Origin of the sequence: Arcanobacterium urinimassiliense (assembly GCF_900119495.1) — a bacterium.
Lineage (GTDB): Bacteria > Actinomycetota > Actinomycetes > Actinomycetales > Actinomycetaceae > Arcanobacterium_A > Arcanobacterium_A urinimassiliense.
On record NZ_LT632435.1, the window covers coordinates 726,030 to 841,372 of the forward strand.

Consider the following 115,343-nt stretch of genomic DNA (forward strand, 5'->3'; position numbering starts at 1 on the left):
AGTAGATTGCGGGGTGCTTTTCCCTGAAGAGCACCAGCCGGGAGTGGATTTAATCCTTCCCGATTTTTCTTATCTTGAAGATCGTTTAGACGATATAGACGCTATGGTGCTTACCCACGGTCATGAAGACCATATTGGTGGGGTACCTTATTTATTGCGCTTGCGCCCAGACATTCCGTTGGTAGGTTCGGAATTCACAATCGCTTTAGTGGAAGAAAAATTAGCTGAACACGGAATTAAGCCTTATACGCTGGTAGTAGCGGAAGGGGACGTGGAGCAACTCGGGAAATTTAGTTGCGAATTTATTGCCGTAAATCATTCGATTCCCGATGCGCTCGCAGTGTTTATGCGCGCTCCTGGTGGTTCCATTCTCATCACCGGAGATTTCAAAATGGATCAATTGCCTTTAGATGGGCGTATTACGGATTTACGCGCTTTCGCGCGGGCGGGGGAAAGCGGCGTAGACCTATTTATGGTGGATTCTACCAATGCTGAAGTGCCCGGCTTCGTCGCTTCCGAAGGCACAATTGGGCCGGTATTGGAGGGCATATTTGCGGGGGCAAAAGGTCAAATAGTAGTGGCTTCTTTTTCTTCGCATGTGCATCGGGTACAGCAGGTGTTAGATGCTGCTGCTAAATATGGGCGAAAAGTCTGTTTCGTAGGGCGCTCTATGGTGCGCAATATGAAAATTGCCAGCGACCTCGGCTATTTAGAAATCCCGGCTGGCACCCTAATCGAGTTGGGGGAAATGGAAAATATTCCTCCGCAGCAGCGCGTCTATATGTCTACCGGTTCCCAAGGAGAGCCGCGCGCCGTCCTTTCCCGCATAGCTGCTTCTGCTCACAAGAAAATTAAGGTAGGGCCAGGGGATACGGTAATTTTCGCTTCTTCACTTATTCCGGGAAATGAAAATTCGGTATTCCGTCTTATAAATGGGCTTATGAAGCTAGGAGCAAAAGTAGTGCATCAGGGCAATGCGGCAGTGCACGTATCTGGCCACAGTGCGCAGGGTGAATTGCTCTATGCTTACAATATCGTCGAGCCACTAAATGTGATGCCGATTCACGGGGAGGTGCGGCACTTGGTGGCGAATGGCTCCTTAGCTGTGCGCACTGGCGTACCTACGGAAAATGTGATGTTATGTGCCGACGGTGACGTAGTAGATTTACATGGGGGCGAAGCACATTTAGTAGGTAGAGTGCCGTGTGGATATGTATTTGTAGACGGCGGTAGCGTAGGAGAAATCGGCGAAGCGGAACTGCGGGATCGCCGTACGCTAGGGCAAGAAGGATTTATCGCTATTTTTGCAGTGGTGGATGCCAAAAACCGCACCATAATTACCGGACCGCACATTCAGGCGCGGGGCATGGCTGAAGACGATACCGTATTTGCGGAAATCTTGCCGGCCGTGCGGGAGGCTCTCGCTGATGCTCTGTGTAATGAAACTGCGGATTCTTACCGGATGCAGCAGGCAATGCGAAGAGTAATTGGAAGCTGGGCAGCAAAAACACTGCAGCGTGCGCCCATGATTATACCGACTGTAATCGAAGCATAGAATATGCCTTTCCGCCTTATTGGGCGGGTGGGAGATAGGGGAAGCTTCTCCCACAAGGGTGGCACTTTTTTATACACTTCTTAAAGAAGAAACAACCAAAACTAAGGAAAAATAGTGGCGAGGAAACGGGCCCAGAATTCTGGCGATACTGCGCGCATTCCGACGCGAGCAGCAAAAAATAAAGCTCGCGGGGCGCGGAGAAACAGCGGCACCAGTGGCGCAGTAGATAAGAAAGCGCATGATGGATTAGCTCTCTTAGCGCTAGCTTTGGCGGTTTTAGTAGCTATAAAAGAATGGTTCGGTAAATCTGGGTTGCTCCTAGAGGGACTACATCATGTGGTGGCTGGCACGGTGGGGCTTTTCGCCGTTTTAGTGCCAGTATTATTGGTGGGCTTAGCTATTACGCTGTTCCGGAAACGCCCTGCCGGCCGTAACCGGCATTTTCTTATCGCTTTACTCATTCTAATTTTCTCTCTCACCGGAGTTCTACATATTTTAGGTGGACAGCCCAACCCTACGGAATTTTTTATTTCGGTAGAGAATGCGGGCGGTCTAGCTGGCTGGATAGTGGGAGGTAGCTTAGTAGCTTTAGTCACCGAATGGGGAGCTATACCGGTACTTTTCCTGCTTATTTTCTATTCGCTGCTTTTAGCTTCGGATACGTCAGTGCGGGATATTCTCGATTGGGTGCGCCAGCGGGCAGCGATGCGTGCTGAAGCGCGGGAAGCGGAGGAAGATGCTCCTACTGCGCTTATTACCCAGGGAGAAGAAGAGCCACAGCGCCCGCGGCGCGGTATTCTGCGGCGATTGCGGAAGTCAACTGCCGAAGATGAGGCGGGAGATCTTCGTGACGGTGTAAATAACGGCGCAGATAATCTAGATACTGCCGGCGGAGATAGCGGCACAGATAGTGGAGCGGCGGAAAGTACCCGCGTGTTGAAACCAATGGCCGATAAAGAAGGCACTAGGCAAAAAGTGGAACGCGCAGCGAAAAAACTGCGGCCGCCGCGCCCGGAAGCACTTCCGGAGCGAGTAGAGCAGATGGAGCTTTCTTCTAATATTACCTATACTCTGCCGGCGCTCTCTTTGCTACGGGAGGGAGAACCGCACGTAGAAAAATCCCAAGCCAATGCGGATATCGTAAAAGAACTCACACAGGTATTTGCGGAGTTTCAGGTAGATGCGCAGGTCACTGGCTTTTCACGCGGCCCCACCGTCACGCAGTACGAAGTGGAATTGGGACCAGGGATAAAAGTAGATAGAATTACGCAACTTTCTAAGAATATCGCCTATGCGGTGGCTTCTGCCGATGTGCGGATACTCTCTCCAATTCCTGGTAAATCGGCAATTGGAATTGAAATCCCTAATCGAGATCGAGAGACCGTCTTAATAGGGGATGTATTGCGTTCTCCCGCTGCGCGGAAGCGTACTCATCCTTTGGTAGTGGGAATTGGAAAGAACGTTGGCGGGCAATACGTATTAGCTAATTTGGCGAAAATGCCGCATTTATTGGTGGCAGGAGCTACCGGATCGGGTAAATCTTCTTTTATTAATTCGATGATTACCTCAATTATGATGCGCTGTACCCCAGAAGATGTGCGTATGATTCTCGTGGATCCAAAGCGAGTAGAACTCACTATTTATGCGGGAATTCCGCACTTGGTGACGCCAATTATCACTAATCCGAAAAAAGCGGCCGATGCTTTGGAGTGGGTAGTGCGTGAAATGGATCAGCGCTACGATGATCTTTCTACCTACGGATATAAGCATATTGACGATTTTAATAAAGCAGTGCGCGCTGGAAAAGTGCAGCAAATAGGCGAGCGCAAGCTGAAACCGTATCCCTATCTGCTGGTAGTAGTAGACGAGCTAGCTGATTTAATGATGGTGGCTCCGCGCGATGTGGAATCATCGATTCAGCGTATTACCCAGTTGGCGCGAGCAGCGGGAATTCATCTGGTACTCGCCACGCAGCGGCCTTCGGTAGACGTGGTCACCGGGTTGATTAAGGCGAATATCCCTTCCCGGCTCGCTTTTATGACCTCTTCACTCGCTGATTCGCGGGTAATTTTAGATGCTTCGGGAGCGGAGAAACTTATCGGTATGGGAGATGCACTCTTTATGCCGATGGGAGCCAGCAAACCGATTCGAGTACAAGGCGCGTGGGTGAGTGAAGAAGAAATAGACGCGGTAGTGCAGCACGTAAAGGCGCAGATGGAGCCAGTCTATCGAGATGATGTAATTCCCAAGGCGGAAAAGAAGCGAGTAGAAGAAGAAATTGGCGACGACTTAGAAACGCTTTTGCAGGCGGCTGAGATAGTTATTACCACGCAATTTGGTTCTACTTCGATGTTGCAGCGTAAATTGCGTATCGGTTTTGCAAAAGCCGGGCGTATGATGGATTTGCTGGAAGATAGAGGAATAGTTGGGCCTTCTTTAGGTTCCAAAGCGCGGGACGTGCTGGTGACTCCCGATCAGTTAGACGATGCCTTAGCTTTTATTCGCGGAGAAAAATCTGATTTACATAGTGCTGCTGCAAGTGCGCCGGCAGATTATTACACCGAGGCGGATTTTGGAGATGCGGAGGTGCCGCGGGAACCAGCTGCTGCTCAGCCTTTTGCGGCCGGAGAAGAAACTATTAATATCGCTTCTGCTCCGAGCGCAGAGAGTAGCGTGGAATGGGAAGATACGGCCGGGCGTACAATCGTCTATGAGCAAGACAGCCGGTATGCGCGCGATCCATTGGAGAATTCAACCGAAACTCAGCGGCTCGATATTGATGGTGACGGCGATGAAGATGCTTGGCAATTGACGGGCCGAGATTAAATGAGTGGGAATTGATCGCGCAGGAATTAATCGCATAAAGATTGTTTATCTGCAGAGCTTGTTTATCTGCAGAGATTGCAGGAGATAAAAGCATTATCTAAAGAATCAATAAAATATGCCGCGCGGTGCTGGCTAATTAAACTTTGCCAGCTCTATGCCTTAGACTTGGAGCATGGTGGAAAAGTCATACGAAGAAGTACCGCTCTTCAATATCGCTAATGTGTTGACGGTATTACGCCTAGTGTTGGCGCCTATATTCATTTTTGCCTTTTTAGATTCTGCTGTATCGCGGCGTTGGATAGCAGTGGCAATATTTTTCGTAGCTGCTTTGACCGATAAACTCGATGGATATTTGGCGCGGCGTTATAACCTAATTACTAATTTTGGGAAACTTACCGATGCCATTGCCGATAAAGTACTGATTATTTCCGCTTTATTATTGCTCTCGTTCCACGGAATGCTCTGGTGGTGGGTGACGATATTATTTATCGTGCGTGAACTGGGAATCACTGCTATGCGCATGGGAATGCGTAAAATTAAGGTGATGGCCGCTGGAGCCGGTGGAAAGATAAAGATGTTCGCTCAATCCTTAGCTATCGGAGGAATAATTCTGCCCTGGTCGGAGTTTTTACCGCAGTCGCTGGCGAGCGGGATGCTCTACATTAGCTACGCGCTAATGGGGGTAGCGCTTTTCTTTGCTTTAACTTCTGCCTATGAGTACGTGCGGGAAGCAGTACGGCTGCGCAATGAAGCAGAGTGAGAGTGGGAAATGATGCAAAATGCAGAGCCTAGATGAATTAGCGGCCACTCTCATAGCCCGTCTCCGCGCTGAGCAGGTTACTCTCGGGGTGGCAGAATCTCTAACCGGCGGTTTATTAGCAGCTACCTTGGTGAATGTGCCGGGAGCTTCGGAGGTATTTCGCGGAGGCATAGTTAGCTATGCTACGGATGTGAAATCTGATTTGCTGGGCGTAGATAAAAATTTATTGGCCGCGCGCGGAGCAGTGGATGCCCAAGTAGCTAAAGAAATGGCTCTCGGGGCGGCTAAGCAGCTGAGGACAGATTTCGCTATTTCCACCACCGGAATTGCGGGCCCTGATCCGGTAGAGGGTAAACCAGTAGGCTTAGTTTATTTAGGTTTTGCTAGTGCGCCGCAGGTAAACGGACAGTGTGAAGTTCTCGGTAGGGAATCCGCTGATTCGTGGAGCGCAAAAGCGCTCCAAAAGAATTTTTCCGGCGACCGGCTTACCGTGAGAAAGCTAACAGTAGCGGCCGCGCTGGAAGCCTTTTTGGTTGAATTTTCAGGTGAAATAGAGGGGCGCTAGATATTTTCGGGGTTCAGTAATTGAAAAGCTGGGAAGTTTTTTGCTGCTGCGGGCGTTATAAGGAGTGTAAGGGAGAAGATGAAACTGACAAGCGAGGAGAAGAAAATGCAATTAAATCCGGAAGTGTCGGTGGAAGTTAAGAGCGAAACGGTACTGCTGCGCCAAGAATTGGGTGACGTGCTACGTGAGTACCGGCAGCGGCAGGGGCGCACGCTGCGGGAAGTTTCTTCTCAGGCGCGGGTCTCCTTAGGGTATCTTTCCGAAGTGGAACGCGGGCAAAAAGAAGCTTCTTCTGAACTGTTAGACGCTATTTGTACTGCTCTAAATGTGCCACTCAGTCAAGTATTGCGGGTGGTAGCAGAGCGGATAGATCGAGCGGCTGGTCGCATCACTCCGGCTATGCGCCGAGCTCAGCAAATTCGGGTAGAGATTCCAGATTCTGTACCGGAATCTTTAATTGCGAGTGAATTAGCGGCAATGAGGTAACACTTGGGAATGACCTACAGTGAATTCTGGGAGGTTATGGCGCGCGTCTTTACGAAGGTGCGCGCCGATTCTCTAGCGAGTGATTTAATTTTGCCGCAGTTAGGCAATTCCTCGGCGCAGACCGCATTAGAAAATGGCTATCGGCCTGATGAAGTTTGGCGGGCGATAGTGGAAGAGATGGAATTGCCGGAAAAATACCTCTATCTGCACCGAATTAATGCTCATAAAAAACAAGGTTAAGAATTCGCGCGGCTGAGAATCGCCGCGCGTTTTCTTTTGCCTTCGAACGGTTGTTCGGTATAGGATTGGCTATGTATTGCGGAAGTGCCGGTATTTTCCACAGAAAAAATATGGGTAATCTTTCGGCTTTAAGTCGGGCCTAGCGTAATACTCGGATAGTCATTCGGTGAGGGTGAGCTCCGATAAGACTTGTTCTATTGGTGAGGCGGAAGCCGGTTAAAAAGAAAGGCGCATTATGGCCGAGAAAAATATGCAGGATAAAGAAAAAGCTCTAAATTATGCTTTGGGGCGGATTGATGAGCAGTTCGGTAAAGGCTCGGCAATGCGTTTAGGGGATCACCCGGTGCGTTCGGTGGCGGTAATTCCCACGGGCTCACTCGCTTTAGATTTAGCTTTAGGAATTGGCGGTTTGCCGCGGGGGCGCGTGGTAGAGATATACGGCCCAGAATCTTCGGGTAAGACTACCGTCGCCTTGCACGCTATCGCTAGTGCGCAAAAATTAGGGGGCATCGCAGCTTTTATCGATGCCGAGCACGCTTTAGACCCCGAGTATGCGCGAAATTTAGGGGTCGATACCGATTCTTTGATAGTTTCTCAGCCGGATACGGGAGAGCAGGCACTGGAAATTGCCGATATGCTCATACGCTCGGGGGCACTCGATATTTTAGTAATCGATTCGGTAGCTGCATTAGTGCCGAAAGCGGAAATCGAAGGCGATATGGGTGATTCGCATGTTGGTTTACAAGCGCGGCTCATGTCGCAGGCTTTGCGTAAATTGACGGGTGCACTTTCGGCTTCCGGTACCACCGCTATCTTTATTAACCAGTTGCGGGAGAAAATCGGTGTATTCTACGGAAATCCGGAGACTACTACCGGTGGGCGAGCTCTAAAGTTCTATTCATCGGTACGTTTAGATGTGCGCCGCGGGGAAGCCGTGAAATCGGGGGCGCAGCCAATCGGAAACCGCACCAAAGTTAAAGTGGTGAAAAACAAGATGGCTCCGCCGTTTAAGCAGGCAGAATTCGATATTATCTACGGGCAGGGGATATCGCGCGAAAGCGGTATTCTCGATGCAGCTGCGGAAATTAAAATAGTCACTAAATCTGGATCTTGGTATACCTACAATGGGGATCAACTGGGGCAAGGTAGAGAAAAATCGCGGCAATTCTTAGTAGATAATCCGGAAATAGCTGATGAGATTGAAGCCAAAGTAAAAGAGGCTATGGGAATCGGCGTGCCGGGTGCTGAGGTAGCAGTAGATGGCGATGGGCTTGCGTAATGGTTAATTATGCGGCAGATGCGGATGTGCGAAAAAAGCGCCGTCCGCGCCTTTCGCCCGCCGAAATAAAAGAGCGGCAGGCGGCGCGCGATGCGCAGCGCAGCCGCGCCGATTGGGAGAAGCACGCCAGCAATATCGTCTATCGGCAATTGGGAATGGCAGATCGCTCTGTAGAGCAGTTACGCGCAGCCTTGGCGAAACGGAATGTGCCTAGTGATATTCAAGAATCGACTCTAGAAAAATTTCAAGAATCGGGGCTCGTGAATGATGAAAAATTTGCGTGCCAATATGTACAGATGCGTTTCGCGGCGCGCGCTATTTCGCGGCGGGCTCTGCGCAATGAATTGCAAAAAAAGGGGATCAGCTCCGAGCTAGCCGAGCTGGCATTAGAGCAGATAAGCGCAGAAGATGAAGCAGCAGCTGCGCAAGAATTTGCGCAGCGCAAAATGGCTACTATGCAAGATTTGCCGCGCGAAGTTGTATATCGGCGGATTTCTGGAGCTTTAGCGCGCCGAGGTTTTCCGGCTAGCGTCATCTATGCTGCGGTAGAAATCGCATATTCTCAACATGAAGATGAGGCAGATTCTGCACTAAACTGGCGGGGATGAATAAAGAAAATTTGCCTCGCACTTATAGTATTCGCACTCTCGGCTGCCAAATGAATGTGCATGATTCAGAGCGTCTTGCCGGGATGCTCGATGCAGCCGGCTATGTGCCGGTAGAGTTAGTGCCGCAAAAAGCGGCACGTGCTAGCCTCGCCGGAGATGGTGGAGCCGATATCGTCGTCATAAATACCTGTTCAGTGCGGGAAAATGCCGCAAATAAGCTTTTTGGAAATTTGGGGCAGCTGGCACAAGTGAAGCGAGAGCGCCCCGATATGCAGATTGCCGTCAGTGGTTGTTTGGCACAGCAGCTGGGGGAAAAAATCGTCGAAAAAGCTCCGTGGGTAGATGTGGTGTTTGGTACCCATAATATGAATGTGCTCCCGGCATTGCTGAAACGAGCTGCGCACAATAAAGAGGCGGCAGTAGAAATTGCGGAATCTTTGCAGGTATTCCCTTCGACGCTTCCTAGCCGGCGGGAAGCTAGCTATTCAGCGTGGGTATCTATCTCCGTAGGCTGTAATAATACTTGTACTTTCTGCATTGTGCCGCATCTGCGCGGAAAAGAAAAAGATCGCCGGCCGGGCGAAATTTTACAGGAAATGGAAGCGGTGGTAGCGCAGGGGGCTATTGAAGTTACGCTACTCGGCCAGAACGTCAATTCTTATGGGCAGAGCTTTGGAGATCGAGGAGCTTTCGCAAAACTACTGCGTGCGGGGGGAAATATAGATAACCTCGAGCGGCTTCGTTTTACTTCACCTCATCCAGCCGCTTTTTCCGATGACGTCATTCACGCTATGGCGGAAACTCCCAATGTGATGCCTTCACTCCATATGCCACTCCAATCTGGATCGGATTCGGTGCTGCGCGCGATGCGGCGCTCTTATCGCCGTGGAAAATTCTTGCGCATTCTCGATACTGTGCGAGAATATATACCGCAGGCTGCCATCACTACCGATATTATTGTGGGTTTCCCCGGGGAAACCGAAGCCGATTTTCAAGCTACGCTCGACGTGGTAGAGCAGGCGCGTTTTTCTTCTGCTTTTACTTTTATTTACTCTCCGCGCCCCGGTACTCCCGCGGCGACTATGGAAAAGCAAATTCCGCCGGAAGTGGCGCAAGAGCGTTTTCAGCGTCTACTCGATCTACAGCATCGGATAAGTACCGAAGAAAATCAGAAACTGTGTGGCTCTCAGGTGGAAGTGCTGGTAGCAGCTGGTGAAGGAAAGAAAGACGCCGAAACTAATCGAGTGACGGGGCGGGCGCGCGATAATCGATTAGTGCACGTGGCGCTGCCGGCAGATCTTCCCGAGCGCCCGCGGCCAGGAGATATAGTGGAAGTAGAGGTCACGCACGGGGCTCCCTCGCATCTCGTGGCAGATTCGGCGTTGACGGGAGGATTGTTCCGTTTGCGGCGCACTCATGCCGGAGATATTTGGGAAGAAAATGAACGCCGAAAAGCTCAATTGATAGATGAAATAAATAACCCGCAGGTAGTGAGCTTAGGTATTCCGCAAATCAGAAGGTCTTTATGATTATTGCGGTAGTGGGTCCCACCGCCAGCGGCAAGACTAATTTTTCTTTGCAGCTGGCTCGCTATCTGGGAGGTAGTGCAAAAGTCGAAATAATTTCGGCTGATTCTATGCAACTTTATAAGGGCATGGATATTGGAACGGCAAAAGTCACCCCAGAAGAAGCGGGAGATATAGTACATCACCAGCTAGATGTATTAGAAGTGACGGAAGCGGCCTCAGCAGCTGCTTACCAAAAATATGCGCGCGCAGATCTTGCCGCTATCGAAGCGCGCGGGAAAATTCCGCTCATTGTGGGCGGGTCCGGTCTATATGTGGCAGCTCTGCTTGATGAGCTGCGTTTTCCTGGTACGGATGTGGAAATTCGGGCTGAATTAGAATCTATATATGAAACGGAGGGGTTGGCTCCGCTTGCGCAGGAATTAGCGCAGAAAGATCCGGTTTCAGCGGCCACTATTGATATGCAAAATCCGCGGCGGGTCATCCGAGCTTTGGAGGTAGTGCGGCTTACCGGAGAATCTTATACTCCAGTGTTTCCGCGGCATACTAGCCATTATGCAGATATTTCTTTGCTGGGAATTGGCGTGGAAAAAGCAGTCTTAGAAGCGCGTATTGCCGCGCGCACTGCTGATATGTTTAGCAAGGGTTTATTGGTGGAGGCTGCGCAGGTGCTAGAAGCGGGAATTTTACGGGGGAGTACTGCGCAAAAAGCTACTGGTTATATGCAAGCTATTGCAGTGTTGCAAGGGAAAATTCCGCTTGCGGAGGCAGTCGCCAATACGGAGCAAGCTACCCGGCGGCTCGCTAAAAAGCAGAATACGTGGTTTCATGCCGATCAGCGCATTGAGTGGCTGAATTTTTCGGGAGAAATAACGGATGAAAAATTACGGGAAGCGGCAGCTCACACTGCGCAAAAATTGCAGAACTTATAAAAGGTAGCTCCCGCGTAATTTTATCTCTTAATTTCTATTACCTGGCAGTTATTCAGCAGGGAGAGATTCTTTCCCGACTTGGAAAACTCGGTAGCCTTTTGCGGAACCGATTTTTTCGACCGTATATCCGCCACTCCGTAACCAAGCAGCTAAAGAATCTGCTCCGAGATTTTTCTGCACTACTAAAAAGGCTTGCCCGTGCGGAGAGAGTAGCGCTAACCAGTCACTTAGTAACTTATGTAAAGCAGTTTTTCCAATGCGAATCGGGGGATTAGAAAGTAGCAGATCGATGCTTGTTTCTTGTTTTTGGAAAAGTTGGCGGGCAGATTCTTCTTCCAGCACCTCCAGTGAGAATCCGGCATTTTCCGCATTTATTTTCGTCAGTTCGCGTGCCACTGGATTTACATCTATGGCCGTTATTTTATTTTCTGGGTAATGAGCAGCTAGAGCCAGACTTATCGGCCCCCAACCGCATCCTAAATCAACAATCCGAGCCGCCTCGGGAAGTGGAGGGAAAGGAAATTTTCGTAAAAGCACTGCGGTGCCCTTATCGAGCTGCGTCGGAGAAAATACGCCACCTTGGCTCAGAATCTGATAATTGCGCCCGCAGATTTCTATATCATGCCACGTACGCGGCAAATCGGGGGCTTCACTGGAAAAATAATGCTGTACCACAGTCAACAGCTTAGCCGTTCAGCGAAAATAAAGAGAAAGTGAGATAATTTTTCTATATCGAGGAGTGGAGTAATAGCTATTAACGAGAAGCGAATACCAGAAGAATATCGGGCCGAATTAACTTTGCCGGCGGCATCTTTACAGCAGAGTGCCACTGCAGCCGCCGAAGCGCGGGGAGATTATTTTGAAGTAGAGCGCCGGGCAGCTCTGCACCGTATAAGTGATATTTCGCGTGAGGAACAAGTAGACGTAGAGTATCGGCAGCTGCGCCTAGAAAGAGTAGTGCTGGCGGGTTTATGGACAGCGGGCTCTTTTGCGCAGGCGGAAGAATCGTTACGGGAACTGGCTGCTTTGGCGGAAACCGCGGGGGCACTGGTAGTGGAAGGAATTATCCAGCGGCGGCAAATACCAGATAAATCTACTTTCTTTGGTTCGGGAAAAGCTCACGAGTTGGCCGAAATCGTGGCAGAAAAATCTGCGGATACGATGATCGTTGATTGTGAATTAGCTCCTTCACAACGGCGGGCTCTAGAAGACGTAATAAAAGTAAAAGTAATTGACCGGACGGCTTTAATTCTCGATATTTTTGCCCAACACGCCAAATCTAAAGAAGGTAAAGCACAGGTAGAATTGGCGCAGCTAGAGTATCTATTGCCGCGTTTGCGAGGCTGGGGTGAATCGATGTCGCGGCAAGCTGGCGGGCGCGTCGCCGGTGGAGCAGGAATTGGTGGGCGTGGCCCGGGCGAAGCAAAGATTGAACTAGATCGGCGGAGAATTCGCAAACGCATGGCGAAGTTACGCCGAGATATAAAAGCGATGCAGCCGGCGCGGATTACGCGGCGAGTTTCGCGCCGCCGGCGGGCGGTGCCGGCAGTCGTTTTAGTGGGTTATACCAATGCCGGAAAATCTTCACTCCTAAATAGGCTCACGGCGGCAAAAGTTTTAGTAGATAATGCTCTTTTTGCTACTCTTGACCCCACAGTACGGCGCAGTGAAACTTCTGCGGGGCAGGTTTATACCCTCACTGATACAGTGGGATTTGTGCGCTCCCTTCCTACCCAACTGGTAGAAGCATTCCGTTCTACTCTCGAGGAAGTGGCGGAAAGCGATTTGCTCCTCCACGTCGTAGATGCGGCGCACCGCGATCCCGGTGGGCAAATAGCAGCGGTAAAAGAAGTACTCGCAGAAGTGCCGGGAGTATCCGAAATACCGCAACTAATCGTATTTTCTAAGGTAGATTTAGCTGATAAGCTCACTCTCACCACTTTGCGTAGTGCCTACCCAGAAGCTGTTTTTGTGAGTGCGGTGAGCGGGGTAGGTATTGCGGAGTTGGAGAGCGCTATCGAAAAGATGCTTCCGCGCCCGGAGCTGCATATAGAGGCAGTAATACCTTATGGGCGGGGGGATATTCTCGCGCGTATTCATCGGGAAGGGGAAGTCGTAACGGAGGAATTTTCGGCGGCAGGCACCCGTATTTCAGCTTATATTCATGCAGATATGGTGGGAATTTTAGAGCAAGCAGAGATTTCTTTTTCGCGGAGTTCTGCTTTTGAGGATGTGCGATGAAGAAATCCGCACCGGAAAAAGAGTCGAAAACTAAGGTGAAGAGAAAATCGGAGAAAAAGCCGAAAACTAAGGTGAAGAGAATTCCAGAGAAAGAGCCGGATGTAAATTCCAGTGCGGAAGAATCTGCCGAGCTCAACGAAGATATGGCTGATTCAGTAGCTGGGAATTCACTAGATCCGAATACGGTAGATGCAGCCGCGGAAGGAGTCGCAGAAGAGAATAAGAGTTCTGAGAGTTCCGTGAGTTTTGGTAGTTCTGATAGTGCAGAAGATGTCGATAATGCAGCAGATACCGAGAGTACGCAGGTTCTAGAGCTACTAAAAGCTGCGGTGGCGGAACTAGGCGGCGAAGAGCGTAGCGGGCAATCGCAGATGGTAGAAGCAGTTTATAGTGCTTTAACTCGCAGCGGGCATCTGCTGGTGCAGGCGGGCACCGGTACCGGTAAATCGCTTGGATATCTGATACCAGCTGCTTGTTGGAGTTTAGAAACTGGGCAAAAAGTAATTATCTCCACGGCAACTCTCGCTTTGCAGAGGCAAATTATTCGCCAAGACGCTCCCTTAGTAGCCCAGATAATAAAGGAAAAACTCGGGGAAAATCTCCAAGTGGCCGTGTTAAAAGGGTGGAATAACTATATTTGCCTGCGTAAATCGGCAGGAGGTTATCCAGAAGAAGGTACTTTACTTTCTCGAGCTGAGGGAGAATTTGGAGCTACTGCGACGGGAACAGAAGTAGTGCGTGCGCGCAATTGGGCAGCGGAAAGCAGTAGCGGTGATCGGGATGACTTAGTGCCGGGAGTAGACGAACGAGTTTGGGAGCAAGTTTCTCTACCTAAACAGGAGTGTTTAGGGGAAAAGTGTCCAGTGCGGATATCTTGTTTTCCTTATTTGGCGCGGGAAGCCGCTTTAGCAGCCGATATAGTGGTGACTAATCACGCTATGCTGGGAGTAGAAGCGGCGGGTACCCCCATATTGCCGCCGGCAGCCGCATTTATTGTAGACGAAGCTCATGAGCTAGTAGATAGAGTGACGGCGCAGCTTTCTTGGGCACTCAGTAAATATGAAATTATTTCTCTCGCGCGCTCGCTGCGGCAAAATGGCTTAAGCGATAGTAATTTAGATGATTCAGCGAATGATTTTAGTGAAACTTTAGCGGAAATTCCGGAGGGGCGTATTCGCGAAATTCCGCAAGCACTGCAAGATGTTCTGCTGCGTCTCCAGGGCAGAGTTGGGGAGGCGGCAGCTGATATTGCGGGCATGTCGGGGCGAAACGAAGAAGAGGCTGCGAAAAAGATAGTACTGCGGGCGCGCGCCGGAGATTTATTGAAAACGACGGAAAAAATATTGGGCAATGAGATAAGCTCCGGCCGTTTAGTGGCGTGGAAATCGGTATCGCCTACCGGTAGCGAATCTCTGCAATTAGCTCCGTTGCAAGTGGCAAGCGCAATTGCGGATTCCCTATTTACCGACCGGGCGGCAGTACTCACCTCCGCCACTTTGAAATTAAATAATTCTTTTCACCAGCTCGCCGGGCAGGCAGGCTTTACTCTGCCAGCACAGGGAGAATGGGAAGGCATAGATGTGGGATCTCCTTTTGAGCCAGAGAAACAGGCCATTCTCTATATAGCTAAGAATTTGCCGCGCCCTGGGAGAGATGGTTATGGGAATGAACACTTAGCAGAAATATTGGATCTAATCACCGCAGCAGGCGGAGGAGCACTTTGTCTTTTTACTTCGCGCGCCGGTGCCGAGAAAGCCGCAGCCTATGTGCGTGATAGATGCGATTTGCCGATTTTTTGCCAAGGAGACGACCAACTACCGACTTTGCTGGAGCTATTCGCTGCCGACGAGAGCGCCTCACTTTTCGGCACGATTTCCCTTTGGCAAGGAGTAGACGTGCCTGGGCACACTTGCCGCTTGGTGATAATTGACCGGATTCCTTTTCCTTGCCCTGATGATCCACTGGTGCAAGCGCGCAGTGAAGCCGCACAAAAACAGGGTAAATCGGGATTTATGGAAGTTTCTGCTACGCAGGCTGCTTTACTTCTCGCGCAAGGAGCAGGGCGGTTATTGCGCTCGCGAAGTGATAAAGGAATGGTGGCTATTTTAGATAGTAGATTAGCCACGGCGCGCTACCGGCATTATTTACTTTCTGCTCTGCCGACTATGTGGAGCACTGAAGATGGAAAAATAGCGCGAGCAGCTCTACAAAGACTGCGGGATTCGCGGAAAAGTATTTAAATTAGTGCTTTGTGTGCTAGTGCTTTTTGTGCGCTAGAGAGCGCGTAATACACTTACCACTTTTCCCATGATTTTCGCATCGTCACCTGGTATCGGTGCATATTCGGGATTGCGGGGGAGTAGCCAAGTGTGGCCGTCCTGCCGTTTTAATACCTTTACAGTCGCTTCCTCTTCGAGCAAAGCTGCCACAATTTCACCATTTTCGGCTACTTCTTGCTTACGTACTACTACCCAATCTCCGTCACAAATAGCTGCATCTACCATGGATTCGCCATGTACTTTTAGCATAAAGAGTTCGCCTTTACCGGTGAGTTGCCGCGGGAGAGAGAAAAATTCTTCTACGTGTTGCTCAGCTAGGATAGGAGATCCGGCGGCTATATCTCCTACTAAAGGTACCTGTACTGCTTCTGAGTATTCATCTGTTAGTGAGGTGGGATTTATAGTAGAAGCGGGCTTCGGAGTTGGTACTGAATCTACAGGGAGAATCTGCTGCTGTAAGTATTCTTGCCCAAGCGTTGTAATTTCAATAGTGCGGGGGCGGCGCCGATCTCGAGCAATGAAACCTGCTTCTTCTAGGGAATCTAGTTGATATTTCACGGAAGAAGGGGAGTTTAGCCCGACTATTTCTCCTAATTCGCGCACTGTGGGAGGAAAGCCGTTTTCTGCTATCGCGTTGTAGATAGCGAGAAAAATTTCCCGTTGCCGTCCGCTGAGATTTTGGGAAATATTTTCTGCCATAGTTTTGCCTTAGTTTGGTGATCTTGACGCACGAAAAACTGCGGGAGCGAGACCTGCAAAAATTTTTTCGGAGGCGCCTGTTTAACTTTAAATGTAAGTCTAATTGTTCTTTACACATATTTCAAACATTTGTTCGGAAGTTTCGAACGAATGTTCTGGACTTTTCGAAAAGCGAAGGGTATTGTGTAGAACAGATGTTCGATGAACAAGTGTTCGAGGAGGCTCATATGGTTAAGAAAGCAGTGGTAGACGGCAGTTCTGCATTAAAAGTTGCGGCACTTTCCCAGCCGGCACGGCTGCGGGTAGTTCCGGCTCCTAAATCGCAGCAACTAAAAAGATTGGATAATTTACATTCTGCTCGTGGCGGGCAAATAGTGGCGCGACCGGATGCTCCGCGCACTTATCGGGGTGGAGGTTTACGAGTTGTGCCGAGTGCTCCTTCTGCTCATTCCGGTATTGCAGTGCATATTACTCAGTCGGCTGGGTGTGATATGCGTGCTGCACGGAAATCTGTTACTTCTTCTTATCGTCTCGGTAGTGAGTGCCAAATTACTTCGCGTAATCGGCAAAATTCTCCGCGAGTCAGTAGTGAAAAAGCTCGGAGTTTATCTCCTTATTCCTATCTTTTAGTTACCTTAGGGATGCTAATCAGCTTTGGAATCTGCTTCTTATTAGGCCTCAGCTTAGTAGGTGTAGCAGACGGTTCTCTATATGGGCTTGGAGTGGAAAGTACGCCGGCAGAAATTAACGCTTCTGCGCAGGTGGAAAATCCAGTGCACCTAGAGACTGATTCCGGGGTAGCGCAGCTGTGAATTAGCGGTGAATTGCCGCTAACGCTCCGAATTATTTGCACGTATCGCAGTCATTATTCTCGGAGTTTATTTCGCAATTTTGTTTTTCATGCATTAGCTTTTCTGTGCCAAACAAAAACGGAGAAAGAAGTAAGAGCAGAGAGAAGCAAAAGTAGAGAAGCAAAATTAGAGAAGGAAAAGCGTAGAAACAGATTCGGAAAAGTGCTGTTTAGAATAATCGGAATAGAGAAAACTTGCATAAAGTGGTGACTTATAGATATTTTAGCGGTATGCGTTGTCCTTTTTGCCACAGTGCTGAATCGAAAGTAATCGATACCCGCAGCAGCGAAGATGGTCTGTCTATCCGCCGCCGCCGGGAGTGCTTGGCATGTCAACGCCGTTTTACTACCACTGAATCAGCTTCTCTAACAGTCGTAAAGCGCTCTGGTATTCAAGAACCTTTTAGCAGAGAAAAAATTATTTCCGGAGTGGGGAAAGCCTGCCAAGGTCGGCCAGTGACCGCTGACCAACTGGCCTTATTGGCGCAAGAAGTCGAAGATACAATTCGCTCGGAGGGTTTTTCCCAAGTCGAAGCGCAAAATATTGGCTATGCCGTATTGCCGCCTTTACGTAAGCTCGATCAAATCGCTTATCTGCGCTTCGCATCGGTGTACTTAAATTTTGAAAATCTCGAAGATTTTACCCAAGCAATTGAAAGCCTGCGCGAAGAGCAGACGCACTCTGCAGATACGCCCGCTTCTCCGGCTTCTCCATCCCCGCAGTCGGCCGATACTCCTCCCCAAGAGTAGGCAATCGGGCTAATTACTCTTTCGGCGTAGAGTCTGAAGCAGTTCCGGGGGCAGAATCTGGAGCTTTATTTTCTTCCAAATTATTTGGCGTTGCATCTGCCACTGGCACATCTAAAATTTCGCCATCGCTATCAGTATCCGACTTCGGCTCTTTAGTTAATTTCTTGCGCCACTCTCCAGATACCATTTCAAAATTTTCTAATTGCTCGCGCACGCTCCGCCGCAGTACTTTTCCTAGTTGGGAGCGCGGCAAGGAATCCATGATTGCAATCGACTTCGGCATGGCGTAGTGGGAAAGCTTCTTTTCTGTCCATTGGCGTACCGTTTCGAGATCTATCTTAGCCCCAGGTTCGAGCACAATAGCTGCCACGATATTTTCCCGCAGTCCTTCTTCTGGCATTCCCACTACTGCTACATCTGCTACGCCGGCAATATCTCGTACTGCCGATTCAACTTCAGAGGGATATACATTGAACCCGCCGTTAATAATCATCTCTTTGCGCCGATCCGTCATTACTAGGAATCCATTATCCCAGCGGGCTAAATCACCCGTCCGTAACCAGCCATTATGGAAAGAAATTTCCGTTTCCGCAGCATTCTGGAAGTAGCCACAAAATACTTGTGGGCCTTTCACCAGCATTTCTCCAACTTCTCCGAGCGGCATTTCTACGTCCGGATCATCAGGATCTACTACTTTTACTTCGGTAGAAGGGAAAGGTAAGCCGAGGGTAGAAGGGCGGCGCGCCGGTGAAACTGGTGAGCCAGCTACTACCGGGCTCGCTTCCGAAAGTCCATAGCCTTCAATAATGAAACCACCGGTAGCTTCTTCCCATTTCGCCGCTAGCTGCGGATCGAGGGGCATAGCGCCCGAAAAAGAGAAACGAATTGCGGAAAGATCGGCATCTGTGCCAGCAGCGGAACGCAAAATTCTATCGAACATAGGTGGTACGCCCGCAAAAAAAGTGATGGGATGGCGTTTATTTCCCGCGAGCACGATATCTGCATCAAACTTTGGTGCCATCACCTGCGTTGCTGCTAAAGATACGCATAGCGCTAAAGAGAGCTGCAGGCCAAAGGCGTGGAAAAATGGGAGTACAGAAAGTCCCGTTTCATTTCCGCGTTGAAAAGTATTCATCCAGCAGCGAATCTGGGTGGTATTGGAAACTATATTGCGATGACTCAACTGCACTGCTTTAGGCGTGCCGGTAGTGCCGCCAGTTTGAATTAATACGGCGATAGTATCTAAATCCGGCGCGCGCAATAAATCTAAATTGAGCGGCTCGGCATGGCGCACCATATTATCCCAAGAATGCACACTGCTTGGTACGGGAGCAGTGAGTTTTTCTTTTTGCTGTTGCGCAGCCTTAATAGGTAACTTCAACAAAAGTTGTGACTTGCGGGGGAGCGCTCTTATGAGATTCACAGCCAAGAAAGTGTAGCTCAGATGATCGCTATCTTGTAACAGCCGGTTAATAGTGGAGTCCCAGGCAATGACTACGCGCGGCTTCACTATTTCTAGTTGTTGGGTAATTTCCTCTACTGCCGCTATCGGGTTGTGCTCCGATACAGTAGCTCCCAGATAGCTAACGGCGAAAAAAGCTACAAAATGTTGCGGACAGTTGGGAAGCAGAGTGGCGACTACATCGCCTTCGCGTACCCCGCACATCCGCAATACGCTCGCGGCGCGCTGTATTTCTTTATATAACTTCCGGTAGCTGTATTCACTTCCTAAGAAATCAATAGCTACCCGTTCAGGGTAATCTTTTACGGCTTTATCTAGCAGATTCGTAAGAGTATCGGAAACTTCCGGTATTTCGGGAGTTACTCCTTCTGCGTACAGGCTGCGCGCGTAGGTCATTGCATCCAAGACTCTTCTCCTCTTGTAGTTGTGATCGCTTCGGAGGCGGGCAAATCTTAAACCGCAATGACGGTTCATTTGCGCTTGCCGCAACGCTACTCAATATACTAGGCAGCGGTAATTTCCAAAAATTGACACTCGCAGTGGAGAGTTTTCTTAGGGAAAATTTCGGCTCTGCTCTCTGCTAGTTCGAAATTTAGTTTTCCCAGCGCAGCCGCTGTGAATCTTAATTTTCGTTTTGCTGCTTAAGGATGCGCAGGCGGATATGCGCGGGAGAACTTTGCAGTTCGTCTATAACGGTCGGGCTTATCTCCGCCGTCGTATCCATGACGATATAGCCGTACGGGCCCCGAGTAGCTAATGACTGATAGGTAATATTAATACCTTCATTAGCGAAAAGTTGATTTACTCGCGCCAGAGCTCCGGGCGTATTTCGATGTACCCAGCCAATTCGATAGAGAGAATCTACTCCGGGAGACGGAGCCAGGTTGGGGAGATTCACCGACATATGTGTTTCTCCGCGCTGCCAATATTGCATCAATTTTTCGGAGACGAAACCACCGATAGATTTCTGCGCTTCCATCGTAGATCCGCCGATATGTGGAGTGAGAATTATATTGTCGAATTTTTGCAGTTTAGTATGGAATTCTTCGCCATTAGCTGCCGGTTCGCTCGGATATACGTCAATTCCAGCTCCGGAAATAGCTCCTGATTCCAAGACCTCTTGCAGTGCCTCTAAATCCACCACATGCCCGCGCGCCAAATTGATGAAAACTGCACCGGGCTTCATTTTGGCAAATAGCTCGCGAGAAAAGAATCCGGCATTGCTTTCCCGCCCGTCAATATGGAGCGAAACCGCATCTGAATTAGCTAAAAGCTCATCCAGGCTATTTACGCGGCGTGCATTTCCAATCGCGAGTTTTTCGACAATATCGTAAAAGAGCACTCGCATCCCCACCGCTTCTGCCAATACGGAAAGCTGGGAACCGATAGAGCCATAGCCGATGATTCCTAAAGTCTTCCCGCGCACTTCGTGGGCGCCGGCGGCAGATTTCTCCCAAGTCCCACGCTGTAGCACTTTATTGCGGGCCGGTAAATGGCGAATTAGCGCAATAATCTCAGAAATAGCCATCTCCACCACGGAACGCGTATTGGAATAAGGAGCATTAAATACGGCAATTCCCGCTTCGGAGGCTGCCGAAAGATCGATTTGATTGGTGCCGATACAAAAAGCGCCAATAGCTGCCAAACGGGGAGCAGATTCAATTACTTTGCGTGTGATATGAGTCTTGGAGCGCAAGCCGACAATATCTACGTCCGCTAGTTCCGTAAGTAGTTCCTCTTCACTGAGTGAACTAGGGATGCGCCGTACTTGGCAGCCATATTTTTCAAAAGTGGTATCGGCAATAGTATGCGGATCTTCCAGAAGTAGTATATTAGCCACTATTTTACTTTCCTTTAGCCAGTGCACAGGCCCGTATTTGGTTATTTAAAAGCTCTGCTCTCTCTGTGAGCATCCGGATTCATTCTATATCCCCTTGTATTGGCTTGCCGCCAATCAGAGCTGGAAAGTGGTCATACTAACCCTGGTGGGAGTGCTTCGGTGCTGAGAGTGCACATGCGGTGTGTAGCTCTGGTAAGGGCTACATAAAAATCGCCTAGTCCCTCTTTCCCTATTTGGGTCGGTTCCAGCAGTATTACGGTGTCAAATTCTAAGCCTTTTACTTCGTGCGCACTGCTCACTTTGATGCGCTGCCCAATTTCTGGTGTATTTACTGAGTACCACTCAGCTAGCTCCGGCGCAGAGGTGAATAGTTTATGCCATTTTTCTACTTGTGTCGCGGGAGTTAATACTGCGATAGTGCCGATATTCTTTCCGTATTCGCTATCCAGGGCTCGCAGTTCCGCTTTTAGAATCTGCACTGCAGTTTTTTCTAATTCAGCGGGAGAAATTTTCTGGCTATAGTAGCAGTTCTCTCTATCGCGTACCGCCTGCATCGGCTGTACCGGCTTCCCCAAAGCTGCCATAGCTTGCGCGGCTCGCTCTAGAAGAGAACGGGGAGTGCGGTAACTAATCGTGAGCGGTTTTACTTGATACTTGCCCCCTAATTCTTTTAATACGTTTTCCCAAGAATGCGGCGAACCGGCTGTGCGTTGATCTAAATCTCCGACAATCGTCATAGAACGGCGCGGATTACGCCGTGCCAGCATCCGCCACTGCATAGGGGAAAGCTCTTGAGCTTCGTCAACCACTATATGCCCGTAGGTCCAGGTACGGTCATTAGCTGCTCGTTCGGCCATAGAGGTGCGCCCACCTACTTGCTCGATTCGCTCCTGGAGCATATCGCTGCTCACTATGCCTCCTCCGAGCTGCAGAGAATCCATAGTTTCCTGCACGTAGGCGGAAAAATCAGCGGCTTTCTGGGTTTCCAGCGCTTGCTGGTAGCGCTCTTCCGGAGTGTAGAAAGGTCCTAAATATTCTGCTAGTTCATCCAGAATAGGAATATCAGCACTGGTGAAGCCATTTCCCGGTTGCCGGCGCAGGAGTTGGCGCTCGCGGGCAGAAAGCTGGGGGGCAGCTAAAGCGAGCACTTCCGGCCATTTATACATATGTTCCAATAGCCATTGCGGAGAAGCGGGCAACCAATGTCGATTAATGAGGCGGCGAATTTCGGGGTTGCTGGCGATATCGTTAATTATCCATTCATCAGCAGTTACGTTAGTTTTCAACTCGGCGGCGAGCCGCTCGGAGAGTACCGATACTAAAAAACGCGCATAGGTATCGCGTGCTTGGTTATGCGTCTTGCCGCTGCGCCGCGCCCGTATTTGTGCCTCCTGTACATCGCTTGGCAAGAGTGCAATATTCTTGCCCGCTATGCGCAGCGGAGCGGGATCTTTTAGGGGTTTCTGTAGAATGAGCCGCACTGCTTGCCGCGCAATATGAGCCCAGATGGTTTTTTCTTTTATGGCTGCTACAGCGGCAGGCTCAGTGGCGCTTACTCGCACAAATGGCAATAGATTGTCGATGGTAGTTGATACGACATTTGATTCACCTAAAGAGGGAATCACCTGATTTATGTAGCGCAGAAAATCGGAAGAAGGCCCTATCACTAAGACGCCGGAGCTGGCCAGTTCTTTTCGATAGGTATAGAGCAAATAAGCAGCCCGGTGCAGGGCTACGGCAGTTTTCCCCGTCCCGGGGCCACCCTGTACCACCAGTATTCCGGCGGCGTCGGTGCGAATAATTTGGTCTTGTTCTTTTTGGATAGTGGCCACAATATCGCCCATTTTGCCGCTCCGAGCGCGGCGCATAGCAGCGAAAAGTGCTCCTTCGCCCGTAAGATTCATTCCGGCGGAGTCGGCAAAGTCGCTATCTAGTAGTTCGTCTTCTACGCCAATCACTTTCCGGAATCGGCTTTGAATATGCCGCCGCCGCCGCACTCCTTGTGGATGCGTGGCAGTGGCTTGATAAAAAGCTTCGGACTGCGGAGCCCGCCAGTCGGTAAGAATAATATTTTGCTCGGCGTCGCGGAGAGTGGTGCGCCCTATGTGGAGTACTTTATCGGCAAAATCTAATCTGCCTAAGACGAGGTTATTCTCTACATTGCGCAGCATCTGCAAATTGTCTTCATAGTGGGTGGCAAAGGAATCTCTTTCGCGCCGCCCGGCGGGGGTGCCTTGCCCGCCCGCTTCGCGCACCTGACCGAGCCGGTTTTTATAATAGGATTCATCGCGGTCTAAAGCTGTGTAGGCTTCGTCGATAAAATCCTGCTCTTCGGCAATAGCTTGTTGTAAAAAAGCTTTTTCCGAAAGGTTGTTTTCTTGCAAAAAATCTCCTCGTCTGAAAACTGTGCCTAATAATTATGGCTGATTTTCTACTATCTGTCACTAATTGCTGCAGAGTAGTGAAATAGCTGTCCCTATGTGATTCCGCGGGGTGCTTTTCTACAAGCGTTATATACTTAATAGTGTAGAGAATGATTTTTCGGAAATACGGGGAGGCGGAATGCAGGATCTAATTTCTTTTGCGCAGACGCGCGCTGATTTAACTGTGCCACATCTCGTACTCAACCCGATAGATCCTTTAATCGATGCCGGGCATGTGGCGCAGGCGGTAGATGCGGCAATAGCAGATTTAGATGCGGTAAACATTGCCCTTTTTTCTGCCGATCAACTCTATGACTACCGTGCGCAGCGCCCTATAGTTACCTATAGTGACGGGAAAATAGCCGATTTCGTAGCTCCGGAGCTCTATCTAAATCTCGTGACGGATATGAGCGGGCAGAGTTTTCTCTATCTAGGTGGGCAGGAACCAGATTTTAATTGGGAAAAAGTAGCGAAAAGCATTATTTCCATAGTGGAGCGTTTCCAAGTGCGCCAAGTCTATTCACTGGCGGCGATGCCCGGTACAGCTCCACACACGCGCCCAGCGGATATGCTTTTGCGCTCTACGGCGCCGGATAGCAGCACTAAGTTTATTAAAGGGCAGGTGCAGCACTACGGAGCGCTTCCGGATCTTTTTGAATTCTATGCGGAGAAAAACGATATTCCGGTAATGAATATCCGGGTACGGGTACCTTTTTATATTGCAAAAGGGGCACAGCCCTTTATCTCCGGAGCTCTGGCTGCCATTAAGATGATTGCAAACCTGGGAGGCCCGCGGCTGCCATTGGGAGATTTGGAGCAATTAGAGGATCAGCAGGTAGAAGGGTTAAATCAGATACTTGCGGAGAATCCGGAGCTGCAGACTCTCTTAGATCATTTAGAAGAAGATTACGATTCAGCTGCGGGAGACGAAAGCTTCGTAAAGACGGAAGAAGAAAGCCCAGCTATTCCCAGTGCGGAGGAAATAGGGCAAGCTGCCGAGCGTTTTTTGGCTGCGCAGACTGATAATCCTTTGCAAGAAATTTTTTCGGTGGGGGATAAAGACGGCAAAAAGCAGGATAATCTGCCGAGTGCGGCGGAAAGTTCGGAGCGAGGAGATACTTCGGCTCCACGCCGGCGGGGGCGCCACCACTACTGACGAGGCTGGCCGTATTATGCGGCGGCGGTGTTACAAGAATAGCCGGATTTTAGTCCAAGGAGGCGGTGTCTATGTCGCGGGGGCCGCGGCCGGTAGATTTACGGCGAGATTGGGGTAAAGACGACTCTCAAACTCCGATATTGCACGTGGATATGGATGCTTTCTTCGTGGCAGTGGAATTACTCGATAAACCGTATCTGCGGGGAAAACCGCTGGCAGTGGGAGGGATGGATCGAGGAGTAATTTCCACTGCTTCCTACGAGGCGCGCCGTTACGGAGTAAATTCGGCTATGCCGGTCGGGAAGGCGCGCCGGCTTTGCCCGCAGTTGATTATTCTCCCGGTAGCGGCAGAGAAATATAGAAGTGTATCGGCGCAGATAATGGAGATATTGCAAAATATCAGCCCGGTATTTGAGCAAGTGTCTATCGACGAGGCTTTTTTAGATGTGCGCGGAGTGCGCCGATTATTCGGTTCACCGCTGGAAATTGGGGTAAAAATACGTACCGCAATCCACACGCAGGTGGGAGTGGCGGCATCAGTGGGAATCGCCTCCACTAAGCATTTAGCTAAAATAGCCTCCGCGCAGGCTAAACCAGATGGTTTGCTCCTGGTGCCGGAATCAGAATCTCTAAATTTTTTGCATCAACTTCCCGTGGGAGCGCTGAACGGGGTGGGAGGAAAGACTCAACAAAAATTAACTTCCCATGGGGTGGAGCGAGTTGGAGATTTAGCTATGCTCGGGGAGAAAAATTTAATATCTTTGCTGGGTGAGGCAATGGGAAAACACCTCTATGCCTTGGCGATGAACGAAGATAAACGCCCAGTAGAGCCGGAGACTCGGGAAAAATCTATTAGCAAAGAGGCGACTTTCTTCGAAGTTCTTTCTACACCAGCTGCAGTGCAGCCAGTATTATTGGAGCAATCTCATGCGGTGGCGCGCCGGCTGCGCTCCGGTGGCTACTTAGCATGGACGATAAGTATAAAAGTGCGTTTCGGTAATTTTCAGACTTGCTCCCGCTCGCTCACGCTCGGAGCTCCTACTGATTTAGGTGCGGATATCTACACAGCGGCGCAGCGACTTTTTGCCACTCTTCCTTTTCCTGATTCTGGTATTCGCCTGCTGGGAGTGCGCGCACAGCAGCTTACGTCGGGGCAGTCCGGAGTGCAGCTCGCTTTCGGAGCGGACGAGCGGCAGAGTAAAGCGGAGACGGCTGTCGATGCGATTCGCCGTCGTTTCGGATCGCAAAGTGTGCGCCCAGGTTCTCTGGTGAAAGAGCAGAAATCCGAAAATAAATAGGTTTCGGCTATCCTTATCGCGGGGCTTTCGCTATTCTTTGTCTTAGTAGAGATATAATTTACCGAGATATGCCGGGTGGTAGCGAGGAGAAACTAATGGCACTTTCTGATTACGAGCGGAAGATGCTGGAGGAGCTGGAGTCGCAGTTACACAGTGACGATCCGAAGTTTTCGGAGACTTTGAAGAGTGAAAAAACTACCGCTACACAGCTGAGTATTGCTCCGAAAAATTTAGTGGGCGGAATTGTGATTATAATTCTCGGTTTAGCGGTGGTTATAGCTGGCGTAGCGGCAGAGATAGTGCCAATCGGTGTAGGGGGAGTGGCAGTGGTATTTGCTGGATTCTGGTATTTGAGCTCTGGATTTGTGCGAAAAGAGAAGAAGGTTACTCCTCCAAAACGGCCGAAAGGGGCGCCGCTGAGCTTTTTTGAAAAGCAGGCAGAAGAGTGGTTGCGCCGGCAAAAAGGCCAGTGATTAATATTTTATAGAGTGCGTGCCGCGGAAATTTTCCTAACGAACCTCGGCGGCTCTAACTAATTAGTTTTATTTAATTCCCGCTCCGGATTTCCGGCAGCGGGAATTTTTTATTGTGGAGGGCGCTATTTAAGCGCGGCTCTGTCTAGGCACGATTCTATTTAGGGTGGCGTTATTTGGAGGCGGGGCGGAGTACTCTAAATTTTCCCCAAATTTGCCTTAAATCTCAAAAATTCCCTCCACCACATTTTCCCTTGAAATATAGCCATAATCTCTTGAAGTAAAGGGTATTTTTAACTTGCATGTGGCGCAAAGTGGGGTAAAATGGAGTTATCTGTAAAAGGAATGGGAGGTGGATAGTGTTTCTAGGCACGTACGAGCCGCGTTTAGACGATAAGGGGCGCTTAATCCTCCCTGCCAAATTCCGTTCGCAACTCGCTTCTGGTTTAGTGGTGACGCGCGGGCAAGAGCATTGCTTATACGTATTTCCACTCAATACTTTTACTGAGATTCTGGCTAAGCTACAGCAAGCTCCTTTCACTTCTAAAGAAGTGCGCGCCTACGGGCGAGTATTTCTCTCTGGAGCCAGTGATCAAATTCCAGATAAGCAAGGGCGCATAAATTTGCCGGTGAATCTGCGCGAATATGCGGGCTTAGAAAAAGATTTAGCTGTAATCGGTTCCGGCGAACGAGTAGAAATTTGGGATCAGCAGGCTTGGGAAGCCTACCTAGAGGGGAATGAGGCCGAATTTGCAGATAGGGAAGAAGAGCTAATACCAGGAGTTTTCTAGGAGCATTAGATTCCTCACTGCTTTGGGAGGTTATTCCCCGATTTCCGAAAGTGGTGGGAAATCTAGTGTTCCTAGTGGTAAAAGAGAGGAAAAGCCGTGAGGGAAGCATTACTTTCTGCGTCTCCAGCAGATTTGCACACTCCGGTACTTTCCGCCACCTGTGTAGAACTATTAGCTCCTGCTTTGCAGGCTGAGAATTCAGTCTTTATCGATGCCACACTCGGTTTAGGTGGCCACACTGAAGCAATTTTGCGTGCCTGCCCCCAGGTAAAAGTAATCGGTATAGATCGAGATACGCAGGCTATAGAGCTGGCCACGCAGCGGCTGCAGCCCTTTGGCGAGCGTTTTCAAGCCGTGCATGCCACGTATGACGAAATCGGCGAAGTAGCTAGCACCTACGGCACAGCCGGGAAGGTGCAAGGAATTCTTTTCGATTTGGGAGTTTCCTCCTTACAAATAGATGCCGCGGAGCGGGGATTTTCTTATGCACAAGACGCCCCCTTGGATATGCGTATGAATCCAGAGCAGGAGATGACGGCGGCGTCTTTATTGGCAGAGGTAGAGGAAGCGGAATTGAGTCGAATTCTGCGTGAGTACGGAGAAGAAAAATATGCTGGGCGGATTGCGCGGGCAATTATCCGGGCGCGTACTTCCACCCCTTTGCAGAGCACTGCGCAACTAGTGGAGATAATTCGGGCTGCTATACCGGCCCCTGCGCGCCGGCGCGGCGGCAATCCGGCAAAAAGATCTTTCCAAGCTATTCGCATCGCCGTCAACAATGAGCTGCAGATACTTTCCCAGGCAATTCCGGCGGCTCTTCGCTCTTTAGCTCTGGAAGGGCGGCTGGTAGTGGAGTCTTATCAGTCTTTAGAAGATCGAATTGTGAAGCAAATTTTTGCTCAGGGTTTACGCTCGCGCACTCCGGTCGGTTTACCGGTAGAGCTCGCCGAGGATCAACCCTATTTACAAGCTTTAGTGCGGGGAGCGCAAAAGGCTTCTTCCGCCGAAATCGCTGCTAATCCGCGCGCTGCTTCGGTGCGTTTGCGGGCAGTGCAGCTAATTAGAGAAATACCAGATTGCGCTTCTTTAGGGGCGTCTAATAAGGGAGAAAATAAATGAACGCCGCAAACTCTACTGCTCAGCAGCTGCGCGCCCCTCAATCTCGGCCTATTATTTCTGCTCCCGGATTGCAGGTGGTGGCTAGTCCCGCTCCGTCGCGCACATTCTTCGGCACGCTAATTATTTGCGGTGTCATATTCTTAACCTCGATTATCTTGGCTTTTTCTCTGAACACTTTGCTAGTGCAGGGCGCCTATGAATTAAAGAGCTTAAAAGTGGAGTTAGACGAAGCCGACGCTCATATTAATACTCTCGAAGGAGAGCTAGTCGGGCTATCTAGTCCCGCTAAGCTGAGCGAAAATGCCACTAAACTCGGCATGAAACCAGCTACGGAAATGCGCTATCTTAATCTTGAGACGGGCACTATCGCCGATAGTACAACTAAATCTGACTGATAGAGGCGCATATGGAGGTATTTAATAGCTCGCACCCAGATGCTGCGCCGAAAAAGCGCGCTGCGGTGTCTAGCGAATATGCGGAACGGCAAGTGCACGATGTGCGTTTGGCGCGCGCTTTCACTAATCATCGTATGCGCCTCATAATCGTCATTGTTTTGATTACAGTGGCTTTGCTGGTGTTGCGGCTATTTTTTCTCCAGGTGGTAAAAGCAGATACTTTACAGGGAGTAGCCAGTACTTTCCGCACGCGTTCCTATGAGCAAGAAGCAAAACGTGGCGATATTTTAGATGCGAACGGGGCAGTGCTCGCCACTTCGGAGCCGCGTTACAATGTGCGGGTAGATCAGCAAGCTATTGCCGATTATGTGGAATACGATGACGAGGGTAAAGCGATAAATGGTGGGGCGGCGGCTGCTGCAGCAAAATTAGCTCCGCTACTGAAGCGTGATCAAGCTGAATTGGGTGGCATCCTACTGGGGGGAGAAAAGAAAGACCAGTGGCGTCTATTAGCCAAGGGGCTCACTCCCGAAGAATGGAAAACCGTAAATGATCTGAATATCCACGGCATATTCCCCGAACGCTATATGGAGCGCATCTACCCAAGCGGCAGTGTGGCGAGCCCAATTCTCGGATTTCTGGGGCAGACTGCTGAGAATCCCCTTCCGCAAGGGCAGGCGGGAATTGAACAGAAGTATAACGATATTCTTGCTGGTACAGATGGAAAACTTACGGTAGAAGTGGGGCCAGATGGCACTATTTTCCCGCAGGCAGAAAAGAAAGAAACTCCGGCAGTAAATGGCGGTAAAGTGCAGCTCACCATCGACCGTGATTTACAGTATGCAGCTGAACAAGCAGTAAATGATTCGGTACGTAAGTTTGGTGCGGTGTGGGGAAGTGCGGTAGTGCTAGAAATAGGGACAGGCCGTATTCTCGCCATGGCGGATAGTGGAAATCGGGATCCGGGCAATAGCGAGGATAAAAGTCCAGATAAATGGGGCTCTCGGGCAGTTAGTTCAGTGGTGGAACCGGGGTCCACCGGAAAAATAATTACCTATGCTACGGCCTTAAATGAGCAAAAAATTACGCCGCTTTCCGTATTTAACGCTCCTTATGCCTATACCACTCCGGATGGGGAAACTATTACCGATGATTCGGAACACCCTACAGAGCGAATGACGGCAGCGGGTTTGATGGCGAAATCCTATAATACGGGATTAGTGCAGGTGGGCTCACTTGTACCTACAGAAACTCGTTATAAATATCTTTCGGCTTTTGGATTAGGGCAAAAGACCGGCGTGGAGTTACCTGCAGAAGAACCGGGCTTACTTAATCCGTATACCCAGTGGGATCGCCGCACTAATTACACCACTATGTTTGGCCAGGCCTATGCGGTGACGCCACTGCAATTAGCGCAGGTAGCTTCGATAGCGGGGAGTAAAGGGGTGAAAAATCCGGTTCATATTGTAGATGGAGTCTACGATAAAGATGGGCAGCTTATCCCGCAGAAATTGGCGGAAAAGAAACAGGTAATTACGCCTGAAGCGGCTGATCAGTTAATAAAAATGATGCAAGGAGTGACGCAGAAAGGCTCTACCGGCCCATTGGCAAAAGTGCCCGGCTATAACGTAGCAGGAAAGACGGGAACAGCGCAGGTGCTTAATTCGGCGGGAAAGACCGCTGCGCTTGTCGGTACTTTCGCGGGGGTAGTGCCTGCCGAAAATCCCCGCATTGCGGTGGCAGTAGTCGTCTATACCCATAGTACGCCTGCTTATGGTGGTGTGATTGCGGCTCCGGTATTTGCCGAAGTGTCCAAATTTGCAATGCGGCAGCTGAAAGTGCCGCCTTCTGCAGTTCCGCTCTATAAGTATCCCTGGTTAGAGGGAGAATAGGGGGAAAATTGCTGCCAATCAGTATTGCTCAGGTAGCTGCTATTAGCGATGGAAAGTTGGGAAGTAGCGAAAATTCCCTTTTGGAAGTCTGCGGAGCAGCTAGTGATAATCGTTTAGTAAAAAAAGGCGACCTATTTATTGCTTTGCCGGGGGCACGCGTAGACGGTAACCAATTTGCGGGTGATGCGCTGGCGCGGGGAGCGGTGGCAGTACTTAGCGCTAATAAAGAAGCTGCCTGTGCCGGAGGGGCTAGTGCTACGCATATTATTGAAGTGGCAGATCCTTTACTCGCCATTGGTAAAATAGCGCAGTACTCTTTGGCACAGCTCCGGAAAAAGAATCCAAATTTGCAGGTGGTGGCGGTTACTGGTTCAGTCGGCAAGACCACTACAAAAGATTTATTGGCGAATTTACTGCAAGAACGTGGCCCAGTGGTGGCTCCGCCCGGATCTTTTAATAATGAGCTCGGTTTGCCGCTTACCGTACTGAGTGCCGATGCCACTACTGCTACGTTAGTTTTAGAAATGGGAGCAGATAGAGCTGGAAATATTGCCTATCTGACGCATATCGCGCCTCCGGATATTGGCATGGTATTGGCGGTGGCGCGCGCACATTTAGGAGAGTTTGGGGGAATTGAAAAAGTAGCTGCGGCCAAGGCGGAGATGCTTTCGGGAATTCGCCCCGGCGGAATCGCTATCTTAAATGCCGACGATAAACGGGTGGCAGCTATGGCGCAGAATTCTCCCGTTCCGGTCTATTTTTTCTCTGCGCAAGGCGAAGAAAAGAATGCTGCGCCAGCTCTATACGGGGTAAAAGATGGGTCGGCATCTATATTTGCGAGTGATATTAAAAATGACGGCGGGCGAGCGGCATTTTTACTCCATACTCCCAGTGGAAATGTTCCGGTAAATTTACAGCTCATCGGAATTCACCATATAAATAATGCGCTGGCGGCTGCTAGCGCTGCCTATCAATTGGGAATTTCTCCGGAAAAAATTGCACAGCGGCTTTCTACTGCTTTTCCAGCGAGCCGGCACCGGATGGATGTGCAGGAAATAGGGGATATTACTATTATCGATGATTCCTATAATGCCAACCCTGATTCGCTCACTGCCGGAATACTTGCTCTAAGCGATATAGCAGGCTCCCGGCGCAAAATAGCAGTGCTCGGAGCTATGTTGGAGCTAGGTGAAGAGAGTGGCATGGAACATAAAAAAATTGGCTCCTTACTCGGTGCGGAAAAAGTGGCTGTGCTCTACGCGGTGGGGGAAAATACAGATATGCGATTACTTGCTGAAAGTGCTGCTCAAGCCGGGGTAGAAGTAAAATTGTGTGCAGACGGCACGGAGGCGCGAGCCTTGCTTAGCGCCGAAAGCCGCAGTGGTGACGTAATCTTATTGAAGGGTTCTAATGGATCAGGCATCTGGAAAATAGCCGATGCACTTAGTGAAGAGGGTGTGTAAATGCTTTCCGTACTAGTGGCAGCAGCAATAGCGTTACTGATTACGCTTTTTGGCACGCCGCTTTTCGTCCGCTACCTTCGGCGGCGTTCCTATGGGCAGTTTATTCGAGAAGACGGCCCCACTAGTCATTTCACTAAACGCGGTACTCCCACGATGGGAGGAGTAATAATTATCTTTGCGGCTATCGCAGGTTACCTCACGGGTAATCTCGTGGTGGGAAGAGCGCCGCACGTCACTGGGTGGCTTCTTATTTATTTGCTCGCCGGTATGGGGCTAATCGGCTTTTTAGACGATTTCACAAAAGTGCGCAAAGAGCGCTCCTTGGGTTTGACGCCGCTGGCGAAAATAATTGGGCAGGGAATAGTCGGTGTCTCTTTTGCAATTGCCGCCCTGCAATTTCCGGATAATTTTCATCGCACTCCCGCCACCACCAGTATCTCGATTGTGCGTGATACAAGACTAGATTTAGCTTTTTTGGGAATCGTAATCGGAATTATCCTCTTCGTGCTCTGGTCAAATTTCCTTATTACCGCTTGGTCTAACGCCGTAAATCTCACCGATGGTCTCGACGGTTTGGCAGCGGGAGCTTCCGCCATTGCTTTCGGCTCCTATACCATCATCACCATCTGGCAGTCGTATCAATCCTGCCAATCGGTCGTCAACCCCGATCCGGGTTGCTACGATGTGCGCGATCCACGCGATTTAGCCATTATCTGTGCGGCTCTGGTGGGAGCCTGCCTCGGCTTTCTCTGGCACAATACTTCTCCGGCGCAAATTTTTATGGGTGATACTGGTTCCCTAGCTTTAGGTGGTGCTTTTGCCGGGCTCTCTATTCTTACCCAGACGGAAGTATTGGCAATTTTCTTAGGTGGCCTATTTGTAATAATTGTATTTTCTGATGTCATCCAAATAAGTTATTTCAAATCCACCGGAAAAAGAGTTTTCAAAATGGCGCCTCTGCACCATCATTTTGAATTAAAAGGCTGGAAAGAAGTCACAATCGTAGTGCGTTTTTGGTTGATTGAAATGTTGCTGGCTGCGGCGGGGCTAGGGCTCTTCTACGGTGAATGGTTGGCGCAACAGTGACGAGTATAATTCCGGGGGCGGCCGCTTTCGCAAATAAAAAAATAGCCATTCTAGGTATGGGAATATCAGGAGTGGCTTGCCTAGAAGTGTTGCAGCGAGCAACTAGCGCAGTGGTGAGTATCTGGGATCAGAAAGCTGCGGCAGTACAGAAGTATCAAGAAAATAATCCAAATATCACGGCTGGGGCTAATTCCGATCCAGCTGCTCTAGCTGCCGCTATTATTAAATGGCAGCCAGATTTAGTGGTAATTGCGCCTGCTTTTGCGCAGACGGGTCTGGTGTGGGAGAAACTGACGGCTGCCGGTATTCCGCTCTGTTCAGAAATTGAATTAGCTTGGCAGCTCCGCGCCCAAAATTCCGACGGCAGTTATCCGCAGTGGCTCTGTGTCACCGGCACAAATGGAAAAACTACTACCGTTACCATGCTGGCAGCCATGCTGGAAGAAGCGGGCTTCGGGGGAGAAGCAATAGGTAATATTGGACTACCAGCTATCGGAGCAGTTTCTCAGTTGCCGGCCACGCCGGTACGTGCTTTTGCTTTAGAGCTATCGTCTTTTCAACTCGCTGCTACCTATACAATGGCGCCAGCTGGAGCGGTATGTTTAAATCTCGCCGCCGATCATTTGAGCTGGCATGGAGATCTGGCCGCCTACGCACAAGCTAAATCGCGTATCTACGAACGGGTAGAAAAATTCCGTATCTATCCGAAAGAAGATAACGACGTGCAACAAATGCTCCGCGAGACGGCCGCTGCCTCTGCCGCACCGAGCATTGCCTATACTCTGCAAGCTCCGGCAGTGGGAGAGATTGGCCTGGTGCGCGATCCGGCATCGGGAGAAATTTTAGCGGTAGATAGAGCCTACGTGAAAGACCCCTACCAAGGAGCAGCGGAACTCTTTTCGCTAGCTGATCTAGCTCATTTAACTTCCGGGTGCCCCTGCCCACCCCATCTTGTAAAAGATGCGCTGGCGGCAGCAGCTTTAGCGCGTGCCGGCGGAGTTCCAGTGGAGTGTATTCGCGCTGCCTTGCAGAAATATCAGGTGGAACCTCATCGCCTGCAAATTGTGGGCGAATGGGAAGGAATCTGCTGGGTAGATGATTCGAAAGCCACGAATGGGCATGCGGCGCGCGCGGCCTTAGCCGCCCAAGCTGGCAGGCCCATAGTGTGGATTGTAGGCGGAGACGCTAAAGGAGCCGATTTTACGGAATTAGTGCAAGCCGAAAAATCTCGGTTAGCCGGAGTGGTAGTAATTGGAAAAGACCAAGAGCCATGGAAAAAAGCTCTCGCTGATTTAGAAATTCCCATCACCTATATCGCAGAGCCAGAAAATCCTCTGCGCCCGGCGGTAGCTGCTGCGCGCAATTTGGCAAAGAATGGCGATACGGTGCTCTTGGCCCCTGCCTGCGCCTCTTTAGATCAATTCTCTTCCTATGCGGAGCGGGGGAGGCAATTTCAAGCAGAAGTGCGTCAACTAGTTGGGGAAGAGCAGGCATAATGGCTAAATTTTGGAAAAAGTTTCGCCCGCGTTCTCCGCTTTCCCTTTCGGTAGATAATTCTGCTTCTGCCTTTTCTCCGGAATTGACCGATGTGCAGCGCCGGCGGCGCGATGCCATTCAGCAGTCTTTACTTATGATGGGAATTATCGTCAGCATATTGGTGGTAATGGGAGTGTTGATGGTGTTCTCTGCTACTTCTGCTAGATCAATTCGGCTAGTGGATTTAACGGGTGGGGAAGTAGCGCTTTTTTCCGTAGCTATTAAGCACACTGCTTGGGCGGTCTTGGGTATCGCTGGAGCTCTAGCTGTGGAGTACTTCGGGAATGTGGCGCGAATACAAAAATTATCCAATGTTATTTTCGGATTTGCCTTATTGTTGCAGTTGGCAGTGATTCTAGTAGGTGTAGAAGTCGCCGGAAATAAAAATTGGTTAGCCTTGGGGCCTATTCAAATTCAGCCCTCGGAATTCCTTAAATTCGCCACTATTATTTGGTTAGCGCGAGTGCTGGGAGAAATGAAACGCAGTGCCATCAGCGGCGATTACCATAATCTGATTCGTCCTGTTGCGGGGCTAGGTGCGGCGATAGGGCTAGTGGTATTACCCGGAGATATGGGTACCGGAATTGTTTTTGTGCTCATCGGAGTGGGAATGTTCTGGCTAGCGGGAATGCAGAGCCGCTATTTAGCATATGCCATGCTGCTCATTTCTGGTTTGGCAGGCGTACTGGTGGCACTAAAGACCTCCCGCTTGCGCCGAGTCTTTGAATACTTTTCTAATCTCTTTACTACTCCCGATATTCATGAACCTACCCAGTCCGATTTTGCCCAATTCGCTTTTGGGAGCGGGGGCTGGACGGGCGTAGGCCTCGGAGCTGGAAAAGAAAAATGGCGAGATCTCAGCGAAGCACATACGGATTTCATTTTTGCCGTCATTGGAGAAGAGCTGGGACTTTTCGGTACTCTCACCATCGTTCTACTTTTCTTAATGCTCGGTTGGTGCTTCTTGCGGCTAATAGTTAATCAACCCAGCCGTTTTGGCCAACTTCTCACCGTTGGGGCTGCTCTCTGGATTTGCGGGCAGGCATTCCTGAATATGTGTGTAGTGACGGGCTTACTTCCCGTATTCGGTATTCCTCTTCCGTTTATATCGCAAGGTGGATCTTCTCTATTGGCTACGCTGCTAATGGTAGGAGCAGTATTTGCGTGTGGTTTCGACGTCCCAGGAGTGCGCCCCCAGTTGAAAATTCGTGCCAAACTGGCACTGCGGGAAAGATCAGTGGTGAAAAGAGGATAATTATGGGGAAAAAATTGTCGGTACTTCTCGCCGGTGGTGGCACAGCTGGGCACGTGAATCCACTTTTAGCCACGGCGCATGCCTTGCAAGAACTAGATTCACAACTGCAAATCACCGCAGTGGGTACGAAAAAAGGTTTAGAAACTGAGCTGGTGCCGGCAGCTGGATTTCCTTTAGCGACTATTCCTCGCACCCCTTTTCCGCGCCGTTTTAACGCAGATTTACTACGTTTCCCGCAGGCTTTTCAGGCAACTGTGCGCAGCTGCCGAGAACTGCTAATAGAAAAGCAGGCAGCTGTGGTGGTGGGTTTCGGTGGTTACGCTTCGGCGCCCATGTATTTAGCGGCAAAAAAGCTCCATATTCCCGTGGTGGTGCACGAGGCGAATGCCCGCGCTGGTTTAGCAAATAAATTGGGCGCGCGCTTTGCCGCTCTGGTGGCGCTCACTTTTCCTTCCACTGATTTACGGGCGCGCCGAGGTGATACCCTCACTACTGGTTTACCACTTCGCGCCGAGATTGCGCGTTTAGCTACTGATACTGCTTATCGGGAAGAACTGCGCGGCAGCGCTGCGCGCGAATTTAATCTAGATCCAGATTTGCCTACGCTGGTGGTGACGGGCGGTTCCTCCGGGGCGGTACATATAAATGAAGTAGTGGCCCAGGCTAGTAGTGCTATTTTAGGGCATGGCATTCAGGTGTTGCACATTAGCGGAAAAGGAAAAGCGGCCGCCGTAAAAGAAATTTTAGAAAAATCTGGTGTTTCTCTCCAGAGGTATCACGTAATTGAGTATTTAGCGGATATGGAAAAAGCTTATGCGCTGGCTGATTTGGTGATTACTCGGGCGGGAGCCGGAATGGTAGCGGAAATTTCTGCTTTGGGAATTCCCGCCGTATTTGTGCCGCTCCCTATTGGCAATGGTGAGCAGGCGCTCAACGCCCAAGATGTCGTCAATTCCGGGGGAGCGTTACTAGTCAGCAATGCCGATTTTACTAGGGAATGGCTGCAGGCGCAGGCATTACCACTCTTTACTGCCCATAAACTACCAGCTATGGCAGCTGCGGCGCGCGCGGTAGCTCCCTTAGACGGGGCTGCGGTATTGGCGCAGCGGATAGTGGAGATAATCGGATGAAATTCTATTTAATGGGAATCGGGGGAGCCGGAATGTCGGTGCTGGCTGATTTATTACAAGCAGCCGGCCACGAGGTGAGCGGATCAGATAGAAGTGCTTCGAATAATACGCGGCGCTTAGCCCAGCAAGGCATAAAAGTCTATATCGGGCAACGCGCGGAACAAGTGCCGGCAGATGCACAGATAGTTATTTCTTCTGCTATAAAGAGTAGCAATCCCGAGCTACAAATCGCGCAAAAGCGTTCCCAGCCGATACTGCATCGTTCGCAGGCCTTAGCATTAGTGGCAGGTGAGCACGATTTTATTGCGGTAGCTGGGGCGCATGGAAAGACTACTACTTCGGCGATGCTGGCTACAGCTTTAGAGAAGCTCGGCTGCGATCCTTCCTATGCAGTAGGTGCTAATTTACCGCACGGAAAATCCGGGGGAAAACTCGGCAAAGGGCGGGTATTCGTAGCGGAAGCCGATGAATCGGACGGTTCTTTCCTGAACTATCGACCGCGGATTGCTATTGTCACCAATGTAGAAGTAGACCATCTGGATTTCTACGGCACTAAAGAAAAATTTGCGCAAGCTTTCTTTGATTTTACTGAGCGCATAGTGCCGGGCGGGCTGCTTATAACTAATACAGATGACCCGGGCGCAGCGCATTTAGCTTCCCAAGCGGCACAGGCGGGTCGGCGTGTCTGGACTTATGGTGTGCAGAAAATAGCGCAGCCAATCGGGGAGGCACATATACATATTTGCCCCGGTAGTTTATCTATAGAGCGCTCTGATACTTTGCAGATAAGTAATAAAGGCTTTATTTCTGCTCCCGAGTTGGGAGTGGAAAAAATGGAATTACAGCTGCAGGTGCCGGGCGAACATATGCTCTTAAACGCTGCTGCAGCTTGGGCAGCGGGTTATGAGTTGGGTGTGCCAGGAGCGGAAATGGCGCAAGCCTTGGGAGCTTTTCCGGGGGCAGCGCGCCGTTTTGAACTGCGGGGAGAGATAGGTGGAGTGACTATCCTCGATGACTATGCACACCACCCGACGGAAATCGCAGCTACTCTGCATACTGCGCGCCAGCTTTGTTCCGGTAAATTACGGGTGCTTTTTCAGCCACATCTTTATTCTCGCACCTATAATTTTGCTGCTCGTTTTGCGCAAGCCTTACAGATTGCTGATAGCGTAGTGGTTACCAGCGTATATGCGGCGCGAGAAACGCCGGACGCGGGAACAGAGGGGAATATTATTACGGAGCAGTTGCCCGGAGCAGCTTTTATTCCCGATAAAGAGGCGGCGGCCAGAGAAATAGCTGCCGGAGCTAAAGCGGGAGATTTTATTTTGACGATAGGGGCCGGAGACGTGACGGAACTGGCGCCAGTAATTTTCCAAGTTTTGGAAGCAAATTTGGGAGATAAGAATAGGGCGCATAATCTAGGCATTGCTGCTCATAGTGTCACCTCCGCCGAAAATCCGGCACCCCGAATGCCAGAGGAGGGAAACGCACTGTGAAAGCTCCTCAACCTCCGCGCAAACCGCGCCGGCTCACACCCGGAAATAAGAGCGGCGCTGCTAATAAGATTGGCGCTACTGGTAAAGCCAGTACTGCGAATAAGGCGCATTTTAGTGATAGATTGAGCGCCGGCAATCTGGCTAGCGCGCCGGGGCAGGGGGGAGAAATTAATCCGCCCGAACCGCCAGAGTTATATCCAGATACTGTGCCCACTGCTCCTTTGCCGAAATCTAGCGAGAATTTATATATTGACGCAGAAGATTCCTATCTGACGAGCAGCGTGGTGGAAGAAGAATCGCTCGCAGGGCAGGATATGTTCGCGAGGCGGGATGAGCTAGCTAAGCAAGATAATTTAGTGAAAAAAGGCCTGCTAGCTAAGCAAAATATCTCGGCAGAAAGAAAGAATTTCGCGGTGGCGGTGGGGAAGCGCTTAGAAAAATTATCTTTTCCGCGCAGTCTGCGCCGTGCCCAGTCAGCCGATACCGAGCCGCAGCAAGGCAAGGATTTGCAGCAAGGTACAGATTCGCAGCAAGGCAGAGCGAAAAAACTCGCCCGAAAAGAAGTAGGCGAAACCAGTGGCAAAGTTTTTCAGCAAGTAACTTCTTCTTTGCGGAAAGGCGCGCAAAAAATTGCCTTGCCGTTCCGCGGAACGGAAAGAAAAACTGCGAGCCCCGATATCGTATCTTTAGCGGCTCGCCGTGCTGAGCGTAAAGCGGATAGGCGCCGTAAATATCTGCGCAGAATAGGAATCGGAGTGGGGGTAGCTCTCTTTGCTCTGCTATTAGTTTGGATTCTCTTCTTCTCGCCTTTACTGCGTCTTAATCCGCAAAAGGTAGAAATCACGGGTGTGGAAGATGGATCTCTCATTAAAGTCGCGCAAGTGCAAGAAGTGGTAGAAAAGCATAAAGGAGATTCGCTTTTATTAATTAGCCACTCGGGGCTAAAAGCCGATTTAGAGAAACTGCCCGAGGTGGATAAGGCACAGCTCAAAGCTTCACTGCGCGGTAACTTAAAAATCGCTCTGCAGAGTGAGGTACCAGCTTTTTGCCTAGTGAATGGCAATGAGTGTAAAGCTGTATCTCGGAGCGGGCAAACTCTCGATTTACCGCCTAATGTACTAGATACTCTGCCGCATCTTGGCCCGCTCCCAGCAGATGTGGAGAAAGAAGCGGCCGTAGAAGCCGCGCGGCAAGTAGTGGCAGATTTAGGGGATCTGCACGGAAAAGTGCGCACAATAGAAATAAGTAGCGGATATCAAATTGCCTTTACCTTAGATGATTCGCGGCGCGTAATTTGGGGCAAATCAGATGAAGGCCAGCTAAAAGCGCAGATACTGCGGCTGCTATTAGGGGAGAATAAGCAGCTTATCGACGTATCGATTCCAGCTTCTCCCGTCACCCAATAATTTCCCCGTCACACAATAATTTCCTTCCCGCGCCTCTCTCAGTCCTGCGGATAATTCGCGCTATATTTTTCTGCTGTAGCAAAATTGCCGGCAGGAAATTTTCGACACACCGTTTAAATCATTGCAATCCGGCTTATTCCCCTCTATCTTCTGGGCGAGATTAGACGAAGAATTCTTCAAGTTTAACTTGAGGTTTTAGATTATAAGGATATCCGTTATGAACAATATGGCTAATATCAAGGTCGTCGGAGTTGGCGGCGGCGGCGTAAATGCAGTAAATCGGATGATTGAAGACGGCTTAGCCGGAGTGGAATTCATAGCTGTAAATACTGATGCGCAGTCTTTGGCTATCTCCGAAGCCGAAACTAAAATTGATATTGGCCGAAATGTGTCGAACGGCTTAGGTGCCGGAGCTGATCCTTCGGTAGGAGCGCGGGCAGCGGAAGAAAATATCGACATCGTGCGTGATGCGCTCGAAGGAGCCGATATGGTCTTCGTGACGGCTGGCGAAGGTGGCGGCACTGGTACTGGTGCTGCTCCAATCGTAGCTAATGAGGCGCGCGATTTAGGTGCGCTTACTATCGGCGTAGTTACCCGCCCTTTCAGCAATGAAGGTTTACAGCGCACTCGTAATGCGAATTTTGGTATTACCGAATTGCGTAAGGCAGTGGATGCTTTAATAGTAATTCCGAATGACCGGCTGCTCCAGATTTCTGATTCCGACATTGGGATTTTGGAAGCTTTCCGCTTAGCTGATGAAATTCTTCATTCCGGCGTGCGCGGAATTTCTGATCTCATCACTAAACCTGGCGAAATTAATCTAGATTTCGCAGACGTCAAAGCCATTATGAAAGATGCTGGCACCGCCCTAATGGGAATTGGCTCGGCTTCGGGAGAAGAGCGGGCTATCCGGGCTACCGAAAACGCTATTTCTTCGCCGCTTCTCGAAGCGCGTATTGATGGCGCACACGGAGTATTGCTAGTCTTTACGGCCTCTACTGATCTAGGGTTGGCGGAGTACTCGGCCGCCTTGCAGATGGTGAAAGAAGCCGTGGATCCGAACGCCAATATTATAGTTGGCCTCACCATTGATGAGGCGCTGGGAGATGAGCTCCGCATTACCGTAATCGCGGCCGGCTTCGACGAGAGTGAAGAATTTTTAGCGACGGGAAGTGCCGAGAGCGGGCAAGCGAATTCTCGCACTGAAAAATCAACTCCGCTGGCTACCCATGAGCACATTTCTCCAGAGAGTGCTGCAGCTCAAAGCGCAGGTATTGCCACGCCGCTTTCTCCGCAAGCTACTGCCGGCAGTAATGCTTTCGGTGGAGATGAGGAAGTAGAAATCACTAATATTCCGCCGATTCTGGAAGACGAAGCGGAGCCGCGTCGGCCTGATTTAGATATTCCCGATTTCCTTTTTGAAGAAGACGAGTAGATTAACGAATTAGATCGACGAATAGGTAGCAGTAAAGCGAAGACACACCAGGGAAGATATGCCTTTCATATCTTTTATGGAATAGTTTTAAGTTAATGGAGCGAGGGGGAAGCTATGGGTTTTCTGGATCGGCTAAGTCAAAAAGCTGCGGTGGCGGATGACGATTACGCCTACGAAGGTGAAGAATACGACGACTTCAGCGATGAAGAATACTACGACGAAAGCGAGAACGCAGATATCTCGCCTATTCGCCCAGTAGACAGCACGGAAGTATCGCGAATCGTCACTATGTGGGTAGCGGATTATCACGAAATAAAGGAATTTGCCGTAGAGTTTCGAGCAGGTTGTCCGGTAATTCTCAATCTCAGCAAGGCTTCCGATGCAGAGCGGGCGCGTATTGTGGATTTTGCGCTGGGTCTTTGCTTTGGCCTCGAAGGAGTATTTTCCCGTATTTCGGAAGATGTCTTTTTGCTGACGCCTTGTGCAGTGAAAATTGATTCCCGCGGCTTAAATAACGAGCATGATTTTGCTCGCTGAGGCGAGATTAAAAAGAAAGTAGCATATGACCTACGTCATTCTGCTTCTGTATTGGTTACTGGAACTGTACCTACTGGTGCTAATTGGCAGAGTAATTATTGATTTAGTACAAATCCTTAATCGAGATTGGCGCCCGGCGGGAATAATACTGGTAATTTCTAATCTGATTTATCGTCTCACCGACCCGCCACTCCGTTTCTTAGGGCGCTATATACCTCCCGTGCGGCTCGGTAATATCTCTTTAGATGTCGGTTTTGTCGTGCTCTATGGTGGTCTAAAGATACTGCAATCTTTATTACACATTTTCTAGTTGTTTTTCGCTAGGCAAATACTTAGTAGTCGCTCTAGAATAAGCCGATGTTTTATAAAAGATTCGCCTTTGCGAATCGTTCGTAAAGAAGGTTCCTATGCAATTTTCTGCTGCTAATTCTACTTCTTCGCAATTGAGTCTCCGGGCGCGCGCGGCTATCTGTGCCGGGCGCAGTGCCGCCCAAATTTCACGGCGGCTGGGCCGCGGGGCCGGTGGGGTAATCGGTGGGCGCGTAGCCAGCTTTATAGACAGCGATATTACGCAAAAAATTTCGCGTTCTATGCAGGTGGCATTGGTGACGGGCACGAATGGCAAGTCTACGACTACGAGGATGCTCAACTTTGCGCTTCGTGCCACCGCTCCGACGGCGTATAACGATCACGGAGATAATATGGAATCCGGAGTCAGTGCGGCCTTGCTGGAAAATCCCCAAGCGCCCTTTGCGGCTCTCGAAATAGACGAAATGCACCTCGGCATAGTAGCCGATATGGTACATCCGGGAGTTTTTGTACTGTTGAACCTTACGCGTGACCAGTTAGATCGAGTGGGTTCTCCGGCTCATGTGCAGAAGCGCATTGCGCAGAGCATTGCCCGCTATCCGCAAGCTACCGTAATAGCTAACTGTGATGATCCGCTTATTGCCGCTGCCGTTTGGGATCACCCCTCGGTAGTGTGGGTAGCAGCAGGGGCACAGTGGGAAGCCGATTCGCAAGATTTTCCGCTCGGCGGCAAGGTAGAGCGCTGTGGCGCCCAGTGGCAGGTGGGAGATAAGTATCGCCGTCCAGAGCCAGAATGGTGGGTAGAAGGAGAATCTTTGCTGCATCGCCAGCAAGATGGCACTGTGCAGCGCTATCCACTGCAGCTTCGGCTTCCGGGGGAGTATAACCGGGGAAATGCGGCGCAAGCAGTAGCGGCAGCAGCAGTACTGGGAGTAGCTCCGGAGATTTCTTTGCCAGAAATCGCAAAAATTACCAGTGTGGCGGGGCGCTATGGGCGTTATCAGTGGGGAGAGAAAAATATCCGCATGTTACTGGCGAAAAATCCGGCCGGCTGGCAGGAAACTTTGCGTACGGTAGAAACCGCGCAAGCTTTACTTTTGGCAGTAAATGCGCAGGTACCAGACGGAGAAGATGCTTCTTGGCTGCGGGATATAGATTTTGGAGTATTGCCGGAAAAAATTGGGGGAATGCCGGTTTATATCAGTGGAGAAGCAGTGGCGGAGATGCAGGAATGTTTAGAGAAAGTGGGGATAACACCGCAAGTGGTGGAATCTCCTGCTGCCGCTTTAACCGCTTTGCCAATGGGGAAAATTGAGGTAGTAGCTAACTACACGGCTTTCCGCGATATTAAGAATATATTGGATCGCAGCGGTGCCAGCGTGACTGAAGCTTAAGCGAATTAAATTGTAAAAGTGCTGGTTATAGTAGTGTTTATCTAGAGAAGTAGATAAATGTTATAAAAATGTGATAAGAAATATAAGTAATCCTTTTGCCAGCAGGCGCGTTTAGCAAAGCTCAGTGAGCTCTGGAAGAAGCGTTAGCCAGGCAATCCAAACTGAGACATGAGGTAACATTATGGCATTGCTGACGGAATACGACGTCGTCAATATGCGCTTCAAGGAACCAAAACGCGCTGATGAAGGATATGACCAAGATGAGGTCGATTATTTCCTCGACGAAGTGGCTGAAACCATTGCGCATTTAACGCGGGAAAAGAATGAATTAACTGAGAAGCTGCAGGCGGCGGAAGCGCGCATTACTGAATTGGAGAATGCCGGTGAGGCCACTCCGGATGTGGCAGTTCCGGTGGCGAGTGCGGCTGATTCCACTTTGCCGCAGGCAGCTGTGGTACAGGAAAATGCCGAAAACGCTACTGGCGTATTAGCGCTCGCCCAGAAGCTGCATGATGAATATGTGGCGAACGGTAAGGCGGAATCCGAGCGATTGATTGCCGAAGCGGAAGTAGAGTGCAACCGGATTCGAAAAGAAACGGAAGAGAACCGCAGCCGCACCGTGGCTAAGTTGGAAGAAGAGCGTTCTGTGATGGAGCACAAGATTTCTGAGCTGCGTGATTTTGAGCGAGATTATCGCACGCGCCTGAAGAGCTATCTGGAGTCTTTGCTCAACAATGTAAATTCGCAGAATCCGCAAGGCTCTGATATTTAATTAGTTGGCGAAATTTTTTCTAAAAAGGGAGGGTGCGAAAGCGCGCCCTCCCTTTTACATTGCTAGAATATAGCCGTGCGAAAAAGTAAATCCGCCTGGATAGTAATTTTGCTGCTGTGGGGAGTATTAATTTTAATTGACCAGCTGAGTAAGGCGTGGGCGCTCACTCGTTTGAGTTCGGGAGCGCGGCTACCGATTTTTGGTGATTTCCTCAGTCTGCAGTTAGTGCATAACGCAGGTGCAGCTTTTTCTTTCGGAGCGGATAAGCCATGGATATTCACCGTTTTAGCGGCTTTAGTGGTGCTAGCAATGCCCCTGCTCATAAGGCAGTATCAGCGTACGCTGCCGATATTAGCTCTTACTTTTATCTGGGCGGGAGCAGCGGGAAATCTCGGAGATCGCCTAGCGCGCGGTACCCAGATTGGAAGTGGAAAAGTAGTAGATTTTATTAACTACAACGGTTGGTTTGTGGGCAATATAGCCGATATTGTGCTAGTGCTGGGAGTAATTTTATTTTTACTCTGGGAGCTATGGGCAGGGCGGCAGCATAATTCCACAGCGGTAACCGCGAAAGGAGGGCAGCAGTAAATTGGTGAAAAAAGTGTATCCGGTACCAGCTGATTTTGCGCAACAGCGTTTAGATGCGGTACTTGCCCGCTTTGCCGGAATTTCCCGTAGTAAAGCTGCAGCTCTCATTGAGGAAGGAAATACCCGCGTCGATGGAGAAATAATTACTAAAGCGGCTTTTCGCTTTAGTGGTGAGCAGATACTGGAAGCTGATATTCCGGCACCTGCCACTTTTGAACCGGTGCCCACCCCCGTCCCCAATTTAGGAATCATTTACCAGGATGAGGATATCGTGGTGGTCGATAAACCGGCGGGAGTCGCTGCCCACGCTTCTCTTAATTTTGCCGGTCCAGACGTATTGGGAGCTCTACTGGCCATGGGAATTAAACTCACCACTTCCGGCCCGCCGGAACGGCAGGGGATAGTGCATCGTCTCGATGTGGGGACGAGTGGTTGTATGGTGGTGGCGAAATCGGAGAAAGCCTATTCTTATTTAAAACGCGCTTTCAAAGAACGATCTGTAGATAAGACTTATCATGCCTTAGTGCAGGGGCATCCTGATCCGTTATTCGGCACTATTGATGCGCCGATTGCACGTGACTACCGCCAACAGTGGAAGATGGGCGTGCAAGAGGGAGGAAAGCATGCCATTACGCACTATGACACTCTCGAAGCAATGGCTGGTGCCACTTTACTTTCTATAAATTTAGAAACGGGGCGCACCCACCAAATTAGGGTACATATGGCGGCGCTCAATCACCCTTGTGTAGGGGATACTACCTATGGAGCAGACCCAGTGCTGGCGGAAAAATTAAATTTAGAGCGGCAATGGTTGCACGCCGTAAAGTTGGGATTTGTACATCCTGTAAGCGGTAAATATGTGAGTTTTCAATCTGCCTACGCCCCCGAACTGCAGACAGTTCTAGAGCAGATGCGCGCGGGAGCGCTTTAACTTCGTTTTTTATTTTCTACCCCCTAGACTGGAAATATGGCTTCACCAGAAAATTTTGTACACCTGCATAATCACACTGATTATTCCCTGCTCGATGGCGCTTCGCGAATAAATAGTTTAGTGCAAGAGGTGGCAAGCCAAGGCCAGCCGGCAGTGGCAATCACTGATCACGGCAATATGCATGGAGCTTTTGAATTTTGGAAAGCGGCGCAAAAAGCTGGAGTAAAGCCAATCATTGGCATTGAAGCCTATATGACTCCGGGTACTTCCCGTTTTGATCGGACACGGGTGCAGTGGGGGCAGCCGGAGCAGAAAAATGATGACGTATCGGCGCGCGGTGCTTATACTCATATGACGCTGCTCAGCGAAAACAATACGGGCATGCACAATCTATTTCGGATGAGCTCGCAGGCTTCTATTGAAGGACAATTCGGTAAATGGCCGCGAATGGATTTAGATTTACTGCAGCGCTACCACTCTGGCCTAATTGGTACCACGGGTTGCCCTTCTGGGGCGGTACAGACTCGGATTCGTTTGGGGCAGATGGATGAGGCTTTACGTACGGCCGGCGAGCTCCAAGACATATTTGGGAAAAATAATTTTTTCGTAGAAATAATGGATCATGGCATCGATATTGAGCGCCGAGTAATTACGGATTTACTGGAGCTGGCAAAGAAAATAGATGCTCCGTTATTGGCTTCTAATGATTCACACTATGTGCGCAAAGAAGATGCGCCGGTGCAAGATGCGTTATTGTGCGTAAATTCGGGAAGAATTCTCTCGGAACCGGATCGCTTCAAATTTGATGGTACGGGATACTATATTCGCTCCGCAGCGGAAATGTACGATCTGTTCCGTGATTATCCGCAAGCTTGCCGCAATACACTCCTCATAGCAGAAAGATGTGATGTTTCTTTTCAGACGGTGGCAGAGGGGGCAAATTATATGCCCACTTTCCCTACTCCGGAAGGAGAAAACGAAACTAGCTGGTTTATTCGGGAAGTGGAAAAAGGGCTGCATTGGCGTTTTGGGGAGCAGATTCCGGCTCATGTACGAGAAAGAGCCGATTATGAAGTAGAAGTAATCGTGAAGATGGGCTTCCCCGGATATTTCTTAGTAGTTTCGGATTATATTCGTTGGGCGCGCGAACAAGGTATTCGGGTTGGACCCGGGCGCGGCAGCGGTGCCGGCTCTATGGTGGCTTATGCGCTTGGTATTACGCAGCTTGACCCTATTAAACACGATTTACTCTTCGAAAGATTCCTCAATCCAGAGCGTATTTCTATGCCGGATTTGGATATCGATTTTGACGATCGTCGGCGCGATGAAGTGATTGCCTATGTGGAGAATAAATACGGAAAGAATAATGTTTCCCAGGTGGTTACTTTCGGCACGATTAAGACGAAGCAGGCCTTGAAAGATGCAGCGCGCGTCCTCGGCTATCCCTATGAAATGGGAGATCGCCTCACGAAGGCACTTCCGCCGGATGTGATGGGTAAGACGGTGCCGGTAAAAGATATTTATAATAAAGACCACGCCCGTTATGCCGAAGGGGTAGAGTTCCGGGAACTTATCGATAGTGATGCGGATGCGAAAAATGTCTATGATTTAGCGCTGCGCTTGGAAGGGCTTACGCGCCAGACCGGCGTGCACGCCTGCGCGGTAATTATGTCTTCCAAGCCACTTACAGACGTCATACCTTTGATGAAAAATGTGAAAGATAATCTGATCCTCACCCAGTTTGAGTATCCCGAATGCGAAGAACTCGGGCTAATAAAGATGGATTTTCTCGGTCTTTCTAATTTGACGGTAATTAACGATGCTTTGCGCAATATCAGCGAGAACGGTAAAGAAGTACCTGATATAGACAATATCGAATTAGACGATGCAAAAACCTACGAGTTGGTGCGCCGCGCTGATACTTTGGGGATATTCCAGTTGGATAGTAGTGGAATGCGCGCCTTGCTGAAGCAGATGCAGGTGGATAGATTCGCCGATATCTCTGCAGTTTCTGCTCTTTATCGCCCCGGGCCGATGGGGGCAAAATCGCATATCAATTATGCGCTGCGGAAAAATGGACTCCAGGAAAAAACTCCTATTCATCCGGAGCTAGCTGAGGATTTAGAGAGTATTCTCGGGCAGACACATGGCTTAATAGTTTATCAAGAGCAAGTGATGAGGATTGCGCAAAAACTCGCCGGTTTTTCGCTCGGGCAAGCAGATATTCTTCGGAAAGCGATGGGGAAGAAAAAAGCGGATGTGCTGCAAAAGCAATTCTCTAGTTTTGCAGCCGGCATGGAGAAAAATGGCTATTCACAAGATTCCATTAATACGCTTTGGGAAATTTTGGTGCCTTTTTCTTCCTACGCATTCAATAAGTCTCATTCGGAAGCCTACGCGCTGGTTTCTTATCAAACTGCCTATTTGAAAGCTCATTTCCCAGCAGAATTCATGGCAGCTCTTCTCACTTCCAATATGGGGAAGACCGATAAAATAGCTTCCTATCTCGCAGAATGCCGCCGGATGCAAATTCCGGTATTGATACCGGATGTAAATGAATCACGAGCTACCTACTGGGCAGTCGGTGAAGAAATTCGCGTCGGGCTCGGGGCAGTGCGCAATGTGGGAGCAAATGTTGTTGAAGGTATAATTCGAGCGCGGGAAGAAAAAGGCGCTTTTACTTCTTTCTTAGATTTCCTCGACAAAGTGCCCCTAGCTGTCTGCAATAAACGCTCTCTGGAATCACTAATTAAAGCTGGAGCTTTCGATTCGCTCGGGCGTACGCGCCGCGCTTTACTCAGCATTGTGGAGCAGGCCGTCGGGGCAATTTCCGAAGTGAAAAAGAATGAAGCAGTCGGGCAATTCGATCTCTTTGGAGGGGGAGAAACTCAACTGGAGACCAGCTTCGATGTGGAAATCCCCGATTTGCCAGAATGGGAGAAAAAGCAAAAACTGAATCTGGAAAAGGAAATGCTGGGGCGCTACGTATCGGATCATCCGCTTTCTGGAATGGAAGATTTACTGGCGCGCGTATCCGATACTACTGTGGTGCGTTTGGTGGAAGACGGTACCTTAGCAGATGGGGCAGAAGTAGTAGTCGCGGGAATTATTACTTCTGTGCAGACAAAAACTTCTAAGAAAAACGGGCGAGTCTGGGCCACAATAATGCTCGAAGACCTAACCGGATCGATAGAAGTGAATTGTTTCCCAGCTACTTATCAAAAAGTGGCACCGCTGCTTATGCCGGATTCGGTAGTAGTTGTACAAGCACGTCTTTCTATTCGTGACGGTGGTTTACAACTAAATGCTCGCAGCGTTTCCCTCCCGCCCGCAGAATTAAATGATAATACACCGGTTGATTTACGCCTTGCAGAGCGTATATGCACCGAGCCGCTGATGAATAGACTCGTGGATTTACTACAGCAATATCCAGGGGAAGCGCCAGTGCGGCTGCATGTGCAAGGGAGAGAAGCTACTACACTGGTAGAACTAGGCGAGCGCTTTCAGGTGCGCAATTGCCAGAGTTTATTTAGTGATCTAAAGGTGCTGCTCGGCCGGGATTGTCTCCAATAAGGGTTTTAAGCCAATAAGGGTTTTATAGATTAGAAGAGCTTTATAGCCCGGAAGAGCTTGATAGCTTGCATTGGTGATTTTATTGTGCCACCAGCCGATAAGTATCAATCGCTGCAGCTGGCATACCGTTTTCTGCTTTTAGCGCCACCACATCTCCCTCCTGTAACTGGTGTGAGTGGCGTATCTCGGGCGCTCCATTTACTTCCACAGCTCCAGATTGAATAAGAGCGCGCGCTTCTCCGCCGCTTTCGGCCCAATTCACTATTTTTAGAAACTGCCCTAATTTTACTGGTAGACGTAGAGCGCATTCTTCCATGGATTTTTCCTCCCGAATCTTCAAAGTTTTCCGGTGGCCGCTTTGTAAAGCAGCTAAGTATATATATAAAAGATGTGATGGAATAATTCGATTTTATTCAGCGTCACTTACGGGTGTGCAATCTGCACAGATGCCGTAGAGCTCCAAAGAATGAGAAACCGAGGAAAAATTATTTTCCTGGGCAATTTGCCGTGCCCAAGATTCAAAATCTTTCCAAGTTATATCTACCGTCTTCCCGCAAGCGCGGCATACTAAGTGATGGTGGTGGGTATCTTCGCGGCAATAGCGAAAAAGCTGAATATCAGAATCTTCAGCTCGCAGCACATCGACCTGCTTATTGTCGGCCAGAGTCTGCAAATTTCGATATACGGTAGCTAGCCCGACGTCGCTACCTTGCGCTCGCAACTTTTCATATACTTCTTGTGCAGAAAGAAATCCTGCTTCCTTATGTAGCAAATCGAAAATAGCACTGCGTTGTTTCGTCATTCGTTGCATAGTGCCCATCCAGAAATAGTAGCGCTTATTGACTTTTCCACTATGCTACCGTAAATAGCAGAAAAGTGGCAGAGTGTTTCCGAATAGTGGGCACGGTCTTTAGAGTGTTTAAAGGGTTGAATAGAGAAAATGGAGATTATTCCTCGGAAGTATTTGCGGAAAAGCGCAGCGCTCGGAGAAAGATAGAAAAATTGATAGAGTTCACTTCTCCGCGCCGGTCAGAGAAGGCAAAACTGCGGTATTTTGCGTAGAATACTTAGGCAGAGAGGTAATTTTATAAGTAGTGATCTCTGGCAGAAAGCCAAAAAGATTTTTTGCATCAGCCAGATGCGAAAATTTAAAGGAGTTAATAATGGCAAAACCGGGCCCATCCAAACTAGATAAGGTAATTTCCCTCGCCAAAAGGCGCGGATTCGTATTTCCCGCCGGCGAAATTTACGGCGGCACCCGCTCTGCTTGGGATTACGGCCCGCTTGGGGTAGAGCTTAAAGAAAATATCAAGCGGCAGTGGTGGCGCACTAACGTCACTTCGCGCGCGGATGTAGTGGGTCTCGATTCTTCTATTATTCTTCCGCGGGAAATCTGGGTAGCTTCCGGCCACGTGGCTACTTTTTCCGATCCGCTCACCGAATGTACTTCTTGCCATAAGCGCCTTCGGGCAGATGAATTAATAGAAGATTATGCGGCGCGGAAGCAGAAAGCCGAATCAGAAGTAGAACTAGCGGATGTGCCGTGCCCGAACTGTGGTACGCGCGGGCAATGGACGGAATCGAAGCCATTTTCCGGTTTGTTGAAGACTTATTTAGGAGCCGTAGACGACGAATCCGGTTTGCACTATTTGCGCCCAGAAACTGCGCAGGGCATCTTTGTGAATTTTGCGAATGTGCTCACCACTTCTCGTTTAAAACCACCTTTTGGGATTGCGCAGGTAGGAAAATCTTTCCGCAATGAGATTACGCCCGGGAATTTTATTTTCCGTACACGCGAATTTGAACAAATGGAGATCGAATACTTCGTAGCTCCGGGAGAAGATGAGGCCTGGCATCAGAAATGGATCGATGACCGCCTCGCTTGGTATATGGATTTAGGGATTGCGAAAGAAAATCTGCGGCTGTATGAGCATCCAAAAGAAAAGCTATCGCACTATTCGAAGCGCACAGTGGATATTGAATACCGCTTTGGCTTCCAGAATAGCGATTTTGGTGAGCTAGAGGGAATTGCCAATCGTACGGATTATGATCTTTCCGCCCATGCCACTGCCTCGGGTAAGCGTTTGGATTACTTCGACCAAGCTACCGGTACGCGCTATGTACCTTATGTGGTAGAACCTTCAGCGGGGCTCACCCGTTCGATGATGGCCTTCCTCGTAGAGGCTTATACCGAGGATGAAGCTCCCAATACTAAAGGCGGAGTAGATACGCGTATCTCACTGCGCCTTGATCCGCGGTTAGCGCCGGTGAAAGCGGCGGTATTACCGCTTTCTCGCTCTGAGAAACTCTCTCCTTTGGCGCGCGAAATAGCTGCGGAACTGCGTAAGTACTGGAATGTAGAATTCGATGATGCGGGAGCTGTGGGGCGGCGCTACCGCCGGCAGGATGAAATAGGTACTCCTTTCTGCATCACAGTGGATTTCGATTCTTTAGAGGATAAGGCAGTCACTATTCGTGATCGCGATACGATGGAGCAAATTCGGATTCCGGTAGCGGAAGTTAAAGATTATTTAGCTGGAAAATTATTAGGCTGCTAAGGCCTTTTAAGCCTATGGCTACCCCTATTTCTGCTTCTTCTACGCCTATTGCTGGTCATTCTCACGGCGGGGGAGCGCTTTCACTGCCGCCTTCGGCGCGGCGGCGTGTGCGCCTCATATTGGCGGCTTTAGTGGTGCCGCTAGCCGTGCTTACTCTAATCGGAATAATTTACTGTTGGCCAAATCAGGAGATTATTCAGCAGCCGCTGGTGGCAGAGGGTAGTACTTTAGTGACTGGCGAAGTTACTCATATTGGTACTACCGATAAATATGGACAGACGCCAGTGGAAATGAGAACTGCCGGTAAAGAAGTAGCTCTTTCCGTGCCGTTAGAAATAGTAGAAAATGGTTTAGCTGTAGGGGATAAAGTACGCGCTATATATACCCCGAATACTGCGGATTATTTACCTCTGGATTCTGCCCAGCAATCGGAGGGAGCGAAGACAGATTTACCGCCAGAGGAAGCAGGCGATACCGCCGCGGCTGGCTCTTATGTATTTGCCGATTTTGTGCGCGGCGTGCCGATGCTGCTTTTAATACTGCTCTATCTTCTAGTAGTGGCGGTAGTAGCCCGCGGAAAAGGCTTGGCCGCTATGCTGGGGCTTTTCGTATCTTTAGGGGTAGTAGTTCTATTTATGATGCCCGCTCTACTGAGCGGAGAGAATGCGGTATTAGTAGTAGTGCTCAGTGCCGGTGCCATGATGTTTGCTTCTATATATTTGGCGCATGGGGTTTCTATTCGCACTACTACGGCGATTCTCGGCACCTTTGCCGGCCTAATTATTACGGGATTTACTGCCTGGTTAACTATCGGGCAAGCTAAACTTACCGGCACTTTTAGCCATGAGTCTCTACTCATATCGGGAATGGTGCCCGGGATATCGATGCAGCAGATATTGCTGGCTGGCATGCTTCTAGCTGGTCTGGGTGCATTAAACGACGTCACTATTACGCAGGTATCTACAGTCTGGGAACTCCATGCGGCTAATCCGCATGCCACGCGGTCTTCTTTAATACGCCAAGGGATGACGGTGGGGCGGGATCATATCGCCTCTACGGTCTACACTCTCGCTTTTGCTTATGTGGGCACGGCTCTACCCTTGCTAATGGCGGCATCTTTTATTGACCGCGGGTTTATCGATTTCTTATTAGTAGGGGAGATATCAGAAGAAATAGTACGCACCTTGGTAGCTTCGATTGGACTGGTGCTCGCTATTCCTCTCACCACCGTCATTTCGGCATTCTTAGCCCCCGTAGCTCCGGCGCAACTTCCTGCAGTGCCGCCCTCGGCAGCGCAACCTAGCCCGCAGTTGCCGCCTTCGATAAAACTGCACGCAGAAAAGTAGGGAATGTTTTGGCGCGAATCGGAAATATCGAATTAGGCACTCCGCTACTCTTGGCTCCGATGGCCGGAGTTACCAATCCACCTTTTCGCCAGTTGTGCCGAGAATTTGCCGATGCGGGGAGAAAAGCAGCCGGGGTAGCGCAGGTGCAAAATTCGCCGACCAGTGGAATTAGGTATGCTCCGAGTGGCCTCTATACGTGCGAAATGATCACCACGCGTGCGTTGGTAGAAGAAAATGCAGAAACTTTGCATATGGTGCAGCCGGATCCTCATGATCCAGTGCCTTCGGTGCAACTGTACGGAGTGAATCCCGCTATTACGGCAGCTGCGGTAAAAATGCTTATTCGCCGCGGCTACGCAGCCCATATTGATTTAAATTTTGGCTGCCCCGTCCCCAAAGTAACCAAAAAAGGTGGCGGTTCAGCGCTGCCGTGGAAACAAGATCTCTTTGCAGAAATCACGGAGGCAGCAGTGAAAGCAGCTGCCGCGGCCGGAGCAGAAACTGGGCAGGAAGTGCCGGTAACGGCAAAAATTCGGCTCGGTATTGATGCCGAGCATGAGACTTTTCGGCGCGCAGCTCAAATTGCAGCGGCAGCCGGTATCTTGGCGCTTACCTTGCACGCGCGCACCATGGAAGAGCATTATTCTGGCCACGCCCACTGGGAAATGATAAAAGAGCTGCAGGCGGAAAGCACTATTCCAGTTTTCGGCAACGGCGATATTTTTTCTGCTGGAGATGCGTTGGAGATGCAAAAAATGACCGGCTGCGCCGGTGTAGTAGTTGGACGAGGCTGCCAAGGCCGGCCGTGGTTCTTTTTTGATTTGGCGGCAGCTTTGCACGGAAGCGCTGCGCGAATGCGCCCTTCACTGCGGGAAGTGGCCGGAATAATTTATCGGCACGCCGAGCTTTCAGTGGAATATTTCCAGAACGAAGGCCGAGCCGTGCGCGAAATGCGCAAACATATGGCATGGTATTTACGAGGTTTTTCGGTGGGAGGATCCGCGCGGGCGCAGCTCGGGTTGGTATCTTCGCTAGCAGATCTAAAGCAAAAACTCCAGGATTTAGATTTAGACCAAAGTTATCCGGAAGCAGCGGAGGGAAAACGCGGTAGAGCTGGGCGGGCCCGCACTCCACATTTGCCGGAGCGCTGGCTCGAAAGCCATTATTTGAGCCCGGAGCAACGGAAAAAAATTCAAGAAGCAGAACTTAATATTAGTGGCGGCTAGAAATTGATAGGCTAAGAAACGTGCAAGAACACTATCAGAGCAGCGATAAAGAGCGATGGATCCAGGAAGCCCCCAAAAGTGCTTCCCGTACCGAATTCGAACGCGATAGAGCGCGGCTGCTGCATTCTTCGGCGCTGCGGCGTCTGGGGGCCAAGACGCAAGTATTAGGGCCAGAATCTGATGATTTTATCCGCACCCGTCTTACTCATTCTCTGGAAGTAGCTCAGGTAGGCAGATCTTTAGCAAAAAATTTGGGATGTGATCCCGATATTGTCGAAGCAGCGTGCCTTTCGCATGATATTGGGCATCCCCCCTATGGGCATAACGGGGAAAAAGCTCTTAACGAATTGGCAGAAGATATCGGTGGATTTGAAGGAAATGCCCAAACCCTGCGTTTGCTGACGCGCCTAGAACCGAAGCGCTTTCAAGCTGACGGCAGCCCAGCGGGGCTCAATCTCACGCGGGCCACTCTCGATGCGACTATTAAATACCCGTGGCTGCGGGGAGCTGGGCCCAGAGGAGGAAATAGCCGTAAATTCGGTGTTTATGCCGATGATTTACCGGTATTTACCTGGGTACACGGAAATCACGGGCTAAACCGGTGCATCGAAGCACAAATAATGGATATTTCTGATGATATTGCTTATTCGGTACATGACGTAGAGGATGCAATAGTCTATAAACAAGCGCGGGCGAATGAAAATCCGCTCGGCTCTTCCCTAAATGCTGAATTAGCGGACGAAGACGCCATAATTGCGGGTGTAATAACGTGGTATGGAAAAAGCAGTAGCGAAGCAGAATTGCGCTCTGCTTTTCGCCGTCTACATGCGATGGAAGCCTGGCCACACGAATTTAGTGGCACGATACGTGATTTAGCGGCACTGAAGGATTTAACTTCCGATTTAATCGGGCGTTTTATATCGGCTCTTACGGCTGCCACCAAAGCTGAATATGGCAGCGAGCCACTAATTCGCTACGCAGCTAATGTGGTCGTACCACCCCAGACACAAGCGGAAATAAATTTGCTAAAAGGAATTGCGGTACATCTAGTGATGGAACCGCGCGTACATGAGCCGGTTTACTATGCGCAACGCACAATGCTCTACGATTTAGCCGATGCGCTCGCGGAAGATCCGGCCACGCGTTTAGAGCCGATATTTTGGGATTTGTATCAGCGCGCCGATAGTGAAGCAGCGCGGCGGCGGGTGTTGATAGACCAGTTGGCTACTCTTACCGACCAGTCTGCACGGCAATGGCATGCGCGCTATTGCGGAATGCTGCGCCATTAAGAGCAGAACGGTAAGTGGATAAGGGAGCGAGTAAAGGATATAAGATAGCGGTATGGCCGGTTTGATTACGCGTGCAAGCATAGAAGAAGTGCGGGAGCGGGCGCGTCTGGAAGAAATAGTGGGCGAGTACGTCACTCTGAAAACTGCTGGAGTGGGTGCGCTAAAAGGCCTATGCCCTTTTCATGATGAAAAAACTCCCTCTTTTAATGTGCGGCCACACGTGGGAAGATGGCACTGCTTTGGCTGCGGAGAAGGCGGAGACGCAATCGCTTTTCTGGAAAAAATCGAGCATATTTCTTTTGTGGAAGCGGTAGAGCTGCTTGCGCATAAGACGGGTGTGCAGCTGCAGTACGAAAAAAGTAGCGGAGGGAAGAGTGCGCCTGCGGAAGTGAAAAGAGCGCGCTTAATTGAGGCCCATAGAATCGCTGAAGAGTTCTATATGAAAAAACTCAGTGAAGCTGAAGGGGAAGCTGCTCGGCAGTTACTTTATGATCGGGGCTTTGACGATGCGGCGATTGCGCACTTTCGCGTTGGATATGCTCCTCGCGCCTGGGATAGCTTGCTCCAAGAGTTGAGACGGCGTGGATTTACGGAAAAAGAGATTTCTGCTACCGGCCTTACTTCACAGGGAGCGCGCGGAGTCTATGATCGTTTTCGCGGGCGGGTAATGTGGCCAATCCATTCGATAGTGGGTGATCCGATTGGTTTCGGAGCTCGTAAACTGGGCGAGGAAGAAGGCCCGAAATATCTCAATACTCCCGAAACTATCCTCTATAAAAAATCGCAGGTGCTCTACGGCTTGGATCTAGCGAAAAAAGAAATAGCTGCGCAGCGAAAAATTGTAGTGGTAGAGGGATATACCGATGTGATGGCTGCTCATTTAGCGGGAGTGCGTACGGCGGTGGCTACTTGTGGCACTGCTTTTGGGCATGAGCATGCCAAAATTGTGCGGCGTATTATTGGAGATTATGCCGGGCAAGGCTCTGGAATGGTACTGCACGATGGAGCCGGTTTTGGTGGAGAAATTATTTTTACCTTTGACGGAGACGAGGCAGGGCAAAAAGCTGCTTTGCGCGCTTTTCGGGAAGATCAGACTTTTGGGGCGCAGACTTTTGTGGCAGTATCGCCTGAGGGTATGGATCCTTGCGATTTACGCCTCGCCTATGGAGATGCTGCAGTAGCGCAGCTAGTAGCTAAGCGGAAACCACTTTTTTCTTTTGTGATTCAATCTATGCTCGCTAAATTGCCACTTCACACCGCAGAAGGGCGGGCAGCGGGGTTGCATCAAAGTGCGCCGGTAGTGGCAGCTATTAAAGATAGAGTGTTGCGCGGGGAATATACTCGTATATTATCTGGCTGGCTCGGGATGGATATAGATACAGTGGCACAGGCGGTAGCCGACGCGCTGCGGATGCAGAAAAATCAGATACCGGAGATTGCGGCCCCGGGAGAAGAAAATACTCCGCGTTCCGCGCCAGTACTAGAAGAGCGCTCCCAGATTAGTGATCCTGTGGCGCGCGTGGAACGTGCCGCTTTAGAAGTGATTGTGCAGTTACCTTGGTTGGCTTATGAAGCAAATGCGCAGGATTTACCGAGTGAATCTTTTACAGTGCCGATTCACCGCGCCATATTCGATACTATTCTGGCGGCGGGGGGAGTGGCTGCGCATCGGCAGTATTTTCAAAATCTGCAAGATAAAGGGATAGAAGATAAGGAAGCGGAAGAGCGCGCTAATAAGTGGTACGTGGAGCAGATAAGTGCGGCTGCTACCGATATGACGCGGCAAGCTCTCCGGGAACTGGCAGTATCTCCTTTACCGGAAGATACGCAGGCTGATATGTGGCCCTATGTGCGGGGAGTGATGATGGGCTTGATAAAGCACGGCTATACCCGCCAAATAGCGGAGCTGCGCGGGCAAATGCAGCGCACAGAATCTGATTCCCCAGAGCGAGCAGCTCTCTATCAAAGATTGATAGAGCTGGAGAGTAATCGGCGTGCATTCGATGAAACTGATACCTGAGAAAAATAGCGCCCGATAGAAGAAAATATCGGCACCGAAAAGTGAAATAAACCGCGCAGGTCTGAAACTAGTTGGAAATTTTCGCTAATATCAGATATAAACAATTAGTACGCCCCTGTAGCTCAGATGGTTAGAGCAGGGAACTCATAATTCCAAGGTCGTGGGTTCGAGCCCCGCCGGGGGCACTGAAGTTTAGATATTTGTTTTCTATTCTGCATAAACAGCTCGGCACGGAAAGTGGCTCTGGGTAGAAAATTACGAAAAATAGAGCGTTCTATAGCAGCTTATTTCTAAAAATCTATTAGACTGCACTATATGAAAATTGTGCGAATTTCTTTGCCACAAGGGCCGCGTTTTGCTCTTATTAATCCCCAAACTGGCCGTTACGAAGTGCTGGTAGGAGATCCTCTTTATACTTCACCTCAGCTCAGTGGAGAATCTTTTACTCTAGATGAAGTACAGGTGCTAGCCCCGATGCTTCCGCGTTCTAAGGTACTTTGCTGGCAGGGAAATTACGCAGAAAATTTACTGGCCTTTTCTGCAGCGGCAGAAGCAGAAGCAGAGACTTCGGCAGCGGCGGAAATTCCGGCCGCGGCCGCGGTAGATATGAGCGGCGCACTAACTGAGCTCCAAGCCTATATAAAACCTAATACTGCGGTCAGTGGGCAAAATACTCCGATTACTATCCCGAGTTACGCAACTTCTCTCGCGGTAGCTCCGCAGCTGGGAGTGATAATTTCTCGTCCTTGTAAAAAACTGTCTGCGGTAGGTGCCGCGGAAGTGATTTACGGTCTGACTCTGCTGCAATCTGCCTACATACCAGATATAGCTGGTAAATCTGGTGCCGCTGCCTATGCTTTCGATACTTCTTGCCCGCTCGGTCCAATTATTGAAACTGAAGTGCAAGATGCTTCGATTACACTCACGCGCAGCTTCCAAGAGCATAAAGAGGAAGCAGAGTTACTACTGCGCCGGGTAGATATACAGAAGCTAGTGGCGGCAGCTAGCCATATCGCCACTTTTTTGCCGGGCGATATTATCGGCCTTGGAAATCTATTGCCGCCTTGTGAGTTGCAGGCGGGAGATGAATTGCAGATTTCCGCTAGCGGATTGGGAAGCCTGCGCAATCCAGTGATAAGCGAGTAAAACTTATTTGCGTTTATGTGCGGTGCGCGGAAAACTTTATCTAGTGGATGCGTGAGTGAATTTTATTTGCTGGGAAAAGATACTGGGAATAGATAAAATCCTATTTACCACCGAGCTAATACCAGCCCTTATTAGTTATCAGCCCGCATTGGTTCCGGTTCTTATTGGTTGCTAGCCCTTATTGATAAAGAAATCGCATATTTTCTAGGAAATAGGGGAGGAACTGCGCACAATCGGCGCTCTAAATAGTGTAGGGCAAGCAGAAAGCGCTAGAATAGCAGGCGATGAATACTGCAGATAATCTTAGCGGCGATAAAGTCCGCGTCCGTTTTTGTCCCTCACCCACCGGTACTCCCCACGTAGGGATGGTACGTACTTGCCTTTTTAACTGGGCTTATGCTCGTCATACCGGAGGTACTTTCGTATTTCGTATCGAAGATACAGATGCGGCCCGCGATTCGCAAGAATCTTATGAAATGATTCTCGATTCATTGCACTGGCTGGGTTTAGATTGGGACGAAGGCGTGGAAGTGGGCGGCCCGGACGGTCCGTACCGCCAATCCGAACGGATGGATATCTATCGCGACGTAGCTGCCAAGCTGCTGGAAGGTGGCTATGCTTATGAATCTTTTTCCACTCCGGAAGAAGTAGAGCAACGCCATCGCGCCAAAGGAGAAGATCCCAAACTCGGATACGACGGCTTCGATCGGGATTTGAGCGCTGAGCAAAAAGCTGCCTATCGAGCGGAAGGGCGGCAGCCGGTATTGCGGATGCGGATGCCTGATACCGATATTACTTTTACTGATTTAGTGCGGGGAGAAATTACTTTTAAAGCTGGAAGCGTACCAGACTATGTGATAGTGCGCGGCAACGGCGAGCCTCTCTATACGCTCACTAATCCGATTGACGATGCGCTTACCCGCATCACCCATGTGCTGCGCGGGGAAGATTTACTTTCTTCTACTCCACGCCAAATCGTGCTTTACCGCGCTTTAATGGAGCTGGGGATTGCTCAATATATTCCGCAATTTGGGCATTTACCCTATGTGATGGGGGAGGGAAATAAGAAACTTTCGAAGCGCGATCCAGAATCTAGCCTTTTGCTTCACCGCGAACACGGAATGATACCGGAGGGGCTAATTAATTATCTGGCGCTTTTAGGGTGGTCTATTTCTCCCGATGAAGATGTATTTACGCGTGCAGAAATGGTGAAGGCTTTCGATATTAAAGACGTAAACCCGAATCCGGCGCGTTTCGATGAAAAGAAATGCGAAGCAATTAATGCGGAGCACATTCGCCGTCTTGATGAAGCAGATTTATGCCAGCGCCTCGTGCCTTTCCTGCATCGGGAAAATCTGGTAGCGGCGCCGGTTTATGCCGATAACTCGGCTCGCGTACAGCAGCTAATTGCGGGTGCCACACCTCTGGTGCAGACTCGCATTAAATTACTCGGAGAAGCGCCCGCATTAATGGCCTTCCTTTTCTGTACGGCTACAGAACTCGAATATCAAGAAAAAGCGGTACGGAAACTGAAAGATACCACTCCGCAGGTACTGGAAAAAGCCGTGGAAGTATTCGCAGAGATTAGCGATTTCACTGCTGCTCAGATCAAAGAAGTATTTGATGAGCATGTAGTGCAGGGTCTGGAAATAAAACCGCGCTTTGCTTATGCGCCGCTTTTCGTGGCTATTACGGGCAGTAATGTATCTTTGCCGGTAGTTGATTCTATGGCCTTATTAGGTAAAGAAGAAACTATTCGCCGGATTCAGCGCTTCCAGCAGCTCTATCCGGAGCTGGTGGCAGCTGGCGCGGATTGCTAAGTTTTCGCCCTGCTCTCGCTAAAATTGCAGGGTGAGTACACTCACGCACTTTTTAGTTTGCGCTTCGCCGGCGAGCTTAGTACGATATTTAATCGTTGCACAAAAGCGTAAAAGCGCTTTTTGCCTTTGGGGTATGGTGTAATCGGCAGCACGAGTGATTCTGGTTCATTTAGTCTAGGTTCGAGTCCTGGTACCCCAGCGAAAAAGAGGAAATCTTTTTTCACGCCCCGTTCGTCTAGCGGCCTAGGACATCGCCCTCTCACGGCGGTAACACCGGTTCAAATCCGGTACGGGGTACGATTATTTAAGAAAATCGATAGCACTGATAAGTGGGCGCTGTGGTTGAAATTATTTCTGCTTCTCCAATTCTGACCGTTTTTCTTGTAGGTGCTTTGGGCACTGTTCTAGGTCTCATTCCTTTTGGTCCGATTCGCCTCGGCGCAGCAGGAGCACTTTTCGTCGGGCTTGTAGTTGGTAATTTTGTGCCCGGCATGAATGAAGATCTTCTCCATGTGCAGAATCTAGGTTTAATTCTTTTTGTATACGCCGTTGGGCTCTCGGCGGGGCACGCTTTTTTCGCCAATTTCCGCCGGCAAGCTAAGTTAATCGGTGGTTCCATACTAGCGTTAATAGCTGGGGCGATAGTGACGGTAGTGGTTGGGCAACTTCTCCACCTAAAATCGGCGCTGCTACTCGGTATTTATGCCGGAGCGCTCACTACTACTCCCGCCTTGGCTGCTGCGGAAGAAGCCAGCGGTTCTAAGCAACCCGGTGTTGGTTATTCTCTAGCTTATCCAATGGGTGTAATCGTCGGAATCACACTGGTAGCTCTGGTAGTAGGGCGTAACTGGAAAGGCAGCGCTGATGTGCCCTCTCAGGCGGGTCAGCGGCTTTTCGCTGCCACCTGTAAGGTGACTAAGAATGTGCCAGTGCGTGCTATTCCCGATTGGAAAGCGCAACGTATTAAAATTTCGTATCTGCGCCGTAAAGGTAAGACGCGAATTGTCTCCGTGGGAGAAGAACTTCTACCGGATGATTTAGTAGTGGTGGTAGGTCTAGAAGAAAATGTGCGGCGGACTATTGCCGATTTAGGAATCTTAGTCAGTAGCCATCTTGCAAATGACCGTTCGCAAGTAGATTTTCGGCGTTTTACGGTATCCACCAAAGATTTAGCTAATTCCAGCGTGGCAGAGCTCAATATCGCTGGCAGATTCGGCGGAGTAGTCACGCGTATTCAGCGCGGAGATACTGAGCTGTTAGCAGAAGATGATCTTCGCCTAGAAATAGGCGATCGCGTCTTGGTGGCTTTTCCGCGTGAAGAATACGCGGGATTAGCAGAATTCTTTGGCAACTCGGAGCGGCAAGTAGCGCAAGTAGACGCTATCTCTATGGGCTTGGGAATAGTACTGGGCTTACTGGCAGGGATGGTGGAAATTCAACTGCCGGGCGGATCAGAATTTGCGCTCGGCCCGGCGGCTGGCCCTTTGATCGTCGGTATGATTCTCGGCGCTTTGCAGCGTACCGGCCCGATAGTTTGGCAGATTCCCCTAGCCGCTAATCAAATAATTCGCCAGTTGGGTCTGATGCTTTTCCTTGCTTCGGTAGGAATCGTCTCCGGTCCGGAATTTATGAATACAGTGCGCACTCCGGTAGGAGTAAAAGCAATGGCAGTAGGCTTAGTAGCTGCTTTCGTAGTAATGGGAGTGATGGGCATAATTGGCTATGCGCTTTGCCTATCTGCTACCCGCACTAGTGGAGCTATGGCTGGTATTCTAGGGCAGCCCGCTATTTTGGCTTATGCTACTGGGCGGAAAAATGACGAAAGAATCGAATCTGGTTATGCAGCTATTTTTGCTATCGGAATAGTGGTGAAAATTTTAATAGTTACCCTCATGGCGGCCATTATTATCTAGAGTTACTTCTTGGTATTAGTTCCGAAGTAGCCAAATCTTTTGCAGAATAGCTGAAGCGTGAAGAGTAACTAAATACTTCGCAAGTATAAAGTGCTCTGCAGAGTAGTCAGATACTTTGCATAGTGCCAAATTAAAGCAACTTATTACGGCTTAGAAAACTTGATTCAAGCGAGTAGCTCTTGGAGGGGACGGGCCGAATCACGCCACGTCCAGCAAGAATTTACCCACTCTTTACCAGCTGCTCCCATAGCACGCCCGCGCTCAGGGTGAGAGAGCAAAAATTCTAGCGCTTTGGCAGTGGCGTTTGCCGAATGTCCATTTACCACGATTCCCGTTTTGCCGTCTTGTACAGCTTCGGGAGCGCCGCCAGAATCTCCAGCCACTACGGGGAGACCAGCTGCGTAGGCCTCTAAATAAACTATCCCGAGCCCTTCAATATCCAGACCGCCGCCGCGGGTCCGGCACGGCATAGCGAAAATATCCCCGAGCGAATAGTGGTCAGCTAATTCGCTATAGGGCACTTCTCCCGTGAAAATAATTTTTTCTTTTCGGGGGCTGCGCTCAGCTAACTCGCGCAAATGCTTCTCATAGGGGCCTTTCCCCACTATCACTAAATACGCCTGTGGAAACTTTTCTGCTAGCTGCGCCCAGATAGAAATTAGCGTATCTTGCCCTTTTCGCTCTACCAAGCGAGAAATACACACCACTACCGGGGCGGTTTCGGGAATTTTATAGCGTTGGCGCAGCTTTTGCCGGGCAGTTTCTGAAAAGGCGAAAGCCGCTGGGTCTATAGCTCCGTGCAGCTGCACCGCGGGAGTTGTGCCAAAAAAAGGAGCCAGCCGCCGGCGCGTAGCTTCCGTCAAATAAGTTACAGTATCTGCATCGTGGAAGATTTTTCGCAATAAGGGGCGGGCACCAGGGAGCATCGACCAGCCAATTTCGTGACCGTGGGTGGTGGCGATGATTTGCTTAGCTCCGGCCTCTCGTGCCACATTAGCGAGTAAACCGAGAGGAGCAGCCGCTCCGAACCACACGTTTTCTATGTGATGCTCGATGATTATTTCCTGCATTTTTTTCGCTACTAGTGGGTTGGGCAGCATAATCGTGGCTGCATCGCGATAAATATGCCAAGGGACGGAAGCGTCGTACTTAGCTGCCGCCATTTTCCCTGATTCGCCAGGAGTATCCGGAGGTGTAGAGGTAAATACGAAGAGTTTTTCGGCATCTAGCTCTTTGGCGAATCCTTCTAAAAAGGTTTGAATGCCGCCGGCTCGGGGCGGAAAATCGTTAGTAACCAGCAAAGTAGGTTTCATAGAAGCATTTTCCTTTAAACTTTTAGGAGCTCGGAGAGCTTTGTAAAATTTCGGTGAGGCGATTTGCCGAAGCTACTACTGCGGCTGCGTATTGACGCCCCGGCTGGCGTCCCATTCTTTCTAGCGGTCCAGAAATAGAAACGGCGGCTATCACTTGCCCACTCGGGCCACGGACGGGAGCAGAAATAGAAGAAACTCCCACTTCTCTATCTCCTACCGACTGGGCCCAACCGCGCCGGCGTACTGCGGAAAGTACCGTCGCAGTGAATTGAGCGCCGTGTAATCCGCGGTGCATCCGATCTGGTTCTTCCCACGCTAGCAATACTTGGGCAGCTGAGCCCGCTTGCATAGAGAGAGTTGCCCCGACCGGAATAGAATCCCGTAATCCCATTGCGCGTTCGGCAGCTGCTACGCAGATGCGGTGTTCTCCTTGCCGGCGATAGAGTTGGGCAGATTCGCCAGTGTGATCGCGCAAGGCAATCAGGATGGGGTTAGCTACGGCTAAAAGTTGATCTTCGTCGGCGGCGGCAGCTAATTCGGCGAGCCGCGGCCCGAGCACGAAACGCCCTTGAATATCGCGTGCCACAAATCGGTGATATTCCAAAGCCACCGCAATGCGGTGTGCGGTGGGGCGAGCTAAAGAAGTAGTTGCTACTAGTTGCGCCAAAGTGAGCGGGCCAGCTTCGAGAGCGTTCAAAACGCCCATGGCTTTATCGAGTACTCCTACGCCGCTGCCAGCCACCTTTTGCTCCTTATCCATAAAACGATACTGCCATATCAATAATTGAGACGCAAACCTTTCCTTTCTGCGCTGGGAAAAGGAGAAAAATTATTCTGAAAGCCTATTCGCTCTCGGCCATATTTCACGATATCTTGGAATACAGTGCCTATACTTTTAGAAGAGGGGCAAAGGAGAATAATAAATGGCTGGAGATATTCTACGGGTGCAGGGCGGAAAGCCACTGCGGGGAGAAATATCCGTGCGGGGAGCAAAAAATTTCGTATCGAAAGCGATGGTGGCTTCCCTCCTCACGGAAGAAACCTCCGTTTTACGCAATGTGCCTTTAATTCGGGATGTAGATGTAGTCACCCAGTTGCTGCGCGCCCACGGTGTAGAAGTAGAGCACGATAAACAAGCCGGTATTCTCACCATTACGCCTGGTAAATTGCGCCTTCCTGATCCGGCTGAAATTAATTCGGTGGCGGGATCTTCGCGTATTCCTATCCTCTTTTGCGGTCCGCTTCTGCACGTCCTCGGCGAGGCTATTATCCCTGATTTAGGGGGCTGCCATATCGGAGATCGCCCGGTAGATTTCCATCTGGCCGTTCTAGAAGATTTTGGTGCCGAACGGCACGAAAAAGAATTTGGTCTGCATCTGCAGGCGCCGCGCGGTTTAACTGCCCGCAAAGTACATCTGCCATACCCTTCGGTGGGAGCTACGGAGCAGACTCTGTTAGCGGCGGTGCGCGCGCGGGGTGTCACTGAGCTAACTGGCGCGGCAGTAGAACCAGAGATAATGGATCTAATCGTGGTTTTGCAAAAAATGGGTGCTCTAATCACGGTGGATACAGATCGGACTATCTATATTGAAGGGGTGGAGCGTCTGCACGGATTCCGCCACACCGCTCTCGCCGATCGAATAGAAGCTGGATCTTGGGCTTGTGCTGCCCTGGCTACTAAAGGCGATATTACGGTGCGAGGTGCGCGCCAAGAGCCAATGATGAATTTCCTGAATGTTTTTCGGAAAATCGGCGGGCAGTTCGATATTTATGACGACGGTATTCGTTTTTGGCATCCGGGCGGCAAATTGCATTCTTTACCGATTGAAACGGATGTGCACCCAGGATTTATGACCGATTGGCAACAGCCAATGGTTGTGGCGCTGACCCAAGCAGAAGGAGTGTCGATTGTGCATGAGACGGTATATGAAAATCGTTTCGGCTTTACCCGGGCACTTAACCAAATGGGGGCACATATTCAAGTTTATCGGGAATGTTTAGGCTCGAAACGGTGCCGTTTCGGGCGGGAAAATTATTACCATTCGGCAGTTATTCAGGGGCCTACCGCGTTAAAAGGCGCTGATATAGAGGTGCCGGATTTGCGGGGCGGATTTTCACATCTAATTGCGGCTCTAGCTGCCTCTGGAGAATCGAATGTAGCGGGAATCGATATTATTAATCGTGGCTATGAGCACTTTATGCAAAAACTATTCCAGCTGGGAGCGCAAGTGGAGAAAATATCTGCCTGAGCCTGGCAGACTTTCTTTCGTGATGCTATAAAATTAGGCTGTGAGTACTGAACAGAAGAAAATTCGTATCGCTTTAATCTATGGGGGCACTTCCGGAGAGCACCCAATTTCTTGTGCAACTGCCGGAGCAGTTATGAGCGCTTTAGATACGGAGCGCTATGAAATTATTTCGATTGGAATCACCCGCAGCGGCGCTTGGGTACCGGGGAGCACTAATCCAGCAGAATTACAGCTGAATGCAGCTGCTACTGAGGTAGCAGAGCAAGAATCGCGCATCGTATTTTCACCGGGAGACGGCAATCAAGAAATACTTTTAATTGCGCCAGCGGCAAACGGAGAAAAAAAGATTACTTCCCTCGGGAAAGTTGATGTGGTATTTCCGCTGTTACATGGGCCTTTTGGAGAAGACGGCACTATTCAAGGGCTGCTAGAAATGGCGAATATTCCCTATGTGGGCTGCGGAGTATTTGCTTCCGCCGCCGGCATGGATAAAGATTTTATGAAAATTATTCTGCGCGCAGCCGGAATTCCGGTAGGCCCGTATGTGGCAGTGCCTTATCGACGGTGGCTACAAGAGCGGGAAGCCGTACTGGCTGAGGCAGCTGCTTTAGAGTTCCCTCTCTATGTGAAGCCGGCGCGCGCTGGTTCTTCGCTTGGCATTTCTCGAATTGAGAATTTAGAGCAACTCCCAGCGGCAATTACCGAAGCGCAGCGCCATGATCCGAAAGTGATAATAGAGCAAGGAATAGCTGGCCGAGAGATAGAGTGTGCAGTGCTAGGCGCTTCGAGTGGAAAGCCGGCGCGGGCATCTCTTCCAGGAGAAATAGTACTGAATAGCGAATCTGCCCAGTTCTACGATTTCGACCACAAATACGTACAAGTACAGGATTTAGTAATGCAAGTGCCGGCCGCTATTCCGGAGGCGGTGCAGGAGCAGATACGGGAAACTGCCGTAGCTACTTTTGCTGCTTTTGGCGGAGAAGGTTTGGCGCGCGTTGATTTCTTTTACACCCCAGGCGGCGAGATATTCGTCAATGAAATTAATACCATGCCCGGATTTACCCCGGTATCTATGTACCCGGTAATGTGGAAAAACACCGGTATTCCGTATGCCGATTTAGTGCAAAAGTTAGTCGATTTAGCTTTAGCGCGCGGCACGGGATTACATTAAAAATAATTTAGGTACGCCGGAAATTACCAAGCTCAGGCAAATCGGGGAAATTAGGAAGCTGAAAATATGCTGATAAGTGATATATCGGAAGATGCTTTAATTGCCGAAGTGACTGCCATCCTGCCGCGCCGCGCCGATGCGATAGTGCCCACGGGTGACGACTGTGCAGTACTCGCTTTCACTGGTAATACCGCCGTATCCACTGATCTTCTCGTAGAAGGTACGCATTTTCGCTGTGATTGGGGAGAGGGGAAAGATATTGGCTTCCGCGCTGCTATGCAGAATTTGGCCGACGCAGTGGCAATCGGGGCGCAGCCTATCTCCCTCGTTATCGGTTTAGGGCTCCCGCGAGATACTAAAAAAGACTGGGTGCTCGATTTTGCGCAGGGAGTGAAGGAAGCCTGCGCGCCGCTCGGAGTGGGAGTAGACGGCGGTGATTTTGTAGCAGCCGATAAAATTGTCGTATCGGTAACTGTGCTCGGAGATGTACACCAGCCGATTCTGCGGTCGGGGGCGCGTCCGGGAGATTTAGTAATCCACAGTGGCAAACTTGGCTGTGCTCGCGCTGGATACGAACTTTTACAGGCTGGCTATCGGCGCAGTACCGCTGAAAAAGAATTTTCTGTGCTTATCACCGATTTTTTGCGCCCCACCCCGCCCCTGCAAACTGCGCTCGCTGCAGTTAAAGAAGGGAATTTGCACGCGCTTATGGACGTATCTGATGGTTTAGTAATGGACGGGCGCCGCCTAGCGCGGGCTTCGGGAGTGAGCATTAATTTGCATAATGACGCATTTGGGGCAGCATTTAGGCGCATAGCCAAAGCGGCGGGGCGTTTGGGTGCCCGCCGGGCGGAATGGATTTTTACGGGAGGAGAAGACCACGGCTTCCTTGCCACTATTTCCCCGGATGCACCCTTGCCAGCTGGATTTATTCCCATCGGGAAAATAGGCAGCGCCGATCCACATGGGCGTGTCTACCTGGATGGAAAAGAATTTATTACCGCCGGGGGCTGGGATCATTTTCATCAGTAAGGAAAAGTATTAAATCTTACTCTTAGCTGCGATGATTTGTGCAGTTACTGTGGTTGGTGTCGTTTTAGTTTTGTAGAGGTGGAGCTTTTCCGATTTTTCTTCTAAACTACCGCTATGCTTGAATTTCGCCCGATATGTGCAGCTGAATATGAAACAGTAATAGATGAATTATTGATTCCGAATTTTTCTTTAGCGGAGCGCGGCCCGCGCGCCGAACTTTTAGCTGATTTTCAATCTGGCCAATATATCGGCACTGCCGTCTGGGATGGGGAAACTGAGAAACCTCTCGCTACTGCCGTGGGATGGAGAGTTACTGGCGAATCAGTACTGCTTTCGTGGTTAGCGGTAGATAAGGCGGCTCGCGGCGGGGGAATCGGAGGAAAACTTCTCGATACTTCTATCCGCACCTGGGAAGAGACCTATCAACCGGCGCTTATTCTCGGAGAGATTGAATCTCCCTACGCCTATGGTGAGCACCCCGAATACGGTAATCCGCAGGCGCGGTGGCGCTTCTATCAGCGCCATGGTGCTCGCCGGATAGATATCCCTTACGCTATGCCCAGCCTTGCTCCTGATTTACCTCCGGTAGAGGATATGTGGCTTCTCCTTTTTGGCGGCCGCGCCTACCAGCAAGCAGAAATTTTAGAGAAACCGGGTAGCTTTGCAGCTCATTTTGGGGATGAACTACGGGAATTTCTGCTCGCCTACTTAGAAAGTTCGGTAGAAATTCGTACTGCGGGGCATTACCGCCCCGCAGTAGAAGAAATGTTAGACGCAATCGCGCAAACGCGCCTTATCTGAAGCTAGAACCAATTAGAGCTAGAACTAGTCGCTATCGCTGCTATTGTCTTTATCTTCCTGAAAATCTACCTTAACTTTTCCATCTTTAATGCTGAATCTAAAGCTGTTGCTAATAGATATCTTAAGCGGACTGCTGGCATCTTTCCATGGATCGCTATCCGTCATCCGTTCTTTATAATTTATGAGTGCTTGCCCGTCGATACTTACATATCCCTGGTAGGCTCCGGATTGGAAAATAGGAGATTTATCTGTAAGAGAAATTTTCGGATCTTTCTTCCAGCTGCGTTTAATCTCGCTGATGGCTTTGTACACTGGATCTTGCATCTCTAAATCTGGGCAGTCCGCCACTTCAAAAGTGGTAGATTCCATGCACTTATCGTAGTGGGATTTCACCTGTTCTTGCGCCTGCTTAAGCACTTCGTCGGTGAATTGCATATCGATTTGCACATATTTGCTACTGCCGTCTACCGGTACCACTACTTCGGTATCACTATCGGAAGTAATTAAATCTTCGTTGCTCTGCGCCGCAATCGTATAGGTGCCAGGAAAAGCTGGGAGGTAGTAGGATCCTCCGTCATCTTCTCCCTCACTCAAAGCAGATAAATCTATTTCCACACCATTGATAGAAAGCTTTCCAGCGGTATTATCGATATTCATTGTGCCCAGCGGAGCTTCGGTAATTACCCAATTATTGAATAAACCGAATTTCTTGCCGCGCTCTTCCACAGTGAGAAACACCGGATACTTCTTCATATCGATGGTCAGCTCGGCTTCTATCCCGACGCTGCGCGTTATTTTAGAGTCCTTTGAAGAATTTTTTGTTGCCGAATTTTCCTGTGCAATCACATTTAAAATTTGGAAATCGCTGGGGCGATCTTTTGCTTTGCTATATATCTCATCCGTGAGCAAGATGCGTTCACGCGAGCTGTAATTGGGGTCGTATGCCGCTAAGGCTTTGCTGGCTTTTCCGTCTACCAGCGCCGAAAGATATTTTTCTGCCGTATTTTCCGCAGAAAATTTCCCTGCCACCACTTTGTAAGAAATTCCGCCTGCCAGCAAGATTACTAACGCAATGACAGCGAAAACTATCCACTTTTTCCCTTTCCCTTTTTTCTTTTCTCCGTTATTCGGGAGATTAGGGATATTAGGAATGCTCGGCGCAGCTGGAGCGCTCGAGGCTGGTGAGTTAATCGGCGGTACCGGGCTGGCCAGTGCAGGTGGAATAATTGGCGCAGCCGAATCTGCGGCAGCAGCTGGGGTATCGGGAATGACGGTCGTCTCGGTAGTGGTATCTGCTGGAGAAATTGGCGTCACTTCTGGCGCGGGCGGTACCGGCATAGATTCTGGAGCAGGCGGCGTGGGTGGTGCCGGGGGTGCTGGTGGTGTCGGAGGTGTGGGTGGCAACGGTGGCGGTGGAGGGGTGAGGGAATTGTTCTCAGCGTTATTATCCATAATTTTCTTCTCTCTCTACCGGCTTGCGGCCTAATCCAACATTTCCTGGCCTAATATTTCCTAAATACTCCGATATCTTTGGGTTTAGAAGTATTACTACTTCTCTAATCTTCGAAATATCTAATTTAAATATCTTCGGACATAGGAAATTTTTTTACCTATTTTTCACTTTCGAGAGTAGTCGAAAATAATGGCTCTCTGCAATGAATATCGCGACTTTTCCAGTTTTGCGCCTCGCAAGCTTTTTGCAAAGTGTTCCCCGTTATTGCCAGAGCTTTTCTAAATTTACTAAAATGGGGTGTGAGTATTATTTAATTAGGGAAAGTAGGGCGCCATGGCGTACGATCCGAAAACTATAACTGCGGAAAATATGCAAGATTCGCAAATAACTGCACAAGAATTAGCTGATATTGCTGCTAAACGGCCTGATTTATGGGACGAGGTGGAGCGGCATCCTAATTGCTATCCTGCTTTGCAGGCGTGGATTGAAGATAGAAGAAAAGATAGCGCTCCGGCGCCGGAGCCACTTTCGCAGGCTGCTTGGCAAGAAAAATTCCAACAAGACAATGGGCGCGAGCCTACTTTGCGGGAATATCAGGAAGCTGTACTGAGCGGCCTGGTAAAAGAAGAGCGAGTGGCCGATGACTCAGTCGGTGATATGCAGGAGGGGTTAAAACAGTTTGCTGCCGGAGCCAAGACTTTTGTGAATAACCGGGTAACTCCGAATGTAGTAGAGCAAGCTGCCACTTTGAAAGGTGATATTCCGCGTACTAAAAACGCCAAAGGAATAGATGTGGGTATGCTAGCTCCGGCAGTACTGCTTGGTTCGCAGCTATTGGCTTTTATCAGTCTTTTCTTACCAGTGGTGAAAATTCCTATTCTAAACACTTCGCTGAATTTCTTTGCCAACGGCAAAATTTTTGATGCGGAGTATTCCTTCCATGGCGGCTGGATTCTCTTCGCGATTATTTTAGTAGCAGTACCGGCGGTATTGGCAATTTGGCAGCGGAAGAAATGGGCATATGCGGCAGCTGGTGCCTTGGGAGCTCTCATTGGTCTCATTCTGAGCATTAAAATGCTTTCGGCAATTTCCAATGTTTCTGGAACCGGCGTCACCGGGGTAGGCCTGGTATTTATGTTTATCGCGGCTTTAGTAGAGTTAGCCTCTGCAATCCTCTGCCTGGTAATCGTATTTAAGAAACAAAATAAGTAATAGTTAAGGAGAATGAAAAGTAAATATGGCACTTATAAACACCCCTGCTGCTTCTTGGAAAGGTATGGCATACCACAAAGGTGATTTTGTAGAAGTAGGGAGTGAAGATTATGCTGGTCAGTGGGCAATTCTCTTTTTCTACCCCGCAGATTTTACTTTTGTCTGTCCTACCGAGCTAGAAGATATGGCAGAGCTCTATCCTGAGTTTCAAAAATTGGGAGTAGAAATCTATTCGGTATCTACTGATAAACATTTTTCCCACAAGGCATGGCATGATTCTTCGCCGCGGATCGGGAAGATTGAATTCCCAATGGTGGGCGATCCTAGCTTCGAAATTACCGAAGCTTTCGATTCGCTTCGCCCCGGAGAAGGAGCGGCTGACCGCACTACGGTTTTAATTGATCCAAAGGGAATTATTCAGTATGTGGAGACCACTTCGGAAGGAGTAGGGCGAAATGCAAAGGAATTATTGCGCAAGGTAAAAGCGGCGCAATATGTATACAACAATCCTGGTCAGGTTTGCCCAGCCAAGTGGGAAGTAGGAGACGCTACTCTCACTCCTTCCTTTGATTTGACGGGTCAGCTCTAAAAGTAGCGCACCTAGATACTCGATTTAACTTGCTGCCTCCCTGAGTTCAGGGAGGCAGCTATTTTTAATAGTTTAGGCATATTGACAGCTAGTACCCCCTAAATTACTATTAAGATTGGGTTGCTAGTAAGGGGGACCTAAATAAAATCTAGGTATTTTGGTTACCGGATATTCTAGATACCAGAAAATGGCGTCTATGCCATTTTAAGTGCACTATTTTCTACCTATTTACTGATATTTAGTAGTTTAAGAATATATATAGAGGTAAATACGGTTAGCGAGGAGGTAGGTCTGCCATGGGCAGCGAAAATCCACATTTTCATTCGCATCTACATTCAAATGGTGAGTCGGCGGAGCACTCCCATTCAGCCGAGCACTCGCATTCGCATTCTCACTTTCATTCCCATTCGCATATTCCTACTGGCGATTCGGCTGCTTCTCCAATTGCCACGACTGCGAAATATCGGATTCGTTTGGCAATAGTCTTTGGTATTTATCTTTGCATAATAATCGGCCAGTTATTTACTTCTTGGCTCACCGGCAGTTTGGCTCTATTAGCGGAAGCCATGCATATGGGCGTAGATAGCGGGGGAATTCTGGTAGCTTTAATTGCCTCGATTCTTTCCACGCGTAAAGCTACAAAAAAACTCACTTATGGAATGATGCGGGCGGAAATTCTAGCTGTGCTCATTAATTGCGTACTACTTTTCGTAGTGGGAACTTTCATTCTTATTGAAGCGGTTCAGCACTGGCTAAACCCCCCAGCCATTGCCAGTACTGGCGTCATAATTATGGCGGTAATCGGCCTTAGCGCCTCCACGCTTTCTTTCTTTATTCTCCGGCAAGGAGCAGCAGAGAGCTTAAATATGAAGGCTGCTTTCTTGGAAGTAATAAGCGACGGCATCGGTTCGCTGGCAATTATTCTTTCTGCGGTACTTAACCTCACGCTGGGGTGGCGGCGCGCGGATGCGGTAGCGGCAGCGCTGATTGGGATATTTGTGTTGCCTCGTGCTTTTGCGTTGCTCCGGCAGGCGGTAAATATAATTTTACAAGGAGTGCCGGCGGGGATTGATTTACAGCAGCTGCTTGCGGAGATAAAAGAGATAGACGGAGTAGCAGAGGTACATTCTTTACACGTATGGGCACTCACGAGTGGGGTGCCGGTCATGAGCGCTCATATAGTGGTAGATGCGGATGCATCTTCTCTTCCGGAACGCACCCGGATACTCGACGAAGCTACCGGCCATATGCGCCGTTGTTTCCATATTGAGCACGTGACCATTCAAATTGAAGAGCCCGGGCATCTCGATCATGAGGGTGTGCTCAACCGGGAAATACAGGAACTAGAGTAGTGGAGCCCCGCCCCTTCCCGTACACTAGCCATATGAAATATGGGTGCCTTATAGTCGCTTTGGGGACTCCCGCATCTCCAGCTCCGGCGGATATTGCAGATTTTCTTCAGGAATTTCTTTCTGATCCGGCGGTAGTAGATTTCCCTGCTTGGCTCTGGAAGCCGATTTTGCGGCATGTAGTTTTAAAAACTCGCCCGGAAAAAATTCGCCCCCAATATGAGCATATTTGGCTGGCAGATGGCTCTCCTTTACAGGTGCATACGCAGGCACAGGCAGCAGCTCTCCAAGCTGAATTACCAGAAGTAGCAGTAGCCTATGCCAATACCTATACTGCGCCACGTATTAGTGAGACTATTGCGCGGCTCGTGGCAGAAGAGGCAGTAGAAGAATTAGTAATAATTCCGCTTTATCCGCAGTATGCTCCTTCTACGGTGTGTGATATTAGGAGGCAGGCGGAGGCTTATTGCGCCGGCGCCGAAGCTCCGCGCTTACACTGGGCAGATTCTTGGCAGATACAGGAGCAGTATGTAGCTTGGTATGCAGAAAAGCTCCAGGAAAAAATTTCGCGAGAAAATCCGGATAAAATTATTTTTTCTTTTCATGGGGTGCCACTCCGGGCGGCGCATGCTCCTACTAGTTATTTTCAGCAATGCGCGCAGACGGTAGCTGCGATTATGGAACGGGTGGGGGATTACCCGCATGAAATTACTTTCCAGTCTAAGTTTGGCCCGGGAAAATGGCTGCATCCGGCTACTATCGGGCGGATGCGGGAACTGCCGCGGGAAGGGGTAAAGAATATACTTTTACTTACGCCGGGCTTTTTTGCTGACTGTATTGAGACGCTTTATGAGCTGGATGTGCTAAATAAAGGCGAGTTTCAGAAGGCAGGTGGCGAAAAATTTACGCGCCTAGCTCCGCCTAATTCTGATGCTGCGGCGGGGAAAATATTGGCCGCTCTGTATCGAGAAATTCTGCCGAGTTGAGTTATTTCGCTAAATTTACTTCACTGTGTTGCGCTTGGCGCTTTTTAGCGCGCGAAATGGGGACTCTTCGCAGCCCTATTATTTTGTAAAAAATATATTAATTGCGTTGTGTTGGAGATAAAGTCTGAAAAATCCAATTAGTAATTACAAAGTAATTTTCAAACGGGGGGGGGGTAGGTGTGGTGGATTTATTTTATAGTCCCAGGTTGTGGTCGTATTGCGGGTTTTTAGGTGCGGAATTTTTTACAAAATTGCATATTGCTTGCCGGAAAAAGAATTTAAATTTATATTTAATTTGTAGGACTAAAGTGCTATCAAATATGGTGATGCACTGGAAGTTTTAATTGAATTAATTTCATTCCTGAGGGGATAGATTTTGAGCGCGCGTAAATTTCTCGCAGGTATCTCGGCGGTAGCAGTAGGGTTCTCCGGTCTGTTAATCGGGGGAATAGCTGTGGGCGCTGATGAGCCGAATGATCGTGGTACTACAGTGGAGAATTCTGCTCCAGCTGCGGAAAATACGGAGAGCGGTGCTGGTAATAAAGCCAGTGTCGGTAAGAGTGCGGAACACGCTAATGAGCAGGCAGATTCGGCGGAAAAAGAAAATGCGCGCAAATCTGGAGCGCAGCCGGATGCTCTTAGTCAGCGGCTTTCCCCGCTTTATTTAGCGCAAGGTGCTGGGACTACCCGCAGTGAAGGAGATGTGCCGTCTCCCGATACCGGCGATGTAGGCACGCCCGGTCCAATTACTACTTCCCGTACCACTCCGGTGGAAGCCGATGCTTTGGCGCCGAATCCGGGCCCCGAATCTACTGTACGATGGGCAGATTGTAGCGATTATCCCGATACTGCGCGGGCTTATGGTTATCCCTATATACAAAACGGCGTCGAGCTCACTAATGCGTCAAATTCTTGCCGCGGTGGTAAAAATGTACTCTCCGGGCGCCTCTACTATACGAATGCGCTTTCTTTTGATGCTACTTCTACAGATGCTGGCCGGTTAAATGGCTATAAAGTGTATGTGCAGTGGCAAGATAACGATGGTTCGGTATCCCCAGTGTACTGGGCAGTCACTAGATATTTATCAGGATCGCAAGGTGGAGATGGTTCCTATGCCTTCTACCTTCCGGAGTGGACGGATTCGCGGGGAGTAGTCCACAGCCCCAAGTTCTCAGCTTTAATAGGAAATATTCAATACAAACTTTGGATTGCGCCTAATCAGAAAGGTCCCGGTGGCGGTAACTTAGTAGCAGTACGCCAAGGCCCCGGTAACGGTATTGGTTTTAAAAATGGCGGGCGCGATGGCTACTTTGGCTCTTTCTTCTTAGAATCCGCTAATTTGCAGCGCACCTCTATCTGGGCTTGGGAAGTACCACAGGATTATATGACTGCCGATACCTGGAAAGTGGACGGTAAAGATTACGTAAGTGATCTCAATATGGGCGATAGCGGTCTGCTCGGTTCGCCTCTGCAAAATAAGCCAGTACTTTCTGGAGATGTCTGGTGGGAAACAAAAGAGCCAGATCTTTCAGTTAATATGCCTACTTCCACTCGGGAGTATACTGCCGGAGGTAGTGATATCTGGGTGGTATCTTCGGTGCTGACCCCAGCAGGCGTATCGGCAATTCAGTGCGGGCCAAAATGGGATCCCCGCTTGGCTGGTGGCAAAGGCGACTGGAGTGATATTCCAGCTTGGAATTTAAAGACTAATACTTGTATACAAGATCCAAATGCTCCAAGATGGGATTCACGTAGCTACCAGGTAGCGGCAGTGAAATTCCAAAAGAAACTGCTCAGCGAAAATCGCTCTTTGATTGCGCAGACTGTGGCTTCTTATGTGCATCCGCAGCCAGGAAATCCGGAAAATTCTCCAGTTGGTTATTATGTGGCGCGCTTTGATGAGAAGTTAGTCAAATCAATTCCGCAGGGGGCGGTGCCGAAAATGGGTGACGGCATTTTCCAATATGCGGTGCGCTTAGCGTATGAAACTGATGAACAGGGGAATATGCGCCGCGATAAAAATAATGCGCCGGTGCTGAAATATGATGAGAATGGCCGACCCATCGTCACCGAAATTGTGCAAGAAATTTCGGCTACTTCTGCTCCTTTCTACGGGCCACGCACCCGGTGGGCCACTTCGGCTTATCAATACAATAGTTCTGCCCATCCGATGGATGATATGAACCATGCTCTGTATGCCAATCAGTGGTCCGCAATTGATGTGACTAATTTCGATACCCATGAAAAGAAAGCTGCTCCGGGCGATATTGCTCAACTCAATGTAGATCACCACTATGTAAAAGGGCAGAAAGTTTGGATTCGCTGGCGCGATCAAAACGGTAAAATTGTAATGTCACCTAATGCGGATGAGAACCCGGAGATTCTCAATCCAGGCTGTTGGTACTATGGGCCGAATGATGAAGATCCTAGTGATAATGCGAGTGCGGCCACTCCAGGTAATCCCAATGGTGGGAAAGGCGGTTGCTGGCTGCAAGTGCCGAAGAATTTGAGTGGAGAGAAATTATATACCGCCGAATTAGTGGTATTCGGCGATGTAGTGGATGCCGATTCGTTCGTAGCTGTGGGCAACGGGCGCCCTGATTACGAGTTGATTCCTTCGGCTATTGCCAATCCAAATCGCCCAGAAGATCCAAAAGATCCTTATGACAGTGCTGGTTACGGAGCGCGATTAAAGAATGTGCCGTACTGGGTAGATAATGAGGGGCACCGGATGGAGCTCTCAGTAGATAAGAATGGCAAGAAAATTCATCCGCATGGGCATTTTGGGTTGCAGAAATTCCCGGGTACCGTAACAGTTGGAAAACTGCGGAAAGATGGCGAATTTATTGATTACCATTGGAGTGAATCTGGTGGTACGGATGGCCATTTCACCATTTGTGGAAAATATGTGCGTTCTGCCGAATACAACGAAAGCTATGAATGGACTTGCGAGCCTAGCTCAGATTATGAATACGGAGAAGTGACTTATACTCCGAATCTAAATAGCCATGGTACTGGTCTCTACGAACTGCCGATGCGTTGGTATCCCACAGATGAAAATGGCAATGTACTCACCGTACAAGAAGCTCGTAATGTGTACGGCGATATTGTCAAAGATAGTACATCGAGAGGCAAGCCCTATATTGAAATATTCGCGCCTTTCTGGGTGGAGAATCCGAATCTTAGTTACGCTTATGATTATGACCCGCAATATGGCGAGCATACGGCGCATCCGCTGCAGACGGTCACTTTTGATATCCAGTGGAATGAAACTAATACTATGGCCGGAGATAATCGTTTCCCAGGTTCTTGGCCACAAGGTGTGGGGGTAAATCGAGTACAGAAATGTAAGATACCGGAACCTGGAGTGAAAACGGCAGTGCCTTTCCCCGAAGAAATGCGCGATTGGGTACTACTTAACCCCGGGAAAGTAAATAGTAACGGCGATTTGGGCAGTGTGGACTGGAAGACTAATCCCGATAATGCTTGCCAGCTAAAAGTGAAAGTACCGCCCACGGCTAAGAATGGCGATATTATAAAAATTCCGGTGCAGGTCATCTATCGACGCCAAGATACTAAAGCTACTACGACCGATATCGCTATTGCCACGGTAAAAGTGTGGGCACCGCAGGCGAGTGGTACGGTAATTTACGATCAAAACGGCAATGCGGTAATTGGGGCCAGTGAACCCAATGAAATTGGGCTCCCCGGCGTGCAGGTAGTGGCAAAGGCGAGTATTCCCTATACTGATATATTCGGCAGAGCTACCAAGAACGGGAAGCGACTCATGGCGGAAGTGACCCGAATTGGAAATACCGATAAGAACGGCAAATTCGTCATCGACTCTATAGTGGCAGGTGATTGTAGAGGCAGTGATAGCGGCTCTCAATGCCCGAAAGCTGATTACAAGCTTTCGCTGAATCCGCTTTCTTTTGCCGAGCAAGGTAAAGCGCCGTGCCCAGATAACCCTGCGCAGATGTGTGATGTGCGCGTGCCGGGCGGGCCGGATCGATGGCTGGGCACGGTAATACCACCTAATCAAAAACGCCCCGTCACCGTGAGCGGGGATCCGCAGTTTACTTTCCTGCGCAAAGTGGTGGAAGATCAAGATGGTAAGCGCGAGGTGCAGTATTCCGGTACTGGGCAAAATATTCCGGTACAGATGGAATGGGGTAGCCAAGCAACTTATGACAAGGTGAATACTCCACAATTATGGGCTGTGGTTCTCTAATCCGCGCTTAGACGTGCAGAAAACTATTTCCAAAGTTAATGGGGCAGATCCAGATGGTACCCTCGCCTTGCGCCCCGGAGATAAAGTGGAATACCGAATTGAAGCGGTAAATAAAGGCAATACTCCGGTAGGGGAAGTGACGTTCTTAGACCAGTTGCTGGTGCCTATGGAGTGCGGCGTAAATGATAGTAAAGATGCTTGGGTGCCCAATCCCTTACAAGATGGAGAATTAGTCTGCAGTAAGTGGAAGAAAGTTGATGCAGCGCATCCAGATTTGCATATTACGGCCAGTGCGGGAGTGGATATAAGTAATTTGGAGAATATTACGCTCCGCCCTGGCGATAAATTAATTGCATCTGGTACTTATACGGTGCAAGAAGATGACGCTCGTACCGGTGCCGTATTGAACCACGCCTTTGTATTTGCGAAAGAAGGATTCCCACCTCCCGCAGATCCCTGGAAAGTTGGCTATGTAGAGGGGCGGAGTAGCGTACGGAGTGAAGCAAAGCGCGATATGAGTGTCTGCCTAGTGAAAGTGGCCCACGATGTGCCGGCCGATAAAGGAGCTCCGGCTGCGGGTGGAGATAACACTTTGCCTGAGTGTAAGCATATTGGGCTTACGGCAGAGACTCCGAAAGATTCGTTGCTGCAGAATAAGCGCCTAGCTGGTGCAGAATTTACTCTCTACGAAGTAGACGATAATGGGCAGAAGATTGTAGATGCCTCAGGCAACCCCACTAAGTCTTATCCGGCGCGCCTAAATGGACAGGGTGTACTAGTGGCGACGCGGGTGCCGGCTGGTCAATATCTACTTGAAGAGCAGAAAGCACCTGCTGGGTATCAGCTACTTCCGAGTGCTTTGGCACTGCGGCTGTTCTGGGATGATTCCGCTCCGCGGGGCGTGGCAAAAGCCGAATTTGCTTTTAAAGGCGTGGTGAGCACCAGTGAAAGCGCACAGGTGCTGAGTAGCGGAAGTATCGATGAACCGGTGGAAATTGCCGTAGGTGATTCTCATATCGGTACGCTGCCGAAGGCAGGCAAAATAGGAGTTTTACCATTCATTATTGCGGGGGGAAGCCTCTTCCTCGCGGCTGTACTGAGCGCTCGCTCTGCGGGGCGCCGGAAGAGGCGGGGGTGAAGGCAAGGAAAGAGAAAGATATAGACGAAGAAATAAAAATCTGGAAAACACCTAAAATTATTTATTAAAAATTTTTCGGAAATCCGAGAAGAAAAGGAAAGAAAATGGGAAGAAGCAAGTTTTTGAGTCGCGGCACTGCCGTACTTGCCACCATTGCTCTAGGCCTGGTAGGTCTAGGAGCTTTTGGTGGAGCAGCTACGGCAGCTCCCACGGTTAATATCGATGCCAGCAAGAAAGGCAGCATTTCTGTACATAAGTACTCCGGAGATAATGCCAGCAATGCCGAGCGTACCGGTACGGAAGCTGATAAGGCTAATGTGCCAGCTGGATCTACTCCGTTAAACGATGTGACTTTCAAGCTGGAAAAGTTAAACTACGACATTACTACGCCGGATGGGTTTAAAGCAGCTGCGAAAGCTACGGTAGCTACGGCAGAAAAAGATACGAACTTTACTGCTCTTACGCAGCAGACGGCGGGAGACGGCTTAGCCAAATTTAGTAATCTGGCAGTTGGCGCCTATCTTTTGACTGAAACGGTCACTCCGGTAGGTCATATTCCAGCCGAGCCTTCCATTGTCTTTGTGCCGATGACGAAGCCAGATGGTACGGGCTGGAATTACGATATACATGTATATCCGAAGAATAAGAAGACTACTGATAATCCGGTAAAGACCGATATCACGCCGAAAGATAAGATAATTACGGTAGGTCAGTACATTTCTTATCAGATTACAAAGACTCTACCGAAGGCTGCTGAGGATCCTAATACGAACTTCAGCAAGTTCGTCTTTGTGGACGACCTTTCCAATCACCAGTATCTGGAATTAGATGCAGCAAAGCTGAATCTGAAGTTAATGGTGGGGGATGCTGAATATAAAGTAAATGACGATTACACAAAAGACACTACGGGCGGCAAGCTTACTGTAACCCTTACCGAAGAGGGCTTGGCGAAGATGACGCAAGCTAAGCGGGCTGCCGGAGCGGCTGACGTGACCGCTACGCTGACCTTCGATGCAAAAGTGAAGGCGTTGCCGCCATTTGATTCTGCTAACGATAAGGGCATGATTATCAACGTTGCCTCTACCATCACCAATAACGGTACTACCTCTACGGATGTCACCCAGAATACGGATCCGAGTAGCGGAGGAAAGACCCAATTTGGAAATATCAAGATCAAGAAGATCAATGCAAATGGCGAAGCTCTAGCTAAAGCAGAATTCCAATTGTACGAGTGCGCAGCTGATGGAACAGCTACTGGCGATCCAATTAAAGCGGGCGCACAGGGTACAGAAGATACGTTTACCACTGCTACTGGCACTGGTGAAGCAACTATCACGGGTGTGCGTGCTGGTGATAATTTGAAACTCTGCTTAGTGGAGAAGAAAGCTCCAGAAGGATACCAGCTGCTGCCGAAGCCGGCACAGGTAGACTTCACTCCGGATATTGTAAAGGCTGCGGCTGATCTCACCGTTGTTGCGCAAGTGAAAAACGAAGTAGATGACGGAAGCATCTTCGGGAAACTGCCTCTCACTGGTGGAGCCGGTGTAGCTTTGATCATTATTCTGGGCGGTGCAGTACTAGGCGGAGCTGTATATTCGGCACGCCGGGCTGCCAAGCGTTCCTAAATAATAGGGAAGAGCTAATTAAAAGTCGATAACTCGAAAGGAGGGGAAGATGGGAAAAATTGATTTAGCAGCACCGGGAATGCCGCGGCATCGCAGCCGGATAAATCGTTTCCGGAAAGGTAATGCGGCGGCAGCGCTGAGCGGGGCAGATCGGATCGGAGAGCCGAAAACTGTCCCTCGGCAAGATTCTGGGAATAAATCAATTAGAGCTTTCCTACTTCCCCTCCTTTTACTCTTAATCGGTTTAGGAATAATTCTCTATCCGCTGGTCGCCACCCAGATTGGTAACTGGGAACGGGCACGTATAGCGCAGAATTATTCCCAAGAAATAGTCAGCGTAGATAATAGTGATCTGGAAGAAGTGATTCAGGCAGCTCGCGCCTATAACCAGCGCAATGCGGGAGCGCCTATTTTGGATCCGTGGTTAGCTCGGGTGGCGAAAGATAATCTTGCCTATCAAGAGTATTTGCAGAAGCTGGCAATTCTTCCAGAGATGGGGCGGCTCCGCATCCCAGCTATAAAAGTTGATTTACCTATTTATCACGGCACTGACAATAAAACTCTAGAAAGAGGAGTGGGGCATCTCTACGGCACCGATTTACCTATTGGAGATACTCCTTCGCATAGTGTGCTCACTGCCCATTCTGGTTTGAGTAGTGCTACGCTTTTTGACAACTTAACTGATTTGAAACCGGGAGATGTTTTCTATCTGGAAGTAGCCGGTAAACAAATGAAATACCAAGTAGTGCAAACTAAGGTGGTATTGCCAGAAGAAGTATCTTCTTTACATCAGCAGGTTGGAAAAGATTTAGTCACCTTAATTACCTGTACTCCGTATGGAATTAATAGCCATCGCCTTATGGTCACTGGTGAAAGAGTGGAAATGGATAGCGCCGAAACTCCTTTTGCTAGTACCGCTACCTGGAACTGGCAGTGGTGGATGAGCCTTATTGTGGCAATAGTGCTGGCGGTGCTGCTGTTCTTTGCCCGCTGGCTATATAAGATGCGTAAAGAATTTCGGGAATCTCTTTCCGGCAAAGCTGCCCCCAAAATAGCTACTGCCGGCGGCGAAAACGATAAAAATCGAGAACAGATAGAGCATAATCGCCTGAGAATTTCTCGATTGATCTAGAAACAGAGTAGTGGAGATAATGAAGACGAATATAAATTCTTCTTTGAAAATAGTGGGTGGGATACTCCTACTTTGTGCACTAATTTTTGGCACTACGCCGGCTGGTGCTGATATCTACAAGCTTCCGCATACCGTCACCGGTAATACAGAGGGGCTCGCCATCGCCAATATCTTAGACAAGCAAGGTGGTATGCAGGTGCGCCTACCCGTGCCTAATCCCGCCGATGATCATCCGGCGCCGAGCCCGGCCGGTGCGAAAGTGAGCATTGCGCAAGTGCGCGGAGTAGATTTGCGTACGGAAGCTGGCTGGCAGCAGGCGAAATCTCTTACTCCCGAAAAAGCGCAGGCACAGGGCTTAGAAAAAGAAATTACGGAAACTGCCGGCGCTGATGGAAAAATTAATTTTATGGGTTTACCGATTGGGCTTTACCTGGTGCGCGAGCAAGCTCCGGCGGGGGCGGGAGCAGATTATAAAGTTTCACTGCCTTTTCTAATCACGCTGCCGATAGGAAACCCGACTGGCAGCGCTTGGGATTACTATCCGGTAGTGAATAGTAAACCAGCGGTAGAAATAGTGCCAAAATTTTCTCCTATTAATATCAACTTCACATCCGATAAATGCCGCATTGTAAATAAAAATATCGCTGATTTAGCGGCCCAGAATCCAGATTTGCCCGCTGGAAGTACTTTCACTATTAAAGCAGCCGCTAATAAAGTACCGGCTGGGTTAAAGATATCGACCGCCGGTAAAGTAGCGGTAGATATGAGTGCCGGCGAAGTAGCAAATGGTACTTATATAATTCCAGTGCTGGTAGCGGCCCCTAACGGGGAAAGCCAACTTGCCGATTTGACCGTAAATATAAACGGGGTGGAGTACTGCAAAGCTGCTCCGGCCCAGCCGGCACCTAAATTAGGGAAGACTGGCGCCCAGATTCTCGGTATTGCCTTGGCTGCTACGGGCGCAATTTTATTGGGAATTTTTGCGCTGCGGCGGCGGAAAAAAGCAGATGAAGATACTGAAGCAGACAAAGATAGCAAAGAATCTGAAAAATAGCGAGCGGCCAAGTATTTAGTAGTTAAACGGATAGATAGCGCATATAGGGCTAACTAAAGCGAAAATAGTACATTAATTAAAAGCGCGCGCCTGCTTCGCTCCGTAAAAAATCCGACTACGCTGGATATGTGGTTTTCGAAAAAATGCTGCGGCAGTTTTTGATTTTCCTGCTTTAGTGGGGTTTAATTACTGCATACTCAAACAATGGAGGAAAGCGTGCAGAATAATTCGACGCAACAAGAGCAAAATGGCGGTTTACGCCGAAGCCTCCGCGCTCGGCACTTAAATATGATTGCCATAGGCGGGGCAATTGGCACCGGCCTATTTGTAGCTTCTGGAGCTACTATTTCCCAAGCAGGCCCAGGTGGAGCCCTGCTCGCTTACGCTTTGATTGGCGTAATGGTTTACTTCCTGATGCAGTCTTTAGGAGAGATGGCTACCTATATGCCAGTATCGGGCTCTTTCGAAGAGTACGGTACTCGTTTTGTCAGCCCCTCTTTTGGATTCGCCACTGGCTGGAACTATTGGTACAACTGGGCTATTACTGTCGCAGCTGAACTGGTAGCGGCAGCTATTGTTATGCAGTATTGGTTCCCGCAAGTGCCTTCCTGGATCTGGTCACTGGCTTTCTTGCTGCTGCTATTTTTAATCAACGCTTTCTCCGTCCGGAGTTTCGGCGAAGGAGAATTCTGGTTTGCCCTCATTAAAGTGGTGACGGTAGTAGTATTCCTCGGCCTCGGGCTACTGATGGTAGTCGGAATCATGGGCGGTAAATCTCCTGGTTTCGTCAATTGGCAGCTCGGTGAGGCTCCCTTCGTAAATGGCGGAGTGGGTATTCTAGCAGTGTTCATGATTGCTGGTTTCTCTTTCCAGGGCACGGAAATGCTCGGAATTGCCGCTGGAGAGACAGCGGATCCAGTGAAGACTATTCCACGCGCAGTCCGCTCCATTTTCTGGCGAATTCTGCTCTTCTACATTGGTGCCATCGCCATTATCGGTTTCCTCGTACCTTATACTGATCCGGCTCTATTGAACCCAGATGGAGATATTGCGCTTAGCCCCTTCACTTTGGTCTTTGAAAGAGCGGGAGTAGCGGCGGCCGCCTCTATTATGAATGCCGTAATTTTGACCTCTGTGCTCTCTGCCGGTAATTCTGGCCTGTACGTATCTACTCGGATGCTGCACGCCTTGAGCACTTCTGGAAAAGCCCCGAAGATATTTTCGCGCACTACCCGGCGTGGCATCCCCATGCCCGCCCTGCTAGCTACTTCGCTAATCGGGTTAATGGGCTTTTTCCTTTCACTGCTGGGAAGCGGCCAAGCCTATACCTGGCTCGTAAATGCCTCCGGTTTAGCCGGATTCATCACTTGGGTAGGGATTGCCTGGTGTCATTTGAAGTTCCGGCGTGCTTATGTGGCGCAGGGGCATGACGTAAAGGATCTTCCCTACAAATCTCCGCTCTATCCTTTCGGGCCAATTTTAGCTCTAGCTATGTGTATCCTCGTGATATTAGGGCAGAACTTTGAAGCTCTGGTAGGCAACGGAGATTTCCTCTCTTTGCTCTCCAGCTATATCGGTCTGCCGCTCTTCCTGCTCCTTTGGGTGGGTCATAAGCTAGTTACGCGAGCTCCGAAGATCGATCCGACCAAGGCGGATTTAACGCGTACACATCACTGAGATAATTCCAGTGCTGTAAATTTTCTAATTTAGATGGCGTAGGCGCCAGAATTATTAAATAATTCTGGCGCCTTTCCCGTATCTTATTTGCGTTATTAGCTTGCGCTCTACTATTTATTGCTACGCAGTACTAAGAAATCAACTGGCAGATCTATGCCGAGAATTGCAATTTTTGTAAATCTTTAGCTACTTGCGGCCAGGCATAAATAATAGATCCACTTTCTAGAGGTGCAAAAGCAGAGCCATCTATCCGCTCTACGCACGTGCCTGTTTCTGCTCCTAATACTAAAGCGGCACCGATATCCCAAGGTGAGATATGGCTATGCACAAAAGCTGCGGCTTGCCCACTTGCCACTTCTGCACATTCTAGAGCGGCTGCTCCATAGCGGCGCTGACCGCGTGAAACCGCAATAGCTGCGCGAAGAAAGGGATAAGTCTCTACGTCATAAGGAGAAGTAATAAGTACCCCTTCTCCTAAGCCTTGTGTGCCTAGTGCAGGGAGTGCTATTCCGTTTTTGTAGGCACCGCCGCCCCGCACCGCCGTATAGAGGATATTCGCCGTCGGGTCGAGAATAATTCCTATCTGCGGTATTCCTTCTTCGTAGAGCGCTAAAGAAATAGCCCAGTCGCGCCGGGTATACACATAATTCAAAGTTCCATCTATCGGGTCTAATACCCAGATTCTGCCCGCGGAAGAATCTACCTGATGGCCTTCTTCTCCCATAAGTGGATAACCGCTTGCTGCATATAATTTTTGGGCAATAAAATCTTCTAAATACTTATCGACTGCCGTCACCAAATCGTTGCGCCCGCTCTTGGTGGTTACGTCGAGGGGGATAGGAGGGTCTAAAGCGATCTTTCCCGCCTCGCGTATAATCGGTATCGCCATTTCTAAGAGGGAAGAAAAACTTTGTAAGCCCATAGTGTCACAATCGCACTTTTTCCTAGTTTCTGCAAGTATTATTGCGCCGAATTCGGGGCTTTTCGCAGTTCAGCGGGAGAAAGAAATTGTGAAAAATGAGGTTAATGTGAAAATTTTTTTGAGTTGAAGGTGGTAAATATAGCAAATCTCTTTAAAAATTGGTGTTTAGCAGTGGATTTCCGCTAGATTGCAAGGTAGCAACCTACTGGTGTTCAGTCTTTTTGGGCTGAGAGTAGGAGCTGAAATATCAACTATTATTCGAGAGGAAAGAAATGACCCTCAACCGTACTGAACTTATTGCGAAGATCGCCGAAGTATCCGGTTTGACTAAGACCGATGCCGATAAAGCAATCGCCGGTTTGCAGAGTGTATTGATTGATTCGCTTTCTGCGGGCGAAGCAGTAAAGATTACCGGTTTAATGTCGGTACAGCGTACCGAACGGGCAGCCCGGAAGGGCCGTAACCCCCGCACCAAGGAAGAAATCCTTATTCCCGCGGGCTTCGGAGTAAAGATTACCCCCGGTTCCACCTTGAAGAAGGCTGTGAGCAAGTAAGTAATTTTCTGCAAAAGAAAATAAGGAGAAGCCGCAGTGCTTTTCCAAATTGCAAAAAGGCGGGAAGAATTTAATTCTTCCCGCCTTCTGCATAGAATGAGAACATGAGTACTTCTGATCCCCATGCGGCCCCCGCTGGCCCAGCCGGCCCGGAAACGCAGCACGAAAGCGCTATATCCGTACTAGAACGGCCGGAAGAAAGCTACAGTCCGGGTGATAATGAGCGCTACGCTCACTATGTGCGTAAAGATCGTATTACGCAATCGCTAGTGGAGGGGACACCGGTAGTAGCTCTCTGCGGAAAAGTCTGGATTCCGGTGCGCAATCCCGATAGATTTCCGCTCTGCCCGACTTGTAAAGAAATCTATGCCAAATTAGGTAAAGGCGGCGGAGATTCTTGGCCTTTTGGTCCGGGCACGCCAAGTAACTAAATCGAGTCACTAAAGATTCAGATATATCGAGTTAAGAGCGCGGGGGCGCCGCGCTAGTTAGCAACGCGGCGCGGCGCGCCTAGATTAGAAAATATCCACCATTTCGGTAGGAATTCCTGGTTCCCCTTCGGAAAGGCGCCATGCTGCATAAGGGAGAGCCGCTCGCGAATTGCGGTGCCGCTCTGCTGCTAAAGCTAGCGAATCCATATCGGCATACTTTTCGTTTATGACTCCACCTTTTACTAACTCTACTTGGAGCGGGCGGGCTTCCCGGGACTCCAAATAAGCTAAGCCCTCTTCCCAAGTGCGGGCGGAAACTATAATATCGCCGGCTGCGCGCCCTGTTTCATCATGAGTGCGCCCAGCAATTTTCATTCCTCCCACGGTGCTCTTTCCGCCGGCTCGCTTCGCCACTTTCTCCAGTTCGCCGTCTTTATTCTCGCGTGCTACTAGCTTGTACACTAGCTCCGCAGTGGGGTGGCCCGAGCCAGTCACTACTCGGGTACCTACGCCATAGGAATCTACCGGCGCGGCATTGAGAGCGGCAATCGAATATTCATCGAGATCAGAGGTGACGGTTATCTTAGTGGAAACTGCCCCCAGGGCATCTAGTTGTTCGCGCACCTGGAAAGCTTGCGCCACTAAATCTCCAGAATCAATCCGCACACAGCCGAGCTCTCCACCAGCGGCGCGCGCTGCCTCCACGGCACGCTCCACTCCTTGCTTTACATCATAAGTATCTACCAGCAGGGTGGTTCCAGTACCCATCGTGGAAATCTGACTCGCAAAAGCGGCTTCTTCGGAATCGTGGAGCAGCGTAAAAGCATGCGCCGAAGTACCTATCGGCTTAATTCCGTAGGAACGCCCCGCCTCTAAATTAGAAGTGCCTAAGAATCCTCCTACTACGCAAGCGCGCGCCGCCGCCACAGCTGCCATTTCGTGCGCCCGCCGTGCCCCCATATCTAGGCAAGGCCGATCATGAGCGGCAATAGTCATACGAGAAGCTGCAGTAGCTACCGCCGAATCATAGTTCAAAATTGAAAGTACTACCGTCTCTAGCAGCACACACTCGGCGAAAGATCCGGTAATTGTAAGCAGGGGAGCGTGCGGGAAATAGCACTCGCCCTCGGCGTAGCCGTGAATATCGCCGGAGAAATGGTAATCAGCTAGCCACTGCAGAGTATTTTCGTTTACCACCTGCGCTTGGCGTAAGTAGGCAATATCTTCTTCGGAAAAATGAAACTGTTTTACGGCTTCTAGTACGCGGGCAATTCCTGCCACTACTCCATAGCGCCTACTGCCGGGCAATCGCCGTGAAAACACTTCGAATACTGCGTGGCGTTGTGCTGTGCCGTCTTCCAAAGCGGATTCCAGCATAGTGAGTTCATACATATCAGTGAGCAGAGCAGTGCTGCCAGTAAAAGGTTTCATATTTTTACAATAGTACTAAAGCCCCAAAAAGTCTTTATCGCTTAGCCGTTTATCTACAAGTATTTTTAGATACAATTTTTCAATTTACAAAATAGAATAGAAAAAATAAAAATAAGGGAAGTAAAAGAGTGGTGGTAAGATTCACTGCCCTCGGCCCTTGATTGCTCCCTTAAGGACGTAAAGTAGATACTATGAACAACGCGCCAATAGGGATTTTCGATTCCGGCCTAGGAGGCCTGACGGTAGCGCGCGCAATTATCGACCAGCTCCCGCACGAATCCATTAACTACATTGGTGACACCAAAAATTCTCCGTACGGGCCACGCCCAATTGCACAGGTGCGCTCGCTCTCACTCGAAGTGATGGATAAATTGGTGGATTCGGGTGTAAAGATGCTCGTAATAGCCTGTAATTCTGCGTCTTCTGCGGTGCTGCGGGATGCTCGCGAGCGCTATACCCAAAAGGCGGGAATTCCGATAGTGGAGGTAATTCAGCCGGCAGTTCGCCATGCGGTAGTGACCACTCGCAACGGAAAAATCGGGGTGATTGGCACACAGACCACTATTCGCTCGGGTGCCTATGCTGATTCTTTTGCCGCTGCCCCCAATTTAGAGCTCACTATGGCGGCTTGCCCGCGTTTTGTGGAATTCGTAGAAAAAGGTATTACCAATAGTCCAGAGCTATTAGAAGTAGCTCGGCACTATCTAGCTCCGGTAAAAGCGGCGGGAGTGGATACGCTGGTGCTCGGATGTACCCATTATCCTTTACTATCCGGAGTGATTTCCTATGTGATGGGAGAAGAAGTGACGCTGGTATCTTCTGCCGAAGAGACGGCAAAAGATGTATATCAGCAGCTTCTAGCGCAAAATATGATGGCGGATTACACCCAAAAGTCAGTGCATAATTTCTATGCCACTGGCAATGCGCAAGATTTTGCTAAGCTCGCTAGCCGTTTTCTTGGCCCGGAAGTTCGTCACGTTATTCCTATTTCTGATTGTGTGGCGGGAAAGGACTCAGAGTGAGACTTACGATTATTGGTTGCACTGGCTCTATGTCTGGGAAAGATGCGGCCGCTTCCAGTTATCTTTTACAGGCCGAAGCTCCGGATGAGGAAGGTGCAATCCGTACTTATTCTCTTATTTTTGATCTCGGGCCCGGAGCTATGGGGCAGTCTTTGCGCTATATTAATCCGGCTTCCTTGGACGGTATCGTAATCTCGCATATGCACGCTGACCATATCGCGGATATTGTCGGTATGCAGGTATATCGCCGTTGGCATCCCGATGGGCCGCTCGGGCAGATTCCCGTGATTACTCCGGGAGACGGAGCAGCGCGTGTCCGAGGTATTTCCGCTGATCCAGAATTTGAAGATTACACCGGGGAGTTTAAGTTTCTCGCGGCGAAAGCGGGAAATACTTTGCGCCTCGGGCCTTTTACCATGGAGTTTTTCCCCGCTTGGCACACTATCGAAGCTTACTGCATTCGCCTGCGTGGACCGCGGGAAAATGATAGCCAAAAAGAATCGATATTCACTTATACCGGAGATACCGATTACTGCGAAGGAGCTGTACAAGCAGCGCAAGATGCAGATCTTTTATTGACGGAAGCTGCCTTCGAAACTGGCCGGGATACCGTCCGGGGAGTACATATGACGGGTGTACGCGCTGGTGAATTAGCTCGCGATGCACAAGCTAAACGAGTGGTACTTACTCATCTGCAGCCTTGGACGAGCCGCGAGCTGGCCTATAAAGATGTTTCTGCTATCTACTCTGGAGATATATCTATTGCCGCTCCTGGCAAGGTATATGAGTTCTAAGCGCGTTATTCTGTTCTTATGAGTAATGAAATACGGAAAGATGGCCGGCAAGCAAATGAATTGCGTCCGGTAAAAATCACGCGGCATTTTCTCAGCCACGGTGAAGGATCGGTACTAGTAGAGTTTGGAAATACGAAAGTACTGTGTGTAGCTTCGTTTACAGAAGGAGTGCCACGGTGGCGGAAAGATTCCGGGCTGGGGTGGGTGACTGGCGAATATGCCATGCTTCCGCGGGCCACGGATACGCGTAATGCTCGGGAATCGGTACGCGGAAAAATAAGTGGCCGTACGCAAGAAATATCGCGTCTACTAGGGCGCTCGCTGCGCGCAGTAGTGGATATGGCAGCTCTCGGGGAAAATACGATTATTTTAGATTGCGATGTACTACAAGCAGACGGTGGCACCCGCACTGCCTCTATCACCGGCGCCTATGTAGCGCTCTGGGAGGCAATAGCATGGGGAATAGAGCGCGGATACGTGCAAGCAGCTAGCCCAGAAGCCGTGCTCAGCGATACAGTATCTGCCATATCGGTAGGGATTATAGACGGGCAGCCCTGCCTAGATTTGCCTTACGAAGAAGATTCGCGCGCGGAAACAGATATGAATGTGGTAATGACGGGGCAAGGAAAATTTATTGAAATTCAAGGTACCGCCGAAGGGGCGCCTTTTGCGCAAGCGGAGCTGGAAAAACTATTAGCTTTGGCGCAGCAAGGTTGCCATGAATTAAGTCTGATTCAGCAAAAAGCCTTAGCTGAATCTTAAAAATGGGTGAGGAATACATAGATGCCAGAGCCAAAAGTACTGCTTGCCACGCATAATCAGCATAAAGTAGCAGAAATTCGCGAGATTCTCGTGGCAGCTCTTCCGGGATTTTCTCCTACTATGCTGATATCGGCAGCTGATTTGGAAATTCCTGAACCAGTAGAAGATGCGACTTCTTTTGCCGGAAATGCCCTAATAAAAGCGGGGGAAGCTGCTCGCGCGGCGGGGATTCCCGCTTTAGCTGATGATTCTGGAATACGGGTAGATATATTGGGAGGAGCACCCGGTATATTTTCAGCGCGCTGGAGTGGAAAGCACGGCGCAGATAGAGAAAATTTAGAGTTGTTGCTCGCCCAATTGGCAGATGTGCCAGAGGGGAGCCGGGGAGCTAATTTTACTTGTACCGCTGCGCTAGCTCTGCCGGATGGGCGCTGGAAGACCTGTAGTGGGCAAATATACGGTAGTTTGGGCTTTGCGCCGGCTGGAACGAATGGTTTCGGATACGATCCGATATTTGTGCCGCAAGGTGAGCAGCGCACGCTGGCCGAAATGACTCCGGAAGAAAAAAATCGCATCTCCCACCGGCGAGCTGCTTTCCAAAGAATTGCTCCGTGGGTAGGAAAAGCCTTAGGGCTTACTTCGAATAGCTAGAAGCTAGGGCAAGCGCAGAAAGTATAGGAAGCGCCGGATAAGCACGGCTAGTGTAGGTAGCACAGGTAGCGTAGGAAGCATGGCTAGCGCAGAAAATTTAGGAAGTACAGGTAGAGTGGTCTTATGGAAAAAATTTTAAGATTCCTCCTCATTACGAGCGCACTTTTTGCTTTTCTGATGGCAATATTCGGAATCCGAAATCTTTTCGTGGCCGGTGCACAGCCCGCTGTTTTCGGGATTGGAATTATTGGAATAGCTGCTCTAGCGGCCGCCCTAATTGGTTGGCGAAAAGAAAATACTTTTTGGGCTGCCGGAGGAGCGCTCGGAGCGGGAATTATATTCCCTACCCAATGGGGGATAATTCCGATGGTAGCTGGATTCTTGATTTTTATTTCGCTGATATCTCTGCAACTTTATTGCGATAATATGCGCCAATGAAGTGATTTACATAAGGATAAATAAAGCGATTTAAATGTGTGCAAATGCAGTGACCAATTAGGAAAGGAAGTAAAAATGGCGAAATTAGAAGTGGGCGAAATCGCTCCTGATTTTACGTTACCGGTAGCTGGAGGAGGAAGCTTCACTCTTTCTCAAGCACTTACAAAGGTGGAAAAAGGCTATATTATCTATTTCTATCCGCGGGCTATGACTCCAGGTTGCACCACAGAAGCTTGTGATTTTCGGGACGCCTATAGTGAATTACAGAAGGAGGGCTACGGGATATTGGGAATTTCTCCAGACCCGGTGGAGCGGTTAGAAAAATTCCAAGCAAAACAGACTCTTAATTTTCCCCTCGCTGCTGACCCAGAAAAAGAGGTGCTCAGCGCCTGGGGAGCTTATGGAGAGAAAAAGAATTTTGGAAAAATTGTGCGCGGAGTAATCCGTTCCACCTTTGTGGTTGGTAAAGATGGAAAAATAGTGCAAGCTGAATACGGAGTGCGCGCTAAGGGGCATGTCGATCGGTTGCAGCAAAAATTGTGAGCTTGCCAGTTTGAATATTTACTAAAAATCCCGTTATGCTTAATCACGTTCTGTTTATTATGCCGAACGCGGTCTGCTAATAAAACTTAGTGGGCTGAAGCAGAAGATACAGTAAGTATCTCGGGTGGTAAATAGGCAAAGATGCGCGAGTGGCGGAATTGGTAGACGCGCTAGATTTAGGTTCTAGTGCCTGCGGGCGTAGGGGTTCGAGTCCCCTCTCGCGCACGAGCCCCTTTTCTTGGAACTAAGAGGAAAGGGGTAATTTTATTTTTAGATTTTTATATACCGGGCAGTAGGTATCCTAGTTTTTGTAGTGGAATATCTAAAGCGAGTAGTAGAGCCGTTAATATGGCCAGTAAAGCTTAATTTAATAGGCGAGCGAGAAAAAGAAAGAGTGTAAAGAGAATATTGACTGATAAAGTAGCAAAACTTTGTACCGGAGTAATCTATCAAGTATATTTACGTTCTTTTTATGACGGTAACGGGGATGGAATCGGTGATCTAGCTGGCTTACGGGAAAAACTTCCGGCTATTGCCGATTTAGGCTGCGATGCTATCTGGATTAACCCCTGCTATCCCTCCCCGCAGCACGACCACGGATACGATATTTCCGATTACCGCTCTATTAATCCAGAATATGGTACTTTTGCAGATTTTTTGCAGCTAATAGAGCAAGCCCATGCTTATGGTTTGCAGGTATTAATGGATATAGTGCCCAATCATTGCTCTATAGAGCATGCATGGTTTCAAGCGGCTCTTCACTCTGCTCCAAATTCGCCGGCCCGTAACCGCTTCATCTTCCGCTCCGGGCGAGGAGAAAACGGAGAACTTCCTCCAAATAATTGGCAAAGCGTCTTTGGCGGTTCAGCGTGGAGCAGAATTACGGAACCTTCCGGTGAACCCGGGCAATGGTATTTACATCTTTTTGATTCCAGCCAGCCAGATTTCAATTGGCGTAACCCCGAAGTAGCTCAAGAATTTCTTTCTATTCTCAATTTTTGGTATGACTGCGGGGTAGATGGATTCCGGATTGACGTGGCGCACGGCAATTTCAAATCTGCCGACCTCGGAGACGATACGAGCCCTGATTTTCCCTATAGCTACAATTGGCGGATGTGGAACCAGCCCGAAGTGCATGATATTTACCGCAGTTGGCGCGCTTGTGGCGATGAGCGAGGAGGAAGATATCTCGTAGGTGAAGTTTGGCTGCCAGCTGGAGTAGCGAAAGGCGAATATGTACGTCCTGATGAATTACACCAAGCCTTTGCGTTTGATCTTTTAGTCCAGCCCTGGAGAGCACCGGAAATGCGCGCAGCTATCGATTTCGCCTTAGCGGAGTGTGCCGGAAATAATTTCCCCGCTTGGGCCCTCGCTAACCACGATGTACATCGTGCCGTCACCCGCTATGGGCAAAACCAAGTGGCCGATAATCCTTCGGCTGCAGCCATGATCGCAGCGGGTCGGAATTTTGCGCAAACCGATATTGAATTGGGCACTAGGCGCGCTTTAGCTGCTATAGCTCTCGTATTGGCTCTGCCGGGTTCCACCTTTATTTACCAGGGGGAAGAACTCGGATTGCCAGAATACTTAGATATTCCAGATGCGGCGCGCCAAGATCCCATTTGGCTGCGCAGCCAAGGCGTAGATAAAGGTAGAGACGGCTGCCGGATACCTCTACCTTGGGATGCAGAAAAACAAAATTTCGGTTTTTCTACTGCTGAGAAGCACAAGCTGTGGTTGCCGCAGCCGGAGTGGTTTGCTAAGTATGCGCGCAGCAAGCAGGAAAAACTTTCCGATTCTTTTCTCGCTAAATATCGAAATTTGCTTAAGTTGCGCGCGGAAATCTTCCACCCGAACGCTAATCTAGAGTGGCTGAGTGATAAAGATGCAAGCAATGTATTAGCTTTTCGCGCCGGATGTGGGGCGTGTGTAGTAAATCTCGCCGCGCAGGAATTTTCCGTACCCTCTACCTGGAATTTAACCAATTTAGCTTTCAATACGGCAGGCGGATGCCAAGCTGAGATAGTCCCAGCCAACTCCACGAGCTGGTATACATGCGAGAATTCTGCTCAATAAGCTGGCTGCCTTTGTAAATCCTGCCCAGTGTGCGATTGGATTTATAAATTTTACTCGGCTATTTGGGTTGTCTTTCCATTCGTGAGGGCATAGCTTAAGCAGGAGTATCTTCATTCCAAGGTGGTAGTGATATCGCCTTTTCCATCAAATGCCCAGTAGCGTGCGGCCCAAGCGTCTTGAGTGCCAATCTTCCCGCCAGTTGCTGGTTAGTTATAGAGCGCTCGGAACGCCCACTGGAAAGAAAACTAATTGCCCAACGGGCAAGAGTAGAAAAACGGCTTTTAAAACCGGTGAGCGTGAAAAGATGTAAAGCACACCAAGCCGCCCAAGCTGGAAAACCATGCAATTCCACTTTTCCAATTTTTGCTACTGCCTGCGCTTTCCCGATTATAGCCATAGAGCCTTTATCACGATAATGGAACTGAGCGGGCGGCTCTGTATGGTGGAGCCGAGCCAGAATAGTCTGCGTAGCAAAATCTGCTGATTGAATCGCTCCCTGAGCTACTCCCGGTACCCCCGGATAAGCCATTAAATCTCCTATTACAAAAATTTCTGGATGCCCCGGAAGTGTCAAATCAGGCTCTACACGCACTCTGCCCGCCCTATCTAGTTCAGCACCAGTAGCAGCAGCCAGTTTCTTCCCAATTGCTGCTCCCTGTACTCCTGCCGACCATACTTTACAGCTGCAAGGCACTATTTGCTCTTCTCCAGTGCTATTGCGCAGAGTGACGCTGCGGGAATCGATATTAACGACCGTCTGCCCCGTCCAAACTTCTACGCCAAGTTTCTTCAATTCCGCTATCGTGCGCCGGCTGATATTTTCTCCAAAAGCCCGCAGCGGATGCTCACTGCGATTCACTAAAATTACCTGCGCCTCTGCCGGAGAAAAATTCCGAAATTCTCCGCGCAACGTGCGCGTAGCTAATTCACATATCTGCCCAGCTACCTCTACACCAGTGGGCCCACCACCTATCACCATAAAAGTGAGTAATTCAGCTCGCTCTTGCGGATCGGAAGTCAGTTCAGCTAATTCAAAGGCTCCGAGTATGCGCGCGCGAATTTCTAAAGCGTCGTCAATAGTTTTCAGACCAGGGGCGAAGATAGAAAAATCGTCATTCCCGAAGTACGACTGAGTAGCTCCCGCCGCCACAATTAAAGTGTCGTAGGGTGTGCGCATTTGCCGATTATGAGCCCGCCAGCAAACTTCGCGATTTTCTACGTCGATATCTTCTACTAAGCCGCGCAACACCGCCACATTTTTTTGCGAAGCTAGTATCTCGCGCGTACTCGGAGCTATATCGCCCGGAGAAAGAATACCGGTAGCTACTTGATACAAGAGAGGTTGAAAAAGATGATGAGAGGTGCGCGAAATGAGGGTAATATCCACTGCGGCTTTGCGAAGTTTTTTCGCGGCAAAAAGCCCACCGAAGCCTGAACCAATAATTACTACCCGCTTTTTAGCCACTTTTCCTCCTCGAAAATTGCTACCAACTCCTAATTCTAAAGGAAATAAGCCATCCGTAAAGCAGAGAAGGTAGAATATAAAGAAAGAGCAGGGGAAGGGGAGCTGTGCAAAACGAAATTACCGCCAATATACAGCTGGCACTTCCGGGGTGGCGGTTAAATTCCTCAGTAGCAGGGTATTTACCCCATCTATCTTACACATCTCCATATGTCTGCTCTGATATATTATAAGCGCTGGTGAACGCATGAAAATCGGAATAATTTGCTATCATACTAATCCTTTTGCTTCTCCTGGTTCCGGAGAAGTGGGAGGAATGAATATAACAGTGGCGGGGCAAACGCGCGAATTAGCAGCCGGCGGCGACGAAGTAGATATATATACCCGCTCTAGTGCACCAGATGAGAGAGGAAGCTTTGAAATAGCTCCGCGGCTCCGCCTGCATTTCCTTCCCGCTGGTGCTCCGCGCAGTTATCCGAAAGGGGAACTTCCGCAATTTATTTCTGAATTTTCTGCTTCCTTAGCACAGTTTTTAGAAGATGCAGATCCCTGGGATGTGCTGCACTCTCAGCATTGGATGAGCGGTATAGCGGCTCTGGAAGTGCTCGAATTACTAGCAAAAAATGGGGGAAAACGCTGGGAAAATATTGCCTATATTCCGCATGTGGTTTCCTATCATTCTATTGCCGCTCCTAGCCTAGAATCAGCGCTCGAATTGGGAGAGCGCGCAGAAGCAGCTGCACGCCCAGCTGCAGAAAAACACCTTGCGCAGCATGCTGATATAATCGCCGCCGTATCGCAGGCCGAAGCTGATACTGTGGTGCGGCGTCTCCAAGGATTTCCAGAGCGTATCCGCATCGTACATCCGGGCGTGGATACCGAAAAATTTACGCCACATCCGAAATCGGCACTGCCCGATAAACAGAATCAGGTAGATGAGCTGAGTCAGTTGGACTCCGATCAGCCGAATCAGTCGAGTCAACTGGATAAAAAAGACTACTTTTTACTCGCCGCTCGCTTGCAGCCTTTAAAAGGGATTGAATTAGCTATCCGCACTTGGGCAGAAATTCCGCTTGCAAAGCGCCCACATCTTTATATTGCCGGAGGAGAAGCTTCAGATTCTCCCGGATATGCCGAAAAAATGCACGAACTCGTGCATCACTTAGATCTTAGCGAAGAAATAAAATTTCTCGGCGCCCGCCCCGCAGAAGAAATAGCGAATTTTATGCGGGGTGCCCGCGGATTGCTGATCCCCTCTTACTCCGAAACTTATGGTTTAGTCGCCCTAGAAGCAGCGGCGAGCGGTGTGCCGGTAATAGCTGCAGACGTGGGAGGATTGCGGGAATCAGTGCGCGATGAAAAAACGGGACTACTTTTAGAATCGCGCAACCCAGCAGATTGGGCGGCACAGATCAACTATCTAATTACCCATCCGCAGGTGGCAGCAGAGCTGGGCGCGCGCGGGCGTAAATACGCCTTGGCGCATTCGTGGAAAGAATCGGCGCATAAATTGCGTGTTCTGTACGAAGAAGCGCGTGCTTTTATGGATCTACGTTGTAATAGCCAAAATATGCAGAAGCTTCATCCGGAAAAAGCCCCAGTGCCTGAGCTTGCCCAATTAGCTGCGGAGAATGTGCTTTTTGTACATGCCCACCCCGATGATGATACTATTTCGACCGGCGCCTTACTAAGTGCTTTAAGTAAAGAACGAAAGAAAAATAATACTGATTCTTTTCTCGGAGTTCTTACCGCTACACGCGGGGAAAAAGGAGAAATTCGCCCCGAAAGTGGCTACGGAGGGCTGAGTGAAGAAGAGTTGACGCAGGTGCGGGAAAAGGAGCTTCTCGCCGCTTTAGCAGAGCTCGGTGCGGGAGAAAAAATTTCTCACTATTTTCTCGGCATGCCTCCGGCCCGCGCAGCGGGGCTTCCCCCTCGTAGATACCATGATTCGGGGATGCGCTGGGTGAGTAAAGATCGAGCGGGTGCTAGTTTAGATAACGATCGCCAATCCTTTACCGCTGCTTCTTTACTGGAAAGCGCTGCAGATATTGAGGCGCTAATAAAAAATCAGAATATTAAGTGGGTAATTTCTTATGACAATGCGGGTACTTATGGGCATCCAGACCATATCCGAGCACATGAAGCAACACGTATTGCTGCTTGCCGCGCTGGTGCCCACTTTTTAGAGATAGTGACTTCTCCGGCGTTTGCTCCGGTGGCAGATAGTGCCCCTAACTTAGGCACTGCTGCAAATATTGACGAAGCTCCGAATTCTGCCGCTGCTTCTAACGCGGTGGAAAGCATGCAAGCGGCCGTAAATGAACGCTATTTCTTCCTCGAGAAAGAAGAAAATCGCTTACGTGCCGCTCTTCGCCACTATCGCACGCAACTAGCCGTAGAAGAATCGGGAATTCGCCACGTAGGCGGGCAAAGAGAAGAATTACATACCCGTATATGCCTGCGCCGCCGCTGGTAAAATTTCCCCTAATTTTTTCCGATGCCCGGCAATGCGCGCTGTGCGCAGAGGATTAGAATCTACCTGATAGTCGAGCGCATTACCCGTATTGGCATAGCGATCTGGAGCTTGGAAATATGCTAAATCTTCTCCGCTGAGCATTTTCTCCACTGCGCTGCGGGTAGCGGTAATCCAATTAAAAGGTCGGCGTTCTATCGGGGCCATTTCGGCGCCCTGGAAATCACGCATCGCCTGTTCAATAAAATTAACTCCATTGAGGTTTGCATAATAAAAACTGCGCCCGAGGCGAGTATTTAATTCCAACATATACGGCTTATCAGTGTGGGCATCTACTTTGAAATCAAAGTTAAAGAATCCGTAGTACCCCAGACTCTCTAGTGCTCGTTGGCAAAGTGGATATAAATCAGGGCGATCGCTATCGGTGAGAAGAAGATGGTTCCCTACCCACATGGGGCGCTGGTCGGTGAGAATGCTACGCGCCTGCACGAAAACGCATTCTCCATCTTGCCGGCGATAACCATTGACGGAATACTCCTGCCTATTAGAACCAGCAATATAGGTCTGGACAAGCATCTCGCCCGAAAAACCACTGGAGTAGACAGCCGCTAGATAATCCTGAGCTGCTTGGGCATTTTCTGCCAAAAATCCCTTATGTTTTTGCGGAAAATCATAGGAATTAAAGAGTTCGTAATCAGCTGCTTTTATAAAAAGCTTCGCCTCCCAGAGCACATCTCGATAATTTTCGGCGGTTGCTACGCGCGTACGGGGAATCTCCACCCCGCATTCTTCCATTCGCCCATAGAAATAATTTTTATCCATCAAAGCAATACCGAGCTCTTTTTCTGGATAAGGAAGTAAGGGAGTGAAATTTAAATTCTCTAAATTAGTGTAGAGAAGTTTGAGATATTCTTCAGTCGGCCCGAAAAGCATAAATTTTTCGGCTTTTTCTTGATACTTTTCGTACACCGAATTCAATAAATCGCTAAATATGCGTCCATCACTGGAGAAATGTTCAGCTGTGTAGATATCTGCGATTTTACTCTTATAAAAAGGCAATAGAATACCGGCTCCACACACCACTACTTTTTCCCCAAAAGCAGCGTGAAAACTACGGGCAATTGTATAAGAATTCTCATCGGTGCCTAAAATAATTGGCAAAATTTTTTCCGTATTTTTCATATCCGCGCCTAAGCCTTTTTTCGCTGCGTAAATTGTTCATATTTCGCCACATCGAGCGGAATATCCAGATTCCCAATCCAATTTACTACTCCGTCGGCAGTGAATTTCCGCTTGAAAAGATAGAGGCCATCTGCTTCGTCAGTAGAAAAAATTCCGCCCATATCGTAGTAGCGGTAGCCATTTTCGAAAGCGAATTTAATTTCTTCAAAATTGATTTGATAGCTCTGGCCTAAATTGTGCTCATGGGTATCTGCTCCATACATGGAAAAGGCTCTATTGCCGTGCATTACCAGTAGGGAAGTGGCAATAGCTTCTCCTTCATACATCGAGAAACTCAGGCGCACATTATCAGAAAAAGCATCGTAGAGGCGCTCAAAATAATCGTACGGCCGGTAAGTAATACCGTGGTACTTATTCATAATCTCTAAAATGCGATAAAACTCTGGTAAATCAGCACGGCTCCCTACTCGATTGCTAATACCTAGACGATAAGAACGGCGTACCGTCTTACGGGTGCTCTTTGAGAGAGAATTGAGAATTTCTTCCGCATCTTGGTAGCCATGCTCGGCAAAATCTAGCACGAGGCTCTGCAGAGGCTGGGAGGTGGCGCCGTGGTCTTTTTGGAAATAGTAGCCACGTTGGTTATAAAGCTTCTCTAGCTCTGAATTTTCTCCTACTTCTGGATCTACGCGCAATAAGAAGCCGCCATGTGCGCGGGCATAGGCGCTAGCTTCTTCCAGAAGTTCTGCCACCCGCTCTATATCTTCTAGAGCGCAGACTGGCCCGCGGGGAGCGTAGAAAAACCGGCCGTCAATCGCCTTATCATAGATCGAGAGCACGGAGAGAGCCGCGGTGATTTTGCCGGCTTCTTCTAAATAAAAATAGTGTGGCTGCCAATTGTTTTTTACTTTTGCCCAGCCAAAATTTTGCGTGAGCGCACTGTGAGGAGAATCAGCAATAAACTGGCGCAATTCTTGCGCTTTTTCCATATCTTCCAAATTTAAAAGCACACCGTAAGTGTATCGAAGATAAAGAAGAAAGGAGGTCAGACACGCATCTGGCAGTGTTTATCCAGTTCAAAGCTGTAGTTTTAGAAATCAGGAATTAAGAATTAGGAATCAAAGATTAAGAATCAGAAATGCGAGCCGCTAAGCTCTTCAATCCGAGTTTCCCAGCTACCATAGCTAAAGCTTGTAAAATAGAGCGCAATTCACGTACCCGGAAAAGTTTTAACAGCAGTAAGAAAAATGTGCCCATTATCGGCGTCACCACCAAAATCGTAGCGACTGCCGCCAAGAAGCTTCCCGTTACTTTTTCTATTCCCACCGTATGAATAGCTAGCACTCCCGGAATAGTGATGAGTAAAGCAATCAGAGCGAGTTTTAAATGTGCCCATAAAATATCGCGACCGTAGATATGGCGGAGAAGTTTTCGCGAATAGAGAATCAGTAATATTCCGGTAGTGGCAGTGGAGAGGCTCATTACTACCCCTACGCCGCTTACGGTACGAGTAGGAGGAAGGAAGGAGCAGAGTAGATAGCCCACTATCATGACGGCTTGCCCAGGCAATGCCATAAAGAAAGCTCCGCGCATATCGTTTAGTGAGTAGCAAACGCGGTTATAAACGATTGTGACGCCGGTGCCGAGCAAGCTAAAACTCATCGGAATAATTACGTGGGCGAGAGAGGCAATTTCACCAGCAGATCCGGCCGGCACAAAGACGCGGGAAACGGGGAAAGCTAAAGTAATAATCAGAGAGAGTGCTAAGAAATTAAAAGCAGAAATCGTATTTACCGTATAGGCGGCTTGCTTGCGCATGATTTGGTAATTACGCTGCCGAGCCGCTTTAGCTAGGCGCGTAAACATTGCCGTCGAGATAGATACCGTAATCAGGGAAGTGGGCAGACCACAGATAGCATAAGATACTGAGCTGGCGGCATTCCCAGCTACCAGAGCAGTATCAATCCCGGCATTTAGCGCCCGTTGCATAGCTCCGGCAGATACATTCGTCTCTAAAGCAGTAGGGATGAGACTAATAAGCGTCAAAGAGAGAACCCAGAGAGAAGCTTTTCCTGCTGCTCCGAGGCCGGAATTGCGCCAAGCGAAATCGGGACGGAAGCGAATTCCGGAGCGGTGTAGGGGCCAAAACAAGATTAATGCTTGAGATGCCACGCCGGCGGTGGAGAAGCCGACTAGCACTAGACCGCGGGTACTTTGCCATACCGATGCGTTTTGGATGCTATCGGGGCTCGCAGATCCGAAAACTCCTAGAATTATGAAGAGTCCCAGAATTGCTACCACATTGTTTAATACAGGGGACCACATATAGGGACCAAAGTTTTCGCGTGCATTTAGAATCTCTCCGACTATGGCGTACAGACCGTAGAAAAAAATTTGCGGTAAACACCAGTAGGCGAAAATTACCGTCATTTCATACCACTCTTGATTCAAACTAGCTGCAAAAGCCTTTACCACCAAAGGAGTGGCGAGAGTGAGTAAGAAAGTTAGAGCACCCAGTATGACGATAGAGATGGTGAGAAGTTTATTAATAAAAGTATTGCCTGCATCTTCTTGTTCACTAGAGGCCTTTACAATAGAAGGCACCAGTACCGCATTTATTAGCCCTCCGGCGATAATGCTGAAAATAATATTGGGCAGCTTATTAGCGATATCGAAAGAGTTTGCAATCGGAGAATTTAGCCCCAAGACTAAGGTGAGCAGAATAGGGGAGCGAATCATTCCCAGTATGCGGGAAGTGAAAGTCCCTAAGAACATCACGAGCGAGGATTTCACTATTGAAGTGTGCCCGCTGGTACGCGGAGGTCTTCCTGCTGCTGCCTTCGCTGAATTCTTTACATCCTTAGCCATAGCAGTAGTCTAAAGCACGCGGATTTAATCTGCGCTTTCTTAGAGGTGATTTGTGTGCCTTGCGAGTGTTTATGGAGTTTTCTTTGGTTGATTTCTTTAGAAGTGTTCTAGAGAGCTTTAGAGAGTAGGTATATACTTTTAAGTGCGAAAATTTTAATTGGAGAGAAGGCTGATATGGCAAAAATAATCGCTTTTTCAGAAGAAACTGTGCAAATTGGCACTCCGGAAGGAGATTTACTGGAAATACCGCGCTCAGATTGCCTTTTTGCAGATCCAGTAATAGGTGAAAAAGTAGAAGTATTTCGTTCTGGAGAGCGCTTGGTGGTGCAGCGCCCGCTTGCTTCGGAAGGAACTTTCTCGGGAATACCGGCTGCTCCGCAGGTCACAGAGCAAAAGTACGGTGCTGAAGCAGACGATCTCCCTCCCGCTAGCAGTGTATGGCGGAACCCGAATCCGAAACGAGTGAGTAAAGTGGCTTACGTAGTACTCGCTTTACTACTCGGCGGAGTAGGAGCGCATAAATTTTATTCTGGCCATATTTCGGCAGCGCTAGTATATTTAATTTTCTTCTGGACGAGTGTGCCGGCAATTTTGGCACTTATAGATGCAGTGATGGGGATACTTGCTCCGGCTGATAAAGAAGGAAGAATTTTCGTATAGTTTTTATCTCTGCTTAGCTCTTAAGCGTAGACAAGCCTTAGGTAAAATTTTTAGCAGAAACAACAAGCGAGGCGGTGCTCTTTAAAAGAGCACCGCCTCGCTATATTAGTCTAGATAAATTATTCAGCTTCTAGAACTTAGCTTTTAGAAAGCCGGAATAATTTCTCCATTCGGGTACTTATCTTTAATGAACTGAGCTACTTCTGGAGAGTGCAGCAGCTTTTCAAGGATTGCGATAGCTTCTGCTTTCTTCGAATCCTTACGCCAAGCTATGATATTGGCATAGGGGTTATCTTTTCCATCCTCGATAGCCAAGGCTTCTTTAGCCGGCACTAAACCAGCTTCCAGCGCAAAGTTACCGTTAATTACGGCTGCCCCCACATCTGGTAGCTGTATCGGAATTGCCGGAGCTTCGGCTTCCACTACCTTGATGTTTTTCTTACTTCCCGTAATATCCAGCAGCGAAGGATTATCTACTTTCTTCAATTCGATTAGACCCTGTGATTCCAGCAACTTCAGAGCCCGCGCCTGATTAGACGGATCGTTATTTACCAGAATGGTTTCGCCATCTTTAATATCGGCTACCGACTTATACTTCTTCGAGAAAAGTGCGTAGGGCTCAATATGTATGCCTTTGCCACCTTCCAAATTATATTTCTTATCTTTTATTTCCTGCTCTAGATAAGGTAGGTGCTGAAAGAAGTTAACGTCTAATTCGCCCGCATCGAGAGCGGCATTCGGCTGCACGTAGTCGGTGTATTCTTTAATTTCCAAATCGATGCCCGCATCTTTCGCGAGATTATCATCTACGAATTTCAGAATATCGGCGTGCGGTACTGGGGAAGCTCCCACTACCAGCTTCGTCAAATGCTCGCCGTCTTTGCTCTCTTTTTCTGCACTGCCAGAGCAGGCGGTAAGGGCTAGAGCTCCAGCCAACAAAGCTGCAGATATCTTAGTAATAGTTGAAGTACGCATGATTTTTCCTTTCCCGCAATCTTTAAAAGTTGCGGTTTATATATATGGATTTAGTTAAATAAAGTTACTTTAAAATATGTATAGTGATGCCGAAGCTAAAGCCCGGTGGCTCCCGGCTGGTATCGCCTCAGCGGTGATCTACCAGCCGGCTGAGCATGTCGCCGACCATCTGGACGATCTGCACCATAATTAGAATGACAACTACCACTATTACTATCACATCAAGATTATAACGTTGATAGCCGTAATTAATAGCTAGGGCACCTAGACCGCCGCCACCTACTGCAGAAGCCATGGCCGAGTAGCCGATGATAGTAATCGTAATAATGGAACAAGACTGAATAATAGAGGGCAAAGATTCTTTTACCAATACTCCCGCCATGATGTGGAGGGGGCGTGCTCCCATCATCTGGGCGGCTTCTACTTTCCCCGGCTCGATGGCGAGTACATTAGATTCAACCATTCGGGCAAAATAAGGAATAGCAGAAACTGCTAAAGCGATGGTGAAAGCCTGCCAGCCGACGGCCGTCAGCCAAGGAAAGTTCAAAGCTCGAATCGCAAAGAGTACGATAATAGCCAGAATGATAAAAGGAATAGCTCTTCCCAGATTGACTATAGTGCCAATGATTCGATTTCCGATAGGGCTGGAAATTAGCCCTCCTTTACGACTCTCCGCCAGATAAACTCCCAAAGGAATTCCGAGCAGAATCGTGAAGAAAGTGGAAACCCCTACCATGAGGATAGTTTCCCAGATAGATTCCAAAAGCTTTTGCTGGATTGCTTCATTATTTATAAAAGTATCTCCAGCTTGTATAGTCGTAGCAGCCAGAGTAGCAGTGCTTTGTAGTAGACTCATTAGCTCCGCACCTCCGCAAAAATTCCGTTATTTTTCAGCTCGGCTAGTACTTTTTCCGTATTAGGGCTGGGTACAGTTAAGGCAATTCGCGATACCTGAATTTTTCCTACCGTTTCGAATAGGCCAGCGGCAATATCCGCTCCGAGCTGTGCCACTAAACCAATCACTTTGGCTCCGGCTGGCTCCTGCGGATGGGCAGTAAAGAAAATATCTATTAAATCTTTTCCAGAAAGATCGTAATTCTCTATTTTTGGCCGCGGAATAAGTTTCAAACTGAGCGGAGAATTCGGTACCGAAACCGCTTGGGAAATTTCTTTCGATTCTACAATCCGCCCCGCTTCTAGTAGCGTCACCGAATCACAAATCTTTCGTACCACGGGCATTTCGTGGGTAATTACTACGACCGTAACTCCGGTCTGGCGCTGCACATTCTTAATCAAATCTAGAATCTGCTCCGTAGTCTCCATATCTAGAGCAGAAGTAGGTTCGTCAGCAAGTAATACAGAAGGATTAGTAGCGATAGCACGCGCTATACCCACGCGCTGGCGCTGCCCACCGGAAAGTTGGGCAGGGTAGGAGCCTTCGCGCCCCTCTAAACCCACCAGCTTAAAAAGTTCGCTAATTCGCTTTTTGCGTTCGGCGGCGGGTACACCGGCTATTTTCAGTGGATATTCCACATTTGCTCCGGCAGTACGGGCACTTAAAAGATTAGCGCCTTGAAAAACCATACCGATTTCGCGGCGAGCTTCCCGCAATTCTTTGGGATTGAGTTCCGTGAAATTTTTCCCTGCTACCTGTACCGAACCGGAAGTGGGATGCTCCAAGGCGGTAAGACACCGAATAAGAGTAGATTTTCCAGCGCCAGATTCACCCACAATACCGTGGATACTACCTTCAGACACGGAAAGACTTAAATGATCCAAGGCTACTACCGGATCTTGCCCTTTTCGGGGATATATTTTCGTTACTTCCTGTAACTCAATCATTTTACCTCCATCGATCTCGGCATTAGCACCCGTCTATCCGGGTTGCTGCAGCTTCAAAGAGCCGAGTCTCTCTGCTGCTCTGGATGAACAGTTTTAGAATTCCACAAAGATTGAAAAGGCGCAAGTTTATCGGTGTGACCTTCCCTATAGTGGCGATATTGCAGGAAATCTTACTTTACTGAACTGCGCTAATGCGGAGGCAAGTGCTGAAGAGAGCAGAGAGTCAAGAAAAATTTCGGAGGCGAAGAGGAGAATTTTTTAAAGAGTAGTGAAGGAGCTAAGAAGATGTTTAATAATTTTTCCACCCACAATTCGCCGTTTCCGGCGCCACAAAATTCTGCTAATTCTCGTAATTCGCCCCATTCTGGCAATTCCCAAAATTCCGCTCCGCTGGCCGGAAATCCGTCGAAAAATCCGCCGGCAAATTTATTTACTATTCCACCCAGTGGGCTTTTAATAATTCCAGATTACTGCCGATGCAGTATTGCGGAATTAGGGTGAATTAGGAATTTAGGGTAGAGAATTGGAATAGAGAATTGAGGTAGCGAATTTAGTAGATAAAAGCGCGGGTGTCACTTTTCCTAACTAGGGTTGGCGTACCCAAATTTGCCGTGCAATAGTGAATGATAAATCAAGTTGTTTTTGCCCAGTATCTACCGAAATAATTCCTAAAGCTGGTTTTAAGCTCGCGATTTTAATCGTGGTATGCGGTTTAATCCCCATATCGGCCAAATAGCTTAAAATTTCGGAATTCTTATCGGATACGCGCACTACTTCTACCTCTCCAGGGGTAGATAAATCGGCAATTCGCACTGCCTCTACCCGGGAAATTTTTCCACTTGCGCTGGGAATAGAATCTCCGTGGGGGTCATGGGTGGGGTATCCCAGTAACTTATCGATACGTTCGATAAAAATATCTGACACCGTATGCTCTAAAGCTTCTGCTTCTGCATGTACCTCGTCCCAGCCATAGCCGAGCTCTGCTACTAAAAAAGTTTCAATTAAGCGATGTTTTCGCACCATATTAAGAGCAATTTCTGTGCCCTTCGGAGTGAGAGATACATTTCCGTAGCGATGATGATGTACTAACCCCAGCGCGGCGAGTTTTTTAATACCTTCCGAAACGGTAGAAGGGCTCAACTCCATGCGTTCAGCAATATCTTTGGGAGCTGCTCCGCTATTCTCTACACTGGCACTCGGCCACTCTGATAACTGCCAAATATGTTTTAAGTAATTTTCATTACTGGGAGTAAGATCCATTTCATACTTCCTTCAATGCCTCTCCTGCATTACTACTTCTAGACTAGCAATTTGGAGCAACTTTCGGGAGATAGGGCGCAGTTGCTATTTTTTATGCGAATTTTTCCGCAGTTTCTGCTGTTTTTTCGCTCCTTGCCGGGCGGCATTTTCGTTAAATTGCTGCCAATGTAGTTCGGTATAAGTAGAGAAAGGCTGCGGGGCTCCGCCCGGGCGGTTTTTATTATCTTGTAGATAGGGGAAAGAATCATGGCCCAGCAAATAGAGCACCGCACTATTTATAGCTGCTGCTATCGGTACCGCAAATAGGGCTCCCACTACTCCGGCTACTGCGGAGCCGCCGGTTACCAGCAGCACAATCGCTAAAGCGTGCATATTTAAAGCATTTCCTTGGAGAAGTGGCTGTAAAAGATTGCCTTCTACTTGTTGCACTAAAATTACTCCGCCAAACATTAATAAAGCCATAAAGGGACTGCCGGTATTTACCAGCACTATTAGTACTGCTATTGCTCCGGAAAGAAAAGCTCCAATTATCGGAATAAAAGAGCCTAAAAAGACTAGTGCAAAAATTGGCAGAGCAATTGTAATAGGGGTGCGCAGTAGGAGAGCAATAATCGTTATTCCCAAGGCATCTACAAAGGCCACTATTACCTGGGTGCGCATATAATTCCCAATAGTTACCCACCCGCGGATACCGGCTTCATTGATTGCATCGCGATAAGGAGGGGGAGCTAAGCGTACAAACCAATGCCAGATGCGGCGTCCATCTTTTAAGAAAAAGAATAATGCAAAGAAGGCCAGCACTGCTCCCGTCAAGAAAGAAGTTACGGAAGAGCCTACGGCCATTACACCGCCCAAAATATGTTGACTATTTCCGCGTGCCGCATTTTGCAATGAATTCCAAGCATTATCTAATTCGGCTTGCGCGCCCGGAAAACTGGCGTTTATCCAGCTAAAAATGCTTTGCATTCCTTTTTCTAGATTGCTGCCCAGCTCTGAAAATCCTTTGTAAAGTGCCGTGCCAGAAGTTCCTAAAATGCCAAAGATAATAAACAAAATTGCAAATAATCCAAGGGCGGCTCCAGCAGCGGGAGGAAGATGTAACTTGCGGCGCGCGCCGGCGGCAATTGGCTCCACCAATACCGTCATCAATATAGCGGCGAGTAAAGAAATAAGGAGAGTGGAAAACTTTAGGAGTAGCCAACCACCGAGAGCTAAAGTTGCAGCGATGATTAACAGCCGCCATGCCCAGCCCGCAGCTATCTGCAAAACCAATGGTATATGTGCGGAGAGGGGGGAATCTTTTTTAGAATTCAGATGGGTATCGGGCATAGAATTTCTCTCGGGTAGATAAGTCTCTTAGGTAGATAAGTCGTTTAGTTAATTTTAGTATAATTTAAGCTGTCTATTTGCTGTGGAAATAATGGAATGAAAAGCAGCTATGAAATTAGAAAGAAAGAAAGAAAGAAGAGGAACCTATGGAGAGCTATGCGCTACTCGCTTTCGATTTAGATGACACCTTGGCTCCTTCGAAGTCTCCACTACCGCCGCGAATGGGGGAGGAATTAAAAAAATTATTAGTGGACACCCCCGTATGCGTGATATCCGGTGGAAATTTTGCCCAGTTTCGTACTCAGCTCTTGGCAGGTTTGGAAAGTGTGGGAGCTAAGCTAGAGAATCTGCATATTATGCCTACCTGCGGTACTCGTTATTTGCGCTATCGAAATGGAAAATGGGAAACGCTCTACGCTCGTGATTTACCGGTGGAATTGCGTGAGAAAACTAAAAGAGTCTTAGAAGAAGAAGCGAAACAGCTCGGAGTATGGGAAACAGAGACTTGGGGGCCAATTTTAGAAGACCGAGGTTCCCAGATTACTTTTTCTGCATTAGGCCAGCAGGCGCCTTTGGAAGCGAAAAAAGCTTGGGATCCGAACGGAGAAAAAAAGGAAGCTCTGCGGGAAAGAGTGGCGCGGCGGCTCCCAGAATTAGAAGTGCGCAGTGGGGGGTCTACGTCTATTGACGTGACTCAAAAAGGAGTAGATAAAGCCTACGGAATAGCAGCTTTAGCGGAAGAAACCGGCATTGCAATTTCACAGATGCTCTTTATTGGCGATCGCCTCGACGAGGGCGGAAATGACTATCCAGTAAAACGGCTAGGTATTGCCACCTATGCAGTGAAAGGCTGGGAAGAAACAGCTGATTTTATTGCCAAATATACTGCCCGCTAAAATGTGAAATTACTAAGCTGGAAAGCTAGTAACGGGAAGCTAATAACGACGCGGAATCTTTGCAGCTGCAACAGGTAGCATCTGCGGAGAGAGAAACTACGAAAAGAGAAAGAAGTGCCGGAAATGCGAAATAAAGATTTAGACGCAGAACTGGAGGAACTTTCTGCTGCAGAAGTAGAGAGACGGCTCCAGAAACTTTCCGGTGCTCCCGATGCATGGCAAGAAGCAGGTGGTGCTGGGCTCGCTACGGCTCTCTGTTTAGCAATCTGTTCTTTTCTGGGGGTGGTGGCTTCTCTCGGATTAATTACCGCGGAAAAGACCCATCTACAAGATCCCGAAGCAGCTTTAGTCTGTGACGTGAACCCGCTTATTGGTTGTGGAAAATGGATAGGCACCTGGCAAAATGAAATTTTCTTCGGAATTTCCAATTCGGTATGGGGTTTAGCAGCTTTTTCGGCGCTATTCATGCTGGCACTAGTGCTTTTAGCTCGCGGTCGGTTCCACTCATTACTTTGGCGAGTGCTCAGTATCGGGGCAGCTGGCGGATTGCTATGGATTATCTGGTTTGTATACGAATCCTTTTTCGTATCAGGTACTATTTGCCCCTATTGCTTTATCGTCTGGCTGGCCACTATTCCCATTATTGTGCTTCTGATCAGCCGTTCTCTCCAAGGTGGCCATTGGGGAGATAAAGGGCGCGGCGTCGGTCAATTTTTAGTGCGCAACCGTTTTCTATGCGTATTTTTACTCTATGGAATTCTTATAGCCTTGGGGATTTTTCAGCTTGGCGGCAAATTTTCCGCTCTGTTCTAGCGGGAGGGTAGCTCCGGTAGCTTATATAGCCTAAATAGCTTCTATAGTTCGAGTAGCTCATAATTTATTTTTTAATTGGCATAAATCGGGCACAAATTCGCCGTAACCCATATCAATTAAAACTTGCCGCAGTTTCTGCATAGGAGCTTCCAAATTTTTATGTGCTTGCGGAGCAGCTTTTCGGAAATTGTGCACATCTGCCGGATTAGCCGGTATCAGGTGTAGATGCACATGCGGTACGGAAAATCCCATAATGGTGAGTATCGAACCTGTGGTATGAAAAGCTGTTTCTTGGGCGCGCCCGATTATCTGGGCGGTCTTTACCAAATGGGCAAATATCTGGGGTGGTAAATCGAAGTATTTATCTACTTCCAAGCGTGGTACCACCAATACGTGCCCCGGCGTCACCGGTTCAATCGTAGCTAAAACTACGCAGACCTCATCTTCCCATACAAATCTGCCTGGGGCGCGCCCGGCAAAAATTTCGCTGTAAATACTCATATCGCTACAAATAATACGGCAGAGGAACGTTCGAAATACTTAAAGTAGCGTCACTGCAAAGCAGTGGAGCGTAAATGATGCATATCGGCAGGCACGTTAGAGCCATACCCTAAACCCTGCAGAGCGCTCCGCAGTTTTTCCATAGCTGCATCTAGTTCCTCGGCGCTAGCTGCTTGTGCTCGTGCCAAATTCCCATCTGCTTCGGAAGTGGCTGGAATTACGTGTATATGGGTATGCGGTACTTCGAATCCTAAAATAGTGAGGATAGAGCGTGGCACCTGAAAAGCTTTTTCCTGGGCACGCCCGATTATTTGTGCCACTTTAGCTAGGTGAGCAAAATCTTCTGGAGCTACATCACTATATTTATCTATCGCTTGGCGTGGTACTACCAATACGTGCCCCGGCGTCACCGGCTCAATCGTGGCAAAAGCTACGCAAATTTCATCTTCCCATACAAAACGGCCGGGAAATTCTCCACAAATAATTTTTTGAAAAACACTCATGCTCTAAGTCTAAATCTAAAAAACTCAGAATGCGGGGTGAAATACCGGCGTGAAGTAGGCGGCAAAGCAAAATATCTAGGTATATTTCCAATTTTCTCTGCGCTACTATGGGGGAGATAGATAAACATCTAGAGGAGAAACTATGAGTAGTGAAGCGGCAGCGCTCCCATATCGCTATACGGCAGAACTCGCTAATAAGATAGAAGCTAAATGGCAAGAGCGCTGGGAAAAAGAAGAAACTTTTAATGCTCCCAATCCGGTAGGTGATCTAGCCACTTCCGGAGAGCTACCGAAGGAATCTTTTTATCTACTAGATATGTTTCCTTATCCTTCTGGAAAAGGCTTACACGTAGGCCATCCGCTAGGTTTTATCGCCACTGATACCATTGCTCGCTATCAGCGGATGCAGGGGAAAAACGTCCTCTATACGATGGGCTACGACGCCTTCGGATTACCGGCAGAGCAATATGCAGTGCAGACAGGGCAGCATCCGCGGATAACTACCGAAGAAAACATTGAGAATATGCGCCGGCAGTTGCGCCGTCTTGGGCTTTCGCATGAAAAGCGCCGTTCTTTTGCCACAACTGATGTGGACTATATGCGTTGGACGCAGTGGATTTTCTTGCAAATTTTTAATTCTTGGTACGATCCGGAAGCGCCGGGCAGAAAAGCTGGAACGCGCGGGCGGGCTCGGCCGATTTCGGAACTAATTGCTGGCTATAAAGATGGCTCCATTTCCACTCCCGATGGGCGAGAGTGGGCAGAACTGAATAAAGCCGAGCAGGAGCAAGCCGTAAATTCGCGCCGCCTCGCCTATATTGATTTTGCCCCGGTGAATTGGTGCCCAGGACTAGGCACCGTATTGGCAAATGAAGAAGTGACAGCAGAAGGGCGCTCTGAACGCGGCAATTATCCGGTATTCAAGCGCAATCTGCGGCAGTGGATGATGCGTATTACCGACTATGCAGATCGCTTGGTAATGGATCTGGATATGGTGGACTGGCCGGAAAAAGTGCGGCTTATGCAGCGCAACTGGATTGGGAAATCGATTGGAGCAGAAGTAGCTTTCGTGCTGCAGCATGCCGCTGGCTCCGAGACCTTGCGCGTATTTACTACTCGCCCAGATACTCTTTTTGGAGCTACTTTTATGGTAGTTTCCCCCGAGCATCCGCTATTACAAGAAGCCGAGAATATCCCAGCTAATTGGCCAGCAGGTACTCGCACTCCTTGGACTGGCGGTTATAGCAATCCACAAGAAGCTGTGCATGCCTATCAGAAGCAGGCGGCTCGTAAATCCGATATGGACCGCAGCGCCCTCGATAAAGAAAAGACCGGCGTATTCACTGGTCTATATGCTAAGAATCCGGTGAACGGGAAAGAGATTCCCGTATTTACCGCTGACTATGTGATGATGGGCTACGGTACTGGTGCAATTATGGCGGTGCCTGCACATGACCAGCGCGATTTCGATTTCGCGAAGAAATTTGATCTCGATATTATCCCAACTATGCAGGCTCCGGCGGATTTTGACGGCGAAAGTGCCTGGGTGGAAGATGGAGTAATAATCAATTCCGCCAATGCCGATATTTCTCTAAACGGTCTAGGAATTAGCGAAGGTAAGAAACTAATTACGGACTGGATGGAAAAGCAAGGCTGCGGAAAAGAAAGTATTTCTTATCGGTTGCGGGATTGGCTTTTCAGCCGGCAGCGCTACTGGGGAGAGCCTTTCCCGATAGTTTATGACGCAGATGGGAATGTACACGCTCTGCCGGAGCAAATGCTGCCGATAGAACTTCCCGATATTCCAGATTATTCTCCGCGTTCCTACGATCCGGATGACGCCGATTCACAGCCCGAACCACCTTTAGGGAGATTGACGGATTGGGTGCGGGTGCGCCTCGATTTAGGAGACGGTGAAAAAGAGTATTTCCGCGATACTAATACCATGCCGAACTGGGCCGGTTCTTGTTGGTATGAATTGCGTTATCTAGATCCACACAACCACCAAGAATTTGTGGCAAGTGAAAATGAAGCCTACTGGATGGGGCCAAAAGCTGGAAAAGAATCTGGCGGTACTGATCTCTATGTAGGAGGAGTGGAGCACGCCGTCTTGCATCTACTCTATGCGCGTTTCTGGCATAAAGTACTTTACGATTTAGGGTATGTAAGTTCTTGCGAGCCTTTCCACAAGTTGTTTAATCAAGGCTATGTGCAGGCTTATGCCTATACCGATAGTCGCGGCCAGTACGTGCCGGCTGATGAAGTGGAAGAGCAAATGCCTGCCGATGGGGAAGGCGAACCCACATTTACCTGGAAGGGGCAAACCGTCTACCGAGAATACGGAAAGATGGGTAAATCGCTGAAGAATATAGTCACTCCAGATGAAATGTGTGCGACCTACGGTGCTGATACTTTCCGGCTTTATGAGATGTCAATGGGTCCGCTCGACATATCTCGCCCATGGGAGACACGTGCGGTAATTGGATCACAACGCTTCTTACAGCGGCTGTGGCGGAATATCATCGATGAAGAGAGTGGAAAAGTAATCGTAACGGAGGAAGCTCCCGAAGGTGAAACAGCAAAACTGCTGGCGCGCACAATTGCGGGAGTACAAGATGATTACGGGCAGATGCATATAAATACGGCAATTGCCAAGCTCATCATGTTTAATAACCACCTAACTGGAATGGCAGTGCCCCGCGCTGCTGCCGAAGCATTGGTAATAATGGTAGCTCCCGTAGCTCCGCATATTGCTGAAGAGCTTTGGGAACTGTTGGGGCATACTACTTCTTTAGCACGCGTACCTTTCCCGGAAGTTAGCGATAAATCGCTGCTAGTAGACAACACCGTCACTTGTGTGGTGCAAGTGCAGGGTAAAGTGCGCGATCGGCTGGAAGTACCGAGAGATATTAGCGCTGCTGATTTGCAGGCACAAGCATTGGCATCGCCGCGAATTCAGCAATTCCTAGATGGTGAGCCGCGGAAAATAATCGTGCGCGAACCTAAATTGATTAATTTCGTGATTTAATTACCTATTTCGCCGCGACGCGATAGGGAAAGAAAATTATAGCGGGAGAGTGTTCCAACCAGCGGACACTCTCCCGTTACACAAAATGCTGTACTAGAATCTGCTTAATTACTAATAAGAAATACGGAAAATTTAAGGAAAAATTATGGCGAATACTTCTTTTTCAGCGGTAGAGAAAGCCGATTTTTTTGGTTTCCCAGCTTGGCGAATCAGAAGTGTATCTGGAGCGAGTGCGCTCATA

At 49.2% G+C, this 115,343-nt stretch carries 97 protein-coding genes, 4 tRNA genes and 1 riboswitch (2 of these 102 cut by a window edge); of the genes, 78 read left to right on the forward strand and 23 right to left on the reverse strand.

The features are described from left to right. The 10 genes from BQ7117_RS03285 to miaA all read left to right on the forward strand — a co-directional run. Positions 1 to 1,555: the 3' portion of a ribonuclease J gene (locus tag BQ7117_RS03285; protein ID WP_073996178.1), read on the forward strand. 122 nt of this gene lie to the left of the window's left edge; only the last 1,555 of its 1,677 coding nucleotides appear in the window; the start codon falls outside the window, past its left edge; it ends in the stop codon at positions 1,553 to 1,555. Between the two features lie 114 nt (positions 1,556 to 1,669). Next, positions 1,670 to 4,381: an FtsK/SpoIIIE family DNA translocase gene (locus tag BQ7117_RS03290; RefSeq protein WP_237563044.1), complete on the forward strand. Its 2,712-nt coding sequence runs from the start codon at positions 1,670 to 1,672 to the stop codon at positions 4,379 to 4,381. 172 nt (positions 4,382 to 4,553) lie between these two features. Next, entirely contained in the window at positions 4,554 to 5,141 is a 588-nt protein-coding gene (gene pgsA, locus BQ7117_RS03295; protein WP_073996180.1) for a CDP-diacylglycerol--glycerol-3-phosphate 3-phosphatidyltransferase, read from the forward strand. A 19-nt stretch (positions 5,142 to 5,160) separates the two neighbouring features. After that, the gene (locus tag BQ7117_RS03300) at positions 5,161 to 5,706 is read left to right on the forward strand and encodes a CinA family protein (RefSeq protein WP_073996181.1); all 546 of its coding nucleotides are present in this window, start codon (positions 5,161 to 5,163) and stop codon (positions 5,704 to 5,706) included. 105 nt (positions 5,707 to 5,811) lie between these two features. Next, entirely contained in the window at positions 5,812 to 6,192 is a 381-nt protein-coding gene (locus tag BQ7117_RS03305; protein ID WP_073996182.1) for a helix-turn-helix domain-containing protein, read from the forward strand. Between the two features lie 9 nt (positions 6,193 to 6,201). Next, entirely contained in the window at positions 6,202 to 6,432 is a 231-nt protein-coding gene (locus BQ7117_RS03310; protein ID WP_073996183.1) for a DUF3046 domain-containing protein, read from the forward strand. A gap of 235 nt (positions 6,433 to 6,667) precedes the next feature. Further along, positions 6,668 to 7,711, forward strand: a complete 1,044-nt coding sequence (gene recA / locus BQ7117_RS03315) for a recombinase RecA (protein WP_073996184.1) — start codon at positions 6,668 to 6,670, stop codon at positions 7,709 to 7,711. Next, a complete protein-coding gene (locus tag BQ7117_RS03320; RefSeq protein WP_073996185.1) occupies positions 7,711 to 8,319 on the forward strand; it encodes a regulatory protein RecX in 609 nt (202 codons plus the stop codon). The genes recA and BQ7117_RS03320 overlap by 1 nt, the downstream gene beginning before the upstream one ends. After that, positions 8,316 to 9,848, forward strand: a complete 1,533-nt coding sequence (miaB, locus tag BQ7117_RS03325) for a tRNA (N6-isopentenyl adenosine(37)-C2)-methylthiotransferase MiaB (RefSeq protein WP_073996186.1) — start codon at positions 8,316 to 8,318, stop codon at positions 9,846 to 9,848. The genes BQ7117_RS03320 and miaB overlap by 4 nt, the downstream gene beginning before the upstream one ends. Next, positions 9,845 to 10,777 carry a tRNA (adenosine(37)-N6)-dimethylallyltransferase MiaA gene (gene miaA, locus BQ7117_RS03330; RefSeq protein WP_073996187.1) on the forward strand — a complete coding sequence of 311 codons (933 nt, stop codon included), beginning with the start codon at positions 9,845 to 9,847 and terminating at the stop codon, positions 10,775 to 10,777. The genes miaB and miaA overlap by 4 nt, the downstream gene beginning before the upstream one ends. Before the next feature lie 48 nt (positions 10,778 to 10,825). On the opposite strand, the gene BQ7117_RS03335 is transcribed toward miaA, so the two are convergent. Beyond that, positions 10,826 to 11,452: a class I SAM-dependent methyltransferase gene (locus tag BQ7117_RS03335; protein ID WP_073996188.1), complete on the reverse strand. Its 627-nt coding sequence runs from the start codon at positions 11,450 to 11,452 to the stop codon at positions 10,826 to 10,828. 93 nt (positions 11,453 to 11,545) lie between these two features. Between BQ7117_RS03335 and hflX the strand changes: the two genes are divergently transcribed. Both hflX and BQ7117_RS03345 read left to right on the forward strand, forming a co-directional pair. Then, positions 11,546 to 13,018 carry a GTPase HflX gene (hflX, locus tag BQ7117_RS03340; protein ID WP_419865608.1) on the forward strand — a complete coding sequence of 491 codons (1,473 nt, stop codon included), beginning with the start codon at positions 11,546 to 11,548 and terminating at the stop codon, positions 13,016 to 13,018. Beyond that, complete coding sequence (locus BQ7117_RS03345; RefSeq protein ID WP_237563045.1) at positions 13,015 to 15,258, forward strand: ATP-dependent DNA helicase; 2,244 nt, start codon at positions 13,015 to 13,017, stop codon at positions 15,256 to 15,258. Before hflX ends, BQ7117_RS03345 begins: the two co-directional genes overlap by 4 nt. A gap of 33 nt (positions 15,259 to 15,291) precedes the next feature. On the opposite strand, the gene lexA is transcribed toward BQ7117_RS03345, so the two are convergent. Then, positions 15,292 to 15,996: a transcriptional repressor LexA gene (gene lexA, locus BQ7117_RS03350; RefSeq protein WP_073996190.1), complete on the reverse strand. Its 705-nt coding sequence runs from the start codon at positions 15,994 to 15,996 to the stop codon at positions 15,292 to 15,294. A gap of 227 nt (positions 15,997 to 16,223) precedes the next feature. Here lexA and BQ7117_RS03355 point away from each other — a divergent pair, with 227 nt between their 5' ends. Together BQ7117_RS03355 and nrdR are read left to right on the forward strand one after the other, a co-directional pair. Beyond that, complete coding sequence (locus BQ7117_RS03355; RefSeq protein WP_143273962.1) at positions 16,224 to 16,808, forward strand: hypothetical protein; 585 nt, start codon at positions 16,224 to 16,226, stop codon at positions 16,806 to 16,808. A 269-nt stretch (positions 16,809 to 17,077) separates the two neighbouring features. After that, positions 17,078 to 17,596: a transcriptional regulator NrdR gene (nrdR, locus tag BQ7117_RS03360; RefSeq protein WP_073996962.1), complete on the forward strand. Its 519-nt coding sequence runs from the start codon at positions 17,078 to 17,080 to the stop codon at positions 17,594 to 17,596. Positions 17,597 to 17,609: 13 nt separating this feature from the next. Here the strand turns inward: nrdR and BQ7117_RS03365 are convergent, their stop codons facing one another. The 3 genes from BQ7117_RS03365 to BQ7117_RS03375 form a co-directional block, all read right to left on the reverse strand. Beyond that, the gene (locus BQ7117_RS03365) at positions 17,610 to 19,454 is read right to left on the reverse strand and encodes an AMP-binding protein (RefSeq protein WP_073996192.1); all 1,845 of its coding nucleotides are present in this window, start codon (positions 19,452 to 19,454) and stop codon (positions 17,610 to 17,612) included. A gap of 226 nt (positions 19,455 to 19,680) precedes the next feature. Next, positions 19,681 to 20,898 (reverse strand): phosphoglycerate dehydrogenase, encoded by a 1,218-nt coding sequence (gene serA, locus BQ7117_RS03370; RefSeq protein ID WP_073996193.1) that lies wholly within the window; start codon positions 20,896 to 20,898, stop codon positions 19,681 to 19,683. Positions 20,899 to 21,029: 131 nt separating this feature from the next. Beyond that, entirely contained in the window at positions 21,030 to 23,282 is a 2,253-nt protein-coding gene (locus BQ7117_RS03375; RefSeq protein ID WP_073996194.1) for a UvrD-helicase domain-containing protein, read from the reverse strand. Between the two features lie 178 nt (positions 23,283 to 23,460). On the opposite strand from BQ7117_RS03375, the gene BQ7117_RS03380 reads away from it, so the two are divergent. From BQ7117_RS03380 to dnaE, 22 genes are all read left to right on the forward strand, one after another. Continuing rightward, positions 23,461 to 24,477: a PAC2 family protein gene (locus tag BQ7117_RS03380; RefSeq protein WP_143273963.1), complete on the forward strand. Its 1,017-nt coding sequence runs from the start codon at positions 23,461 to 23,463 to the stop codon at positions 24,475 to 24,477. A gap of 71 nt (positions 24,478 to 24,548) precedes the next feature. After that, on the forward strand, positions 24,549 to 25,775 hold the full coding sequence (gene dinB, locus BQ7117_RS03385; protein WP_073996196.1) for a DNA polymerase IV: 1,227 nt from the start codon (positions 24,549 to 24,551) through the stop codon (positions 25,773 to 25,775). A gap of 95 nt (positions 25,776 to 25,870) precedes the next feature. Next, positions 25,871 to 26,248 carry a DUF3040 domain-containing protein gene (locus tag BQ7117_RS03390; RefSeq protein ID WP_073996197.1) on the forward strand — a complete coding sequence of 126 codons (378 nt, stop codon included), beginning with the start codon at positions 25,871 to 25,873 and terminating at the stop codon, positions 26,246 to 26,248. Positions 26,249 to 26,607: 359 nt separating this feature from the next. Further along, complete coding sequence (gene mraZ / locus BQ7117_RS03395) at positions 26,608 to 27,039, forward strand: division/cell wall cluster transcriptional repressor MraZ (protein WP_073996198.1); 432 nt, start codon at positions 26,608 to 26,610, stop codon at positions 27,037 to 27,039. Between the two features lie 96 nt (positions 27,040 to 27,135). Then, entirely contained in the window at positions 27,136 to 28,158 is a 1,023-nt protein-coding gene (gene rsmH / locus BQ7117_RS03400) for a 16S rRNA (cytosine(1402)-N(4))-methyltransferase RsmH (protein ID WP_073996199.1), read from the forward strand. Beyond that, positions 28,155 to 28,553: a cell division protein FtsL gene (gene ftsL, locus BQ7117_RS03405; RefSeq protein WP_073996200.1), complete on the forward strand. Its 399-nt coding sequence runs from the start codon at positions 28,155 to 28,157 to the stop codon at positions 28,551 to 28,553. Before rsmH ends, ftsL begins: the two co-directional genes overlap by 4 nt. 11 nt (positions 28,554 to 28,564) lie before the next feature. Beyond that, entirely contained in the window at positions 28,565 to 30,445 is a 1,881-nt protein-coding gene (locus BQ7117_RS03410) for a peptidoglycan D,D-transpeptidase FtsI family protein (RefSeq protein ID WP_084789857.1), read from the forward strand. Between the two features lie 8 nt (positions 30,446 to 30,453). Continuing rightward, the gene (locus BQ7117_RS03415; protein ID WP_073996201.1) at positions 30,454 to 31,908 is read left to right on the forward strand and encodes a UDP-N-acetylmuramoyl-tripeptide--D-alanyl-D-alanine ligase; all 1,455 of its coding nucleotides are present in this window, start codon (positions 30,454 to 30,456) and stop codon (positions 31,906 to 31,908) included. Further along, entirely contained in the window at positions 31,909 to 32,994 is a 1,086-nt protein-coding gene (mraY, locus tag BQ7117_RS03420; RefSeq protein ID WP_073996202.1) for a phospho-N-acetylmuramoyl-pentapeptide-transferase, read from the forward strand. Then, positions 32,976 to 34,490, forward strand: coding sequence for a UDP-N-acetylmuramoyl-L-alanine--D-glutamate ligase (murD, locus tag BQ7117_RS03425; RefSeq protein WP_073996203.1), 1,515 nt, complete (start codon positions 32,976 to 32,978; stop codon positions 34,488 to 34,490). The genes mraY and murD overlap by 19 nt, the downstream gene beginning before the upstream one ends. Further along, the gene (locus BQ7117_RS03430; RefSeq protein WP_073996204.1) at positions 34,490 to 35,785 is read left to right on the forward strand and encodes an FtsW/RodA/SpoVE family cell cycle protein; all 1,296 of its coding nucleotides are present in this window, start codon (positions 34,490 to 34,492) and stop codon (positions 35,783 to 35,785) included. The genes murD and BQ7117_RS03430 overlap by 1 nt, the downstream gene beginning before the upstream one ends. A 2-nt stretch (positions 35,786 to 35,787) precedes the next feature. Next, positions 35,788 to 36,915, forward strand: coding sequence for an undecaprenyldiphospho-muramoylpentapeptide beta-N-acetylglucosaminyltransferase (gene murG, locus BQ7117_RS03435; RefSeq protein ID WP_073996205.1), 1,128 nt, complete (start codon positions 35,788 to 35,790; stop codon positions 36,913 to 36,915). Beyond that, positions 36,912 to 38,411, forward strand: coding sequence for a UDP-N-acetylmuramate--L-alanine ligase (murC, locus tag BQ7117_RS03440; RefSeq protein ID WP_073996206.1), 1,500 nt, complete (start codon positions 36,912 to 36,914; stop codon positions 38,409 to 38,411). Before murG ends, murC begins: the two co-directional genes overlap by 4 nt. Continuing rightward, a complete protein-coding gene (locus BQ7117_RS03445; protein WP_073996207.1) occupies positions 38,408 to 39,817 on the forward strand; it encodes a cell division protein FtsQ/DivIB in 1,410 nt (469 codons plus the stop codon). Before murC ends, BQ7117_RS03445 begins: the two co-directional genes overlap by 4 nt. A gap of 217 nt (positions 39,818 to 40,034) precedes the next feature. After that, positions 40,035 to 41,252 (forward strand): cell division protein FtsZ, encoded by a 1,218-nt coding sequence (gene ftsZ, locus BQ7117_RS03450; RefSeq protein WP_073996208.1) that lies wholly within the window; start codon positions 40,035 to 40,037, stop codon positions 41,250 to 41,252. 114 nt (positions 41,253 to 41,366) lie between these two features. Beyond that, a complete protein-coding gene (locus tag BQ7117_RS03455; protein WP_073996209.1) occupies positions 41,367 to 41,789 on the forward strand; it encodes a cell division protein SepF in 423 nt (140 codons plus the stop codon). A gap of 25 nt (positions 41,790 to 41,814) precedes the next feature. Then, positions 41,815 to 42,099, forward strand: coding sequence for a YggT family protein (locus tag BQ7117_RS03460; RefSeq protein WP_073996210.1), 285 nt, complete (start codon positions 41,815 to 41,817; stop codon positions 42,097 to 42,099). A gap of 97 nt (positions 42,100 to 42,196) precedes the next feature. Beyond that, complete coding sequence (locus tag BQ7117_RS03465) at positions 42,197 to 43,492, forward strand: MurT ligase domain-containing protein (RefSeq protein WP_073996211.1); 1,296 nt, start codon at positions 42,197 to 42,199, stop codon at positions 43,490 to 43,492. A 181-nt stretch (positions 43,493 to 43,673) separates the two neighbouring features. Then, positions 43,674 to 44,264, forward strand: coding sequence for a DivIVA domain-containing protein (locus BQ7117_RS03470; protein WP_073996212.1), 591 nt, complete (start codon positions 43,674 to 43,676; stop codon positions 44,262 to 44,264). A gap of 75 nt (positions 44,265 to 44,339) precedes the next feature. Next, positions 44,340 to 44,852: a signal peptidase II gene (lspA, locus tag BQ7117_RS03475; protein ID WP_161939415.1), complete on the forward strand. Its 513-nt coding sequence runs from the start codon at positions 44,340 to 44,342 to the stop codon at positions 44,850 to 44,852. 4 nt (positions 44,853 to 44,856) lie between these two features. Continuing rightward, a complete protein-coding gene (locus BQ7117_RS03480) occupies positions 44,857 to 45,783 on the forward strand; it encodes an RluA family pseudouridine synthase (RefSeq protein WP_073996965.1) in 927 nt (308 codons plus the stop codon). 36 nt (positions 45,784 to 45,819) lie between these two features. Continuing rightward, positions 45,820 to 49,356, forward strand: coding sequence for a DNA polymerase III subunit alpha (gene dnaE / locus BQ7117_RS03485; RefSeq protein ID WP_073996213.1), 3,537 nt, complete (start codon positions 45,820 to 45,822; stop codon positions 49,354 to 49,356). A gap of 79 nt (positions 49,357 to 49,435) precedes the next feature. On the opposite strand, the gene BQ7117_RS03490 is transcribed toward dnaE, so the two are convergent. Then, on the reverse strand, positions 49,436 to 49,672 hold the full coding sequence (locus tag BQ7117_RS03490; RefSeq protein WP_073996214.1) for an RNA-binding S4 domain-containing protein: 237 nt from the start codon (positions 49,670 to 49,672) through the stop codon (positions 49,436 to 49,438). A gap of 93 nt (positions 49,673 to 49,765) precedes the next feature. After that, positions 49,766 to 50,176 (reverse strand): Fur family transcriptional regulator, encoded by a 411-nt coding sequence (locus tag BQ7117_RS03495; RefSeq protein WP_337189419.1) that lies wholly within the window; start codon positions 50,174 to 50,176, stop codon positions 49,766 to 49,768. Between the two features lie 343 nt (positions 50,177 to 50,519). Between BQ7117_RS03495 and BQ7117_RS03505 the strand changes: the two genes are divergently transcribed. From BQ7117_RS03505 to BQ7117_RS03555, 11 genes are all read left to right on the forward strand, one after another. Beyond that, positions 50,520 to 51,914 (forward strand): glycine--tRNA ligase, encoded by a 1,395-nt coding sequence (locus tag BQ7117_RS03505; protein WP_073996216.1) that lies wholly within the window; start codon positions 50,520 to 50,522, stop codon positions 51,912 to 51,914. A gap of 14 nt (positions 51,915 to 51,928) precedes the next feature. Further along, positions 51,929 to 53,260, forward strand: coding sequence for a YibE/F family protein (locus BQ7117_RS03510; RefSeq protein WP_073996217.1), 1,332 nt, complete (start codon positions 51,929 to 51,931; stop codon positions 53,258 to 53,260). An 8-nt stretch (positions 53,261 to 53,268) separates the two neighbouring features. Beyond that, positions 53,269 to 54,486, forward strand: a complete 1,218-nt coding sequence (gene dusB / locus BQ7117_RS03515; RefSeq protein WP_419865605.1) for a tRNA dihydrouridine synthase DusB — start codon at positions 53,269 to 53,271, stop codon at positions 54,484 to 54,486. Between the two features lie 20 nt (positions 54,487 to 54,506). Beyond that, positions 54,507 to 55,775, forward strand: coding sequence for a deoxyguanosinetriphosphate triphosphohydrolase (locus tag BQ7117_RS03520; protein ID WP_084789861.1), 1,269 nt, complete (start codon positions 54,507 to 54,509; stop codon positions 55,773 to 55,775). Positions 55,776 to 55,827: 52 nt separating this feature from the next. Further along, the gene (gene dnaG, locus BQ7117_RS03525) at positions 55,828 to 57,795 is read left to right on the forward strand and encodes a DNA primase (protein ID WP_073996219.1); all 1,968 of its coding nucleotides are present in this window, start codon (positions 55,828 to 55,830) and stop codon (positions 57,793 to 57,795) included. A 111-nt stretch (positions 57,796 to 57,906) separates the two neighbouring features. Beyond that, positions 57,907 to 57,980, forward strand: a tRNA-Ile gene (locus tag BQ7117_RS03530). A 130-nt stretch (positions 57,981 to 58,110) separates the two neighbouring features. Further along, complete coding sequence (locus BQ7117_RS03535) at positions 58,111 to 58,941, forward strand: fumarylacetoacetate hydrolase family protein (RefSeq protein ID WP_073996220.1); 831 nt, start codon at positions 58,111 to 58,113, stop codon at positions 58,939 to 58,941. Between the two features lie 284 nt (positions 58,942 to 59,225). Beyond that, on the forward strand, positions 59,226 to 60,761 hold the full coding sequence (gene gltX / locus BQ7117_RS03540; protein ID WP_073996221.1) for a glutamate--tRNA ligase: 1,536 nt from the start codon (positions 59,226 to 59,228) through the stop codon (positions 60,759 to 60,761). Positions 60,762 to 60,888: 127 nt separating this feature from the next. After that, positions 60,889 to 60,960 (forward strand) — tRNA-Gln (locus BQ7117_RS03545). A gap of 25 nt (positions 60,961 to 60,985) precedes the next feature. Beyond that, positions 60,986 to 61,058: transfer RNA gene (locus BQ7117_RS03550), tRNA-Glu, on the forward strand. Positions 61,059 to 61,099: 41 nt separating this feature from the next. Next, a complete protein-coding gene (locus tag BQ7117_RS03555; protein WP_073996968.1) occupies positions 61,100 to 62,674 on the forward strand; it encodes an aspartate:alanine exchanger family transporter in 1,575 nt (524 codons plus the stop codon). A gap of 164 nt (positions 62,675 to 62,838) precedes the next feature. On the opposite strand, the gene BQ7117_RS03560 is transcribed toward BQ7117_RS03555, so the two are convergent. Both BQ7117_RS03560 and BQ7117_RS03565 read right to left on the reverse strand, forming a co-directional pair. Continuing rightward, complete coding sequence (locus tag BQ7117_RS03560) at positions 62,839 to 63,987, reverse strand: glycosyltransferase family 4 protein (protein WP_073996222.1); 1,149 nt, start codon at positions 63,985 to 63,987, stop codon at positions 62,839 to 62,841. A gap of 22 nt (positions 63,988 to 64,009) precedes the next feature. Continuing rightward, complete coding sequence (locus tag BQ7117_RS03565; RefSeq protein ID WP_073996223.1) at positions 64,010 to 64,747, reverse strand: IclR family transcriptional regulator; 738 nt, start codon at positions 64,745 to 64,747, stop codon at positions 64,010 to 64,012. A 163-nt stretch (positions 64,748 to 64,910) separates the two neighbouring features. Here BQ7117_RS03565 and murA point away from each other — a divergent pair, with 163 nt between their 5' ends. The 4 genes from murA (at position 64,911) to BQ7117_RS03585 (ending at position 69,240) form a co-directional block, all read left to right on the forward strand. After that, on the forward strand, positions 64,911 to 66,236 hold the full coding sequence (murA, locus tag BQ7117_RS03570; protein ID WP_073996224.1) for a UDP-N-acetylglucosamine 1-carboxyvinyltransferase: 1,326 nt from the start codon (positions 64,911 to 64,913) through the stop codon (positions 66,234 to 66,236). A 40-nt stretch (positions 66,237 to 66,276) separates the two neighbouring features. Beyond that, positions 66,277 to 67,407: a D-alanine--D-alanine ligase family protein gene (locus BQ7117_RS03575; RefSeq protein ID WP_084789863.1), complete on the forward strand. Its 1,131-nt coding sequence runs from the start codon at positions 66,277 to 66,279 to the stop codon at positions 67,405 to 67,407. Positions 67,408 to 67,473: 66 nt separating this feature from the next. After that, positions 67,474 to 68,439, forward strand: coding sequence for a thiamine-phosphate kinase (gene thiL / locus BQ7117_RS03580; RefSeq protein ID WP_073996225.1), 966 nt, complete (start codon positions 67,474 to 67,476; stop codon positions 68,437 to 68,439). Between the two features lie 114 nt (positions 68,440 to 68,553). Beyond that, positions 68,554 to 69,240: a GNAT family N-acetyltransferase gene (locus BQ7117_RS03585; protein WP_073996226.1), complete on the forward strand. Its 687-nt coding sequence runs from the start codon at positions 68,554 to 68,556 to the stop codon at positions 69,238 to 69,240. 24 nt (positions 69,241 to 69,264) lie between these two features. Here BQ7117_RS03585 and BQ7117_RS03590 read toward each other — a convergent pair whose 3' ends face one another. Then, complete coding sequence (locus BQ7117_RS03590; RefSeq protein ID WP_154662963.1) at positions 69,265 to 70,692, reverse strand: zinc ribbon domain-containing protein; 1,428 nt, start codon at positions 70,690 to 70,692, stop codon at positions 69,265 to 69,267. A 334-nt stretch (positions 70,693 to 71,026) separates the two neighbouring features. On the opposite strand from BQ7117_RS03590, the gene BQ7117_RS03600 reads away from it, so the two are divergent. The 10 genes from BQ7117_RS03600 (at position 71,027) to BQ7117_RS03645 (ending at position 85,686) form a co-directional block, all read left to right on the forward strand. Then, entirely contained in the window at positions 71,027 to 71,905 is an 879-nt protein-coding gene (locus BQ7117_RS03600; protein ID WP_073996229.1) for a variant leucine-rich repeat-containing protein, read from the forward strand. A 25-nt stretch (positions 71,906 to 71,930) separates the two neighbouring features. After that, on the forward strand, positions 71,931 to 72,494 hold the full coding sequence (ahpC, locus tag BQ7117_RS03605; protein ID WP_073996230.1) for an alkyl hydroperoxide reductase subunit C: 564 nt from the start codon (positions 71,931 to 71,933) through the stop codon (positions 72,492 to 72,494). Between the two features lie 296 nt (positions 72,495 to 72,790). Further along, entirely contained in the window at positions 72,791 to 73,846 is a 1,056-nt protein-coding gene (locus tag BQ7117_RS03610; RefSeq protein WP_084789865.1) for a cation diffusion facilitator family transporter, read from the forward strand. 32 nt (positions 73,847 to 73,878) lie between these two features. After that, positions 73,879 to 74,829 carry a ferrochelatase gene (gene hemH, locus BQ7117_RS03615; RefSeq protein WP_073996231.1) on the forward strand — a complete coding sequence of 317 codons (951 nt, stop codon included), beginning with the start codon at positions 73,879 to 73,881 and terminating at the stop codon, positions 74,827 to 74,829. A 376-nt stretch (positions 74,830 to 75,205) separates the two neighbouring features. Then, positions 75,206 to 79,060: a hypothetical protein gene (locus BQ7117_RS03620; RefSeq protein ID WP_073996232.1), complete on the forward strand. Its 3,855-nt coding sequence runs from the start codon at positions 75,206 to 75,208 to the stop codon at positions 79,058 to 79,060. Between the two features lie 13 nt (positions 79,061 to 79,073). Further along, on the forward strand, positions 79,074 to 80,198 hold the full coding sequence (locus BQ7117_RS03625) for a prealbumin-like fold domain-containing protein (protein WP_073996233.1): 1,125 nt from the start codon (positions 79,074 to 79,076) through the stop codon (positions 80,196 to 80,198). A 104-nt stretch (positions 80,199 to 80,302) separates the two neighbouring features. Beyond that, positions 80,303 to 81,823, forward strand: coding sequence for a SpaH/EbpB family LPXTG-anchored major pilin (locus BQ7117_RS03630; protein ID WP_073996234.1), 1,521 nt, complete (start codon positions 80,303 to 80,305; stop codon positions 81,821 to 81,823). 49 nt (positions 81,824 to 81,872) lie between these two features. After that, positions 81,873 to 82,955: a class C sortase gene (locus BQ7117_RS03635; RefSeq protein WP_073996235.1), complete on the forward strand. Its 1,083-nt coding sequence runs from the start codon at positions 81,873 to 81,875 to the stop codon at positions 82,953 to 82,955. Between the two features lie 19 nt (positions 82,956 to 82,974). Next, positions 82,975 to 84,009, forward strand: a complete 1,035-nt coding sequence (locus tag BQ7117_RS03640) for a pilin N-terminal domain-containing protein (RefSeq protein WP_073996236.1) — start codon at positions 82,975 to 82,977, stop codon at positions 84,007 to 84,009. A gap of 204 nt (positions 84,010 to 84,213) precedes the next feature. After that, complete coding sequence (locus tag BQ7117_RS03645; RefSeq protein WP_073996237.1) at positions 84,214 to 85,686, forward strand: amino acid permease; 1,473 nt, start codon at positions 84,214 to 84,216, stop codon at positions 85,684 to 85,686. Between the two features lie 151 nt (positions 85,687 to 85,837). On the opposite strand, the gene BQ7117_RS03650 is transcribed toward BQ7117_RS03645, so the two are convergent. Then, a complete protein-coding gene (locus tag BQ7117_RS03650; protein ID WP_073996238.1) occupies positions 85,838 to 86,608 on the reverse strand; it encodes an inositol monophosphatase family protein in 771 nt (256 codons plus the stop codon). Positions 86,609 to 86,880: 272 nt separating this feature from the next. Here BQ7117_RS03650 and BQ7117_RS03655 point away from each other — a divergent pair, with 272 nt between their 5' ends. Beyond that, positions 86,881 to 87,162, forward strand: a complete 282-nt coding sequence (locus BQ7117_RS03655; protein ID WP_073996239.1) for an HU family DNA-binding protein — start codon at positions 86,881 to 86,883, stop codon at positions 87,160 to 87,162. Positions 87,163 to 87,266: 104 nt separating this feature from the next. Continuing rightward, positions 87,267 to 87,593 carry a DUF3039 domain-containing protein gene (locus BQ7117_RS03660; protein ID WP_073996240.1) on the forward strand — a complete coding sequence of 109 codons (327 nt, stop codon included), beginning with the start codon at positions 87,267 to 87,269 and terminating at the stop codon, positions 87,591 to 87,593. An 84-nt stretch (positions 87,594 to 87,677) separates the two neighbouring features. Here BQ7117_RS03660 and BQ7117_RS03665 read toward each other — a convergent pair whose 3' ends face one another. Continuing rightward, positions 87,678 to 89,024, reverse strand: a complete 1,347-nt coding sequence (locus BQ7117_RS03665) for a nicotinate phosphoribosyltransferase (RefSeq protein ID WP_073996241.1) — start codon at positions 89,022 to 89,024, stop codon at positions 87,678 to 87,680. A gap of 191 nt (positions 89,025 to 89,215) precedes the next feature. Between BQ7117_RS03665 and murI the strand changes: the two genes are divergently transcribed. From murI to BQ7117_RS03705, 8 genes are all read left to right on the forward strand, one after another. Further along, entirely contained in the window at positions 89,216 to 90,046 is an 831-nt protein-coding gene (murI, locus tag BQ7117_RS03670; protein ID WP_073996242.1) for a glutamate racemase, read from the forward strand. Positions 90,047 to 90,075: 29 nt separating this feature from the next. After that, on the forward strand, positions 90,076 to 90,840 hold the full coding sequence (locus tag BQ7117_RS03675; RefSeq protein WP_237563046.1) for an MBL fold metallo-hydrolase: 765 nt from the start codon (positions 90,076 to 90,078) through the stop codon (positions 90,838 to 90,840). Between the two features lie 18 nt (positions 90,841 to 90,858). Then, positions 90,859 to 91,602: a ribonuclease PH gene (gene rph, locus BQ7117_RS03680; protein WP_073996244.1), complete on the forward strand. Its 744-nt coding sequence runs from the start codon at positions 90,859 to 90,861 to the stop codon at positions 91,600 to 91,602. Positions 91,603 to 91,623: 21 nt separating this feature from the next. Beyond that, positions 91,624 to 92,253, forward strand: a complete 630-nt coding sequence (rdgB, locus tag BQ7117_RS03685; protein ID WP_073996245.1) for an RdgB/HAM1 family non-canonical purine NTP pyrophosphatase — start codon at positions 91,624 to 91,626, stop codon at positions 92,251 to 92,253. Between the two features lie 123 nt (positions 92,254 to 92,376). Beyond that, positions 92,377 to 92,691 carry a hypothetical protein gene (locus BQ7117_RS03690; RefSeq protein ID WP_073996246.1) on the forward strand — a complete coding sequence of 105 codons (315 nt, stop codon included), beginning with the start codon at positions 92,377 to 92,379 and terminating at the stop codon, positions 92,689 to 92,691. 75 nt (positions 92,692 to 92,766) lie between these two features. Continuing rightward, entirely contained in the window at positions 92,767 to 93,234 is a 468-nt protein-coding gene (locus BQ7117_RS03695; protein ID WP_073996247.1) for a peroxiredoxin, read from the forward strand. A 143-nt stretch (positions 93,235 to 93,377) separates the two neighbouring features. Further along, positions 93,378 to 93,459: transfer RNA gene (locus tag BQ7117_RS03700), tRNA-Leu, on the forward strand. 183 nt (positions 93,460 to 93,642) lie between these two features. Then, positions 93,643 to 95,310, forward strand: coding sequence for a glycoside hydrolase family 13 protein (locus BQ7117_RS03705; RefSeq protein ID WP_073996248.1), 1,668 nt, complete (start codon positions 93,643 to 93,645; stop codon positions 95,308 to 95,310). 94 nt (positions 95,311 to 95,404) lie between these two features. Here BQ7117_RS03705 and BQ7117_RS03710 read toward each other — a convergent pair whose 3' ends face one another. Next, entirely contained in the window at positions 95,405 to 96,775 is a 1,371-nt protein-coding gene (locus tag BQ7117_RS03710; RefSeq protein WP_073996249.1) for an NAD(P)/FAD-dependent oxidoreductase, read from the reverse strand. 244 nt (positions 96,776 to 97,019) lie between these two features. Between BQ7117_RS03710 and BQ7117_RS03715 the strand changes: the two genes are divergently transcribed. Further along, positions 97,020 to 99,248 carry a glycosyltransferase gene (locus BQ7117_RS03715; protein WP_073996250.1) on the forward strand — a complete coding sequence of 743 codons (2,229 nt, stop codon included), beginning with the start codon at positions 97,020 to 97,022 and terminating at the stop codon, positions 99,246 to 99,248. Here BQ7117_RS03715 and BQ7117_RS03720 read toward each other — a convergent pair. From BQ7117_RS03720 to murJ, 3 genes are all read right to left on the reverse strand, one after another. Continuing rightward, positions 99,213 to 100,427 carry a carboxylate--amine ligase gene (locus BQ7117_RS03720; RefSeq protein ID WP_073996251.1) on the reverse strand — a complete coding sequence of 405 codons (1,215 nt, stop codon included), beginning with the start codon at positions 100,425 to 100,427 and terminating at the stop codon, positions 99,213 to 99,215. The two genes, BQ7117_RS03715 and BQ7117_RS03720, sit on opposite strands and share 36 nt — an antisense overlap. Positions 100,428 to 100,435: 8 nt before the next feature. Continuing rightward, positions 100,436 to 101,437, reverse strand: coding sequence for a lipid II:glycine glycyltransferase FemX (locus BQ7117_RS03725; RefSeq protein WP_073996252.1), 1,002 nt, complete (start codon positions 101,435 to 101,437; stop codon positions 100,436 to 100,438). Positions 101,438 to 101,552: 115 nt separating this feature from the next. Continuing rightward, on the reverse strand, positions 101,553 to 103,295 hold the full coding sequence (murJ, locus tag BQ7117_RS03730) for a murein biosynthesis integral membrane protein MurJ (protein WP_073996254.1): 1,743 nt from the start codon (positions 103,293 to 103,295) through the stop codon (positions 101,553 to 101,555). Positions 103,296 to 103,469: 174 nt separating this feature from the next. Between murJ and BQ7117_RS07550 the strand changes: the two genes are divergently transcribed. Next, entirely contained in the window at positions 103,470 to 103,955 is a 486-nt protein-coding gene (locus tag BQ7117_RS07550; RefSeq protein WP_084789870.1) for a TM2 domain-containing protein, read from the forward strand. A gap of 144 nt (positions 103,956 to 104,099) precedes the next feature. On the opposite strand, the gene BQ7117_RS03740 is transcribed toward BQ7117_RS07550, so the two are convergent. The 3 genes from BQ7117_RS03740 to BQ7117_RS03750 form a co-directional block, all read right to left on the reverse strand. Next, positions 104,100 to 104,930, reverse strand: coding sequence for a MetQ/NlpA family ABC transporter substrate-binding protein (locus BQ7117_RS03740; RefSeq protein ID WP_073996255.1), 831 nt, complete (start codon positions 104,928 to 104,930; stop codon positions 104,100 to 104,102). A 127-nt stretch (positions 104,931 to 105,057) separates the two neighbouring features. Further along, entirely contained in the window at positions 105,058 to 105,786 is a 729-nt protein-coding gene (locus BQ7117_RS03745) for a methionine ABC transporter permease (protein WP_073996256.1), read from the reverse strand. After that, on the reverse strand, positions 105,786 to 106,772 hold the full coding sequence (locus BQ7117_RS03750) for a methionine ABC transporter ATP-binding protein (RefSeq protein WP_073996257.1): 987 nt from the start codon (positions 106,770 to 106,772) through the stop codon (positions 105,786 to 105,788). The genes BQ7117_RS03745 and BQ7117_RS03750 overlap by 1 nt, the downstream gene beginning before the upstream one ends. A 4-nt stretch (positions 106,773 to 106,776) precedes the next feature. Continuing rightward, a riboswitch (SAM riboswitch) is annotated at positions 106,777 to 106,862 on the reverse strand. A 195-nt stretch (positions 106,863 to 107,057) separates the two neighbouring features. Here BQ7117_RS03750 and BQ7117_RS03755 point away from each other — a divergent pair. Beyond that, positions 107,058 to 107,273 (forward strand): hypothetical protein, encoded by a 216-nt coding sequence (locus tag BQ7117_RS03755; protein ID WP_073996258.1) that lies wholly within the window; start codon positions 107,058 to 107,060, stop codon positions 107,271 to 107,273. Between the two features lie 84 nt (positions 107,274 to 107,357). Here BQ7117_RS03755 and BQ7117_RS03760 read toward each other — a convergent pair whose 3' ends face one another. Together BQ7117_RS03760 and BQ7117_RS03765 are read right to left on the reverse strand one after the other, a co-directional pair. Beyond that, the gene (locus BQ7117_RS03760; protein ID WP_073996259.1) at positions 107,358 to 108,032 is read right to left on the reverse strand and encodes a metal-dependent transcriptional regulator; all 675 of its coding nucleotides are present in this window, start codon (positions 108,030 to 108,032) and stop codon (positions 107,358 to 107,360) included. Positions 108,033 to 108,116: 84 nt separating this feature from the next. Then, positions 108,117 to 109,361, reverse strand: coding sequence for an AI-2E family transporter (locus tag BQ7117_RS03765; RefSeq protein WP_073996261.1), 1,245 nt, complete (start codon positions 109,359 to 109,361; stop codon positions 108,117 to 108,119). 146 nt (positions 109,362 to 109,507) lie between these two features. Here BQ7117_RS03765 and BQ7117_RS03770 point away from each other — a divergent pair, with 146 nt between their 5' ends. Both BQ7117_RS03770 and BQ7117_RS03775 read left to right on the forward strand, forming a co-directional pair. Continuing rightward, positions 109,508 to 110,257, forward strand: coding sequence for an HAD-IIB family hydrolase (locus tag BQ7117_RS03770; protein WP_073996262.1), 750 nt, complete (start codon positions 109,508 to 109,510; stop codon positions 110,255 to 110,257). Between the two features lie 123 nt (positions 110,258 to 110,380). Then, positions 110,381 to 111,070 carry a vitamin K epoxide reductase family protein gene (locus BQ7117_RS03775; RefSeq protein ID WP_237563085.1) on the forward strand — a complete coding sequence of 230 codons (690 nt, stop codon included), beginning with the start codon at positions 110,381 to 110,383 and terminating at the stop codon, positions 111,068 to 111,070. Positions 111,071 to 111,127: 57 nt separating this feature from the next. Here the strand turns inward: BQ7117_RS03775 and BQ7117_RS03780 are convergent, their stop codons facing one another. Together BQ7117_RS03780 and BQ7117_RS03785 are read right to left on the reverse strand one after the other, a co-directional pair. Beyond that, positions 111,128 to 111,571, reverse strand: coding sequence for an HIT family protein (locus BQ7117_RS03780; RefSeq protein WP_073996266.1), 444 nt, complete (start codon positions 111,569 to 111,571; stop codon positions 111,128 to 111,130). A 50-nt stretch (positions 111,572 to 111,621) separates the two neighbouring features. Then, positions 111,622 to 112,074: an HIT family protein gene (locus tag BQ7117_RS03785; RefSeq protein WP_073996267.1), complete on the reverse strand. Its 453-nt coding sequence runs from the start codon at positions 112,072 to 112,074 to the stop codon at positions 111,622 to 111,624. Positions 112,075 to 112,216: 142 nt separating this feature from the next. Between BQ7117_RS03785 and leuS the strand changes: the two genes are divergently transcribed. After that, positions 112,217 to 115,102, forward strand: a complete 2,886-nt coding sequence (leuS, locus tag BQ7117_RS03790) for a leucine--tRNA ligase (protein ID WP_073996268.1) — start codon at positions 112,217 to 112,219, stop codon at positions 115,100 to 115,102. A gap of 145 nt (positions 115,103 to 115,247) precedes the next feature. Beyond that, positions 115,248 to 115,343, forward strand: the 5' portion of a protein-coding gene (locus tag BQ7117_RS03795) for an aldose 1-epimerase (protein ID WP_073996269.1). The gene runs 894 nt beyond the window's last position; 96 of the gene's 990 nt are visible here — the first part of the coding sequence; its start codon is at positions 115,248 to 115,250; the stop codon falls past the right edge of the window.

What these genes read in the sequence shown, in the direction of transcription:
- pgsA (WP_073996180.1), top strand. Translation starts at nt 4,554, where the DNA reads ATGGTGGAAAAGTCATACGAAGAAGTACCGCTCTTCAATATCGCTAAT.
- BQ7117_RS03300 (WP_073996181.1), top strand. Translation starts at nt 5,161, where the DNA reads ATGCAGAGCCTAGATGAATTAGCGGCCACTCTCATAGCCCGTCTCCGC.
- BQ7117_RS03305 (WP_073996182.1), top strand. Translation starts at nt 5,812, where the DNA reads ATGCAATTAAATCCGGAAGTGTCGGTGGAAGTTAAGAGCGAAACGGTA.
- BQ7117_RS03310 (WP_073996183.1), top strand. Translation starts at nt 6,202, where the DNA reads ATGACCTACAGTGAATTCTGGGAGGTTATGGCGCGCGTCTTTACGAAG.
- recA (WP_073996184.1), top strand. Translation starts at nt 6,668, where the DNA reads ATGGCCGAGAAAAATATGCAGGATAAAGAAAAAGCTCTAAATTATGCT.
- BQ7117_RS03320 (WP_073996185.1), top strand. Translation starts at nt 7,711, where the DNA reads ATGGTTAATTATGCGGCAGATGCGGATGTGCGAAAAAAGCGCCGTCCG.
- miaB (WP_073996186.1), top strand. Translation starts at nt 8,316, where the DNA reads ATGAATAAAGAAAATTTGCCTCGCACTTATAGTATTCGCACTCTCGGC.
- miaA (WP_073996187.1), top strand. Translation starts at nt 9,845, where the DNA reads ATGATTATTGCGGTAGTGGGTCCCACCGCCAGCGGCAAGACTAATTTT.
- BQ7117_RS03345 (WP_237563045.1), top strand. Translation starts at nt 13,015, where the DNA reads ATGAAGAAATCCGCACCGGAAAAAGAGTCGAAAACTAAGGTGAAGAGA.
- lexA (WP_073996190.1), bottom strand. Translation starts at nt 15,996, where the DNA reads ATGGCAGAAAATATTTCCCAAAATCTCAGCGGACGGCAACGGGAAATT.
- BQ7117_RS03355 (WP_143273962.1), top strand. Translation starts at nt 16,224, where the DNA reads ATGGTTAAGAAAGCAGTGGTAGACGGCAGTTCTGCATTAAAAGTTGCG.
- nrdR (WP_073996962.1), top strand. Translation starts at nt 17,078, where the DNA reads ATGCGTTGTCCTTTTTGCCACAGTGCTGAATCGAAAGTAATCGATACC.
- BQ7117_RS03365 (WP_073996192.1), bottom strand. Translation starts at nt 19,454, where the DNA reads ATGACCTACGCGCGCAGCCTGTACGCAGAAGGAGTAACTCCCGAAATA.
- BQ7117_RS03380 (WP_143273963.1), top strand. Translation starts at nt 23,461, where the DNA reads ATGCAGGATCTAATTTCTTTTGCGCAGACGCGCGCTGATTTAACTGTG.
- dinB (WP_073996196.1), top strand. Translation starts at nt 24,549, where the DNA reads ATGTCGCGGGGGCCGCGGCCGGTAGATTTACGGCGAGATTGGGGTAAA.
- BQ7117_RS03390 (WP_073996197.1), top strand. Translation starts at nt 25,871, where the DNA reads ATGGCACTTTCTGATTACGAGCGGAAGATGCTGGAGGAGCTGGAGTCG.
- ftsL (WP_073996200.1), top strand. Translation starts at nt 28,155, where the DNA reads ATGAACGCCGCAAACTCTACTGCTCAGCAGCTGCGCGCCCCTCAATCT.
- BQ7117_RS03410 (WP_084789857.1), top strand. Translation starts at nt 28,565, where the DNA reads ATGGAGGTATTTAATAGCTCGCACCCAGATGCTGCGCCGAAAAAGCGC.
- mraY (WP_073996202.1), top strand. Translation starts at nt 31,909, where the DNA reads ATGCTTTCCGTACTAGTGGCAGCAGCAATAGCGTTACTGATTACGCTT.
- murD (WP_073996203.1), top strand. Translation starts at nt 32,976, where the DNA reads ATGGTTGGCGCAACAGTGACGAGTATAATTCCGGGGGCGGCCGCTTTC.
- BQ7117_RS03430 (WP_073996204.1), top strand. Translation starts at nt 34,490, where the DNA reads ATGGCTAAATTTTGGAAAAAGTTTCGCCCGCGTTCTCCGCTTTCCCTT.
- murG (WP_073996205.1), top strand. Translation starts at nt 35,788, where the DNA reads ATGGGGAAAAAATTGTCGGTACTTCTCGCCGGTGGTGGCACAGCTGGG.
- murC (WP_073996206.1), top strand. Translation starts at nt 36,912, where the DNA reads ATGAAATTCTATTTAATGGGAATCGGGGGAGCCGGAATGTCGGTGCTG.
- ftsZ (WP_073996208.1), top strand. Translation starts at nt 40,035, where the DNA reads ATGAACAATATGGCTAATATCAAGGTCGTCGGAGTTGGCGGCGGCGGC.
- BQ7117_RS03455 (WP_073996209.1), top strand. Translation starts at nt 41,367, where the DNA reads ATGGGTTTTCTGGATCGGCTAAGTCAAAAAGCTGCGGTGGCGGATGAC.
- BQ7117_RS03460 (WP_073996210.1), top strand. Translation starts at nt 41,815, where the DNA reads ATGACCTACGTCATTCTGCTTCTGTATTGGTTACTGGAACTGTACCTA.
- BQ7117_RS03465 (WP_073996211.1), top strand. Translation starts at nt 42,197, where the DNA reads ATGCAATTTTCTGCTGCTAATTCTACTTCTTCGCAATTGAGTCTCCGG.
- BQ7117_RS03470 (WP_073996212.1), top strand. Translation starts at nt 43,674, where the DNA reads ATGGCATTGCTGACGGAATACGACGTCGTCAATATGCGCTTCAAGGAA.
- dnaE (WP_073996213.1), top strand. Translation starts at nt 45,820, where the DNA reads ATGGCTTCACCAGAAAATTTTGTACACCTGCATAATCACACTGATTAT.
- BQ7117_RS03490 (WP_073996214.1), bottom strand. Translation starts at nt 49,672, where the DNA reads ATGGAAGAATGCGCTCTACGTCTACCAGTAAAATTAGGGCAGTTTCTA.
- BQ7117_RS03495 (WP_337189419.1), bottom strand. Translation starts at nt 50,176, where the DNA reads ATGGGCACTATGCAACGAATGACGAAACAACGCAGTGCTATTTTCGAT.
- BQ7117_RS03505 (WP_073996216.1), top strand. Translation starts at nt 50,520, where the DNA reads ATGGCAAAACCGGGCCCATCCAAACTAGATAAGGTAATTTCCCTCGCC.
- BQ7117_RS03510 (WP_073996217.1), top strand. Translation starts at nt 51,929, where the DNA reads ATGGCTACCCCTATTTCTGCTTCTTCTACGCCTATTGCTGGTCATTCT.
- dnaG (WP_073996219.1), top strand. Translation starts at nt 55,828, where the DNA reads ATGGCCGGTTTGATTACGCGTGCAAGCATAGAAGAAGTGCGGGAGCGG.
- BQ7117_RS03535 (WP_073996220.1), top strand. Translation starts at nt 58,111, where the DNA reads ATGAAAATTGTGCGAATTTCTTTGCCACAAGGGCCGCGTTTTGCTCTT.
- gltX (WP_073996221.1), top strand. Translation starts at nt 59,226, where the DNA reads ATGAATACTGCAGATAATCTTAGCGGCGATAAAGTCCGCGTCCGTTTT.
- BQ7117_RS03560 (WP_073996222.1), bottom strand. Translation starts at nt 63,987, where the DNA reads ATGAAACCTACTTTGCTGGTTACTAACGATTTTCCGCCCCGAGCCGGC.
- BQ7117_RS03565 (WP_073996223.1), bottom strand. Translation starts at nt 64,747, where the DNA reads ATGGATAAGGAGCAAAAGGTGGCTGGCAGCGGCGTAGGAGTACTCGAT.
- murA (WP_073996224.1), top strand. Translation starts at nt 64,911, where the DNA reads ATGGCTGGAGATATTCTACGGGTGCAGGGCGGAAAGCCACTGCGGGGA.
- thiL (WP_073996225.1), top strand. Translation starts at nt 67,474, where the DNA reads ATGCTGATAAGTGATATATCGGAAGATGCTTTAATTGCCGAAGTGACT.
- BQ7117_RS03585 (WP_073996226.1), top strand. Translation starts at nt 68,554, where the DNA reads ATGCTTGAATTTCGCCCGATATGTGCAGCTGAATATGAAACAGTAATA.
- BQ7117_RS03590 (WP_154662963.1), bottom strand. Translation starts at nt 70,692, where the DNA reads ATGGATAATAACGCTGAGAACAATTCCCTCACCCCTCCACCGCCACCG.
- BQ7117_RS03600 (WP_073996229.1), top strand. Translation starts at nt 71,027, where the DNA reads ATGGCGTACGATCCGAAAACTATAACTGCGGAAAATATGCAAGATTCG.
- ahpC (WP_073996230.1), top strand. Translation starts at nt 71,931, where the DNA reads ATGGCACTTATAAACACCCCTGCTGCTTCTTGGAAAGGTATGGCATAC.
- BQ7117_RS03610 (WP_084789865.1), top strand. Translation starts at nt 72,791, where the DNA reads ATGGGCAGCGAAAATCCACATTTTCATTCGCATCTACATTCAAATGGT.
- hemH (WP_073996231.1), top strand. Translation starts at nt 73,879, where the DNA reads ATGAAATATGGGTGCCTTATAGTCGCTTTGGGGACTCCCGCATCTCCA.
- BQ7117_RS03630 (WP_073996234.1), top strand. Translation starts at nt 80,303, where the DNA reads ATGGGAAGAAGCAAGTTTTTGAGTCGCGGCACTGCCGTACTTGCCACC.
- BQ7117_RS03635 (WP_073996235.1), top strand. Translation starts at nt 81,873, where the DNA reads ATGGGAAAAATTGATTTAGCAGCACCGGGAATGCCGCGGCATCGCAGC.
- BQ7117_RS03640 (WP_073996236.1), top strand. Translation starts at nt 82,975, where the DNA reads ATGAAGACGAATATAAATTCTTCTTTGAAAATAGTGGGTGGGATACTC.
- BQ7117_RS03645 (WP_073996237.1), top strand. Translation starts at nt 84,214, where the DNA reads ATGGAGGAAAGCGTGCAGAATAATTCGACGCAACAAGAGCAAAATGGC.
- BQ7117_RS03650 (WP_073996238.1), bottom strand. Translation starts at nt 86,608, where the DNA reads ATGGGCTTACAAAGTTTTTCTTCCCTCTTAGAAATGGCGATACCGATT.
- BQ7117_RS03655 (WP_073996239.1), top strand. Translation starts at nt 86,881, where the DNA reads ATGACCCTCAACCGTACTGAACTTATTGCGAAGATCGCCGAAGTATCC.
- BQ7117_RS03660 (WP_073996240.1), top strand. Translation starts at nt 87,267, where the DNA reads ATGAGTACTTCTGATCCCCATGCGGCCCCCGCTGGCCCAGCCGGCCCG.
- BQ7117_RS03665 (WP_073996241.1), bottom strand. Translation starts at nt 89,024, where the DNA reads ATGAAACCTTTTACTGGCAGCACTGCTCTGCTCACTGATATGTATGAA.
- murI (WP_073996242.1), top strand. Translation starts at nt 89,216, where the DNA reads ATGAACAACGCGCCAATAGGGATTTTCGATTCCGGCCTAGGAGGCCTG.
- BQ7117_RS03675 (WP_237563046.1), top strand. Translation starts at nt 90,076, where the DNA reads ATGTCTGGGAAAGATGCGGCCGCTTCCAGTTATCTTTTACAGGCCGAA.
- rph (WP_073996244.1), top strand. Translation starts at nt 90,859, where the DNA reads ATGAGTAATGAAATACGGAAAGATGGCCGGCAAGCAAATGAATTGCGT.
- rdgB (WP_073996245.1), top strand. Translation starts at nt 91,624, where the DNA reads ATGCCAGAGCCAAAAGTACTGCTTGCCACGCATAATCAGCATAAAGTA.
- BQ7117_RS03690 (WP_073996246.1), top strand. Translation starts at nt 92,377, where the DNA reads ATGGAAAAAATTTTAAGATTCCTCCTCATTACGAGCGCACTTTTTGCT.
- BQ7117_RS03695 (WP_073996247.1), top strand. Translation starts at nt 92,767, where the DNA reads ATGGCGAAATTAGAAGTGGGCGAAATCGCTCCTGATTTTACGTTACCG.
- BQ7117_RS03715 (WP_073996250.1), top strand. Translation starts at nt 97,020, where the DNA reads ATGAAAATCGGAATAATTTGCTATCATACTAATCCTTTTGCTTCTCCT.
- BQ7117_RS03720 (WP_073996251.1), bottom strand. Translation starts at nt 100,427, where the DNA reads ATGAAAAATACGGAAAAAATTTTGCCAATTATTTTAGGCACCGATGAG.
- murJ (WP_073996254.1), bottom strand. Translation starts at nt 103,295, where the DNA reads ATGGCTAAGGATGTAAAGAATTCAGCGAAGGCAGCAGCAGGAAGACCT.
- BQ7117_RS07550 (WP_084789870.1), top strand. Translation starts at nt 103,470, where the DNA reads ATGGCAAAAATAATCGCTTTTTCAGAAGAAACTGTGCAAATTGGCACT.
- BQ7117_RS03740 (WP_073996255.1), bottom strand. Translation starts at nt 104,930, where the DNA reads ATGCGTACTTCAACTATTACTAAGATATCTGCAGCTTTGTTGGCTGGA.
- BQ7117_RS03745 (WP_073996256.1), bottom strand. Translation starts at nt 105,786, where the DNA reads ATGAGTCTACTACAAAGCACTGCTACTCTGGCTGCTACGACTATACAA.
- BQ7117_RS03750 (WP_073996257.1), bottom strand. Translation starts at nt 106,772, where the DNA reads ATGATTGAGTTACAGGAAGTAACGAAAATATATCCCCGAAAAGGGCAA.
- BQ7117_RS03755 (WP_073996258.1), top strand. Translation starts at nt 107,058, where the DNA reads ATGTTTAATAATTTTTCCACCCACAATTCGCCGTTTCCGGCGCCACAA.
- BQ7117_RS03760 (WP_073996259.1), bottom strand. Translation starts at nt 108,032, where the DNA reads ATGGATCTTACTCCCAGTAATGAAAATTACTTAAAACATATTTGGCAG.
- BQ7117_RS03765 (WP_073996261.1), bottom strand. Translation starts at nt 109,361, where the DNA reads ATGCCCGATACCCATCTGAATTCTAAAAAAGATTCCCCCCTCTCCGCA.
- BQ7117_RS03770 (WP_073996262.1), top strand. Translation starts at nt 109,508, where the DNA reads ATGGAGAGCTATGCGCTACTCGCTTTCGATTTAGATGACACCTTGGCT.
- BQ7117_RS03775 (WP_237563085.1), top strand. Translation starts at nt 110,381, where the DNA reads ATGCGAAATAAAGATTTAGACGCAGAACTGGAGGAACTTTCTGCTGCA.
- BQ7117_RS03780 (WP_073996266.1), bottom strand. Translation starts at nt 111,571, where the DNA reads ATGAGTATTTACAGCGAAATTTTTGCCGGGCGCGCCCCAGGCAGATTT.
- BQ7117_RS03785 (WP_073996267.1), bottom strand. Translation starts at nt 112,074, where the DNA reads ATGAGTGTTTTTCAAAAAATTATTTGTGGAGAATTTCCCGGCCGTTTT.
- leuS (WP_073996268.1), top strand. Translation starts at nt 112,217, where the DNA reads ATGAGTAGTGAAGCGGCAGCGCTCCCATATCGCTATACGGCAGAACTC.